This window comes from Streptomyces sp. XH2 (assembly GCF_049725035.1).
In the GTDB taxonomy this organism is placed as follows: domain Bacteria; phylum Actinomycetota; class Actinomycetes; order Streptomycetales; family Streptomycetaceae; genus Streptomyces; species Streptomyces roseoverticillatus.
This window is the reverse complement of the sequence record NZ_JBMMMZ010000014.1, coordinates 1-113,880: the sequence shown is the minus strand read 5'-3', so window position 1 is coordinate 113,880 and position 113,880 is coordinate 1. Positions and strand designations below refer to the sequence as shown.

At 72.6% G+C, this 113,880-nt stretch carries 97 protein-coding genes and 2 tRNA genes (1 of these 99 only partly in view); 51 read left to right on the top strand and 48 right to left on the bottom strand.

All coding sequences use genetic code 11. From position 1 onward, the window contains the following. A protein-coding gene (locus ACOTKD_RS27615) for a glycine betaine ABC transporter substrate-binding protein (protein WP_424891688.1) crosses the window boundary here: on the top strand, positions 1-503 show its 3' portion. It extends 481 nt beyond the left edge of the window; 503 of the gene's 984 nt are visible here — the last part of the coding sequence; the start codon falls outside the window, past its left edge; its stop codon occupies positions 501-503. A gap of 21 nt (positions 504-524) precedes the next feature. Here the strand turns inward: ACOTKD_RS27615 and ACOTKD_RS27610 are convergent, their stop codons facing one another. The 7 genes from ACOTKD_RS27610 to ACOTKD_RS27580 all read right to left on the bottom strand — a co-directional run bounded on the left by ACOTKD_RS27610 (position 525) and on the right by ACOTKD_RS27580 (position 8,823). After that, complete coding sequence (locus ACOTKD_RS27610; protein WP_424891687.1) at positions 525-1,367, bottom strand: hypothetical protein; 843 nt, start codon at positions 1,365-1,367, stop codon at positions 525-527. A 92-nt stretch (positions 1,368-1,459) separates the two neighbouring features. Further along, positions 1,460-2,101, bottom strand: coding sequence for an IclR family transcriptional regulator (locus ACOTKD_RS27605; protein WP_424891686.1), 642 nt, complete (start codon positions 2,099-2,101; stop codon positions 1,460-1,462). 303 nt (positions 2,102-2,404) lie between these two features. Then, entirely contained in the window at positions 2,405-4,195 is a 1,791-nt protein-coding gene (locus ACOTKD_RS27600) for a DEAD/DEAH box helicase (protein ID WP_359103899.1), read from the bottom strand. Between the two features lie 73 nt (positions 4,196-4,268). Further along, positions 4,269-5,738, bottom strand: coding sequence for an MFS transporter (locus tag ACOTKD_RS27595; protein WP_424891685.1), 1,470 nt, complete (start codon positions 5,736-5,738; stop codon positions 4,269-4,271). 399 nt (positions 5,739-6,137) lie between these two features. Then, positions 6,138-7,271, bottom strand: a complete 1,134-nt coding sequence (locus tag ACOTKD_RS27590; protein ID WP_424891684.1) for a YeiH family protein — start codon at positions 7,269-7,271, stop codon at positions 6,138-6,140. Next, the gene (locus tag ACOTKD_RS27585; protein ID WP_424891683.1) at positions 7,271-7,825 is read right to left on the bottom strand and encodes a cysteine dioxygenase; all 555 of its coding nucleotides are present in this window, start codon (positions 7,823-7,825) and stop codon (positions 7,271-7,273) included. Before ACOTKD_RS27585 ends, ACOTKD_RS27590 begins: the two co-directional genes overlap by 1 nt. A 92-nt stretch (positions 7,826-7,917) precedes the next feature. Beyond that, positions 7,918-8,823 carry a LysR family transcriptional regulator gene (locus tag ACOTKD_RS27580; protein ID WP_030369419.1) on the bottom strand — a complete coding sequence of 302 codons (906 nt, stop codon included), beginning with the start codon at positions 8,821-8,823 and terminating at the stop codon, positions 7,918-7,920. Between the two features lie 88 nt (positions 8,824-8,911). On the opposite strand from ACOTKD_RS27580, the gene ACOTKD_RS27575 reads away from it, so the two are divergent. From ACOTKD_RS27575 to ACOTKD_RS27550, 6 genes are all read left to right on the top strand, one after another. After that, complete coding sequence (locus tag ACOTKD_RS27575) at positions 8,912-9,793, top strand: alpha/beta fold hydrolase (RefSeq protein WP_424891682.1); 882 nt, start codon at positions 8,912-8,914, stop codon at positions 9,791-9,793. 100 nt (positions 9,794-9,893) lie between these two features. Then, positions 9,894-9,968, top strand: a tRNA-Cys gene (locus ACOTKD_RS27570). 82 nt (positions 9,969-10,050) lie between these two features. Beyond that, positions 10,051-10,815: a DUF4190 domain-containing protein gene (locus ACOTKD_RS27565; protein WP_424891681.1), complete on the top strand. Its 765-nt coding sequence runs from the start codon at positions 10,051-10,053 to the stop codon at positions 10,813-10,815. A 215-nt stretch (positions 10,816-11,030) separates the two neighbouring features. Then, positions 11,031-11,564, top strand: a complete 534-nt coding sequence (locus ACOTKD_RS27560) for a hypothetical protein (RefSeq protein ID WP_424891680.1) — start codon at positions 11,031-11,033, stop codon at positions 11,562-11,564. 38 nt (positions 11,565-11,602) lie between these two features. Next, positions 11,603-13,735, top strand: a complete 2,133-nt coding sequence (locus ACOTKD_RS27555; protein WP_424891679.1) for a hypothetical protein — start codon at positions 11,603-11,605, stop codon at positions 13,733-13,735. A gap of 62 nt (positions 13,736-13,797) precedes the next feature. Then, positions 13,798-14,898, top strand: a complete 1,101-nt coding sequence (locus ACOTKD_RS27550; protein WP_424891678.1) for a hypothetical protein — start codon at positions 13,798-13,800, stop codon at positions 14,896-14,898. A 12-nt stretch (positions 14,899-14,910) separates the two neighbouring features. Here the strand turns inward: ACOTKD_RS27550 and mycP are convergent, their stop codons facing one another. The 12 genes from mycP to ACOTKD_RS27490 form a co-directional block, all read right to left on the bottom strand. After that, the gene (mycP, locus tag ACOTKD_RS27545; protein WP_424891677.1) at positions 14,911-16,107 is read right to left on the bottom strand and encodes a type VII secretion-associated serine protease mycosin; all 1,197 of its coding nucleotides are present in this window, start codon (positions 16,105-16,107) and stop codon (positions 14,911-14,913) included. 11 nt (positions 16,108-16,118) lie between these two features. After that, the gene (locus ACOTKD_RS27540; RefSeq protein ID WP_424891676.1) at positions 16,119-17,714 is read right to left on the bottom strand and encodes a hypothetical protein; all 1,596 of its coding nucleotides are present in this window, start codon (positions 17,712-17,714) and stop codon (positions 16,119-16,121) included. A 24-nt stretch (positions 17,715-17,738) separates the two neighbouring features. Further along, positions 17,739-18,218: a hypothetical protein gene (locus ACOTKD_RS27535; RefSeq protein WP_424891675.1), complete on the bottom strand. Its 480-nt coding sequence runs from the start codon at positions 18,216-18,218 to the stop codon at positions 17,739-17,741. 125 nt (positions 18,219-18,343) lie between these two features. Beyond that, positions 18,344-20,683, bottom strand: coding sequence for a xanthine dehydrogenase family protein molybdopterin-binding subunit (locus tag ACOTKD_RS27530; protein WP_424891911.1), 2,340 nt, complete (start codon positions 20,681-20,683; stop codon positions 18,344-18,346). A 23-nt stretch (positions 20,684-20,706) separates the two neighbouring features. Continuing rightward, positions 20,707-22,455, bottom strand: a complete 1,749-nt coding sequence (locus ACOTKD_RS27525) for a 2Fe-2S iron-sulfur cluster-binding protein (protein WP_424891674.1) — start codon at positions 22,453-22,455, stop codon at positions 20,707-20,709. Between the two features lie 425 nt (positions 22,456-22,880). Continuing rightward, positions 22,881-23,777: an FAD binding domain-containing protein gene (locus ACOTKD_RS27520; RefSeq protein WP_424891673.1), complete on the bottom strand. Its 897-nt coding sequence runs from the start codon at positions 23,775-23,777 to the stop codon at positions 22,881-22,883. A gap of 298 nt (positions 23,778-24,075) precedes the next feature. Then, complete coding sequence (locus ACOTKD_RS27515) at positions 24,076-25,725, bottom strand: beta-N-acetylhexosaminidase (RefSeq protein ID WP_424891672.1); 1,650 nt, start codon at positions 25,723-25,725, stop codon at positions 24,076-24,078. A gap of 3 nt (positions 25,726-25,728) precedes the next feature. Beyond that, positions 25,729-26,610 (bottom strand): carbohydrate ABC transporter permease, encoded by an 882-nt coding sequence (locus ACOTKD_RS27510; protein ID WP_424891671.1) that lies wholly within the window; start codon positions 26,608-26,610, stop codon positions 25,729-25,731. Positions 26,611-26,653: 43 nt separating this feature from the next. Continuing rightward, a complete protein-coding gene (locus ACOTKD_RS27505) occupies positions 26,654-27,574 on the bottom strand; it encodes a carbohydrate ABC transporter permease (RefSeq protein ID WP_424891910.1) in 921 nt (306 codons plus the stop codon). Beyond that, positions 27,571-28,881 carry an extracellular solute-binding protein gene (locus ACOTKD_RS27500; RefSeq protein WP_424891670.1) on the bottom strand — a complete coding sequence of 437 codons (1,311 nt, stop codon included), beginning with the start codon at positions 28,879-28,881 and terminating at the stop codon, positions 27,571-27,573. The genes ACOTKD_RS27505 and ACOTKD_RS27500 overlap by 4 nt, the downstream gene beginning before the upstream one ends. A gap of 244 nt (positions 28,882-29,125) precedes the next feature. Beyond that, positions 29,126-29,419 carry a DUF3039 domain-containing protein gene (locus ACOTKD_RS27495; RefSeq protein ID WP_078660579.1) on the bottom strand — a complete coding sequence of 98 codons (294 nt, stop codon included), beginning with the start codon at positions 29,417-29,419 and terminating at the stop codon, positions 29,126-29,128. Positions 29,420-29,566: 147 nt separating this feature from the next. Next, a complete protein-coding gene (locus ACOTKD_RS27490; protein ID WP_424891669.1) occupies positions 29,567-30,163 on the bottom strand; it encodes a YqgE/AlgH family protein in 597 nt (198 codons plus the stop codon). A 228-nt stretch (positions 30,164-30,391) separates the two neighbouring features. Between ACOTKD_RS27490 and murA the strand changes: the two genes are divergently transcribed. After that, positions 30,392-31,732, top strand: coding sequence for a UDP-N-acetylglucosamine 1-carboxyvinyltransferase (murA, locus tag ACOTKD_RS27485; RefSeq protein WP_424891668.1), 1,341 nt, complete (start codon positions 30,392-30,394; stop codon positions 31,730-31,732). Positions 31,733-31,923: 191 nt separating this feature from the next. On the opposite strand, the gene ACOTKD_RS27480 is transcribed toward murA, so the two are convergent. The 4 genes from ACOTKD_RS27480 to ACOTKD_RS27465 all read right to left on the bottom strand — a co-directional run bounded on the left by ACOTKD_RS27480 (position 31,924) and on the right by ACOTKD_RS27465 (position 36,473). Beyond that, entirely contained in the window at positions 31,924-32,205 is a 282-nt protein-coding gene (locus ACOTKD_RS27480; protein ID WP_004951951.1) for an HU family DNA-binding protein, read from the bottom strand. Positions 32,206-32,478: 273 nt separating this feature from the next. Then, on the bottom strand, positions 32,479-33,912 hold the full coding sequence (locus ACOTKD_RS27475) for an NAD-dependent malic enzyme (protein ID WP_424891667.1): 1,434 nt from the start codon (positions 33,910-33,912) through the stop codon (positions 32,479-32,481). 57 nt (positions 33,913-33,969) lie between these two features. After that, the gene (gene aspA / locus ACOTKD_RS27470; RefSeq protein ID WP_424891666.1) at positions 33,970-35,418 is read right to left on the bottom strand and encodes an aspartate ammonia-lyase; all 1,449 of its coding nucleotides are present in this window, start codon (positions 35,416-35,418) and stop codon (positions 33,970-33,972) included. Between the two features lie 59 nt (positions 35,419-35,477). After that, positions 35,478-36,473, bottom strand: a complete 996-nt coding sequence (locus ACOTKD_RS27465; RefSeq protein WP_424891665.1) for an asparaginase — start codon at positions 36,471-36,473, stop codon at positions 35,478-35,480. Between the two features lie 140 nt (positions 36,474-36,613). Between ACOTKD_RS27465 and ACOTKD_RS27460 the strand changes: the two genes are divergently transcribed. Next, a complete protein-coding gene (locus ACOTKD_RS27460) occupies positions 36,614-37,069 on the top strand; it encodes an Lrp/AsnC family transcriptional regulator (protein WP_359106993.1) in 456 nt (151 codons plus the stop codon). 39 nt (positions 37,070-37,108) lie between these two features. On the opposite strand, the gene ACOTKD_RS27455 is transcribed toward ACOTKD_RS27460, so the two are convergent. Continuing rightward, a complete protein-coding gene (locus ACOTKD_RS27455; RefSeq protein ID WP_424891664.1) occupies positions 37,109-38,107 on the bottom strand; it encodes a hypothetical protein in 999 nt (332 codons plus the stop codon). 173 nt (positions 38,108-38,280) lie between these two features. On the opposite strand from ACOTKD_RS27455, the gene ACOTKD_RS27450 reads away from it, so the two are divergent. Together ACOTKD_RS27450 and ACOTKD_RS27445 are read left to right on the top strand one after the other, a co-directional pair. Beyond that, a complete protein-coding gene (locus ACOTKD_RS27450) occupies positions 38,281-38,790 on the top strand; it encodes a TOBE domain-containing protein (RefSeq protein WP_424891909.1) in 510 nt (169 codons plus the stop codon). A 78-nt stretch (positions 38,791-38,868) separates the two neighbouring features. Continuing rightward, entirely contained in the window at positions 38,869-40,326 is a 1,458-nt protein-coding gene (locus ACOTKD_RS27445; protein ID WP_424891663.1) for a flotillin family protein, read from the top strand. Positions 40,327-40,365: 39 nt separating this feature from the next. Here ACOTKD_RS27445 and ACOTKD_RS27440 read toward each other — a convergent pair whose 3' ends face one another. Genes ACOTKD_RS27440 through ACOTKD_RS27430 form a run of 3 tightly spaced genes read right to left on the bottom strand, consistent with a single transcriptional unit; the run spans position 40,366 to position 43,975 of the window. Then, positions 40,366-41,433, bottom strand: a complete 1,068-nt coding sequence (locus ACOTKD_RS27440; RefSeq protein WP_424891662.1) for a PucR family transcriptional regulator — start codon at positions 41,431-41,433, stop codon at positions 40,366-40,368. Positions 41,434-41,488: 55 nt separating this feature from the next. Continuing rightward, positions 41,489-43,333, bottom strand: coding sequence for an SMI1/KNR4 family protein (locus ACOTKD_RS27435; RefSeq protein ID WP_424891661.1), 1,845 nt, complete (start codon positions 43,331-43,333; stop codon positions 41,489-41,491). A 45-nt stretch (positions 43,334-43,378) separates the two neighbouring features. Continuing rightward, a complete protein-coding gene (locus ACOTKD_RS27430) occupies positions 43,379-43,975 on the bottom strand; it encodes an HD domain-containing protein (protein ID WP_424891660.1) in 597 nt (198 codons plus the stop codon). Between the two features lie 178 nt (positions 43,976-44,153). Here ACOTKD_RS27430 and dacB point away from each other — a divergent pair, with 178 nt between their 5' ends. Beyond that, positions 44,154-45,737, top strand: coding sequence for a D-alanyl-D-alanine carboxypeptidase/D-alanyl-D-alanine endopeptidase (gene dacB / locus ACOTKD_RS27425; protein ID WP_424891659.1), 1,584 nt, complete (start codon positions 44,154-44,156; stop codon positions 45,735-45,737). Between the two features lie 23 nt (positions 45,738-45,760). On the opposite strand, the gene ACOTKD_RS27420 is transcribed toward dacB, so the two are convergent. After that, a complete protein-coding gene (locus ACOTKD_RS27420) occupies positions 45,761-45,901 on the bottom strand; it encodes an SDR family oxidoreductase (RefSeq protein WP_424891658.1) in 141 nt (46 codons plus the stop codon). 140 nt (positions 45,902-46,041) lie between these two features. Between ACOTKD_RS27420 and ACOTKD_RS27415 the strand changes: the two genes are divergently transcribed. The 4 genes from ACOTKD_RS27415 (at position 46,042) to ACOTKD_RS27400 (ending at position 49,964) form a co-directional block, all read left to right on the top strand. Then, on the top strand, positions 46,042-46,905 hold the full coding sequence (locus ACOTKD_RS27415; protein ID WP_424891657.1) for a helix-turn-helix transcriptional regulator: 864 nt from the start codon (positions 46,042-46,044) through the stop codon (positions 46,903-46,905). An 86-nt stretch (positions 46,906-46,991) separates the two neighbouring features. Further along, positions 46,992-47,750: an SDR family NAD(P)-dependent oxidoreductase gene (locus ACOTKD_RS27410; RefSeq protein ID WP_424891656.1), complete on the top strand. Its 759-nt coding sequence runs from the start codon at positions 46,992-46,994 to the stop codon at positions 47,748-47,750. Next, positions 47,747-49,351, top strand: a complete 1,605-nt coding sequence (locus ACOTKD_RS27405) for an MFS transporter (protein WP_424891655.1) — start codon at positions 47,747-47,749, stop codon at positions 49,349-49,351. The genes ACOTKD_RS27410 and ACOTKD_RS27405 overlap by 4 nt, the downstream gene beginning before the upstream one ends. A gap of 127 nt (positions 49,352-49,478) precedes the next feature. Continuing rightward, a complete protein-coding gene (locus tag ACOTKD_RS27400) occupies positions 49,479-49,964 on the top strand; it encodes a hypothetical protein (RefSeq protein WP_424891654.1) in 486 nt (161 codons plus the stop codon). A gap of 71 nt (positions 49,965-50,035) precedes the next feature. On the opposite strand, the gene ACOTKD_RS27395 is transcribed toward ACOTKD_RS27400, so the two are convergent. Next, positions 50,036-50,653: a maleylpyruvate isomerase family mycothiol-dependent enzyme gene (locus tag ACOTKD_RS27395; protein WP_424891653.1), complete on the bottom strand. Its 618-nt coding sequence runs from the start codon at positions 50,651-50,653 to the stop codon at positions 50,036-50,038. Positions 50,654-50,724: 71 nt separating this feature from the next. Here ACOTKD_RS27395 and ACOTKD_RS27390 point away from each other — a divergent pair, with 71 nt between their 5' ends. Further along, entirely contained in the window at positions 50,725-51,651 is a 927-nt protein-coding gene (locus tag ACOTKD_RS27390; protein WP_424891652.1) for a LysR family transcriptional regulator, read from the top strand. Positions 51,652-51,748: 97 nt separating this feature from the next. Here the strand turns inward: ACOTKD_RS27390 and ACOTKD_RS27385 are convergent, their stop codons facing one another. Continuing rightward, positions 51,749-53,098 (bottom strand): erythromycin esterase family protein, encoded by a 1,350-nt coding sequence (locus ACOTKD_RS27385; protein ID WP_424891651.1) that lies wholly within the window; start codon positions 53,096-53,098, stop codon positions 51,749-51,751. A 169-nt stretch (positions 53,099-53,267) separates the two neighbouring features. On the opposite strand from ACOTKD_RS27385, the gene ACOTKD_RS27380 reads away from it, so the two are divergent. Further along, a complete protein-coding gene (locus tag ACOTKD_RS27380; protein ID WP_424891650.1) occupies positions 53,268-53,894 on the top strand; it encodes a TIGR00645 family protein in 627 nt (208 codons plus the stop codon). A gap of 84 nt (positions 53,895-53,978) precedes the next feature. Further along, the gene (locus ACOTKD_RS27375; protein WP_424891649.1) at positions 53,979-55,559 is read left to right on the top strand and encodes an alpha/beta hydrolase; all 1,581 of its coding nucleotides are present in this window, start codon (positions 53,979-53,981) and stop codon (positions 55,557-55,559) included. 201 nt (positions 55,560-55,760) lie between these two features. Here the strand turns inward: ACOTKD_RS27375 and ACOTKD_RS27370 are convergent, their stop codons facing one another. Continuing rightward, the gene (locus ACOTKD_RS27370; RefSeq protein WP_424891648.1) at positions 55,761-57,437 is read right to left on the bottom strand and encodes a CHAT domain-containing protein; all 1,677 of its coding nucleotides are present in this window, start codon (positions 57,435-57,437) and stop codon (positions 55,761-55,763) included. A 597-nt stretch (positions 57,438-58,034) separates the two neighbouring features. Between ACOTKD_RS27370 and ACOTKD_RS27365 the strand changes: the two genes are divergently transcribed. Continuing rightward, on the top strand, positions 58,035-58,418 hold the full coding sequence (locus ACOTKD_RS27365) for a hypothetical protein (protein ID WP_424891647.1): 384 nt from the start codon (positions 58,035-58,037) through the stop codon (positions 58,416-58,418). A 103-nt stretch (positions 58,419-58,521) separates the two neighbouring features. After that, complete coding sequence (locus tag ACOTKD_RS27360) at positions 58,522-59,337, top strand: hypothetical protein (protein ID WP_424891646.1); 816 nt, start codon at positions 58,522-58,524, stop codon at positions 59,335-59,337. Between the two features lie 21 nt (positions 59,338-59,358). On the opposite strand, the gene ACOTKD_RS27355 is transcribed toward ACOTKD_RS27360, so the two are convergent. Next, entirely contained in the window at positions 59,359-60,027 is a 669-nt protein-coding gene (locus tag ACOTKD_RS27355; RefSeq protein WP_424891645.1) for a LysE family translocator, read from the bottom strand. Between the two features lie 82 nt (positions 60,028-60,109). Between ACOTKD_RS27355 and ACOTKD_RS27350 the strand changes: the two genes are divergently transcribed. Together ACOTKD_RS27350 and ACOTKD_RS27345 are read left to right on the top strand one after the other, a co-directional pair. Further along, on the top strand, positions 60,110-60,823 hold the full coding sequence (locus tag ACOTKD_RS27350) for an MOSC domain-containing protein (protein ID WP_424891644.1): 714 nt from the start codon (positions 60,110-60,112) through the stop codon (positions 60,821-60,823). 506 nt (positions 60,824-61,329) lie between these two features. Beyond that, complete coding sequence (locus tag ACOTKD_RS27345) at positions 61,330-62,913, top strand: TROVE domain-containing protein (RefSeq protein WP_424891643.1); 1,584 nt, start codon at positions 61,330-61,332, stop codon at positions 62,911-62,913. 73 nt (positions 62,914-62,986) lie between these two features. On the opposite strand, the gene ACOTKD_RS27340 is transcribed toward ACOTKD_RS27345, so the two are convergent. Then, a complete protein-coding gene (locus ACOTKD_RS27340; protein ID WP_424891642.1) occupies positions 62,987-63,529 on the bottom strand; it encodes an RICIN domain-containing protein in 543 nt (180 codons plus the stop codon). A gap of 349 nt (positions 63,530-63,878) precedes the next feature. On the opposite strand from ACOTKD_RS27340, the gene ACOTKD_RS27335 reads away from it, so the two are divergent. After that, positions 63,879-65,072 carry a saccharopine dehydrogenase family protein gene (locus ACOTKD_RS27335; RefSeq protein WP_424891641.1) on the top strand — a complete coding sequence of 398 codons (1,194 nt, stop codon included), beginning with the start codon at positions 63,879-63,881 and terminating at the stop codon, positions 65,070-65,072. A gap of 173 nt (positions 65,073-65,245) precedes the next feature. Here ACOTKD_RS27335 and ACOTKD_RS27330 read toward each other — a convergent pair whose 3' ends face one another. Next, positions 65,246-66,157: an alpha/beta fold hydrolase gene (locus ACOTKD_RS27330; RefSeq protein ID WP_424891640.1), complete on the bottom strand. Its 912-nt coding sequence runs from the start codon at positions 66,155-66,157 to the stop codon at positions 65,246-65,248. A 150-nt stretch (positions 66,158-66,307) separates the two neighbouring features. Here ACOTKD_RS27330 and ACOTKD_RS27325 point away from each other — a divergent pair, with 150 nt between their 5' ends. Beyond that, positions 66,308-68,311 carry a glycosyltransferase family 2 protein gene (locus ACOTKD_RS27325; RefSeq protein WP_424891639.1) on the top strand — a complete coding sequence of 668 codons (2,004 nt, stop codon included), beginning with the start codon at positions 66,308-66,310 and terminating at the stop codon, positions 68,309-68,311. Between the two features lie 34 nt (positions 68,312-68,345). Beyond that, positions 68,346-69,041 (top strand): hypothetical protein, encoded by a 696-nt coding sequence (locus tag ACOTKD_RS27320; RefSeq protein ID WP_424891638.1) that lies wholly within the window; start codon positions 68,346-68,348, stop codon positions 69,039-69,041. Here ACOTKD_RS27320 and ACOTKD_RS27315 read toward each other — a convergent pair. Beyond that, positions 69,038-70,258 (bottom strand): beta-ketoacyl-[acyl-carrier-protein] synthase family protein, encoded by a 1,221-nt coding sequence (locus ACOTKD_RS27315; RefSeq protein WP_424891637.1) that lies wholly within the window; start codon positions 70,256-70,258, stop codon positions 69,038-69,040. The genes ACOTKD_RS27320 and ACOTKD_RS27315 overlap by 4 nt on opposite strands. Positions 70,259-70,435: 177 nt before the next feature. On the opposite strand from ACOTKD_RS27315, the gene ACOTKD_RS27310 reads away from it, so the two are divergent. Both ACOTKD_RS27310 and ACOTKD_RS27305 read left to right on the top strand, forming a co-directional pair. Then, positions 70,436-70,870: a hypothetical protein gene (locus ACOTKD_RS27310; RefSeq protein ID WP_424891636.1), complete on the top strand. Its 435-nt coding sequence runs from the start codon at positions 70,436-70,438 to the stop codon at positions 70,868-70,870. A 181-nt stretch (positions 70,871-71,051) separates the two neighbouring features. Further along, on the top strand, positions 71,052-72,185 hold the full coding sequence (locus tag ACOTKD_RS27305; RefSeq protein ID WP_424891635.1) for a permease: 1,134 nt from the start codon (positions 71,052-71,054) through the stop codon (positions 72,183-72,185). A 30-nt stretch (positions 72,186-72,215) separates the two neighbouring features. On the opposite strand, the gene ACOTKD_RS27300 is transcribed toward ACOTKD_RS27305, so the two are convergent. Next, entirely contained in the window at positions 72,216-72,920 is a 705-nt protein-coding gene (locus tag ACOTKD_RS27300) for a lipoprotein (RefSeq protein ID WP_424891634.1), read from the bottom strand. Positions 72,921-73,074: 154 nt separating this feature from the next. On the opposite strand from ACOTKD_RS27300, the gene ACOTKD_RS27295 reads away from it, so the two are divergent. After that, positions 73,075-73,413 (top strand): hypothetical protein, encoded by a 339-nt coding sequence (locus ACOTKD_RS27295; protein ID WP_424891633.1) that lies wholly within the window; start codon positions 73,075-73,077, stop codon positions 73,411-73,413. A 76-nt stretch (positions 73,414-73,489) separates the two neighbouring features. On the opposite strand, the gene ACOTKD_RS27290 is transcribed toward ACOTKD_RS27295, so the two are convergent. After that, a complete protein-coding gene (locus ACOTKD_RS27290) occupies positions 73,490-74,398 on the bottom strand; it encodes a LysR family transcriptional regulator (protein WP_424891632.1) in 909 nt (302 codons plus the stop codon). A gap of 129 nt (positions 74,399-74,527) precedes the next feature. On the opposite strand from ACOTKD_RS27290, the gene ACOTKD_RS27285 reads away from it, so the two are divergent. Continuing rightward, positions 74,528-75,799 carry an MFS transporter gene (locus tag ACOTKD_RS27285; protein ID WP_424891631.1) on the top strand — a complete coding sequence of 424 codons (1,272 nt, stop codon included), beginning with the start codon at positions 74,528-74,530 and terminating at the stop codon, positions 75,797-75,799. Positions 75,800-75,833: 34 nt separating this feature from the next. Continuing rightward, entirely contained in the window at positions 75,834-76,403 is a 570-nt protein-coding gene (locus ACOTKD_RS27280; protein ID WP_424891630.1) for a hypothetical protein, read from the top strand. 249 nt (positions 76,404-76,652) lie between these two features. Here the strand turns inward: ACOTKD_RS27280 and ACOTKD_RS27275 are convergent, their stop codons facing one another. Beyond that, positions 76,653-77,774: a PP2C family protein-serine/threonine phosphatase gene (locus ACOTKD_RS27275; RefSeq protein WP_424891629.1), complete on the bottom strand. Its 1,122-nt coding sequence runs from the start codon at positions 77,772-77,774 to the stop codon at positions 76,653-76,655. 231 nt (positions 77,775-78,005) lie between these two features. Here ACOTKD_RS27275 and ACOTKD_RS27270 point away from each other — a divergent pair. Together ACOTKD_RS27270 and ACOTKD_RS27265 are read left to right on the top strand one after the other, a co-directional pair. Further along, positions 78,006-78,078 (top strand) — tRNA-Ala (locus ACOTKD_RS27270). 374 nt (positions 78,079-78,452) lie between these two features. Next, positions 78,453-79,556: a calcium:proton antiporter gene (locus ACOTKD_RS27265; protein ID WP_424891628.1), complete on the top strand. Its 1,104-nt coding sequence runs from the start codon at positions 78,453-78,455 to the stop codon at positions 79,554-79,556. Positions 79,557-79,586: 30 nt separating this feature from the next. On the opposite strand, the gene ACOTKD_RS27260 is transcribed toward ACOTKD_RS27265, so the two are convergent. Next, positions 79,587-80,483, bottom strand: coding sequence for a terpene synthase family protein (locus tag ACOTKD_RS27260; protein ID WP_424891627.1), 897 nt, complete (start codon positions 80,481-80,483; stop codon positions 79,587-79,589). Positions 80,484-80,611: 128 nt separating this feature from the next. Further along, complete coding sequence (locus tag ACOTKD_RS27255) at positions 80,612-81,574, bottom strand: Rieske 2Fe-2S domain-containing protein (protein WP_424891908.1); 963 nt, start codon at positions 81,572-81,574, stop codon at positions 80,612-80,614. Positions 81,575-82,147: 573 nt separating this feature from the next. On the opposite strand from ACOTKD_RS27255, the gene ACOTKD_RS27250 reads away from it, so the two are divergent. Next, positions 82,148-83,344 (top strand): hypothetical protein, encoded by a 1,197-nt coding sequence (locus ACOTKD_RS27250; RefSeq protein ID WP_424891626.1) that lies wholly within the window; start codon positions 82,148-82,150, stop codon positions 83,342-83,344. On the opposite strand, the gene ACOTKD_RS27245 is transcribed toward ACOTKD_RS27250, so the two are convergent. Both ACOTKD_RS27245 and ACOTKD_RS27240 read right to left on the bottom strand, forming a co-directional pair. Continuing rightward, positions 83,229-84,008 carry an IclR family transcriptional regulator gene (locus ACOTKD_RS27245; protein ID WP_424891625.1) on the bottom strand — a complete coding sequence of 260 codons (780 nt, stop codon included), beginning with the start codon at positions 84,006-84,008 and terminating at the stop codon, positions 83,229-83,231. The two genes, ACOTKD_RS27250 and ACOTKD_RS27245, sit on opposite strands and share 116 nt — an antisense overlap. 121 nt (positions 84,009-84,129) lie before the next feature. Beyond that, positions 84,130-85,470, bottom strand: coding sequence for a cytochrome P450 (locus ACOTKD_RS27240; protein WP_424891624.1), 1,341 nt, complete (start codon positions 85,468-85,470; stop codon positions 84,130-84,132). A 297-nt stretch (positions 85,471-85,767) separates the two neighbouring features. On the opposite strand from ACOTKD_RS27240, the gene ACOTKD_RS27235 reads away from it, so the two are divergent. The 14 genes from ACOTKD_RS27235 (at position 85,768) to ACOTKD_RS27170 (ending at position 105,559) form a co-directional block, all read left to right on the top strand. Continuing rightward, a complete protein-coding gene (locus ACOTKD_RS27235) occupies positions 85,768-86,841 on the top strand; it encodes a chitinase (RefSeq protein WP_424891623.1) in 1,074 nt (357 codons plus the stop codon). Between the two features lie 106 nt (positions 86,842-86,947). Further along, on the top strand, positions 86,948-87,193 hold the full coding sequence (locus ACOTKD_RS27230; RefSeq protein WP_424891622.1) for a hypothetical protein: 246 nt from the start codon (positions 86,948-86,950) through the stop codon (positions 87,191-87,193). Positions 87,194-87,332: 139 nt separating this feature from the next. Further along, complete coding sequence (locus tag ACOTKD_RS27225; protein WP_424891621.1) at positions 87,333-90,323, top strand: AfsR/SARP family transcriptional regulator; 2,991 nt, start codon at positions 87,333-87,335, stop codon at positions 90,321-90,323. 424 nt (positions 90,324-90,747) lie between these two features. Beyond that, complete coding sequence (locus ACOTKD_RS27220; RefSeq protein WP_424891620.1) at positions 90,748-91,734, top strand: L-tyrosine/L-tryptophan isonitrile synthase family protein; 987 nt, start codon at positions 90,748-90,750, stop codon at positions 91,732-91,734. Between the two features lie 45 nt (positions 91,735-91,779). Then, complete coding sequence (locus ACOTKD_RS27215; protein ID WP_424891619.1) at positions 91,780-92,661, top strand: TauD/TfdA dioxygenase family protein; 882 nt, start codon at positions 91,780-91,782, stop codon at positions 92,659-92,661. A gap of 11 nt (positions 92,662-92,672) precedes the next feature. Beyond that, a complete protein-coding gene (locus ACOTKD_RS27210) occupies positions 92,673-94,229 on the top strand; it encodes a 4-hydroxyphenylacetate 3-hydroxylase family protein (RefSeq protein WP_424891618.1) in 1,557 nt (518 codons plus the stop codon). A gap of 1 nt (position 94,230) precedes the next feature. Beyond that, positions 94,231-96,099 (top strand): asparagine synthase (glutamine-hydrolyzing), encoded by a 1,869-nt coding sequence (gene asnB, locus ACOTKD_RS27205; RefSeq protein WP_424891617.1) that lies wholly within the window; start codon positions 94,231-94,233, stop codon positions 96,097-96,099. Next, complete coding sequence (locus tag ACOTKD_RS27200; RefSeq protein ID WP_424891616.1) at positions 96,099-97,073, top strand: quinone oxidoreductase family protein; 975 nt, start codon at positions 96,099-96,101, stop codon at positions 97,071-97,073. Before asnB ends, ACOTKD_RS27200 begins: the two co-directional genes overlap by 1 nt. A 12-nt stretch (positions 97,074-97,085) precedes the next feature. After that, entirely contained in the window at positions 97,086-97,976 is an 891-nt protein-coding gene (locus tag ACOTKD_RS27195) for a catechol 1,2-dioxygenase (protein WP_424891615.1), read from the top strand. Next, the gene (locus ACOTKD_RS27190; RefSeq protein ID WP_424891614.1) at positions 97,973-98,518 is read left to right on the top strand and encodes a flavin reductase family protein; all 546 of its coding nucleotides are present in this window, start codon (positions 97,973-97,975) and stop codon (positions 98,516-98,518) included. Before ACOTKD_RS27195 ends, ACOTKD_RS27190 begins: the two co-directional genes overlap by 4 nt. Before the next feature lie 50 nt (positions 98,519-98,568). After that, a complete protein-coding gene (locus ACOTKD_RS27185; protein WP_424891613.1) occupies positions 98,569-99,039 on the top strand; it encodes a hypothetical protein in 471 nt (156 codons plus the stop codon). Positions 99,040-99,196: 157 nt separating this feature from the next. Further along, positions 99,197-101,227: a M6 family metalloprotease domain-containing protein gene (locus tag ACOTKD_RS27180; protein ID WP_424891612.1), complete on the top strand. Its 2,031-nt coding sequence runs from the start codon at positions 99,197-99,199 to the stop codon at positions 101,225-101,227. 44 nt (positions 101,228-101,271) lie between these two features. After that, positions 101,272-104,559: a DEAD/DEAH box helicase gene (locus ACOTKD_RS27175; protein ID WP_424891611.1), complete on the top strand. Its 3,288-nt coding sequence runs from the start codon at positions 101,272-101,274 to the stop codon at positions 104,557-104,559. A gap of 133 nt (positions 104,560-104,692) precedes the next feature. After that, the gene (locus tag ACOTKD_RS27170) at positions 104,693-105,559 is read left to right on the top strand and encodes a universal stress protein (RefSeq protein WP_424891610.1); all 867 of its coding nucleotides are present in this window, start codon (positions 104,693-104,695) and stop codon (positions 105,557-105,559) included. A 50-nt stretch (positions 105,560-105,609) separates the two neighbouring features. Here ACOTKD_RS27170 and bla read toward each other — a convergent pair whose 3' ends face one another. After that, positions 105,610-106,530, bottom strand: coding sequence for a class A beta-lactamase (bla, locus tag ACOTKD_RS27165; protein WP_424891609.1), 921 nt, complete (start codon positions 106,528-106,530; stop codon positions 105,610-105,612). Between the two features lie 131 nt (positions 106,531-106,661). On the opposite strand from bla, the gene ACOTKD_RS27160 reads away from it, so the two are divergent. Further along, positions 106,662-107,174: a DUF3515 family protein gene (locus tag ACOTKD_RS27160; protein ID WP_424891608.1), complete on the top strand. Its 513-nt coding sequence runs from the start codon at positions 106,662-106,664 to the stop codon at positions 107,172-107,174. Here ACOTKD_RS27160 and ACOTKD_RS27155 read toward each other — a convergent pair. The 5 genes from ACOTKD_RS27155 to ACOTKD_RS27135 all read right to left on the bottom strand — a co-directional run bounded on the left by ACOTKD_RS27155 (position 107,143) and on the right by ACOTKD_RS27135 (position 111,014). Beyond that, complete coding sequence (locus ACOTKD_RS27155; protein WP_424891607.1) at positions 107,143-107,652, bottom strand: S26 family signal peptidase; 510 nt, start codon at positions 107,650-107,652, stop codon at positions 107,143-107,145. The two genes, ACOTKD_RS27160 and ACOTKD_RS27155, sit on opposite strands and share 32 nt — an antisense overlap. Then, complete coding sequence (locus ACOTKD_RS27150) at positions 107,649-109,523, bottom strand: ABC transporter ATP-binding protein (RefSeq protein ID WP_424891606.1); 1,875 nt, start codon at positions 109,521-109,523, stop codon at positions 107,649-107,651. The genes ACOTKD_RS27155 and ACOTKD_RS27150 overlap by 4 nt, the downstream gene beginning before the upstream one ends. Next, entirely contained in the window at positions 109,520-110,074 is a 555-nt protein-coding gene (locus ACOTKD_RS27145) for a TlpA family protein disulfide reductase (RefSeq protein WP_424891605.1), read from the bottom strand. Before ACOTKD_RS27145 ends, ACOTKD_RS27150 begins: the two co-directional genes overlap by 4 nt. Before the next feature lie 58 nt (positions 110,075-110,132). Further along, the gene (locus ACOTKD_RS27140) at positions 110,133-110,684 is read right to left on the bottom strand and encodes a MauE/DoxX family redox-associated membrane protein (protein ID WP_424891604.1); all 552 of its coding nucleotides are present in this window, start codon (positions 110,682-110,684) and stop codon (positions 110,133-110,135) included. Positions 110,685-110,816: 132 nt separating this feature from the next. Then, on the bottom strand, positions 110,817-111,014 hold the full coding sequence (locus tag ACOTKD_RS27135) for a hypothetical protein (RefSeq protein WP_030369120.1): 198 nt from the start codon (positions 111,012-111,014) through the stop codon (positions 110,817-110,819). A 786-nt stretch (positions 111,015-111,800) separates the two neighbouring features. Between ACOTKD_RS27135 and ACOTKD_RS27130 the strand changes: the two genes are divergently transcribed. Both ACOTKD_RS27130 and argC read left to right on the top strand, forming a co-directional pair. Continuing rightward, entirely contained in the window at positions 111,801-112,619 is an 819-nt protein-coding gene (locus ACOTKD_RS27130) for a hypothetical protein (RefSeq protein WP_424891603.1), read from the top strand. A gap of 266 nt (positions 112,620-112,885) precedes the next feature. Beyond that, a partial coding sequence (gene argC / locus ACOTKD_RS27125) for an N-acetyl-gamma-glutamyl-phosphate reductase (protein ID WP_424891602.1) occupies positions 112,886-113,880 on the top strand: 995 nt, incomplete at its 3' end.

The following is a 113,880-nucleotide window of genomic DNA, read 5'->3' as shown; positions in this document are numbered from 1 at the left end:
CCGGCGCCCGCGCGTACGGCACCCGCACGCTCTCGGAGGTGGCCGCCCTGTCGAGGCGCGCGCCGGGCGCCGCGACGCTGTGCGTGGAGACCGAGTTCGCGGCGCGCGACGACGGGCTGCAGGGCATGGCGAAGGCGTACGGCATGAACGTGCCCGCCTCCCGCGTCCAGAAGATGGACGGCGGCATCATCTACACCCAGGTCTCCGGCGGGCGCTCCTGCACCTTCGGCGAGGTGTTCACCACCGACGGCCGCATCGCGGCCATGCACCTCGTCGTCATGCGCGACGACAGGCGCTTCTTCCCCAACTACAACGCCGCGCCGGAGGTCAACAGCGCCACCCTGCGCAGGTATCCGGCGATCAAGGACGTCCTGGACCCCATCACGGCACGGCTCGACAACGACGTGGCGCGGGAGCTCAACGCCGAGGTGGACGTGGCGGGGAAGGACCCGCGGGAGGTCGCGGAGGAGTGGCTGGTGAGGGAGGGGTTCATCACCCGCTGAGCGCTCCGCCGGGCTGGGAGGTCAGCAGGTGGGGACGTTGTTCTCGTCGCCCGACGCGAGGGCCCGCAGCGACTTGACCGCGTCCTGCAGCTTCTCCACCGGGACCAGCCGCAGCCCCTTGGGCAGGTTGGCCTTCGCCGCCGAGCACTCGGCCTTCGGGACGAGGAAGACCGTCGCGCCGTCGCGCCGGGCCGCCTGCGTCTTCAGCGGGACGCCGCCGACCTCGCCGACGGTCCCGTCGGGGTCGATGGTGCCCGTGCCGGAGATGGTGCGCCCGCCCGTGAGCTCGCCGCCGCGGCCGTCGCCGTCGACCTTGTCGATGATGCCGAGGGTGAAGAGCAGCCCGGCGCTCGGGCCGCCCACGTCGCCGAGGCTGAGGCCGACCTTCAGCTCGCCGGGCGAGCGGTGCAGGTAGCGGCGGGCGGCGTCGGTGGCCGCGTCCTGCGACTTCTTCATCTCTTCCTGGTTGTGCGCGTCGACCTCCTCGTCGGAGTCACCGACGGGGTAGACGGCGTCGTGCGGCATCACGGCCCGGTCCGTACGGGACCAGCCGCTGATCACGTCGCCCAGGTCCACGTCGACGCGCGGGCCCGTCACCACGATCGTGGTCATGCGCAGCTGACCGGTGGTCTTCCGCGCGGTGGCGCCCTCGATCTCGATCACCTGCTTGCCCTCGTGGGAGCCGAGCACGTCCACCGTCGAGCCGGGCTGCGCCACCGAGAACGGCAGCGGCACGAAGGGCACGGAGGCGAGCAGGGCGACGACGGGCACGGCACAGACGGCGAGGGTCCGGGCGCGGCGGGACCGGGCGGGCCGCCCGGCCGGAGCGGGCGCGGCCGGAGCAGGCGTGGTCGGAGCGGGCATGCAGCGAATCTAGTTCACCGGCGTCCCTTCCGTGACATGCGCCCTCGCCGGGCGAGGCGCGGCGAGGGCGTACGGCGTGCGGGACGCCGGGGTCACCTCAGGGCGTCGGCGACCTCCTTGGCCGCCTCCATCACGCGCGGGCCCACGCGGTCGGGGATCGTGTCCGTGAGCATCACCACGCCCACGCTGCCCTCGATCCCCAGGACGCCGAGCAGCGGCGCCGCCGCGCCGCTCGCGCCGGCCTCCAGTTCGCCGTGGGTGAGGGCGTAGCGGGGGCTGTCGGTCTCCCCGCGGCGGGGGGCGATTTGGGCGCGGCCGGCCGCGCCCCGGTCCAGGGGATGGCGGAAGCCCGCGCGGTAGGCCACGTGGTAGTCCGTCCACGTCGGCTCGACGACGGCCACCGCGAGCGCCTCGGTGCCGTCGACGAGCGTGAGGTGGGCGGTGGCCCCGATGTCCTCGGCCAGGGAGCGCAGGGCGGGCAGGGCCGCCTCGCGCACCAGCGGGTGCACCTGGCGGCCGAGCCGCAGCACTCCGAGGCCCACCCGGGCCCGGCCGCCGATGTCCCGGCGGACCAGTGCGTGCTGCTCCAGCGTGGCGAGCAGGCGGTAGACGACCGTCCGGTTGACCCCGAGCCGGGTGGACAGCTCGGTGACGGTCAGGCCGTGGTCGGTGTCGGCGAGCAGTTTGAGGACGCGCAGTCCCCGGTCGAGCGTCTGCGAGGTCTCCGCTGTCACGACGCCCCTCCTCCGATGTATGGCGGCTCTCGGGGTGGGGTGCGCCGCCGGTCCGCAGCCGGCAGCGCGCGAGGAGAGGCCGCCGGCGGCTTGTCGCTTCTTGCAGCTCTTCTGTACCGGCTGCGCTCCGCGGCGGCGCTGCCACGGGGCGTGTGCGTGACCGGCACCGTAGCGCCGCCGGTCCGCTCAGCGGAAGAGTCTGCCCGCGATCCGGTCAGGCCAGGGCCGAATTACGGATATCGGGGCCGACGTCCCATCATGCGGACGCCGGCCCCGATGGGTCCGGGAGGCGGGGCGCGTGCCCTACTTCATGCGCGTCGCCCACTCGCGCACCTTCTTGATGCGCTCGTTCAACTGGCCCGCCGTGGCCTCCGCGCTCGGCGGGCCGCCGCAGACGCGGCGGAGTTCGGTGTGGATGACGCCGTGGGGCTTGCCGCTCTGGTGGACGTAGGCGCCGACGAGCGTGTTGAGCTGCTTGCGCAGCTCCAGGAGCTCCTTGTGGGTGACCACCGGGCGCCGCTCGGCGGGCAGTTCGAGGAGGTCCGCCTCCTCGTCCGGCCGCTTGCGGCTGTGCGCGATCTGGCGTGCCTGCCGCTTCTGCAGCAGCAGCTGCACCTGCTCGGGCTCCAGCAGGCCGGGGATGCCGAGGTAGTCCTGCTCCTCCTCGCTGCCCGCGTGCGCCTGCATGCCGAACTCGGCGTTGTTGTAGAGCACCCGGTCGAAGACCGCGTCCGACTCCAGGGCCTCGAAGGAGAGTTGGTCGTCGGTGCCGGTGTCCTCGTCCTGCTGGCGCTCCGCCTCGGCGAGGAGCTTGTCCTCCTCCGCGTACGGGTCCTCCTCGCCGTCGCCCTTCTTCGGCTTGTCGAGGACGTGGTCGCGCTCGACCTCCATCTCGTTGGCGAAGGTCAGCAGGTCGGGGACGGTGGGCAGGAAGACGGACGCCGTCTCGCCGCGGCGCCGGGAGCGCACGAAGCGGCCGACGGCCTGGGCGAAGAACAGCGGCGTGGAGATCGTCGTCGCGTAGACGCCGACCGCGAGCCGGGGCACGTCGACGCCCTCGGACACCATGCGGACCGCGACCATCCAGCGGTCGGTGCCGTGCGAGAAGTCGTCGATGCGCTGGGAGGCGCCGCTGTCGTCGGACAGCACGAGCGTGGCGCCCTCGCCGGTGATCTCGCGGATCAGCTTGGCGTAGGCGCGGGCGGACTCCTGGTCGGAGGCGATCACGAGGGCGCCCGCGTCCGGGATGGACTTGCGCACCTCGGTCAGCCGGCGGTCGGCGGCGCGCAGCACGTTCGGCATCCACTCGCCGCGCGGGTCGAGCGCGGTGCGCCAGGCCTGGGAGACGGCGTCCTTGGTCATGGGCTCGCCGAGGCGGGCCGCGATCTCGTCGCCCGCCTTGGTGCGCCAGCGCATGTTGCCGCTGTAGGAGAGGAAGATGACCGGGCGGACGACGCCGTCGCCGAGGGCGTTGCCGTATCCGTACGTGTAGTCGGCGGAGGAGCGGCGGATGCCGTCGTTGCCCTCCTCGTACGTCACGAACGGGATCGGGTTGGTGTCCGAGCGGAAGGGCGTACCGGTCAGGGCGAGCCGGCGGGTGGCGGGCTCGAAGGCCTCCAGGCACGCCTCGCCCCAGGACTTGGAGTCGCCGGCGTGGTGGATCTCGTCGAGGATGACGAGGGTCTTGCGCTGCTCGCAGCGGTTGCGGTGCAGCATCGGGCGCACGCCCACGCCGGCGTAGGTCACGGCGACGCCGTGGTACTCGCGGCCGAGGGGGCCGGCGCTGTACTCCGGGTCGAGCTTGATGCCTATCCGGGCCGCCGCTTCCGCCCACTGCTTCTTCAGGTGCTCGGTCGGGGCGACGACGGTCACCTGCTGGACGACGTGGTGGTGCAGCAGCCAGGAGGCCAGGGTGAGGGCGAAGGTCGTCTTGCCGGCGCCGGGGGTGGCGACGGCGAGGAAGTCGCGCGGCTGCTCCTGGACGTACTTCTCCATGGCGCCCTGCTGCCAGGCGCGGAGCTTGTTCGCGGTACCCCAGGGGGCCCGGCCGGGGAAAGCAGGGGAGAGATGGTGGTTCGTTGTGGTGGTAGTCACGGTCTCCGTCGGCTGGTTCGGCGGCGGTGGGCAACCGCGTCAGCCTACCGGGGCCGCGGTTCACGCTCCGGGGTTACGCCCCGGGGTCACCCGAGGGTGGGACCGAGGTCACACCACCGCCGGCGGCCTCCCGCGGCGCGAGCCGGCCGGCCACGTACGCGCCCACCAGCGCGAACGCCGCCGCGGCCGCGAAGACCGCCGCGAAGGCGTGCGGCGGGGCCGCGGAACCGGCCGTGGCCCCGCTCACCGAGCCCCCGCCGAACGAGACGAAGAGCACTCCGGCCAGCCCGACCAGGAGGATGCTGCCGAGCGCGTCCGACGTCTGCAGGGAGGCTGCGTTCGTGCCCTCCTCGCCCGGCCGGGACAGCTTCAGCAGGAGCACCGCGCCGCTGGAGATCGTCAGGCCCATGCCGTAGCCGCCGAACACCCAGGACGCCCCGGCCAGCCACACCGGCACGCCGTGCACCAGCACCGTCGCCATCAGCACGACGGCGAGCGCCACCAGCCCCATGCCCAGGCCCATCAGCCGCTCGCGGTACGGCTCGGCCCGGCGGCGGCTCTGGGTGTACGAACCGAGCGCCCAGCTCAGCCCGCCGCCGGTGAGGGAGAAGCCCGCGAGCGTCGCGGACAGGCCGCGCTCCGTGACCAGCATCAGCGGGATGAAGCTCTCCGCGGCCACGAAGGAGCCCTGCGCGATGCCGCGCAGCAGCACCACCGACGGCAGCCCGCGGCGGGCGCGGAACGTGCCGGACGGCAGCAGGCGCCGTATGCAGGGCACCAGCAGGGCGAGCCCGGCGGCGGCCGGCAGCAGGGCCCACGGCGTGAGGTCCTGCCCCGCGTACTGCAGCAGCCCGGCACCCGCCGCGACGGCCAGCGCCAGCAGGATGCGGCGCCGGTCCGGCGCCCCGGCCGGCGTGCCCGGCGGCAGGGCGCGCAGGGCCGGGAGCATCACCGCGAGCGGCAGCAGGACCAGCACCGGGATGGCCAGGAACACCCAGCGCCAGCCGAGCTGCTCGGTGACCGCGCCCGCCACCAGCGGGCCGACGATCACCGGCACCACCCAGGCCGCCGAGAACGAGGCCATGACCGAGGCGCGCAGCCGCTCCGGATACGCCCGGCCGACCACCACGTACAGCGCGACGATCACCAGCCCGCCGCCGAGGCCCTGCACCCCGCGCCCCGCGACGAACATCCACATGCGCTGCGCCGAGCCCGCGATCACCAGGCCGGTGCCGAAGGCGGCGATGCCGGTGAAGAGGGGGAGGAGCGGGCCCGAGCGGTCGCACCACTCCCCCGACAGCGTCATCGCGAAGAGGCTCGCGGTGAAGAAGGCCGAGAAGGCGAAGGCGTAGAGGCCGATGCCGTCGAGGGCGCGGGCGGCGACGGGCATCGCGGTGTTGACCGCGCTCGCCTCGAAGGCGATGAGGGAGACGACCGAGATGATGCCCAGGGTGAGCGCCCGGTGACGGCGCCCGAGTATGCCGTCGGCCGGGTCGTCGTGCGGGGCGGCGGCCTGTGGGGCCACGGATTCGGCTGCGGTCATACTGCCTGAGCGTACGGAGGGGATCCGCTTCCGGCACCTGGCGCGGGAACCGGAATCGCTAGGCCTTGCGCCCTACGACCTGTGCCTGGACGACTGGACCGAGACCTTCGCCGGACCCGGCGCGCCGGGACGCCGGGACGCCGGCTGGACCGGCTGGACCGGCTGCACCGCGTCCCGGCACCGCAGCCGGGGATCTCCCGCCCTCCTCGCCAAGGACGGCGGGAGATCCCAGGGCGCACGACGGGCCCGGGGAGCGTTGCCGCCCCTCGTAGGGCCGGCCCTGTGACGCCTGCGCGGCCGGGTCCCGGGTGGGGCCTCGGGTAGGACCTGGCGTGGGGGCTCGGGTGGGGCCTCAGCTTGGACCTCAGGTGGGCCTCAGCCTGGGCCTCAGCTTGGGCCTCAGGTGGTCAGCAGCACGCCCCCGTACGACGCCCCCGCGATCACCACCCACGAGCACAGGCCGAGCGCGGCGACCCGCCCGCCGGTGCGGACCAGCGACGGCAGGTGGACGGCGCTGCCGAGCCCGAAGAGGGCGGCGGCGAGGAGGAGCTCCTGGACGTGCGCGGCGAGGTCCAGCCCTGCGGCCGGGACCCAGCCGGTGGTGCGCACGGCGACCATGGCGAGGAAGCCGAGCACGAAGAGGGGGACGAGCGGGGGCCGCTTCCCGGCCGCCTTCGCGGACGCGTTCGCGGTCGGGGTGACGGACGCGTCCGTGGTCGGGGTGACGGACGCGTCCGTGGTCCGCTCCGCAGTGGCCTCCGCGGACGCCTGCCGCCGCTTGCGCACCGACACGGCCACCGCCGCGACGAGCGGCGCGAGCAGTGCCACGCGCATCAGCTTGACGAGGACGGCGTCGGTGAGCGCCACCGGCCCGGCCGTCTGTGCCGTGGCCACGACCTGGCCGACGTCGTGGACGCCGGCACCGACCCAGCGGCCGAACTGCGCGTCGTCCAGCCCGAGCGGGTGGTGCAGGAGCGGCAGGACGGCGATGGCGAGGGTGCCGCAGAGGGTCACCAGGGCGACGGAGGTCGCCACGTCCTCCTCGTCGCTGCCGGAGACCTCGCTGACCGCGCCGATCGCCGAGGCGCCGCAGATCGAGTAGCCGGTGGCGATGAGGAGGGGCTGGTCGCCGCGGAGGCCGAGCCGGCGCCCGAGCCAGAGCGTGCCGGCGAAGGTGGCCGCCACGACGGCGACCACCATGGCGACGGTGGCCCAGCCGAGGCCGAGGACGTCGTCGAGGCTGAGCTTGAGCCCGAGCAGGACGACACCGATCCGCATCAGCCGCTTGCCGGCCAGGGTGAGGCCGGGCCGGGCGCCGCCGCGCACCCGGCCCCGTACGCCGGGGGCGTGGGCCGCGGCGATGCCGAGGACGACGGCGGCGGTGAGCATGGGGACGGCGGGGACGAGCAGGTGCACGGCCCAGGCGGCGGCCACGCCGGCGGCGGCGGTGGCGAGGCCGGGGAGCGGCCCGGGGGCGGGCCGCGGCGGTGTGCTCGTGCGGACGCGGTCGGTACGGGGGGTGAGGAGTGCCATCAGATTTCGTCGGCCGGGAGGTCGTAGACGCGCCGGACGCTGGAGCCCAGGCGGGAGATGTCGGCGCCGTAGATGTGGAGGGAGATCGCCTTGGCCGTACAGGCGTTGCGGACGCGGTGGATGTCGCCGGGCGGGGCGAAGCCGCACACGTCGCCCTGGTGGTTGACGACGTCCTCGGTGGCGACGAGGCGAGCGGTGGTGCCGTCGGGCACGAGGCGGTAGCGGCGCTCGCTCTCGGTGCCCTCGTGGACGCCGGTGACGCACCAGGAGACGTGGTCGTGGATGGCGGTCCGCTGGCCGGGCAGCCACACGAGGGCGACGACGGAGAAGCTGCCGTCGTGCTCGGCGTGCAGGATGTGCTGCCGGTAGTGGTCGGGGTCGCCCTCCTGCTGTTCGGCGGTGAGCAGGTCGCCGGCGCCGAGGTGGGCGGCGAGCCGCTCGCCGACGAGGTAGGCCGTCGTGTCGGGCGGCAGGCCACGGCCTACGGCTTCCCGGACGTCGTCGACGAGTTGGGCGAGGCGCGCGGTCGTCGGGGCTGCGGTGGGAGTGGTCATGAGTGCAGGGTCGAGGCGGGCGGTCCGGCGGGTCCAACGACAGTCTGTTGACGGGAACCCAACGCGCGCTTATGGGTCGGCGCCCGTGTCCGTCAGCAGCCGACGCGCCGGGCGGCGACCGCTTTGAGCTCGTCCAGGACGAGTGCGGTCGCCGGGATCCGCAGATGGTCGCGCAGCACGTACGCCGAGACCTGGCGGCGCGAGGCCGGGTCGAGGGCGCGTCCGGTGATCCGGTCGTGGCGCATGAAGGACAGCACGAGGCCGGGCATCATCGCGATGCCGAGCCCCTCGGCGACCAGGGACTGGACGACGAGGTTGTCGTCGGTGGTGAAGGCTATGTCGGGCGCGAAGCCGACCTCGGCGCACTCGTGGAGGAAGTTGGTGCGGCAGCGCAGGCAGCCGGCGATCCAGCGCTCCCCGGCCAGGTCGGCGAGCTTGACGGCGCGGCGGCGGGCGAGGGGGTGCCCTATGGGCATCAGGACGGTGAGCTGGTCCTCCATAAGCGGTATCTCCACCAGCTCCTCGGGGACCTGTTCGTGCAGGCCGGGATAGGTGAAGGCGAGGGTGATGTCGCACTCGCCGCGCACGAGGCGGCGGATCGAGTCGGGCGGCTCGCCCTCCAGGAGCTCGACGCGGATGCCCGGGTGGTCGGCGGCGAGCCGGGCGAGCGCCTCGGGTATCAGCGTGGCGCTGGCGCTGGGGAAGGCGCAGACCCTGACGCGTCCGGCGCGCAGGCGCGTCAGCGAACTCATCTGCTGCTGGGCGGCGGTGAGGCTGTCGAGGATGGTCTCCGCGTGCCGGGCGAGCGCCTCGCCGGCCTCGGTGAGCCGCATGCGGCGGCCGACGCGGGTGAACAGCGGGGTGCCGACGGAGCGCTCCAGCGCCTTCATCTGCTGGGTGATCGCGGGCTGCGTGTAGCCGAGCACGCGGGCGGCCGCGGAGTACGAACCGGCCGTGACCACCGCGTGGAACGTCTTGATGTGCCGCGAGTCGAACACGCGGGAATCATAAGCGGAATTTGGGATAGCGGGGAGAGAGGTGAGAGGTAGCTTCTGGATTACCGGACAGAACAGATAGGGAGGACATATGCCGCATTACGCAACGTACGACGGAGTGGAACTGAGCTACCGAGTGCTGGAGGGGCCGGGGAACGCAGGCCCTCCACTGGTGTGCCTGGCGGGCGGCCCGGGGCGGGACGCCGCGTACCTGGGCACTCTGGGGGGCCTGGACGCCCACCGCACCCTGATCATCCCGGACAGCCGCGGCACGGGGGACTCCCCGCCCTCCCCCGAGCCGTGGGGGTACGCGTTCCCGGCCCTCGCCGAGGACCTGGAGTCCCTCCGCGAGCACCTGGGCCTGGAGACCTTCGCCCTGCTCGCCCACGACGCGGCCTGCGCGACGGCCCAGGCGTACGCGGCGCAGCACGGCCACCGCCTCACCCGGCTGGTGCTGGTCACCCCGGGCTCGCGGCTCCAGGGCGAACTGCCCGACGACGCCGAGGAGATCTTCGAGTCCCGCGCCACGGAGGACTGGTGGACGGACGCGTACGTGGCCGTCCACACCCTCCCCACGACCGCCGACATGGCCGAGGTCCGCAGCCTCCTGCTGCGCGCCGCCCCCATGGGCTACGGCCGCTGGGAAGCCCCCCAGCGCGCCCACGCCGCCACCGAACCCGACCAGCTCGGCCCCGTCCCCCGCGCCGGCTTCTGGCAGGGCGTCGACGACCCGGCCCGCCACGCCCTCCTCGACCGCCTCCCCGAGGTCGGCTGCCCGGTCCTGGTCATCACGGGCGACCGGGACGCACTGGCGGGCATGCGCGCCGGGGAGTTGGTGGCGGCGTCCTTCCGTACGGCGGCGGTCCGCACGCTGCACGGCGTGGGGCACTACCCGTGGGTGGACGAGCCGGACCTGTTCCGGCCGGTGGTGGAGGAATTCCTGGAGAGGGGTTACGACCCGGAGGCCGTGTGAACGCGCGATGGCAGTCGCGTTGCGGCGGGGGCGGGACCGTTGATCGAGGCAGGACAGGCCTCGTACGGTGAATCCACGAACAAAGCACGAAGCACGACTTGGCCGTGTGCCCGAGTGGTTGAGGGACTCGCCTGCAAAGCGAGTTACGCCGGTTCGATTCCGGTCACGGCCTCCAGGATTTCTGAGTAGGACTACTCAGGCCGGATTGAGTGAGCACGCGCTCCCGGGGAAAGCACGCCCCGAGGTGTGATGACGTCATGAAGACGAAGCCGCTGCCGGACCTCCCCGAGCTCCCCGACCTCACGCCGAAGCGGCCCAATGGCACCGGCAGGACGGCACTGGCGCTGGCCGTGACGGCGGTGCTGACCGCCGGCAGCGTCTGGGGCATTCCGCTGGCCATTCTGATCGGCCTGGCCGCGACGGTCTGCGGCACGATCGGCTGGAGGAGGGTGAAGCAGGACAAGGCGGATGAACGCGCCCCGGCGCTCATCGGTATCTCCCTGGGCGCCACGGTCACGGCTGTCTGCCTGGGCGTGACGATCTGGTTCATCAACGGCCTGTCCCACCTCGACGAAAGTCCCGAGGACCTGGTCTCCAGGGGCGGCGCGTACGAGACACCTCTGCACCCCGGCGGAACGGCGCGCTACCGGGACGGCGTACGGGTAACGGTGAGCAAGGCCCGCCGCGTCCCGAACCTCCCCGGGGACGTCGCCCTCGCGAAGGGCGAGGTGACCTACGAATTCTCGGTGACGTACGTCAACGACCAGGGAAGGTCCGTCGACTTGGCGTGGAACGGAATCAGGAGCGAACAGAAACTCATGCCGGGCAGCCTCACCCCCACCGGCCCCATGAGCCCGAAGTGGGACCGCGACCACCCCTGGTTCCCGAAGGAACTCGCCCCCCACGAAAAGGTCACGGTGAAACTGCACACCAACGCCCCACCGGACGCCACCACCCTGGACTTCACCTGCGCCCCGACGGACTACCGCCCCGAGGCCCACTGGCTACTGCCGCTCCGCTGACCTCACAGCGCGCCCAGCAGTCCTCAGCTTGGGGCGGACCTGGCGCGGAGTGTTGAGGCTGTGACTGAGATGAGCCCGGCCTGCGGCAGATCCGGCTACGACGAGATCCGTAAGGGGATGCATCCGGCGCGTCACCCTTGCTAGTTTCGAACAACTGATTGCCCTGGTGCGGCTGATGCAACAGGGCTCGGACCGACGAGACTTCCGAGGGAACCGTGGAGTTCGAAGACGAGTGGGGCAAACTGCGGGCCGAGTCGACGGCGCGGCTGGGAGGCTCAGGCCAGGCCGGCTCCCACGGAGCCGATGAGTCGCACACGCGGCTCAACGGCACGTCACCGGGCGCTTCCGGCGGAGCAGGTGACAATCAGGGGCTCGCCTCCTCCGCCGCCAAGAAGAAGGCGGCCGTCGGAGCTCTTGAGCAACACATCCAGCCCGACCTCGGCGCGGCCGGCAGGCTCATGGACACGGCCATGGAAGCCGCGGGCAAGGGATTCAAGGACTGGGCCACCGGTGCGGGCATCAACGAGGCGCTGAAGGGCTGGCGCGCCTCCGTGAAGGAGCTGCAGAACCGCCTCTCCGCCGAGAAATCCGCACTGAGCGGCACCAATGTGCTGCTCCGAGGGGCCGACAAGGGCCTGGGCGGCGAATTCGACCGCCGCTTCCCTGCCCCCGCCAGGCCTCCGTTCCTGCCCGGCCCCGTCCCGGCAAACGGTAGACCGCCGTTCCTCTCCGGTCTGGCGGACTACTGAAAGGGCACTTCCGGAACATGCTCACGTACCACCAGGTCATGACCACCGACCTCGCCTTGCTGACGACGGCGGCCGAGGAGTGGGACAAGGCAGCGAAGGACTTCGAGAAAGTACAGAAGGCCTACGACGGCCAGGTGCGGAACGTCGCTGTTGACGGCTCGTGGACCGGCGTTGCCCGCACATTCGCCGAGATGGCCAACAAGCAGACATATGAGCAGTTCAGCGCAGCTGCCAAGGAAGCTCGTGCGCTCGCCTCCCTCCTACGGGATGCTCACGCCCAGTTCACGGATCTGCGCGGCAAGCTCAAAGCACAGGTCGCAAAGGCCGAAGAAGCCGGCATGAAGGTGTCCGACGACGGCACCGCCCGCTTCGACTTCGAGAAGGCGGACAAGGCCCTCGCGAACGCAGCGCGCCACGACCCCGACCTCCACACCACGGAGAGCAACTGGTCCAAGTCCATCGGCGATCTCGTCCAAGCCTTTGACGATGCCGACCAGGGAGTCAAACTGGCCCTGACGGCCGCCGCCCAGGACTCCGACCCTCTCGACGGGTTCGACCACGGCTTCAACGCCAAGGCCGAGGGCGACATCGAAAAGGTCGAGGGCCGCCGCCAGGCGGAACTGGCTCGTCTCTCGCACTGGGACGACAAGCAGCTCGCCGAGATGCAGCGCCTGCAACGCGACAACAAGAACAGCGCTGAGTTCAGCCAGACCTTCCTCGCCGAGCTCGGCGCGGACAAGACCATCGACTATGCCAACAGGCTGCGCGGACTGACCAGCGGGGACAAAAAGCAGGAATACGAGCAGTTGCAGAACAGCCTCGCGACGAACATCGCCAGCGCGACGCGCGACGCAAATTCGCCCTTCTATGAGAAGTGGCGCGAGGATCTGCGCAAGGCCGGTACGAAGAACTACGGCAGCAAGACGGACCCGTACTACGGCTACCAGTCCTTCGTCAGCCTCATGGAACACCACGACCGGTACGGCAAACAGTTCCTCCACGACCTCGGCAACGACATCATCGACACGGAGAAGAAGGACAAGGACATCTGGACGCAGTGGCGCAGGCATCCCGGCATAGCGAGCGACCCTCTCGATCACCTGCTGGGAATCATGGGCAAGGACCCCGCCACCGCGACCTCATTCCTCGACCCCGGTACGGATGGCAAGAACGACCACCTGAAATACCTGCTCAAGGACCGCGACTGGCCGAAGATCGCACTGAATGGCCCGGGAGCACTGCTCTCCCAGGACGATCCGGCGGCCCGCATCGGGCTCGGGGCCGCCCTTGAGGCTGCGGCGACAGGTGAAGTGCCCGGCGCCAAGCACGCACTGGGCGGGCACACCGAGGCCGAGGCACGCGTCATGCACGACACCCTCCGTACCCTCAACGAGGGTGGCAAGGGCGACAAGCTCCCCGCGACTCTGCGTGCCCCGCTCGGGAACATGCTCACGGACTACACGACCGACACCCACGAGATCCTTTCCCGCACCAACGAGGACTACAAGAAGCTGGGCGAGGAGGGCGGCGTATGGAAGGACGGCAATACCGTCCGTATGGCCGTCCACAAGGACGACCTCGTCAAGATCATGCGTGGGGTCGCTGACGACCCCACGGCCTATGCGTCGATGTACAACGCCGAACGGCAGTACGCCGCGGACACGCTGGTCCGCGTACCCTTCAACGGCAACCCCGACGACCGTGCGGCCGTCATCGAAGCCGCCTCGTCGGTCTACGGCTTCTATGACGGAGTGAGCTCCGACGTCGTGTTCGACAAACGCGACAAAGCCATCCAGTGGGCCCGCGACGTCAGCCATGCCGTGACCGGCACTTCCGGGGCAGCCCTCAACTTCGTACCGGCAAAGATCGGAGGCGAGGACACCCCGAAGGGCGTCAAGATCGGCGCGGACGTCCTCAACCGCATTACCGATTTCGCCATGTACGAGTGGACGAAAGAGCAGATCAGCGAAGCATCCCAGGCGGCTGGGGAACAAAACCGGGCGGAGTTCAACCACGGCCAGCGGCAGGTGGACAGTCTCATCGTGGAATGGGGCGCGAAGAACGACCACAAAGCCACTGACGGGCTCGTGCGCCACCTGGTGGGATCGGGGCAGGAGCGCCACGACAGCGCCCGAAATGAAGCATTCATCGCCCTGGACCGCGAGAAGTAGCGCGCGCTCGCGATGGCGCCTCGGCGGCCCGTATCGTCTGAACCCGTACAAGGACTGTGACCGTGACCCGTACGCGCCCCCGTCGGCTGATCACCATATCCGCTGCTCTCGTCGGCCTACTGCTCGTCGCCGGAGGAGCGTTCTACTTTTCAGGCAGTTACGAGAACTGGCGCGATGAGCGGTCCTTGAGCGCCGCCTGCAAAGGCCTGCTGTCCAAGGAGGACACCCGCTCCGTGTTGGGCGGAAGGCAGGCCTACGCGCAGCAGGACCATCAATTTGACTACCTCTTCTCCAAGGACGGCAATAACGGTCGCATCGCCGACTGCGTTCTGAAGGGCCGGAAGGCCCACAGCGTTGTCGCGGTGGACGTCCGCTGGTCCTCGAAGACGCGTGCCCCGCTGAAGACACTGGCGTCTGAACTGCAACAGAACCCTCGCACCGGCACTGTCCCGATGGGGTCCGGATGGCCCGGGTCGATAGCGAGTGACGATGACCAGCTCTTCGGGATCGTCGAGCTCACCTGCCGCAATAAGCCGGACGAGAGTTTGCTGGTCTCTTCGCGCGTTCTCTACCTGGACGCCGATGACGAAAGCAGAGCGGGCCTCGCCCGCTTCACCACCGTCGCTGCGAAGAACGCGGCGGAAAGGGTCGGCTGCGACGCCGCCGTGGGCAAGGACATCGGCAACGTCGCCCCCGCGCCGGACCGGAACCCTGTCCAGATCGGCAAGGCGACCGGGACATGCGCCCCGGTGATCGCACTCGGCGCAGGAGCCGAGCAAGCCGGAGCCGTCTCCGCGGCCGACGCCCCTTCCGATCCACACGCGCCGGCAGAGGACTGTTCTCTGACCGACGCCCACGGCAACCAGCTCTACCAGCTGACAGCTTCCTACGGGAGCCTCGCCGAGAACATGCGCCGCGGGTCCAGGGAATTCGAGGCGACCGACGAGTCCGGGTTCAACGAGGAAGGCCACCGCGGCTATGGCAGCGCCCAGTGCGCCACGAGTGGCAAGCGCTCCTTCTACACGCTGAAGGCCGTCTCGCGCGGCGCCGGAAAGGGCCTCACCGTCAAGGCCCCTGACCCGCATTTCGAGCGCGCAGCACTCAAGGCATTCGCCGAGCAGTCAGCGAAGACACACGGCTGCCGTGATGTGAAACTCCCATGACCTAGGGATACTTCAGAGAACAGCGCCATCTCGGCCGACGTTGCGACGTCGGCTGAGGACGATGGGGGTGGCAATGGCCGCTCCCAGCACGACGGCTGCGCCGACGCCGAGAACGATCCACTTGGTGGGGGTGCCGCTGCTATTGCTCTCCGAGGCTTCGGTGCCGGTGTGCTTCGAGGCGCTGTCGGAAGTGCCCTGCCCGTCACCACTCTTCGGACTCTGCGAAGGCGCCGGCCCGGGGAGGGGATTCACGTCGGCCGGGCCCGGGTCGCCCGGGTCCTTGAGGGCAATACGGGGGCGGACGGCGCCGTAGCCTACGTAGTCGTTGCGCTTTTCAGCCGTTCCGGTGCCGCCGGCGGTGTTAATGAGGACGCGGGTTACCTGGTTGGCAGTCCAGGTGGGGTGGATGGACCAGATTAGAGCGGCGGAGGCGGAGGCGAGGGCGGTGGCATCGCTGGTGCCATTGCCTCGGCAGAGTTCAGTACCGCCCGCGCAGGCCGCGTACATATCTGTGCCTGGCGCAGTCAAATCCACCTGGGGGCCGTGCTGCGACCAACTTGCTGCGGCACCTTCCTGATCAACGCCAGCTACGCCGATGACGCCCGGGTAAGCGGCCGGGTACTCCACCGCGTTGCCCTTGTCACCCGAGTTACCAGCCGCGGCGAAGATCATCTTCCCCTTACTCAAGGCATAGGAGATGGCCTTCTCCTCTTCCTCATCTCCTGGGCCACCCAGCGAAATATTGATGATCTTTGCATCAGACTCCGCTGCGTAGTGGAGTGCGTCGACCATGGACTTCGTGCCGTCCAAGGCGGTCCCTTTCTGCCTCACGCGGACAGGAAGGATCTTCGCCCCAGGAGCCAGGCCGTAGGACCCTGTAACACGTCCTCTCTTTCCCGTTCCGGCAATGAGGGCCGCCATCTTGCTGCCGTGGCCTTCGGTATCCGTGCGTGCGTCGTCCGGCTGCCCTGAGAAGTTCTTCCCTTCGAGTACCTGGCCTTGAAGGTCGGGCAGGCTCGCATCGACTCCAGTGTCGATCACAGCCACTGTGACGCCGACGCCGGTACTCGTCTCCCACATCTCCTCTGCGTGCATCACATCCAGATGCCACTGGCGAGAGCGGACGGTGTCGGCGCGAGCTGGCGAGGCCGCCGCCCCCGTCACGATTAGCGTGACGAGCAAAGAAGCAACGGCACGAGTACTGCGCATGTGGATGTCCTCTACTCAATCACCGGCGGCACAACACGCTTGTCGTCCTGGTTCCAGGTCTCCTCATCTTCGACCAGGTAGTCGGGGCGTCGACCGCCGGACCGCCTCTCCGGAGAGGCGCCAGCCACGCCTGCCGCAGGCATGAAGCCGCCCATCATCCCCGGCCGCCCAGAGGCATTGTTGCGGTTCTCCCCCGTGCCCGCGCCACGGACCAGACCAGTGCCGCCCGGAGTGAAGGCTCCGCTGCCACCAGGGCGGCCTCCGACGATTCCACCCGGCTCCGTTGCTCTGGCTCTGCCTGCTCCGGCTCCTGGGCTACTGGTTGCAGGCCCGGGCATCCCGCCGAAACCCGTACCGGGGACCATGGGCGGTCGGGTCTGCCCCTGCCGCGGAGAAGGCTCCGTACCGAATACCGGAACCCGTCCCGGGTTCTGTGTCGGCACGGAGGGTCCACGCGGCGTGAGGCGACCACCAACGATGCCATCGCGCGGCACGTTCGGCAGCCGAATGTCCGGACGGCGGCTGGTGCCAGGCTCGGTCTCTGGAATCGGAATGCTGGGGGTCGGCCGCCCGACCCGATCAGGGATTGGCCTTCCCGGGCGGCGGTCCGCATCGGGACGCCCTTGAGGTCCAGGCCAGTTGGGTACAGGGATATGCGGCACAGGAATCTGCGTCTTCCCGGCATCCGGCGGAGTGACCGGATGCCGTTCCGGCTGCGGAACTGTCACGCGCGGGGGTGTGTCAACGCCGCCGGAGAGATCGAGTTCTGGCCGCCGAACTAGCCGTTCCGCAGGTCCGGACGGCGTCGAGACGCCGCCAGGACCGCTACCAGCCGAGGCAGCGCCCGCGTAGCCCGCTGGCGAGATCCTAGCCGCTGAACCCGTCGACGGCGCTCCGGCACCGTCGACAGGGAAGTCGACATACTCACTCGGGTCGCTTGGCGACTTCTTGGCCGGCATCACCTTTTCCGGCATAGGCCGAAAATTAGGCCTGGGCGCCCGCAAGATCTGCGTCGCCGACTGGTCGTACGACTCCGACAGCGCCTTCATCAGCCCAGCTGCTGCCTTGTGGTTGTCATCAAGCCGCTTCTGGGCGTCGTACGCCTCTTTCTGCGTAGGGCCGCCGCTCACCAGGTTGTTGCCGCCGAGAGGCTCCAGGCCGGGCATGGGGACCTTGCCCAGTGCCAGCGGGTGGTTCTTCAGCCAGGCGTCGACCGTGGCCTTGTCCTGCGGCGAGTACTTCGGCATACGTCGCGCGCTGCCCAGGTCCGTGGACGCGAAGTTCATCCACTTGTCGACCTCCTTGGCGTAATCGCTGAGCCGGAGCGTCTCATTGGCCAGGGAGTTGCCCCACTTACGAAAGGCTTCGCCAGCCGGCCCCGACCAGACGACGCCCTCCATGTGCTTCTTGAGGTCATCGCCGAGCTTCTTGACGGCCTGGGCCGCGCCGTTGAGGGTGAGGGCGACCGCGAAGACGCGGTGCTGGTCCGCGTTCTCGACCATGGCTTGGAGCTTCTCGTGCGGGATGGCGTAGAAGTTCTGGACAGGCGTGCACATCGGCAACTGCCGTGGGTCCTTGTCACTTCTGGGCAAGGCTTGGTCGGTCATGGGTGCTGTGCTTCCTTCCCTCGTCTAGAAGTGGGTGGGCCTGCCTGATCCCTTGTTGCCGCCATCGGCGGGCAGTTCCGTACGGGGTCCCGTCCTCGACGTGTGCGGCTGTGCCGGTTCAGCATCCCGGTCGAGCTTCGGGTCGTACTGGCGCTGCATCCGCTCATGGATCGCCCAGAGCTTCTCGCGCTCCTCCGCATCTGCGTTGGCGTAGCCTCCGTGGGCTTCCAGCATGGCGTCGCCGAGTGCCCCGATCTGGTCGTTCAACAGCTGGGACAGCGTCACCAAGTCAGCGTGGACGGAGTGGTAGACCCCGTAGAGCGCCGCTGCGGCGTTGAAATCCTGGCCCAAGTGGGCTTGCGTCAATGCCGTGTCGGCGACCTTGCTCGGTGCCCCATCGGACTCGTCGAGCGTCCTCAGCAGCTCGTCCACCCGGCCCTTGAACTTCTTCAGCGAGGCCAGTTCTGCTGCGAAGCCCCCCTTGGGCGATGCCTGCTCAGTCACGTGCGCCTCTTCACTGCCTTCCCCACCCCTTGGCCGCCCGCCAACCCTCGGCCATCACATGTAACTTCACGCTACACACTACTGCCGTGCAGTGACACTCACATGAGTACGGGTACTCAAGCCCCTCAGGAGTTGACGGACACCGCCACCGCCGCCTGCGGCCGGATCGGCAGGCGGTTGACCGGGCGGCCCGTTGCCGCCCGTACCGCCGCTGCCACCGCCGCCGGGGACGTCACGACCGGCACCGCGCTGATCGCCTTGGCGCCGAACGGGGCGACGACGTCCCGTTCCTCGACCAGCTTCACGATGTGGACGTCGGGGGTGTCCAGGGACGTGGGCAGGGGGTAGCCCGTGAAGTCCGGGCGGCGGAGCAGGCCGCCTGCCGTGCGGAGGTTTTCCGTCAGCGCCGCGCCCACGCCCTGGGTGATGCCCGCTTCGATGCGGGCCCTCGCCTGCGCGGGGTTCAGGACCCGGCCCACGTCCTGGGCCACGGCCATTTCGACCACCCGCACCGAGCCCAGCTCGACGTCCACGTCCACGACCGCACGCACCGCGCAGAAGGCGATGCCCACGAACGCGTCGCCCTGGCCCGACTCGTCCAGCGGCTCCGTCGGGTGGGGGCGGCACTGGGCCGTGGCCCAGAGTTCCTTGCCGTCCAGGGCCTCGGCGACCGTCGTGCTCAGGACGCCGTCGTACGAGGTGATCTTGCCGTCGGTGATCGTCAGGAGCTCCGCCGACATGCCGAACTGCGCGGCCAGCGGCTGCAGCAGTTGCGTCCGCACCATCCGCGCCGCCCGCTCGACCGCGCCGCCCGAGACCCACGTGTGGCGGCTGTGCGCGCCAGGGCCGGAGGGGGGCTGGTCGGTGTCGACGGGGGCGATGTAGACCTCTTCGATGCCCAGGACTTCCTGGACGATCTGGCGGGCCAGCGTCGAGAAGCCCTGGCCCGTCTCCACCGCCGCGCAGATGACCGTGGCCACCGATCCCGTGACCTTGACCGTCGCCGTCGAGACCTCGTCCGCGCCCTCCGCGCCGAGCATGTGCACCATGCCCAGGCCGTAGCCGACGCCGCGCCGCACCGCGCCGGGCTCGCCCGCGCCGTCGGGGCCGCCGGGCAGCACCCACTCCTCCTCGGGGTCGTCGGAGGGGAGGGCGGGCAGCGGGTAGTCGCGGACGGCGCGCAGGAGTTCGGCGACGGGCGCGGGGCAAGTGACGGTCTGGCCGGTGGGCAGCAGGTCGCCCGTGGCCATCACGTTGCGCAGGCGCAGCTCCGCCGGGTCGAGGCCCAGGCGCGCCGCGAGCTTGTCCATCTGGCCCTCGTACGCGGCGCACACCTGCATGGCGCCCTCGCCGCGCACGTGGCCGGACGGCGGGTTGTTCGTACGGACCGCCCAGCCCTCGACGAAGGCGTGCGGGACCACGTACGGGCCGCAGGCGAAGGCCACGGCGGCGGCCAGGGCGTCGGACGACGTGTCGGCGTAGGCGCCCGCGTCCAGCAGGATCTGCGCCTCCACCTTCACCAGCTTGCCGTCGGCGTCCGCGTGGTGGCGGTAGCGCAGCAGGGTGGGGTGGCGGTGCGGGTGGCCGAGGAAGGACTCCTCGCGGGTGGCGACGAGCTTGACGGGGTGGCCGGTGCGCAGCGCGAGCAGGCCGAGCGGCAGCTGCATGCCGGGGTCCTCGCGGTCGCCCGTCGCCCCGGGCACGCCGGTGACGACGATCTTCACGCGCTCCGGTGCCAGGCCGAAGCAGGCCGCGGCGAGGTCGCGGTCGGCGTGCGGGTCCGTCGAGGCGGTGTAGATCTCGACGCCGCCGTCGGGGCGGGGCACGGCCAGGCCGGCCTCGGCGCCGATGGGCGCGGGGTCCTGGCGGCCGATCCGGTACAGGCCCTCGACGATCACCTCGCCGACGGCCTCCGGGTCGCCGAAGCGCAGCGGGATGTGGCGGATCAGATTGCCGTCGGGGTGCAGCGGCTCGGCGGAGAACGCCTGCTCGGGGTCGGTGACCGGCTCCAGCACCTCGTACTCGACGGCGATGGCCGCCGCGGCCAGCCGCGCCGTGTCGGGGTGGTCGGCCGCGACGGCGGCGATCGGCTCGCCGTGGTGGCGCACGATGCCGGACGCGAAGACCGGCCGGTCGGCGACCTTGCGGCCGTGGGCGGCGTCGCCCGGCACGTCCGCGTGCGTGATGACGGCGCGGACGCCCGGCATCCGGGCGGCCTCGGACGTGTCGATCGACAGGATGCGGGCATGCGGGTGCGGGGAGCGCAGGAGCGCGGCCCACAGCAGGCCTTCCGCCCACAGGTCGGCCGCGTACGGGTAGATGCCCTGGGTCTTGGCCTCCGCGTCGGCCGGGCGGAGGGAGGCGCCGATGCCGAGCGTCGGTTCGGCGGGGCCGCCGGGCGCGGCGAGCGTGGGGACGGTGATGGCCGTGGCACCGCCATCGGTCAGGCCGGCCGTTCCCGTCATGCCGCCCATTCCGCCGCTGCCCGTCATGCCGTCGCCCTTCCGCTACCCCCGCCGTGCGGGCCCGCCTGGTGCGGGATGCGGGCCTGGTCCGCATCCGGCTGCACGGCCTCGTACTGCTGCTGCTCGTACTGCTGCTGTGCGTCCTGAAGCCCCTGTGGGATCCCCTGCTGGATCCCCTGCTGGATCCCCTGCTCAAGTCCCTGTTCGAGACCCTGCTGGAGCTCCTGCTCGTGCGCCGCGGCCGCCTCGCGCTCGCCGACGACCTGGCGGACCGCGTCCAGCACGCCCCGGTATCCGGAGCAGCGGCAGAGGTTGCCGCAGATGGCCTGGCGGGTCTCCAGCTCGGTCGGGGCGTGGTTGCCCTCCAGCAGGTCGTGCATGGTCATCGCCATGCCCGGCACGCAGAAGCCGCACTGCACGGCGCCGCACTCGGCGAGCGCCCGCTGCACGTCGGACGGCCGGCCGTCGACGGCCAGGCCCTCGACCGTACGGACCTCCGCGCCGGCGGTCGTGGCCGCCGGGACGAGGCAGGACGCGACGAGCCGCCCGTCGACCTGCACGGAGCAGGCCCCGCACTCGCCCTGCGAGCAGCCGTCCTTGGCCCCGGCCAGGCCGAGGCGCTCGCGCAGCACGTACAGCAGCGACTCGCCGATCCAGGCGTCGGTCACGGGCCGGTCGGTGCCGTTGACGCGCAGGACGTACGAGGCGCAGGGGTGCTCGGTGTGGGGAGCGAGGGGATGGGCCCCGAGGGGGTCCTGGCCGAGCGGGTCGTGCCCGAGGGGGGCGTACGCGGGCGGCGCGGGGTCCTCGTGGGCAGGTCCGCCGGCTGCCGGCGCGGTGGCGGAATCCGCCGCGACACCTGCGCCTGCACCTGCGCCTGCACCTGCATCGCCACCGGCACCGGCACCTGCAGCAGCTGCGGCACCGGCCGTCTCCGGCCCGCTCTGCTGCGGTACGAACGGCTCCGGCTGCATGTCCGGCTCGGCGGGCTGCTCCGCCTCTGCGGACTGTCCCGGCTCCTGGGACAGCGTCGGCAGACCGGGCTGCTCGGGCGGCCCGGCTTGCCCGGTCCGCTCGGCCTGCCCGAGCCCCTCGGCCATCCCGGCATGCCCGGTATGCCCGGCCTGCTCCTCGTGACCGAACGACTCCGCGTGCATCGGCTGATGCTGTGGCGCGGACTGAGCGACGGGCTGCTGATGCTCCGGCTCGCCCGCCGGGCCCTCAGCCTGCTCCGGCTGCGCCGACCGCTCCGGCTCCTCCACCGCCGCGGCCGTCTCCGCCCCGCCCGGAACATCGCCCGTACCGGTGACATCCGTGACGTACTGCGGCACGGTGAACGCGCCCGTCACGTCCACGGCCGGCGACTCGCCGGAAGCGGAATTCTCGGCGGCCGGGTTCGTAAACCCGTCCAGCGCGTACTCACCGGACGCGTCGGCCGCGTCGGCAGCGTCCTCGGGCACAACCGGAACCGACCACTGGCCGGTGTCACCCGCAATGGGCGTACCGGCGGCAGGCGTGGCCGCGGCCAGCGACTGGCGCCAGGAGTCGTCCACGGGCTGCGCGGACCAAGGAGCCGGGGCCTGGGCCGGAACCGGAGCCGCGCCCGCGGGCTCCTGCACCGAGCCGCCCCGGACCAGGTACTCGCCGGACTCGTCGACGGGGTCGTCGCCCGCGGCCGGAACGGACCACTGGCCGGTCGAACCCGTCGAGCCGTCCCCCGGCATCGGCCACTCCGCGGTGGCCTGCGGATCGGCGCCGTGCGCCTCGTGCACATCGTGAGCACCATGCGCATCGTGAGCACCGTGTACGTCATGAGCGCCGTGTACGTCATGAGCACCGTGCACGTCATGACCGCCATGCACATCGTGAGCACCGTGCGCACCGCCGTCATGACCGCCATGACCGCTATGACCACCATGAACCTCAGGCTGAGGCACCTGAGGCACCTGAGGCCACCCACCGTGCGCCCCCGCCGCCGGAGCTTGCTGCCACGAGTCCGCGGACGGCGGTACGTATCCGCCCGAACCGGCCGCGGCCAGCGGGTCCCAGGCGCCCGTGCCGGACATGGCCGCGCCCGGGTGGGCGAGGAGCTCCGGGGGCAGCTGCAGGAACGTGGTGCCCTCGTCGTACTCCCCGCCGCGCGGGATCGGCTCCCAGCCGGCGGGGCCGGCGGTGTGGGCCTGTCGCTGTTCGTCACTCACGCGAGTGCCCTCCCCAGTGCTCGGCGGGCCAGAGTCGCCACCGTACGACGCAGGTGCAGCGCGGCGGGCGGCAGGGTGCCCGGCTCCCCGCCGTCGGGAGCGGGCGCGGGGTCCGGGATGCACGCCGCGGCGACGTACTCGCCGAAGGCGGCGCACGCCTCGGGGGCGAGCGTGCGCTCGCCGTCCCAGTCGATGAGCGAGGCGACCCAGCGCTCGGCGTCGAGGGGGCGCAGCGGCATGGGCGCGACGGCGCCCACCGCGCAGCGCACGCCCCGCCGGGCGGGGTCGAGGACGACGGCCACGGACGCGGTGGCGCGGCCGGGGCCGGTGCGTCCGGTGGCCTTGAGGAAGGTCTGCGGGGCGTGCAGCAGGGGCACGCGGACGTAGCCGATGAGCTCGCCGGGGCCGAGCATCTCGTAGCCGGCGAGGAGGTGGCCGACGGGGATCTCGCGGCGGCTGCCGCCGGGCCCGGCGATGACGAGGGAGGCTTCGAGGGCGGCGAGGACGGGCAGGGCGTCGCCGGTCGGGGCGGCGGAGGCGATGTTGCCCCCGAGCGTGCCGGCGTTGCGGATCTGGGGCGGGCCGGCGGCGCGCGCGGCGGCCGCGAGCGCCGGGATGAGGGCCGCGAAGTCGGGGCGGCCCATCCGGGCGTGGGTGAGGCCGGCGCCGAGCAGGGCGTGGCCGTCCTGGTACTGCCAGCCGCGGATCTCGCTGATGCGGCCGAGGCCGACGAGCCCGGCGGGCCGCAGCAGCCCGGAGTTGACGGCGGCCATCAGATCGGTGCCACCCGCGACGGGCACGGCCGCGGGCATGGCGGCCAGCGCCGCCACGGCCTCGTCGAGCGAGCCCGGCAGCGTCACCGTGTGCGCTGCCTGCGGTGCGTGCGTGGTCAACCCAGCTGCCCCTTCCCCGGTGGTCCCGGCTGTCCGGCCTGATCCCGCCGTACGATCCCGCCGTACGGTACGTCCTCACGGCCCGGACGTGGCAACTCTGGCACATCTTCGGACTCCGCCGTCGCGAGGGTCCACGAACCGCCGATCCGTCCCCGGCAATGCGAATGGTCCGATTTTCGGGAGTGTCCCCGTTGTGTACGGATTGCCATTGTCAGGGGGCCTTTTTGCGACTTACGGCAGTGTGTGAAGGACCACCGTGCCAGCCGTCCGCCGCCGGGACGCGCAGCTTGGCCGTGGCTCACACGATCGGGGGCGCGCCCTCGATCGGGCGTCCGAGCACACCGGGGCGGCGCTGCCAGGGCCTGGGGCCGCCCGGGGGCCGGTAGTCCACGCCGAGGGCGTCGAGCCGGGCGTAATGCGCGGTCATCCGGCGTTCGAACGCCGGGTAGTCCCGCTCGGCGGGGGCGGGCAGGTGCGACCAGACGGTCTCGGCGAAGGCGGCGAGGCGCGGGAAGGCCTGGTAGTCGAGGCGCTGCTGGTTCTCCGTCACCTCGCTCCACAGGTTGGCCTGGGCGCCCAGGACGCGGGCGGCGCCGGCCTCGCCGAGCCCCGGCGGCACGGGCTCGAAGCGGTAGACGTCCTCCAGGGTGCGGACGTAGCCGATGGGTACGGGCTCGTCCGTACCGGCCGCCTGCCGGTGGTCGAGGTACACCTGCTGTTCGGGGCACATGACGACGTCGTGCCCGGCGCGCGCGGCGGCGATGCCGCCCGCGTACCCCCGCCAGGAGGAGACGGTGGCGCCCTCCGCCAGGCCCCCTTCGAGGATCTCGTCCCAGCCGACGAGGCGTCGGCCGCGCCCGGCCAGCCAGCGGTCGAAGTGCCGGATGAACCAGCTCTGCAGCTCGTCCTCACCGGCCAGGCCCAGCTCCCGGATCCGGGCCCGCGCGGCCGGCGACGCCTTCCACTGGTCCTTGGGGCACTCGTCGCCGCCGATGTGCACGAAGGGGGACGGGAAGAGCTCCAGGACCTCGGTGAGCACGTCCTCGTAGAAGGCGAGGGTCCGGTCGGACGGGGCGAGGACGTTCGGGCTGACGCCCCACGTGTCCCACACCGTCAGGGCGGCGGTGTCGACGACGTCCGAGTTGCCGAGCTCCGGATACGCGGCGACGGCGGCCTGCGAGTGGCCCGGGATGTCGATTTCCGGGACGACGGTGATGTGCCGCTCGGCGGCGTACGCGACGATCTCGCGGATGTCGTCCTGCGTGTAGTAGCCGCCGTGCGGCCGCTCGTCCCACAGCGGCGAGGCCCGGTGCCCGAGCTTGGTGCGGGAGCGCCAGGCGCCCACCTCCGTGAGCCGGGGGTGGCGCCGGATCTCGATCCGCCAGCCCTGGTCGTCCGTCAGGTGCAGGTGCAGGACGTTGAGCTTGTGCGCGGCGAGCAGGTCCAGGTACCGCAGCACGCCGTCCTTGGGCAGGAAGTGGCGGGCGACGTCGAGGAGGACGCCGCGCCACCGGAACCGCGGCGCGTCCTCGACGGCGACCGCGGGGAGCTCCCACTCCCTCTTCTGCGTGACCGGCGCCCGCCGGAAGGCCTCCGGCCCGAGCAGCTGACGGAGGGTCTGCGCGCCCCAGAAGGCCCCGGCCGCGCTGCCGCCGCCGATCCTCAGGACACGGCCGTCCACGGCGATGCGGTAGCCCTCGGGGCCGAGCTCCCGCCCGGCAGCCGGGTCGACGCTCAGCACGATGCGGCTGTCACCGTCCTCGCCCGGTGCGAGCGGCCCGCCCGGCGCGAGCGGCAGCCCCGTCGCGGCGCCGACGGTGGCGCGCAGCCAGCGGGCGACGCCCTCGGTGCCGGGCCGCGCCTCGAGCAGGGTCTCCTCGCCGAGGACGTACGGCCCGGCGGCCGGCACCTCACGGACCGATGCCGGCCCGGGGATCAGACGGGTCATGTGTCAGCCCTTCACCGCTCCGCCGAGGCCCGACACGAGCCTCCGCTGGACGAGTACGAAGAAGACGAGCACCGGCACGGTCATGACGGTGGACGCCGCCATGATGCCGCCCCAGTCGTTGCCCTCGTCCTTGAAGAAGACGAGGAGCGCCATCGGGAGGGTGGAGTTCTCGGTGGCGCTGACGATGAAGGACTTCGCGAAGAGGAAGTCGTTCCACGTCGAGATGAACGAGAAGACGCTCGTCGCGACGAGCCCGGGGAAGACCAGCGGGAAGAGGATCCGCCACAGGAAGCGGGCGCGGGTCGCGCCGTCGAGGTACGCGGCCTCCTCCAGCGTCTCCGGCACCGCCCGGACGAACCCGCGCAGCATCCAGACCGCGAAGGGCAGCGAGAAGGCGAGGTGCGGCAGGATCAGCGAGCCGAGCGTGTTGAGTCCGATGCCGGGCACGTACGCGCCCGCGTCGCGCAGGAGGAAGAACAGCGGGATGGTGAGCGCCTCGACCGGCACCATCTGGGCGACGAGGAACATCACGAGCAGGGTCGTCCGGAACCGGAAGCGGAACCGGGTGACGGCGGTCGCGGCGAGGAAGGCGACGACCGCGGAGACGACGACCACGGTGCCCGCGACGAGCAGGCTGTTGAGGAAGTAGCGCGCGAAGTCCTGCTGCCCGAAGACGCGGCGGAAGGCGTCCAGGGAGGGCGTCTGCGTCCAGGGGCGGGGCCGGTCGCTCAGCACCTCCCCCTCCGGCTTGAGGGCCGAGAGCACCATCCAGTACAGGGGGAAGGCGACCACGGCCGCCGTCAGCAGCGCCGCCGCCTCCGCCGCGAGCCGGCCGTACCGCCCGCCCCGCCCGTGCCACCTGCCCGGTCCGGGCCGCCGTCTCATGTCCCCTCCCCCAGTCGTCTCGTATCTCCTCTCGTATCCCCTCTCATATCTCCTCCCCCTGTCTCCGCAGCAGCCGCAGGTACGCGAGCGTGACGGCCAGCAGGATCAGCAGCATCACCACGCCGATCGCCGAGCCCAGGCTGTACTGCGAGGAGGCGAACGCCTTCTGGTAGGCGTAGACGTTCAGGGTCAGGTTCTGCCCGGCGATCCCGCCGCCGTTGGTCATGACGTAGATCTGCGTGAACACCTTGAAGTCCCAGATGACCGACTGGATGGTGACGACGACCAGGATCGGCCGCAGCATGGGCGCCGTGACCGCGCGCCAGGTGCGCCACTGCGAGGCGCCGTCCAGGGCGGCGGCCTCCAGGACCTCGGCGGGGACGGCCCGGATGCCCGCGTAGACGGTCACCATGACGAAGGGGAACGAGCACCAGACGACTTCGAGGAGGACGAGCGCGAAGGCGCTGTAGCGGTCGTACGTCCACGAGTAGCCGTCGAAGCCGCTCATACCGAGCCGGGTGAGGACCTTGTCCACAGGCCCGAAGTCGGGGTCGAAGAGGAAGAGCCAGACCGTCGAGCCGGTGACGGCCGGCGTGGCCCAGGCGCCGAGCGCCGCGGTCATCAGGGCGAGGCGGGGCAGGGCGCGGACGCGGGTGAGGAGCACGGCGAGCGCGCAGCCGGTGGCGAGGGTGGCGAGCACGCAGGCCGCCGCGAAGACGACGGTGGTGGCGAGCACCTCCCGGAACTGACCGTCGCGGAAGAGCGCGGCGTAGTTGCCGAAGCCCTGGAAGGAGGTCGGGCGGCCGCCGCTGACCTGGGCCTGGGTGTACTCCAGGAAGGAGATGAGCCCGAGCTGGTAGACGGGGTAGAGCAGCAGGCCCCCGAGGAGGACGAGGGCGGGGGCGAGGTAGAGCCAGGGCGTCCAGCGGCCGTGGGTGCGCATCGTGCCGGCCCCCGCCCTCAGCCCGCGGCCCGGAAGGCGCTGTTCATCTTCTTCGCCGCGGCCGAGGCCGCCGCGTCCACGCTCCTGCGGCCGCTCACGATCTCCTGGAACATGACCGGCAGCACCTGTCCCGCGTCGATGGCGCCCCACGCGGGGGTCACGGGCACGAAGGCCGCGCCCGCGGCGAGCGTCCTCACGAAGGGTTCGACGTAGGGCTGTCTGCGGGCCGCCTCGCGGCGCACGTCCGTGTACGTGGGCAGGAAGCCCATGGCGTCGAAGAGCTCGGACTGGGTGCGCTTGCCGGTGAGGGTCCGCATCAGCTCGACGGCGAGCGTGCGGTGGGAACTGCTCTTGAGGACCCCGATGTTGTTCCCGCCCGCGAACGCGGGGGCGATGCTGCCCTCCTGGGCGCCGGGCAGCGGGACGACCGCGTACCGGCCCCCGGCCTTGCCGTTCTCGACGGCCCGGTGGCTGAAGTCCCCGCCGATGGCCATGGCCGCCCTGCCGGAGGCGAACGCCTCGACGGTGGCGTTGCCGCCCAGCTGCGCGCACTTGGCGGGCGGGCAGTTGTGCTCGCCGAAGAGGGCGGTGTAGGCGGCGATGCCCCGCTTCGCCGCCTCGCTGTCGACGGCCGCGGTGTACTTCCTGCCCTTCTTCTCCGCTATCGCACCGCCGTTGGCCCACAGGAAGGGCAGGGCGCCGTACGTGTACGAGCCGCCGACCACGAGCCCGTAGAGCTCCGGCCGCTCCCGGTGGATGCGGCGGGCGGTCTCCGCGAGCTCGGCCTGGGTGCGCGGCGGGCGCAGGCCGAGCTCGCGGAAGACGTCCGTGCGGTAGTAGAGGGCGCGGACACCGACGAACAGCGGGGCGCCGTAGACCTTCCCGTCCACGGTGACGGAGCGGCGGGCGGCGGGATCGGTGTCCTGCGCCTCGGGCCAGGCGGCGAAGTCGGCGGTGACGTCGGCCAGTCCGCCGTCCCGGACGTAGCCGGCGGTGTCGGTGTTGCCGTACTCGATGACGTCGGGGGCGCTGCGGGGGTCGTTGAAGGCGGCTTTGATCCGCTGGGCGCGCGTCTCGACGGGGATGTAGGTGACGTCGACGCGGGCGCCGCGGTGCTCCCGGGCGAAGGCGGCGACGGCCTTGCCGACCACGGCCGCCTTGGGCCCGTTGTCGACCTCCCGGAAGAGCCAGACCCGCAGGCGACCCGTCCGCTCGTCACCCCCGGCTCCGCCCGCGGAGGTGGAGGGGGCGCAGGCGGTCAGGGCGGCGGCCACCAGGCCCGCCGCCACCAGAGCCACCACACCGGACGAGCGGCCGGACGGCGTCATGGGGATCCCTCCCGCGTGGCGTTGCAACATACGCAATGGGCGTTTCGCTCAGCACAACTGGCAGGAGACTAGGGGCGTGCCATGGCCCCGACAAGAGGTCTCCACCACTCTGTGATCGGCGAAAGCGCTCCGTGCAACGGCTTCGCGCAACGACCCGTGCGACGCAGACGGCCCCCGGGACGCGCCGGAGCGCGTCCCGGGGGCCGGGAAGGATGTGTGGCCTGCAGCGAGGAGGCCCCGGGGGCTACTTCTTGTCGCCGCCCTTGCCGCCCTTGTCCTTGTCCCCGCCGGCGCCCATGCCGTCGAAGATCTCCTTGCACATCGGACAGACCGGGTACTTCTTCGGGTCGCGCCCCGGGACCCAGACCTTGCCGCACAGGGCGACGACCGGGGAACCGGAGAGCGCGCTCTCCATGATCTTGTCCTTCTGGACGTAGTGGGCGTAGCGCTCGTGGTCGCCGTCGCCGTGCGACACCTGCGGCGTCGGCTCTACGAGGGTGCCGGTCCCTGCCCCGCGCTCGGGCTCAAGAGTGCTCATGGTCTCCAAGGGTACTGGGGTGCACCGCCGAGTTCCGATCCCCGGTCCGGTCGTTTCGCGCGCGGGCCGCACCCCTCCGCGGGGCGGATCCCCCGGACGGCGGCCCGGGAGGCTCCCGGGGGCCTCCGGGGCGGTTCAGCCTCCGGGTCAGTTCAGGCTGGGGTCGTCCGGATACGTGGCCACCATCGCCAGCTCGTTGCGCTGGCGGCGCAGCACCGCGCGCCACAGCTGCGACGGGTCGGGCGAGGAGACGTCGCCCGGCTCGGACTCCACCACGTACCACGCGCCCTCGACCAGCTCGTCCTCCAGCTGGCCCGGGCCCCAGCCGGCATAGCCGGCGAAGATCCGCAGCGAGCCGAGGGCGGCCGCGAGCAGCTCCGGCGGGGCCTCCAGGTCGACGAGGCCGATCGCGCCGTGGACGCGGCGCCAGCCGAGCGGGCCGTCGCCGACGACCGCCGAGGCGCCCGTCTTGTCGTGCCCCTCCCCCGGCACCACGGCCACGCCCAGCGCCGAGTCCAGCGAGACGGGGCCGCCCTGGAAGACCACGCCCGGCTCCCCGGCCAGCGCGGCCCAGGACTCCAGGATGTCGGCCACCCCGACGGGGGTCGGGCGGTTCAGGATCACTCCGAGGGAACCCTCCTCGTCGTGATCGAGCAGCAGCACCACCGCGCGGTCGAAATTCGGGTCAGCGAGCGCCGGTGTCGCGACAAGCAGCCGTCCTGTGAGCGAGGACACCTCGGACATGGGCACATGATCCCGCATTTCGGGCCCGTGCGGGGGGTGGACGCCCACTCCGGCAAGAAAGGGGCGCCCCGTGGCGCGCCGCCGATAACCGGTAGCGACCATTCCATTAACGGAGCGTGTTGTTGCAAAGCCATGACGGCCCGGAGCCCCCTCAGGCATGCAGGAGGGCCCCTGCGTCGCATTACCCTTTCTTCTTGCCCCCTGCCCAACTCCAGGAACGCGAGATCCATGACCGGCCCTGACGATGTCCTGCTTGTCCACGGCGGTACCCCGCTCGAGGGCGAGATCCGTGTCCGCGGCGCGAAGAACCTCGTGCCCAAGGCCATGGTCGCCGCCCTGCTCGGGCACGGCCCCAGCCGGCTGCGCAACGTCCCCGACATCCGCGACGTGCGCGTCGTGCGCGGACTGCTGCAGCTGCACGGCGTGACCGTCCGCCCCGGCGACGAGCCCGGCGAGCTGGTCCTCGACCCCACCTACGTGGAGAGCGCCAACGTCGCGGACATCGACGCGCACGCCGGCTCCTCGCGCATCCCGATCCTGCTGTGCGGCCCGCTGCTGCACCGGCTGGGCCACGCCTTCATCCCGGGCCTGGGCGGCTGCGACATCGGCGGCCGGCCGATCGACTTCCACTTCGAGGTGCTGCGCCAGTTCGGCGCGACCATCGAGAAGCGCGAGGGCGGCCAGTACCTGGAGGCCCCGCAGCGGCTGCGCGGCTGCAAGATCCGCCTGCCCTACCCGTCGGTCGGCGCGACCGAGCAGGTCCTGCTGACCGCCGTGCTGGCGGAGGGCGTCACGGAGCTGTCCAACGCCGCCGTGGAGCCGGAGATCGAGGACCTCATCTGCGTGCTGCAGAAGATGGGCGCGATCATCGCCATGGACACCGACCGGACCATCCGGATCACCGGTGTCGACAAGCTCGGCGGCTACAACCACCGCGCGCTCTCCGACCGCCTGGAGGCGGCCTCCTGGGCGTCCGCGGCGCTGGCCACCAAGGGCAACATCTACGTGCGCGGCGCGCAGCAGCGCTCGATGATGACCTTCCTCAACACCTACCGCAAGGTCGGCGGCGCCTTCGAGATCGACGACGAGGGCATCCGCTTCTGGCACCCGGGCGGCTCGCTCAACGCCATCGCGCTGGAGACGGACGTGCACCCCGGCTTCCAGACCGACTGGCAGCAGCCGCTGGTCGTGGCGCTGACGCAGGCGGCCGGTCTGTCCATCGTCCACGAGACGGTGTACGAGTCGCGCCTCGGCTTCACCTCCGCGCTGAACCAGATGGGTGCTCACATCCAGCTGTACCGCGAGTGCCTGGGCGGTTCCGCCTGCCGCTTCGGCCAGCGCAACTTCCTGCACTCGGCGGTCGTCTCCGGCCCGACGAAGCTGCAGGGCTCCGACATGGTCGTCCCGGACCTCCGCGGCGGCTTCTCGTACCTGATCGCGGCCCTGGCGGCCGAGGGCACCTCGCGGGTCCACGGCATCGACCTGATCAACCGCGGCTACGAGAACTTCATGCAGAAGCTGAAGGACCTCGGGGCGAACGTGGAAATGCCCGGCGGTACCACGGCCTGAGCGCCGCCCTTCTGACGGGGCGTAAGCGCCTGTACGAGCCATCCAAGGCCCGTACAGGCGCTTTCGTGCATCCGGGTGGCTCCAGGGCCCGTACGGGCCTCCGAGGGGCCGTACGGGCCCTGGAAAGCCCAAAGGGCGGGCACCCCGGCCGGGGTGCCCGCCCTCTCAGCGCTGAGCGCAGCGCTAAAGGCTTACTTGCCCTTGGCGGCTTCCTTGAGCTTGGAGCCCGCGGAGACCTTCACGCTGTAACCGGCAGCGATCTGGATCGGCTCACCCGTCTGCGGGTTGCGAGCGGTCCGAGCGGCACGGTGGGTGCGCTCGAAGGTCAGGAAGCCGGGGATGGTGACCTTCTCGTCGCCCTTGGCGACGACCTCGCCGACGGTCTCGGCGAGCGCGGCCAGAACGGCGTCGGCGTCCTTGCGGGTCACCTCGGCGCGGTCGGCCAGCGCGGCCACCAGCTCACTGCGGTTCATGTTGTACTCCCGTGTTCTTCTTGCCAATGAGGCGTGAGATCGAAGCCGATGCTGCCAGGGCCCTCGGACAGTCCCCGGACCCGGGTCCGTTGCCAGACCCTCGCGCCCGGTTACGCATCCTGCCCCCACCAGTGGCGGGAAAGCCAATCCGGCACCCTGGAGAGTCACACGGAAAGCGGCACAGCCTCGGATACAGCCGCATTTCTGCGGCCTGATTTCTGCCCGACACCTTAGGGGCAGGTCGCGGGCCCGAAGGCCCGCGACGCGCCGTCATCAGACGGTCGTGGTGCCCGTCACAGCCGCACCGGCGGCCTTCGCGGCCTCGCGGACCGCGCCCGCGACCGTCCCCGCGACCTTCTCGTTGAAGACGCTGGGGATGATGTAGTTCGCGTTGAGCTCGTCCTCGGTGACGACGTCGGCGAGGGCGCCGGCGGCCGCGAGCATCATGCCGGTGTCGACCGTGCGGGACTGCGCGTCGAGCAGGCCGCGGAAGACACCCGGGAAGACCAGCACGTTGTTGATCTGATTCGGGAAGTCCGAACGGCCCGTGGCCACCACCGCGGCCGTCCGCCGGGCCACGGCCGGGTCGACCTCGGGATCCGGGTTGGCCAGCGCGAACACGATCGCACCCTCCGCCATCGCCGCCACGTCATCGCCGCTGAGGACGTTGGGAGCCGAGACACCGATGAAGACGTCCGCGCCCCGCACGGCCTCCTTCAGCGTCCCCGTGATGCCCTCGGGGTTGGTGTTGTCCGCGATCCACCGCAACGCCGTCTCCGGGCCCGCATCCACCAGATCCGCACGACCGGCGTGGACCACGCCGTGGATGTCGGCGACGACGGCATGCTTGACACCGGCCGCCAGCAGCAGCTTCAGGATCGCCGTACCGGCCGCACCCGCACCCGACATGACGACCCGTACGTCACCGATCGCCTTACCCACCACCCGCAGCGCATTCGTCAGCGCCGCCAGCACCACGATCGCCGTACCGTGCTGATCGTCGTGGAAGACCGGGATGTCCAGGGCCTCGCGCAGCCGCGCCTCGATCTCGAAGCAGCGGGGGGCGGAGATGTCCTCCAGGTTGATGCCCGCGAACCCCGGCGCGATGGCCTTGACGATCTCCACGATCGCATCCGAGTCCTGCGTGTCCAGGCAGATCGGCCACGCGTCGATCCCCGCGAACCGCTTGAAGAGGGCCGCCTTGCCCTCCATCACCGGCAGCGCGGCCTTCGGCCCGATGTTGCCCAGACCCAGCACCGCGGAGCCGTCCGTGACCACCGCAACGCTGTTGCGCTTGATGGTCAGACGCCGCGCGTCCTCCGGGTTCTCCGCAATCGCCATGCAGACGCGGGCGACGCCGGGGGTGTAGATCATGGAGAGGTCGTCGCGGTTGCGGATGGGGTGCTTGGCCGCCATCTCGATCTTGCCGCCGAGGTGCATCAGGAACGTACGGTCCGAGACCTTGCCCAGCACCACACCCTCGATGCCGCGGAGCTTCTCCACGATCTCGTCGGCGTGCTCGGTGGACGTCGTCGCCATGGTGACGTCGATCCGGAGCTTCTCGTGGCCGGACGCGGTGACGTCCAGACCCGTCACGGAACCACCCGAGCTCTCCACTGCCGTGGTCAGCTCACTGACCGAGGTCCCGCTCGCGGGGACCTCCAGCCGGACCGTCATCGAGTACGAGACGCTGGGCGCCGTTGCCATGGGGTTACTTCTTCTTTCTCGGGTTGTGCGGGGTGTGGGCGGGTCGTGCGGGCTGTCTCAGGCGCTGACGGCCGTGGCGGTGGCCGTGGCCGTGCGCGTGTGGGGGCGGGCGAGGCTGTCCGGGTGGAGGATCTCCTGGAGCTGCTCCTGGGTGAGCAGGCCCTTGGCCAGGACCAGCTCGTGCACCGCGGCGCCCGTGGTGAGCGCTTCCTGCGCGACGGCGGTGGCCTGCTCGTAGCCGATGTACGGGTTGAGCGCGGTGGCCAGGCCGATGGACTGGCCGACGAGGCGGGCCAGGTGCTCGCGGTTGGCGGTGATGCCGGTGACGCACCGCTCGGCCAGGGTCAGGCAGCCGGCCCGGAGGTGGGTGAGGCTCTTGAGGAGGCTGTGGGCGATGACCGGCTCGAAGGCGTTGAGCTGGAGCTGGCCGCCCTCGGCGGCGAACGTGACCGTCACGTCGTTGCCGATGACCTCGAAGGCGATCTGGTTGACGACCTCGGGGATCACCGGGTTCACCTTGCCGGGCATGATGCTCGAACCCGCCTGGACGGGCGGCAGGTTGATCTCGGCGAGGCCGGCGCGCGGGCCGCAGGAGAGCAGGCGCAGGTCGTTGCAGGTCTTGGAGAGCTTGACCGCGATCCGCTTGAGTACGCCGGAGAGCTGGACGAACGCGCCCATGTCCTGTGTGGCTTCGACCAGGTCGCCGGCGACGGTGACCGGGACGCCGGTGATCTCGCCGAGGTGGCGGCAGGCGAGCTGCGGGTACTCGGGGTGGGCGTTGAGGCCGGTGCCGATGGCGGTGCCGCCGAGGTTGATCTCGCGCAGCAGGGCGCAGGCCTCGGCCAGGCGGGCCCGGTCCTCCTCCAGCATGACGGCGTAGGCGGCGAACTCCTGGCCCAGCGTCATCGGGACGGCGTCCTGCAGCTGGGTGCGGCCCATCTTCAGGACGTCCGCGAACTCCTCCGCCTTGGCGGCGAAGGCCTCGCGCAGCACGTCCATGGCCTCCAGCAGGCGGGCGGCGGCGAGCTGCAGCGAGAGGCGGACCGCGGTCGGGTAGACGTCGTTGGTGCTCTGCCCGGCGTTGACGTCCTCCAGCGGGTGCAGGTGCTTGTACTCGCCCTTGGCGTGGCCGAGGAGCTCCAGCGCCCGGTTGGCGATGACCTCGTTGGCGTTCATGTTGCTGGAGGTGCCGGCGCCGCCCTGGATGACGTCGACGACGAAGTGGTCGTGCCACTGCCCGGCCCGGACCTCCTCGCAGGCCCGCACGATCGCGTCCACCTTGCGGCCGTCGAGCAGGCCCAGGTCGCGGTTGGCGAGGGCGGCGGCCTGCTTGACGGAGGCGAGGGCGGTGACGAGGTCGGGGTAGGCGGAGATGGGCGTCCCGGTGATGGGGAAGTTCTCCACGGCGCGCAGGGTGTGGACGCCGTAGTACGCGGCGGCGGGGACGTCGCGGTCGCCGAGGAGGTCGTGCTCGGTGCGGGAGGGGCCGGTGACGGAGGCCGACATGGGGGGATCCGATCGGGTGCGGTGCGAGGGAGGAGTGGGGGATTTTCAGGCGGGGATGCTCAGGCGGCGGCCGGGGTGCCGACGAGGCCGCGCAGCGCGTGCGTCCGCGCGGCCGTGTCCGCGGCGGTGAGCGCGGCGCTGAGGACGGCGATGCGGGCCTGCCCGGCGCGGAGCGTGCCGGTCAGGACGGCGCCGGCGGCGGCGAGGTCCACGGCGCCGCCCTGGGTGTAGATCTCGGCGACGGGGCCGGCCGGGACGCGGGTGGTGAGGGCGACGAGCACGCCGCGGGCGACGGCCGCCTCGACGGCGGCGACGACCTCGGGGGTCGCGTTGCCCGCGCCGGTCGCGACGAGGACGATGCCCTGCGCGCCCGCCGCGACGGCGGCGTTGAACAGCAGCGGGTCCGCGTCGCAGTGGTGCATGACCATGTCGACGCGGGGGAGGTCCTCGCCGGTGGCCGGCAGGGGGAGCGGCGCCGGGCGCTCGGGCCGCCCGTGGACGAGGACGCGGCCGTCCTTGATGTCCGCGACGGGGCTGCCGGAGGGGTCGGCGAACGCGTCGGCGGCCAGGGTCTGCACCTTGATCGTGCCGCGGGCGGCGTGTATCCGGCCGTCGAAGGCGACCAGGACGCCGTGGTCGCGCAGCGCGGCCGAGCTCGCCGCCAGCAGGGCGTCGTGGAGGTTGCGCGGGCCGTCGCCGTCGGCGGCTTCCAGCGGGAGCTGGGCGCCGGTGAAGACGACCGGGCGGGGGTCGTCGTGGTGGAGGTCGAGCAGGAAGGCCGACTCCTCCAGGGTGTCCGTGCCGTGCGTGACCACGATGCCGTCGACGGCGGGGTCGGCCAGCACCTCGTGCACGGTCCGCAGCAGGGCGAGCTGGTCGCGGCTGGTCAGGCGGGCGCTGTTCACGCTCATCAGGTCGACGACCCGCACGGAGACGCCCTCGGGCACGGCGGCCGTGGCCAGGACGTCCCCGCCCCGCGCGTCGGCGGCGAAGCCGGAACCCTGCCAGCGGCTGGCGATCGTTCCGCCGGTGCTGATGACGACGACCTGTCCCACGTGTGCCCGCCCTTCTCAAGATCAGTACGGCCGTCCACGGGGGCGTGTCGACCGGGCAGGGGAACAATAGGACGAATCGCGCGCAATTGGATCGCTGAAATGAGCCGGACCGGCCGAGAAGTGTGGTGGATAATTGCGTGATGGACCGCATCGACAGAAATATCTTGCGCGAGCTCCAGGCGGACGGCCGCCTGACCATCCAGGAGCTCGCCCATCGCGTCGGTCTGACGCCGTCCCCGTGCATGCGCCGCGTCCGGCAGCTGGAGCAGGACGGAGTGATCCAGGGCTACCGGGCGGTCATCGACCCCGAGGCCGTCGGCCGGAGCTTCGAGGTGCTCGTCTCCATCGAGGTCAAGCGCGACCGCGAGGCGGTGGAGGCGTTCGAGGCGGCCCTCCAGGACATTCCCGACGTCATCGAGGCCTACCGCCTCTTCGGCAGCCCCGGCTGCCTGCTCCGCATCGCGGTCGCGGACCTCGCCGCGTACGAGCGGCTGTGGATCGAACGCCTCACCACGCTGTCGGGCATCACCGAGGTGAACTCGCAGATCATCATGAAGCGTGTGAAGGAGCCGAAGGGGCTCCCGGTCGGGCCGTGAGCCGGGCACGGGGAGTGCCTGCCGGCCCCTCCCCGGCTTTCAGCCGACCGTCACACGCACGATCCGGCCCGACGCCTCGACGACGAACAGCGCGTGCCCGGTGTCGTGGGCGCCGAAGCCGCGCGGAATCCGGACGCTGGTGGGCATGCGGAGGCCGGTCACCAGGGTGCAGGAGCGGCCGGTGGCGGGGTCGATCCGGATGAGTTCACCGTCGCGGAAGGACGCGACGACCAGGCTGCCGTTGAACTCGGTGAGGTCGTCGAGGAACTTGCTGTCGAGCAGGTTCGAGCTGAGGCGGGTGACCGTGGCGTGGTGCGCCGGGTCGTTCAGGGGGACGCGGATGACCGGGGACGAGGTGTTCGTGAGGACGCTCACGTACAGCTGGTCGCCGACGATCTCCAGGCCGTTGGTGCCGAAGATGTCCGCGCCGCGCGTCCACTCCTCGTCCTTCGTCCCGTCGGGACGGATCTTCAGGATGCCCGTGGCCAGCTCGCGGCTGACGTAGAGGTTGCCTTCCGTGTCGACGGCCAGGCCGTTGATCCCGGACAGGCCGTCCACGACCTTCTCCGGCTTCGGTACGGCGGCGGCGGGGTCGAAGCGCACGATGCCGCCGTGCGGCGTCAGCGGGTTGACGCCGTAGTTGACGTACATCATCCCGTCCGGGCCGCGCCGGATGCCGCCGGGCCCGCTCAGCGGGAAGCTCGCCCGGAGCGTGCCGTCGGGGGCGTACCCCTCGACCCGGTGCTGGGTGACGTGCGAGACCCAGAGGGTGCCCCGGCCGTCGAACTCCAGGTTCTCCCGCCAGTCGAGCAGCGGTATGCCGCCCTTGTGGAAGACCGACACGCTCGTCCGCTCCCCGCACGCCTCAAGGCGCTCGGGGGCCTGCGCGCCGGCCGCCGCCGCGGGTGACGCGGTGCCGCCGACCGCCAGCGCGGCCGTCACCCCTGCCGCGCAGAGCGTCCTGCGGATGCGCCTCATCACCGTCACCATCGCCATCACCGTCGTCTCCCTGGCCAACTCGCGGCACTCGTACGCCATTTGACCGGAAGTCTAGAGAGTCCGATCAGTGACTTTCCCTAGTGATCGGGGCTGCAAGGAGAGGGCGTTAAAAAGTCGTAAAGATTGCCGGAACCAGGCAATGTGTGCTGCCCCGGTGTGCTGACACGATGCCGTCGTCCAGCGAGGTTGTCGGTCAGGCGTGCGAGGTGCTCATGGGCTTGTTTCTCGGTCTCGGCATCGGGGGGATCGCCCTCCTGATCCTCTCGCTGGTGTTCGACGGGGTACTGGAGAGCGCGCTCGACGGTGCCCTCGGCGGACTGTTCGACGGGTGGCTGTCGCTCCCGGTGATCGCGGGCTTCGTCTCGATGCTCGGCTTCACGGGGGCGATCGTGCTCGGGTCCACCGGGCTCGGCGCGGGAGCGGCGGCCGCCGCGGGGGCCGCCGCGGGCGCGGGCGCCGGCTGGCTGACGTACCGGTTCAGCCGGGCCCTCGTCCGCGGCGGCAGCCCCGCCGCCCCCACGAAGGACGACCTCGTCGGGGTCGCCGGCACCGTGGTGACCGCCGTTCCGGCCGGCGGCTACGGCGAGGTCCTGCTCCGCCTGGCCGGCCAGCCGGTGAAGTACGCCGCCAGGGCGGACGGGCCGCTGGCCCGGGGCGCCGAGGTGTGGGTGACCGCCGCCCCGTCGTCCACCTCGGTGACCGTGCGCGCGGTCGAACGCTGAGCGCGCCACCGGGCGCCGTTCTTTTCGTCATGCCAGTACGACCTGCCGTCCCCCGGGCGGCAGGAGAGGAGATTCTCCATGAGCCCAGTCGTCACCGCGGTCGTAGGAGTGGTGGTGCTCCTCGTCCTCCTCGCACTGGTCGTCGTCACCCGCTACAAGGTCGCCGGCCCCAGCGAGGCGTTCATCATCACCGGCCGGCGCGGCAAGAAGTCCACGGACCCGCAGACCGGGCAGGTGTTCACCGACAACAGCGGCCAGAAGGTCGTGGTCGGCGGCGGCGTGTTCGTCGTCCCGTTCGTCCAGCAGCGGTACGTGCTCGACCTCTCCAGCCGGCACATCCCCGTCGCCGTCCGCGGCGCGGTGACCCTGCGCGGCATCAAGGCCCACCTGGAGGGCGTCGCGATCGTCAAGGTCGGCGGCACCGAGGACGCCATCCGCGCCGCGGCACAGCGCTTCCTCCAGCAGCAGGGCGGCATCGTCGGCTTCACCCAGGAAGTGCTCTCCGGCGCCCTGCGGTCCATCGTCGGCCGCATGTCCGTCGAGGACATCATCCGCGACCGCGCCGCGTTCGCCGGGCAGGTCGCCGAGGAGGCCGAGGCCAGCCTGTCCGGGCAGGGCCTCGTCCTCGACGCCTTCCAGATCCAGGACATCACCACCGAGGGCAGCTACCTGGAGGACCTCGGCCGGCCCGAGGCCGCCCGCGCCATGCAGGAGGCCGACATCGCCGAGGCCAACGCCCGCCAGGCGGCCGAACAGGCCCGGCTGAAGGCCGAGGAGGAGATCGCGGTCGCGCAGCGGACCCTGTACCTGCGGCAGGCGGAGATCAAGGCCGAGACCGACGCGGCCGCGGCCCAGGCCAACGCCGCCGGCCCGCTGGCCGAGGCCGACCGCCAGCAGCAGATCCTCGTCGAGCAGGAGAAGGTCGCCGAGCGCCAGGCCGCCCTGACCGACCGCCAGCTCGACACGCAGGTCCGCAAGCCCGCCGACGCCAAGCGGTACGAGGCGGAGCAGGAGGCGGAGGCCAAGCGCGTCGCCCGGGTCAAGCAGGCGGAGGCCGAGCGGCTGGCGGCGATCGCCGCGGCCGAAGCCGTCGCCGTCGAGGGCGCCAAGCAGGGCGAGGCCGAGCGCGCCCGGCGCGTGGCCATCGCGGACGCCGTCCGCCAGGAGGGCGAGGCGGAGGCCGCGGCCATCGCCGCCAAGGGCGCCGCCGAGGCCGAGGCCATGAACAAGAAGGCCGACGCCTTCGAGCGCTACGGCGACGCCGCCGTCCTGCAGATGCTCGTCGAGGTGCTGCCCCAGGTCGTCGGCAAGGCGGCCGAACCGCTCGGCGCCATCGACAAGCTCACCGTCATCTCCACCGACGGCGCCGGCAAACTGCCCCGCACCGTGGCCGACAACGTCGCCCAGGGCATGGAGCTCATCGGCTCCACCACGGGCGTCGACCTCACCCGCCTCCTGAAGGGCCTGACCGCGGACCAGCCCGAACGCAACGCAGCGGCGGCCCCGTCGAACGGCAGGATCCCGGTCACCGACTAGCCGGGACCGCTGGTCGGGACCACTGGTCGGGACCGCTGGTCAGGATTGCGCCGGCCAGTCCAGGAGCCGGGCCCCGATCACGGCGGTCTGCAGCGTGTAGCGCTGCGCGGGGTCGGCCGGGTCGCAGCCGGTCAGCACCTGGATCCGCCGGAGCCGGTAGGTCAGGGCCCGCACGCTCAGCGACAGCGTGCGGGCCGCCTCCGCGGACACGCACCCCGCGTCGAAGTAGGCGGTCAGCGTCTCCAGCAGCGGCACGGCCCCGCCGCGCGCCTGCCGCAACGGCTCCAGCGTCGTGTGCACCAGATCCGCCAGCGCCTGCCGGTCCCGGGCCAGCACCGGGAAGACCAGCAGGTCGGAAGCCTTCAGCACGGGCTCGTCGAAGCCCATCCGCGCCGCGAGCTCCAGGGTCGAGAGGGCCTCCTCGTAGGAGTGCGCGACGCCCCCGCCGCCGCCCTTGGCCCTGCCGACGGCTATTCGCCCGCCTGCGCTGATCGCCGCGTACGCCTGCTTGGCGAAGTACGTCAGCACATCGGTCTGGTCGCCGGGCGCGATGCAGATGATCCGGCCGTCCTTGGTGGTGATGAGGATGTTCCGGCTGCCGAACCGGCCGACGAGGGACGCGCCGACCCGCCGGGTCACGGGGTGGAAGTCGTCGTACGGCTCGGCCCCCTCGGCCACGGCCACCGCGTACGCGTGGGAGAGCAGCAGCCCGAACCGCTCGGCCCGCTCCGCCAGCCGCCCGAGGTGGCTGCGGCCGTGCAGCAGGTCGTCGACGAACTCCCGCCGGTCCGCCTCCTCCTGGCGCGCGGCCAGCCGCTGAGCCCGCTCGTACCCCTCCGCGAACGCGTCGATCGCCAGCTCCGCCGCACCGAGCACACGGTCGACGTCGGCGGGGGAAGTGCGCCCCGCGGGCCAGTGCCGCCGCGTGGCCGCGAGGTGGGCCGCCACACAGGAACGCAGCGACAGCCCGGCCTCCGCCGCCTGCTCACCACTCGCGCGCCGGGCCCCGACCCGCGCCCGGTCCGGCCGCCGGCCCGTACCGGCCGCATCGGTCAGGATCTCCTCGTACCCGTCCAGGTACGCCTCCGGCCCCGTCCTCGCTTCCACGCGTGATCTCCCCTTAGACGCTCTTTGCCCCCTATTTACGCATAGGGGCCGGCGGTCACCCCCAGCGCACGACCACGTACGTCTCGCCGGGCCCCGGCGGCCGTGTCCACGACCGGGTCGTGAACCGGTGCAGACGGCAGTCCTGCGAGGTCAGCGCGTAGCGCGGCAGCGAGACACCGAACTCGGCGGCGATCGCCTCCAGCACCCGGCGCTCGCCCGCCCGTCCTGCGAGAGCGGGATCCGGGTCCAGCGCCGGCGGTACGGCCCCGCTGCGCACGACCTCCCCACCGTCGACCGTGAACGCGTACGACTCCTCCCCGTTCTCCGCCACGGACAGATGGAAGGCCGGAGAGGCGCGGTGCGGACCGGCGGGAACGCTCCACACCACCACGGCCCGGGTGCCACGGGACGCGGCCGCGGCCGGGGAGACGAAGCGCTCCGCGTCGAAGCCCCGGGTGGTGCCGTCGAAGGCGAAGCTCCACCCCTGCGCGGCGCGGCCGACGGAGACCAGGGGTTTGTCGTCGTACGTCGAGCTCTGTCCGCGGCCGTGGACCAGCTGGTCGGCATCCCAGTCCGTCATCGGCTCGTGCAGGACCGTGTCCGCGTCCGCCCCGAGACGCGCGGGCAGCCCGGCCGGATCCGGGTCCTCCACCAGCACGAAGCGGTACCCCTCGCTCATGCGCAGGCCCCTGGGTTCCCAGTCGGCCAGCCAGGCCAGCCCGCCGGGGTCCAGCCCCTTCGCCACGGGGCCGGGGCCCGCTGCGGCCCGGGGCCCTCGCGGCACGGCCAGCAACTCCCGCCCGCGCTCCGCCGTCACCAGCGGACCGAGCAAGGAGTCCCGGAGCAGGCCGAAGGGGGCGAGATGCGTGGGGTCCAGCGGCTGCCACGAGGGCAGGGCGACGAGCAGTGTGCTCCACGCCGCGTCCGTATCGCCCCAGCGCGCCAGTTCCCGGGCCTCCTCGACGGCCGCGCCGAAGGCTCCGGGCGTGGTGTAACGGAAGGGCGCCTCCCTGGTCCGGAGCGGCCCCACGTACAGCGGGTGCACTCTGGTGTGACGGCCGCTTGCGCCGCCGTCCGCCGGTGCGGGCGGTATTTCCAGGGCCTGTACTTCTGCCGACAGGCCGTATGCCATTCCGGGCGACTGGCCTTCCTTCAGCAGGAGCCGGATCTGCCCCAGCAGCGCCCCGGCCCGGGGCCTGCCGAACGCCTCCGGTTCCGCAAGGGCCGCCTCGGCCCGCTCGTACTCCCCGCCCAGCGCCGCCTGCCAGGCTTCCTCGACCACCGCGTCCAGCGCCCGGGTCGTGGCGTTGACGAACCCGTTCTCTGCGGGGGAATGAGCCCGGAGACAGTGGAACTGGCGGTACATGGCCTCCATGAATGCACGGAACGACGCGTACCGTTCAGGCGGGCCGGCCGCCCAGACCTTGTAGCAGTAGACGGCCCATTCACCGTCGCCGGACACGGCCTGCGGGTCCATCAGGACGTACGTGGAGTCGGACTCCACGTCCAGTTGCAGCGAGCGGCTCCACATGCCGACCTCTGCGAGCTCCTCGGGTGAGGGGTCCTCCCTCAGGTAGCTCCGGAACTCCGCCCCGAAGCCGGTCTCGTCCTCGTACCACTGCGCGTTCCCGGTGCCGGCGAGGAGCCCGACGAAGCCTCCGGCGTTCCGCCAGCCGTCGCTGACCTCCAGGAACGCCCGGTACGACGGCGGGAGCCGGCGACCGAGGCGCTCCTCAAGGGCCTCGATCCGCGCGCCGGAAGCAGGGGCGAAGCCCAGCCACCGGGCCCGCTGCGCCGCCTCGTCCTCATCCGTCGGAGCGTCGTCGGGGTCGCACGCGTCCGCCCACTCCTCGCTCCACCGCACGAGAAAGGACCGCCAGTCGAAGGTCGTGTCAGCCATGACCGCGATGGTCGCACCCACCACTGACAACGCCCCGTGGCGCCGCTAGGTCAGGGCGTGACCGTAGGCGGCCGCCAAGCCGGTCAGGTCCGGATCGCCGAAGGCCTTGCGCAGACCGGTGAACGTCTCGGCCTTGTCGTGGCCGAAGCGCCGGACCCGGGCGGCGTACGTGTCGGCGGCGACGAAGCGCGGGGGCGAGCTCTTGCTGTGGAACTTGTCCGCGTACATCACGAGCTTCTCCTCCCGCGTGACCGCCAGGTAGTCCGCGGCGGGCAGGGGGAGCCGGCGGCACAGCACGTCGTGCCGGGTCAGGCCCATGCCCACGTGGCAGGAGCAGAACCGGCAGATCTCCTCGGGCAGCCCCTCGGCCCTCAGGAGTTCGTGCCCCAGCACTCCGTGCCGGACGTAGCCGGTGAGGTCGGCCCTCCCCGTGTCGTCGTAGAGGCGGTAGACGCCGATGTCGTGCAGGAGACAGCCGGCGCGCACCAGATCGCGGTCGGTGCCGTCGGGGGACGCGTCCAGGACTTGTTCGGCGATCCTCCAGACGATCTCGCAGTGGGTGCGGACCAGTTCCAGCGCCTCGGGTGACGGTGCGTGCCGCTCGTGCAGGGCGCGGATGTCTTCCGTGGACGGAATCCTCATTCCGTCAGGGTAGCCACGCCGGGAGCCGGATCGGCGGTCCCGGATCGGCCGGAAGGCCCCTTCCGGGGGCTCGTGGAGGTGAAGGGCGCTGACGGGACGTTCCGTGGGGAGCCGCGCGCGGTACGGGTGGCGCTGCCGGTGCTGCGCCGGTTGCCGACGGACGTGGAGCGGGTGCGCGATGAGGGGCTTCGGGTGGCGGGCACGGGTCGGCGTCGCCGTCGCGGCCGTCACGGTGGTGGCGTCCGCCGTCCCCGCGGCGGCCGGCAAGGGCGACGGGCCGGGCGCGGACATCGTGGCGATCACGAAGAAGCACCGGTACGCGCACGCCCGGTGGGGCCTGCTGGAGGTCGACGAGAAGGGCCGTACGCTGCGGTCGGGGAACGCGGGCGAGTTCTTCATCCCCGGTTCCGCGGCCAAGCTGTTCAGCGTCTCCGGCACGTGGCGGACCCTCGGCGGCGGCCACCGCTTCACCACGCCGGTGCTCGCGGTCGGCCGCCGGCACGGCGGCGAGCTGGACGGCCGGCTGGAGCTCGTCGCGCAGGGGGACCTCAGCCTCGGCGGCCGGACGGGGCCGCACGGGACGCTGGAGTACACCGACATCGACCACATCTACGCCAACGACATTCCCGGCGCGACCCTGACCCCGCAGAACCCGCTGGCGGGAATCGACGAGCTGGCCCGCCAGGTGCGGCGGTCCGGCATCACCGACGTCCGCGGGGACGTCGTCGTCGACTCCCGGCTCTTCACCTCGTCCCCCGGCCTGGACCCGGCGCCCACCCCGCTGATCGTCAACGACAACCTCGTCGACCTGCTCACCACCCCGACGTCGGCCGGGCGCCCCGCGCGGCTCACCTGGCGCCCGCACGTCGCCCCGTACCGCGTCGAGTCGCACGTACGGACCGTCCGGCGGGGCGGCACCACGGACATCGACGTCGCCGCCTCGCCCGACGGCACCCGCATCACCCTCACCGGGACGATCGCCGCCGGCGCGAAGCCCGTGCTGCGCGTGTCCCAGGTGCGCGACCCCGACGCCTTCGGGCGGACGGCCCTCGTCGAGGCGCTCGGCCGCGCGGGCGTGACCGTCCACGCGCCCGTGACCGGGCCCAATCCGTCCGGTCTGCTGCGGGGGCCGGCCGGACGGGGGCAGCGGGTCGCGGCGTACGTGTCCCCGCCGTACGCCGAGTACGCCGAGGTCATCCTCAAGGTCAGCCACAACCTCGGGGCCAACCTGGGCATCTGCCTGATGGCCGTGCACACCGGCAGCCACCGCTGCGAGGCCGGGTTCGGGCCGCTCACCGCCTTCGTCCGCAAGGCCGGGGTGGACCCGCGGCAGGTGCAGCTCCTGGACGGCCGCGGCGGCAACCCGGTGGACCGCATCACCTCGGCGGCGTTCTCCCGGCTGCTGAGGTTCTGGGAGCACACCCCCGAGGCGGCCCGCTTCCGCCGGGCCCTGCCGATCCTGGGCGTGGACGGCTCACTCGCCGGCTCCTGCACCAGGCCGGCGTCCTGCCCGGCCCACGGCAAGGTCTTCGCCAAGCCCGGCACGGTCGCGGGCTTCGACGCCGTCAACAACCGCCTGGCCGTGGGCGGTCAGACCCTGGCCGGCTACCTGGACGCCGGCCACGGTCGCCGCCACACCTTCTTCATCGGCGTCAACGGGGCGTCCGCACCCGACATCGAGGGCGTTCTCGCCATCGGGGAAGACCTCAACCGGATCGCCGCCCTGCTGCAGGAGCGGGCTGCCGGACGCAGCCGGATGTGACCGGTGCCGGACCGGCTGTGCCGTCACAAAGCGGCTGTCATCCCGCCGTCGCAGCGGAAAGCGGAACCGGTGAGATAGGACGCCCGGTCCGAACACAGGAAGGCCGCCAACTCCCCTATCTCCTCCGGTGCGCCGTACCTTACGCGGTTTGCGATCCAAGGCAATGCCGGCCGTTAGCCCTCGATGTGCTGTGTGTCCGCCGCCGTCTGATTTGTCAAGAGCATCCCGGCGGCGGAGGTTTCGGGCCGGGCGTGCCGAGGCCGGCGAACGCATCGCTTCTCAAGCCATTGCCTAGCATGACCCGATGGACATCTCCCGCCTTTCCGCAGACGCCCGGCAGCGACGCAGCGCGGAGATCCGCGCGTTCCTGCGCTCACGGCGGGCCCGGCTGTCGCCGGCGGACGTGGGCATGGCCGCGGGCGGCGGCGGGCGGCGTACGCCGGGGCTGCGCCGCGAGGAGGTGGCGGTGCTCGCCGGGGTCGGCGTCTCCTGGTACACGTGGCTCGAACAGGGCCGTGAAATCAACGTGTCGGGGGACGTCCTGGACGCCGTCGCGCGGGTGCTGCGGCTCGACGCCGCCGAGCGCGAGCACCTGTACCTGCTGGCCGGGCTCAACCCGCCGCAGGCGCCTCCGGCAGAGCGGGAGGTCCCGCCCGGGCTCCGGCGCGTGATCGACGGCTGGCTGCCGCGCCCCGCCTACGTCATCGACCGGCACTGGAGGTTCGCCGCCGTCAACCGGGCCGCCCGGCTGGTGTTCGGCTACGGCGAGACGGACCACAGCTGCCTGGTGAGCTTCTTCACCAACGCCCGCCACCGCGCGTCGCTGTGCCACTGGGAGGACGCGGCACGCGAGATCGCCGGCCGGTTCCGCGCCGACGCGGCCCGCTACCCGGACGACCCGGAGTTCAGCCGGATCGCCTCCGACCTGTGCGCGGCGAGCCCCGCCTTCGCCGGGATCTGGGCCGAACACCCCGTCGGCGGCAGCACGTCCCACGGCCTCAAGGCCCTCGACCACCCGGAGGCGGGCGAGCTGCTCTTCGAGTACACGACGCTGCCGCTCGCCGACCTGCCCGGTCACCGGCTGCTGCTGCACACCCCGGCACCGGGCACCGCCACCGAGGAGCGGCTGGCCGCGCTGCTCGGCGTACCGGAGCCGGTCGCCGGCTGAGGGCCGCACCGGCCGAGGGTGGTGGTGACAGACCCAGGTTCGACCGGCACTGCCGGGCCCGGACGCCGGCGCCGAGGATCATCGGCATGAAGCGATTCACGAACAAGACGGTCCTGATCACCGGCGGTACCAGCGGCATGGGGTTCGCCACCGCGCGCAGGCTCCTCGACGAGGGCGCCTACGTCGTCATCACCGGGCGCGACCGGGCGCGCCTGGACGCCGCCGTGGCCCGGCTCGGCGCCGCCCCCGGGCGGGTCCTCGCGGTGCGGGCGGACGTGGCCTCGCGGGCCGACCTGCAGCATCTGATGCGGGAGACCGAGACCTGGCGCGGCGGGCTCGACGTGGTCTTCGCCAACGCGGGCACCGGGATCTTCAAGCCGAGCGCCGAACTGACCGAGGAGGACGTCGACCGCACGATCGACGTCAACTTCAAGGGCGTCTTCCACACGATCCACATGGCGCTACCGCTGCTGCGGGACGGCGGCGCGGTCGTCATCAACGCGTCCTGGACCCTGCACCGGGGGCTGGCCGTCGCCTCCGTCTACTCCGCCACCAAGGCCGCCGCGCACAACCTCGCCCGCACCCTGGGCGCGGGCCTCGCCCCGCGCGGGATCAGGGTCAACTCCGTGAGCCCCGGCTACATCGACACGGAGATGTACCGGGACGCCAACCCCGATCCGGACGCCGAGGCCCGCAACGCCGCCGAGGTGCCCCTCGGCAGCATCGGCCATCCCGACGACGTCGCGGCGGCCGTGGCCTTCCTGGCCTCCGAGGACGCCTCGTACATCACCGGCCAGGACCTCGTCGTCGACGGCGGCCTCGTCGGCTGCGTGCCCGCGGCATGACGGGGCGTACGACGGAGTGTCCTCCGGAGGCGCGCTCCCGCGAGAGCGGGCGCGGACCCGTACGGCAATCCCGGCCCGCCGTCGCCCTGTTCGCCGTCCTGACCGCGCTGCTGGTCCTCCCGACCTCGGTGACCGGGTCGGGCGTGGTGCTCCCGCACATCGGACGGGACACGGGCGCGCCGCCGGACGCGCTGCAGTGGGTGATGCACGGCTACAACCTGGCCTTCGCGAGCCTCCTCCTGGCCTGCGGCTCGCTGGCCGACCGCTTCGGCCGGCGCCGTGTGTTCGCCGCGGGCGGGGTGCTGTTCGCGGCGGCGTCGCTGGCGAGCGCCCTGGGGGACGGCATCGTGCTGCTGGACGTGGCGCGCGGCGCGGCCGGAGCCGGGGCGGCCGCCCTGCTGACCGGCGGCAGTTCCCTGCTGGCCGCGGCCTTCGACGGCGCCGCGCGTACGCGGGTGTTCGCCGCCGTGGGCATCGTGACGGGCGGCGGGCTCGCCCTGGGCGCCATGGCGGCGGGGGCGCTGGCGGACGCCCTGGGGTGGCGGTCGTTCTTCGGGCTGCACGCGGCGCTGATGCTGCTGGTCCTGTGCGCCGTGCCGTTCCTGCCCGAGTCGCGCGGCGCGTCGGCGGCACGGGTGGACCGGGCGGGGACCGTGCTGTTCGTCGCCGCCCTCTTCCTGCTCATGCTCGGCACGGTCGAGGGGCCGCGGTGGGGCTGGGCCAGTGCCGGGGTGCTGGGGCTGCTCGCCGGATCGGCACTGCTGACGGGGCTGTTCGTCCTGGTGGAACGGCGCGTCCGGCACCCGATGCTGGACCTGGGACTGCTGCGCAACAAGGGGTTCATGGCGCTGTGCCTGATACCCGTGGTGGTCTCCTTCTCGTTCGTGGTCCTGCTGCCGCTGCTGCCGGAGTACCTCGTGGTCGCACACCGCTCGTCCAGCCGGGAGGCGGGCGCCACGATGCTGCTGATGACGCTGCCGATCCTGGTCACCCCGCTGCTGGCCGGCCGGCTGATCCGGTGGGGGATCCCCCTGCGGACCGTGCTCGGACTCAGCCTGGTGTGCCTGACCGCGGGCGTCGCGTGGCTCGCCGCCGTCCTTGGGCCGGACGCGGGCCCGGTGGAGCTCGCAGGCCCGCTGCTCGTGCTCGGCGCCGGGCTCGGGCTCAACTTCGGTCTGGTGGACGGGGCGGTCCTGACCGTCGTCGCGCCCGAGGCCACCGGAACGGCGGCGGGCTTCCTCAACACGCTGCGGCTGGGCAGCGAGGCCGTCGTCATCGCCGCGGCCGGCGCGGCACTGGCCGGCATGACGCGCGACCGGCTGAGCGGCGTCCCGGAGCGGTTCCCCGGCTACGGCGGGACGGCCGGGGACCTGGCCGGCAGCGTGACCGCGGGAGACCTCGCCGGCCCGCTCTCCGCACTGCCGGCCGGGGCCCGGGAGGAGTTCGCAGGCCTCGTCGCCCACGGCCTCACCGGCGCCTGGCAGGCGGTCCTGTGGGCGAGTGCGGCGGTCTGCGCGGCCCTGTCCGTGGCGATCGCCGCCATGCTCCCGCGCCGGCGGGGCGGTTCGGGAGCCGTCGATTCGGACGTACGTACGTCGTGATGGTCTGATACGTCTACGCGAGTACAGCATGTACAGCACGTACAGCACGTACAGGCAGGTACAGCGCGTAGAGCGCGTACAGCACGTCAGCCGTCACGAGACGGTGCGACAAAGGGGGGATCCGGCCGTGAACAACGCCAGCAACGCCAGCATCGTCGTCGGGATCGTGATCGTCGCTCTGGTCGTACGCAGACAACTGCGCACCCGGCCCGTGCACGGCAAGGGCGGTGTGGCGCTGCTCGGATTCCTCGGTGTGATGGGGGTGCTCGCGTTCGCCTTCGGGGTGGCCTCCGTGGTCAAGGAGCACGCGCTGGGCGCCGCCACCATCGCCCTCCTGGCCGTGTGCTTCCTCGTCGCGGCCGGGTTCGGCGTGGTGCGGGCCCGCACGGTCACGGTGTGGCGGGCGCCCGAGGGCCACATGCTCCGCAAGGGCGCGCCGGCCACCACGGCCCTGTGGCTCGTCTCCATCGCGGTGCACATCGGCCTCGACAAGTGGATAGACCACACCACGCGGACCGGCCTGCTCGGAGCCTCGACGGTCTACCTGTACCTGGCGGTGACCCTCGCCGTGCAGGACTTCCTGGTACGGCGCCGGGCCGCGTCGGTGGCCTGAGGGCGCGGCGCCGCTCCGGGGGACGGCGCCGCCCACCCGCCCGGGCCGACGCCGCCACGCGGGCGGCGGGCTCAGCCCGCGGCAGCGGCCCGCGGCACCGCGCCCTTGAGCCGGCCTTCCGGCAGTCTGCGGCCGAACGCGAACAGGAGCAGGTCCTGTGCGGGGCCGGTCAGGGGCGCGCCGGTGCCGAAGGACCAGTCGAGGTCCTCGGCCCGCAGCTGAAGACCGGTCAGGTCGGCGCCGAAGAACCGCGCGCCCTTGTACGTCACGCTGTCCAGGAGCACCCGCAGGCGGTCCTCGGGCACCTGCCGGTCCAGGCCGAGCGCGACGGTGATGTCCAGGCCGTGCACCACATCGTGGCCCAGGGCCGAGACGAGGCCGCCGACCGGCGGTGTCCAGGGGTGACGGGCGTTGTCCCGCAGCCAGTCGGCGAGTTGTTCCGGTGTCGCCGCGGCCGCGTCGCGGCGGGCCAGGCGGTCGGTCATCCGGTGCAGGCTGCCGCGCGCCCTGACGAGCTGCGCCAGCACCTGGGGGAGCGAGTGGCGGAAGCCCATCGACATGTGGGCGGCGACGTCCCGCACCCGCCAGCCCGCACACAGACTCGGGGCCTCCCACTGCTCCGCCGTCAGCCCGTCCAGCAGGTCGGCGAACTCCCGCCGTTCGGCGGCGATCATGCTCGTGAGGTCCATGCCTCCACGATCGCCCCCCGGACCGTCATAAGTCCAAGAGCTGGTGGTTCTCGCTCTTAGAATCAACGGTTATGGAGCTGAGGCAGCTGCGGTACTTCGTCACCGTCGTGGAGGAGGCGAGCTTCACCCGCGCCGCCGCCCGGCTGCACCTGGCGCAGCCCGGCGTCAGCGCGCAGATACGGCAGCTGGAGCGGGAACTGGGACAGCCGCTGCTCGACCGCTCCGGCAAGGCCGTGACGCCGACGGAGGCCGGCGAGGCCGTACTGCCGTACGCGCGCGCCGCACTCGCCGCCGCGGAGGGCGTGCGGCACACGGTGGAGGAGTTCACCGGACTGCTGCGCGGCCACGCCACGATCGGCCTCGTCTCCGGGGCGGCCGCCCAGGAGCTCGACGTCGCCGCCGTGCTCGCCGCCTTCCACGCCGACCACCCCGGCGTCGGCATCACCCTCACCGAGGACACCGCCGAGCGGATGCCGGCCGCACTGGTCCGCGGCGAGCTGGACATCGCCGTGACCGGGCTCACCGGCGAGCCCCTGGACCCGGCCCTCGCCCACGAGGTGCTGATCGACGTGCCGCTGGTCGCCGCCGTCGCCCCCGGCGACGCGCTCCTGGATTCCGCAGGCCCGGACGGTGTGTCCCTGACCGCGCTGCGCGACCGCGCGCTGATCAGCCTGCCGCGCGGCACGGGGGTGCGGGGCGTGCTGGACCGGGCCTGCGCGTCGGCGGGCTTCCGCCCCCGCATCGCCTTCGAGGCGGCGGCCCCGCCCCTGCTCGCCCAACTGGCCGCCCGGGGCCTGGGTGTGGCGGTGCTCCCCGAACTCCTCCCGCACACGGCCGCCGAACTCGGCCTGTGCACCGTGCCGTTCACCGGTCCGGAGCTGCGCGGCCGCATCGCGCTGGCCTGGCGCGCCGGCGGCCCGGCGAGCCCGGCGGCCCGCGCTCTCCTGGCCCGGCTGCGCCGGGCGCGCATCACGTATCCGCCCGCCGCGTCGCCTTGAGCCCTTCGGGCGTCCCGGTCGGGCGTCCCGTTCGGGCGGCCCGGTTGTTCCCGCCCCGGCGCGGGTGCAGGACCAACGGGGACGAGGGCGCCAGGGGCTACTCCGGCCGCGGCACCGGCACGGACGCCCGCACGTGGTGCAGGTGCACCACGACGTCGAACGCGCGGCCCAGCGCGAGCGGCGGCGCCGGATCGTTGGGGTAGCGGCCGGGGATGACGAACGTGGGGCGCGCCGTGGTCAGCCAGGCGCCCACGACCGGGTCGCGGCCGGCCGCCCGCAGGTCGACGTAGAAGTCGCGGTGGCGCACCCTGTCGAGGGTGTACTCGTTGCTGCCGGGCGCGGCCGGGCCGACGCTGTACGTCCCTTCCCCGCCCGTCGCCGTCCTGGCCCGGTAGTCGCCGCCGTAGAGGGAGGTGCCGACGGCGAGGTACTTGCGGCCGGCGAGCTCGCGCAGGTCCGCGCCCATCGTGACGGGGTAGGCCTCGGGCATCACGGTCTCGTAGGAGACGTGGCCGTCGTGGGCGGAGACGGCGATCCGCTCGCCGGTCCGCCGCTGCCACCACACGGCGGTCTCGGCCATGGTCCGGTCGCGCAGGCGGCTCGCGGCCTTCGCCTGTGCCGGGTCGCTCCAGTCGACGGTGTACTCGGCGGCCATGTGCGAGAGGACCAGGGCGTCCTGCAGCACCCAGGGATCCTGCTTCCCGGCCTTGGACAGCAGTTGGTGGGCGGCCTCCGCGTCCTTCGCCATCGTCTTCTTCTCGGCGAGCGGCAGGGCGTTGTACGCGGCCATGCGCGCGGCCACCCCGGTGGGCAGGGCGCGCAGCGCGGCGTAGCGGCGGCGGAGCTCGGGCAGGAGGGCGGGTTCGTTGTGCTCCGCCCAGGTGAGGATGCGGTCGTACTGCTCGGGGTCGGCGTCGGAGTAGTCCAGGCCCACGACCCGGAGCTGCCGGCCGCCGTTGCGGTTGTGCTCGCGCATCCAGCCGAACAGGTGGGCGAGCTCCTCGGTGTTCAGCAGGGAGTACCCGTCCTGGAACTCGTCACGCATGATCTGCCGGACGTCGCCCTTGCCGGTGCGCAGGTACGCGTTCAGACGGCCGGCCGCCGACCAGCTGATCTCCATGGCGTACGCGGAGAAGCCTTCGTGCTCGGCCAGCTGCCGGAACAGCCGCTCCTTCACGGCGAAGACGTCCTTCGAACCGTGCGAGGCCTCGCCGAGGCCGACGATGTCCGCGCCCCGGGTCAGCCGCCCGAACGCCCGCAGGTCGTCCGCCGGCCCGCCGGGCTCGGTGCCGCGCAGCGGGTGGGCGTACCGCTCCAGACCCGCCACCACGGCGCGGTCGTCGCCGGCGGAGGCCGGGGCGGTCCGGGTCCCGGCCGCCGGCGTGAGGGCCGCCGCGCCGGCGGCGGCCGGGCCCAGAAGGGCCGCCAGGGCGAGAGCCGTGGTCATGGCCGGTACCAGGGAACGCCGTCGTGATATGTGTGCCATGCACTTGTTATACAGGGGTTCCGTGACTCCCTCACCTACACGAGGGAACCGCCCCCCGGTCACCTGTAGACGGCACCCGTATGGGCAAGCCTGCTCCGGGTGCGCTGTGCACGCGACGAGGGGAGACACGGTGAAGGCTCACGGTGGGTACGCGGCGGAAGTCCACGGTCCGGACGGCGGGGTGGCGGCCCCCTCGCTGGGGTACGCCCTGTTCGCCACCCGGTGGCTGCAGGCGCCGCTGTACTTCGGGCTGGTGGCGGCGCAGGCGGTGTACGTCTACGAGTTCTTCGGCGAGTTGTGGAGCCTGGTCCACGGCGTGCTGAACGGCCGGTCCGACGAGAACACGGTGATGCTGGCCGTCCTCAAGCTCGTCGACGTCGTGATGATCGCCAACCTCCTGATCATGGTGATCGTCGGGGGCTACGAGACGTTCGTCTCGCGCATCGGCCTGCAGGGTCACAAGGACCAGCCGGAATGGCTCTCGCACGTCAACTCCAACGTGCTCAAGGTCAAGCTCGCCATGGCCATCGTCGGCATCTCCTCGATCCACCTCCTGCAGATGTTCGTCAACATCCACCACACGTCCCGGCAGGAGCTCGTCTGGGGCACCACGATCCACATGGCCTTCATCGTCTCCGCCTGCATCCTCGCCTTCATGGCGGGCCCGATGGAGGCCCGGGCCGCCTCCCTCCACCAGGAACCGCACGCCGTGCCGCCGCAGCAACTCGCCCAACCGGCGGAGCACGGGGCGCCGTAAACACACCGGCAGGCCGCCGCGCACGGAGGACACCGTCGCGAATCCCGCTTGCCGCCGTGATCGCAACAGGGTTGGGATGGGCCCATGAAGAAGACCGAACGCCGGGGCATGCCGCGCCGCCCCGTACGCCACCGCGTGGCCCTGAGCGCCCTGGCCTTACTGGCGACCACCGCGGCCGTTCCCGCCGCCCACGCGGCCCCTGCCCCCGCCCCTGCTCCCACCCCCTCCGCCGCTTCCGCGCCGGCCGTCGCGTGGCAGCCGTGCGCCGAAGCGCCCGCCGGATACCCCGTCCAGTGCGGCACGATGCGGGTACCGCTCGACTGGAAGAAGCCGGCCGGAGAACAGACCGACGTCAAGGTCGCCCGCGTACCGGCCCGTGACCAGGAACACCGCATCGGCGCGCTGTTCTTCAACCCCGGCGGCCCCGGTGGGCAGGGAGCCACCATGCTCGCCTACGGGTACGCGGACATCCTGTTCAAGGGCTCTCTGCGGGATCGCTTCGACATCGTCAGCCTCGACCCGCGCGGAACCGGAGGCAGCCGGCCGCTCGACTGCGGGCCCGTGCTCGACCCCGGCCAGGTCGTCCTGCCCAAGGACGCCCGCGAGTACGAGGAGATGAAGCGGAGCAGCCGGGCCCGGGGCGAGCGGTGCCTCGCCCGCCACGGCGACCTCGTCCGTCACGTCGACACCGCCTCGGTCGCCCGCGACATGGACGCCTTCCGCGCCGCGCTCGGCGAGCAGCGCCTCACCTACCTCGGCGTGTCCTACGGCACCTACCTCGGCGCGACCTACGCCCAGCTGTTCCCGCAGCGGATCCGGGCCATGGTGCTGGACGGCCCCCTCGACCACGCCTCGGGCGCCACCCGCCTCACGCTGGAGGAAGCGGCCGCCATGGAGGGCGAGTTCGACCGCTTCTCCGCATGGTGCGCAGCGACCGCCTCGTGCGCCCTGCACGGCGAGGACGCCGGGAAGGTCTACGACCGGGTCGTGGCCCGGGCCGACCGCACCCCGATCCCCGCACCCGGCGCGAAGGGACAGCCCGCCGTCAACGGCGACTGGATCCGCATGGCCCTGCCCAACCAGCTCGTGCGCATCCGCCTGCTGGAGGAGGCCATGGGCTTCGACGCGTGGGCCAAGCTGGCCGAGCGGCTGGCCGCCGCGGACCGGCGCAACGACGCCACGGGCCTCGTCGAAGGCGGAAGCTACGTCGGCGACCAGGAGAGCGCCTACACCGCCGTCTCCTGCCTGGACTTCCCGCCGCAGTTCACCGGCTACGCCGACGCGGCGGCCCGCCTCGCACAGGCCCGCAAGGCCGCTCCGCGCACGGGCGCGGCCGTGGAGGGCTGGGTCATCTCCGCCAGTTGCGCGGACTGGCCCGTCAAGCCCACCAGCCCGTGGCAGCCGACGACGGTGCGCGGCGCGCCCCCCGTCCTGATCGCCGCCAACACCCACGACCCGTCCACGCCCCTGGCCGGCGGCCGCCGCCTCCAGCGGGAGATCGCCGGCAGCCGGCTGCTGGTCACCGACGTGAACGGCCACGTCTCCTACTTCAACTCCGCCTGCGCGCGGGAGCGCGAGACCGCGTACCTGATCAGCACACGGATCCCGGAACAGCTCACGTGCCCGGCCCCGGGGACCGCGGACGCGGCCGGCGGGAAGGAATGAACGGACGCCCGGCCACCGCTGTGAATGGACGCCCGGCCACTGCTGCGAACGGACGCCCAGCCACCGCTGTGAACGGATGTCCGGCCACCGCTGTGAGCAGATGACGCGCCGGGTGCACCGGCACTGCGGCACCCATGCCGACCCGTGCGCCTGCCTGAGTTGCTGCGGGAACAGGTGCGCGCGACGGGACCACGGATGCGCTCAGAGCCCCGCGTGCAGGAACGGCGCCCACACGCTCGGCCGGTAGGGACGCTCCGCACGGAGCGCCCGGACGGCGTGGTGGAGGGCACCGGCGGGAGCGATGCTCCCGCCGGTGATCAGCCGGTCGTAGACGGCGCGGGCCAGGCGGGCCGCGGGCGCGTCGTGGACATTCCAGAGGGCGGCGACGACGTGCCGGTACCCGGCCGGCTGGAGCGCCGAGGCGAGGTGGATCCCCTCGTCGGGCACCTGCGCCCCGCCCACGGCCGTCTGACACGCGGACAGGAAGGCCGGCTCGGCGCCCGGGCCCGCGCCGAGGCGCGCGAGATCGTGCACGGTCAGCAGGCCGTCGTGCAGGCGCAGCCCGCCCCGCGTCGGGTCGCCGAGGTCCTGCGTCCCGTGACCGGAGAAGTGGAACCAGCGGTGGGCGGGCAGCAGACCGCGCACCGCGTCGCGAGTCGCCCGCGGACCGTCGAGCCGCAGTGGGGGCGGGTCAAGCCGCGCGCCCAGCAGGGCGGCCTCCTCCCCGGGCCCCTCCAGAGGACGGGCGCCGGGGGTTTCGCCCATCGAGACCAGCAGCATGCCGCCCTGCCCGTGGCCCGCAGGAGGGGACGGCCGCCGGGCACGGCACAGCGCGGCCAGGGTCGGCGTGTACGAGGAGACGACCCGGTCCGGCACCGACCGGCCGGGGTGCTCGTACGGACCGAGGCCGGCCGTGTGCAGCGGCAGCAGACTCAGCGCACCCGTGGGCACCACCAGACCCGTGGCAAGGGCAGGCCGTCGCCCGGCGCGGACGAGTGCCCCAGGCGGAGCAGGACGGGCTCGGCGACGGTGCGCCAGAGCCGCCAGCACGGTGCCGATGGCCTCCTCCGCCGCGAGGGCCCGCACCCCGTGCGCCTTCTCCAGCTCTGACACCGCCGTCAGGTACGCGCTCGCCCGCTCCTCGGCCTCCTCCACGGTGGTGGCCAGTGGCAGCGGGTCGACCCGGCCGCCGTGGACGATCAGGGCGTCGCAGCGGAGCCGGCCGAGGTTGACGATCACGACCGGCCCGCCCTCGGCGGCGCGGCACCGCCGGGCGAACGGCGCGGGGCGGAAGAGGTCCGCGCAGCCCGGGAGCTCCCGGACCCGCTCGACCAGCACGTCGAACTCCCCGGCCAGCGCGGCCCGGTCCGCTGCGCTCGGCGGTGCGGGGTGGTCCAGCGCCCGGCGGAGCTGTTCCAGACGCTCGCTCAGCGCGGGGTCGGCCGCGCGCAGCGCCGTGAGGTCGCTGCGCCGCCGCATCACATGTCCCCACAGCACCGCCCGCCCCTGCTCCAGCAGTTCGACCGCGTCCTCGGGTCGCCGCCGCTCCAGCGCCCCGGCCCGGTCGGGCCGGGGGAGGCGCATCGCGAGGTCGGCCCAGTTCCGGGCCGAACGCAGCCGGACCGCGGTCTGCGCCGTGGTCAGCCGGGCGGCGCGGCGCAGGGCGGACAGGGCGCGCTCCGGATCGGGGGGATTGCTGCCCTCGTCGTCCTTCTCATCGGCACTTGCGAAATGGCGCGTCATCAGGGCGATTCCGAGGTTGTGCAGGAACATCGCGTGGTCGGGGTGGCCCTGCGGCGTGGACTCGGCCGCCCGGCCCACGGTGAGGACCGTCTCGTCGAGATCGGCGGGGTCGTGGCTGATCCGGATGCGCGCCACCAGGGCGCGCGTGAGCGCCGAAAAGGTATGTGGCGTGCCGGGGATGGCCCTCGGGCGTGGCCGTCACCACCTCCCGGCCGGCGGCCACGGCGGCGTCCAGGTCTTCCCGGTCGCCGGTCCGCGCGTGGCGGGAGGTCAGCACGAGACACACGAGACAGAGGTTCGACCGGTACATAGCGTAGAAGGGATGGTCCGCGGGCGCGGCGGCCACGGCCGCTCGCCCCACGGCCACCGCTTCGTCAAGGCACGCGGCTTCGCCCCTGCGCTCGAACTGCCGCAGCAGCGCCGTCACCAGGCTGTTCCGGCAGATGCTGCGGGCGGGATGCCCCTCGGGAACGGCCCGCTCGCCCTCCCGGAGCAGCCGCACGGCCGTAGCGCTGCACGCGCTCCATGACTTTGGCGACCAGCTCGTCGTACGTTTCCATGTCGTACGTTTCCATGTCGTACGTTTCCATTCCGCGTCCCCGTGTCCGTGCCCCCGTGCCGGAACGTCAGCCGGATCCGGGATCCGGGATCCCGGAGCGACATCCTCGCATGCACATGTCGTACGTCTATGCTGAACGCGTGGCGAAGTCCGGGTAGTTGGGGGTAACCGGGATGGATGAGCGCGGTGCGCTGGGCGAGTTGTGCAGCCTGTTGCCGGACTTGCGGGAGAGCTGGAGCGGGCCCCGGCTCGAACTCCTGGAAGAGGGCGTCGACGGGCTGCGCGCCGGGACCGTCTCCGCCCTCGACGTGTGCGCACGGGTCAGTATCCCGCTCCCGCCCATCACCCGCGGGACTTTGCCGGGTGCCCCGGCCCCCGACGTCTACAGCCCCCTGCCCGGCCTGGAGCCGCCCCGCATCCCTGCCGGCACGTACGCGTGTCCCCGGCGGCAGTGCGGCCGGCGCGAAAGGCGCGACGCGGACGGCAGGATCCCCGCTTGCGTGCTCTTCGAGGAACCCCTGCGACTGCGCCCCGGCACCACCGGCAACGGTGGCTGACGCGTGAGCCGAGAACAGCGCGAAGCCGACTGGTGGGACGGGTGACGATCCGGCCGGCGGGGCCGATGAGGTGCGGGTCGGCGGGTCGGGTGAAGGGCGGGCCGTGGGCGGCTTCCTGACCCACCTGGCCGAGAAGCTGGCGGAGAAATGGCTCAGCCTGCTGGTCCTGCCGGGGCTGCTCTTCCTCGCCGTGGCCTCCAGCGCTCATCTGCTGGACCAGGGCGCCCCGTTCGACCACCGGCCCTTGACCGCGGCCCTGCGGCACGCCGCGCCGCGACTGCACGACCCGGCGTTCGCCGTCCTCGCGTCGGCCGGCGTGCTGCTCGCCGCGGCCGCGGCGGGCCTCGCCGCGCGCTGCCTGGCCGTACTCGTCCTGCAGGTGTGGACCGGGCCCTGGCCGTCCTGGGCCCGGTCGCTGGACCGGGCGATCACCCGCAACCGGCGTGGTCGCGCCGAACGTTCGCCCGCGCCCCCGGCCGTCACCCGCTACCTGCCCGCCCGTCCCACCAGGATCGCCGACCGCCTGCGGCTCGCCGACGACCGGGTGTACGCCGAGTACGGGCTGCGCATCGTCCTGGTGTGGCCACGCCTGTGGCTGGTCCTGCCGTCCGAGCAGCGCGCTCCCCTCGATGCGGCGCGCGGGGCGTTCACGGACGCTGCCGGCCTCACCGCTTGGGGCCTGCTCTACCTGCCCCTCGGGCTCGCCTGGTGGCCGGCGGGCCTGGCCGGTCTGGCGGTCGTGGCGGCCGGGGTCCGGCAGGGACGGGCCGGCGCCGCGGCCTTCGCCGACCTGGCCGAGGCGGCCGTGGACGTCAACCAGCAGCTGATCGCCGGCCTGTTCGGCCTGGCACTGCGCGACGGACGGATCACTCCGGACGACGGCGCCCGCGTCAACGACCGCCTCAACAAAGGCGCGTGACCGACAGGGCGGGCGTGAGCTTCAGTCGCCGAGGGCGAGCCGCACCCCGAAGGCGGCGATGACGGTGCCCGTGATCCGGTCCAGGACCCGGCGCGCCGAGGGCTTCCGGAGGGTGGTGCGGAGCGCCCGCGCGAAGGCGATCAGGACGGCGGACCAGAGCGAGGCGAGCACGATGTGCACGCCGGCCAGCAGAGTGCCGGTCGCCACGTGCGGGGCGCCGGCCGGGATGAACTGCGGCAGGACGGCTACGTAGAAGGCGCCCATCTTGGGGTTGAGCAGGTTGGTCACGAGGCCCCGCCGCCAGCCGGCGCGGAAGCCGCCGGCATCCGCCGCGTCGGCGTCATCGGAGGGCTCGGCGGCGCCGGAATCCGCGCCGGAGTCCGCACCGGCGATCCGCCGGCGCAGGGCCGGTATGAGCATCCGGCCTCCCATCCACACCAGGTAGGCGGCTCCCACCCAGCGGAGGATCGTGTAGGCGAGGTGGGAGGCGGTCAGCAGGGCGGTGACGCCCAGCGAGCTGAGCACGCCCCATACGAGGGTGCCGGTCTGGATCCCGAGCACCACGCCCCAGGCGCGGCTGCGATGGCCGAGGGCGGCGGTGCGCAGGATGAGGGCGGTGTCGAGGCCGGGCGTGAGGGTGAGGAGCCCCACGATGAGGGCGAAGGACCCCAGGGCGGAGAGTGTGATCATGGACGGCCACTGTACCGCCGGAACCGCGAACTCCCTATTTTCTGCCCGAAATCGGGCAGGAATCCAAGATATCGTCGATCGAATGACAGAACCGATAGGAATGATCGAGGCCATCTGGCGCTATCCGATCAAATCGACGGGCGGTGAGCGGCTGCAGCACGCGCACGCCGGTACGCGAGGCCTCGCGGGCGACCGCCTGTTCGCGGTGCGGGACGCCGAAGGCAGGCTCGGCTCGGGGAAGAACACCCGCCGCTTCCGCCGCATGCCCGGCCTGCTGCACCTGCGCTCCCGCTACCCGGACGGCCCCGCGGGCCGGCCCGAACTCCTGGACCCGCACGGCACGGCCGTACCCGACCCGGACGCCTACCTCCGCCACTACCTCGGCCGGGACGACGTCGGACTGGCCCGCGAGGAGACCGTCTCCCACTTCGACCAGCTCCCCCTCAGCGTCCTCACCACCGCCACCCTCGACTGGGTGCGCGCAGCCGTTCCCGGCGTCCCGGTCGACGAACGGCGCTTCCGCCCGAATCTCGTGGTCCGGACCCCGCCGGGCACCCGACCCTTCACCGAGGACGACTGGCTCGGGCACACGGCCCGGATCGGGAACACCCTGCGCGTGCAGTTCGTACGCTCCAGCGAACGCTGCGCGATGACCAACGAGGCCCAACAGGACCTCCCGCGCTCACCGCTGATCCTGCGGGCCATAGCTCAGTTCCACGGCACCCGCCTGGACGCCCTGGCCACGGTGGTGACGCCGGGCCCGGTGCACACCGGCGACGCCATCCGCCCGGCGTGACCCCCACTCGGTGTGGCCTCACTCGGTATGACCTCACCGCGCGGCGGGAAAAACCCTTGGCGGCCCGGACCCTTCTGCTCCTAGAGTGATCGATGTCCAGGTGCGAAGACGGGACCTACTTCGACTCTTCATCGGGAGGCCGCGGGTTCGAATCCCGCCGCCGGCACAACGCGCCGGCGTAGCTCAGTGGCAGAGCACCTTGTCGGTTCCGCCGCCTCGATCTCTGGACGCACGTCTTCACGCACCTCCCGGTGCGCGGGCCACGGCTCCTTCGTTGTATGCGAATCCATGCCGTGGCCCTAGGGAACTCGGGAGGCGCGGCACCGGGGCGTCCGGTGCGCAGGCGACGGTTACTTCTTGGGACAGCCGGTCGCGGGTTCGAATCCCGCCTCAGCCACGGGCTGGTGTAGCTCAGTTCGGCAGAGCAGCTGTATGTGCACCGTCGCCGACTCCTGACCTCGGACGCCCCCCGCCGTGCTTCCCCGGATGAATTCGGGGGAATTCACATGGCACGCTTCAACACCCGTACGCCCAAGGCGGCCCGCCCCGCCTCGCCCGTGACCACGACCGGGCGGCCCACCCGTACCCACCTCGGTGGCAAGGGGCACCTGCGGGACGACCGCTCCGAGCTGTTCCTGCTCGCGGTCGCCAACTTCGTCTCCCAGCAGGCCTTTCACGAGAGCGGCGCCGGCCGGGACGACCGCTTCGCCGCGCTCGTGCGCAAGCTCGCCGTCGAGGACCCGGCCTGGACCGCCGGCCTCCTGCGCTGGCTGCGCGGCGACGGCCGGATGCGCACCGCCTCCCTCGTCGGCGCCGCCGAGTACGTCAAGGCCCGCCTCGACGCCGGCGCCACGGACGGTCCCACGAACCGCCAGGTCGTCGACTCCGTGCTGCGCCGCGCCGACGAGCCCGGCGAACTGCTGGCGTACTGGACCGCCACGTACGGCCGGAACGTGCCCAAGCCGGTCAAGCGGGGCATCGGCGACGCCGTGCGACGCCTCTACACCGGCCGCAACCTCCTCAAGTACGACACCGCCTCCAAGGGCTACCGCTTCGGTGACGTCCTCAACCTCGTCCACCCCACGCCCGACCCGTCCAAGTCCTGGCAGGGCGCCCTCTTCCAGTACGCCCTGGACCGCCGGCACCACCCGGACGACGCCTGCCCGCCCGCCACGGACCGGATGCTCAGCGCCCACCACGCGCTGATGGCCCTGCCCGTCGCCGAGCGGCGCGCCCTGGTCACCGCTCCCGGCGGCTCCGAGCGGCTCGCCGAGGCGGGCATGACGTGGGAGGCGCTGGCGGGCTGGCTGCAGGGCCCGATGGACGCGGCGGCGTGGGAGGCCGTCATCCCGTCCATGGGGACCATGGCCCTGGTGCGCAACCTGCGCAACTTCGACCAGGCCGGCGTCAGCGACGAGGTCGCCGGGCAGGCGGCCGCGCGGATCGCCGACCCCGAAGAGGTCGCCCGTTCCGGGCAGTTCCCCTTCCGCTACCTCGCCGCGTACCAGCACGCCCCCTCGCTGCGCTGGGCCTACCCTCTTGAGCAGGCCCTCGGCCACTCCCTGGCGAACGTTCCCGCACTGCCGGGCCGGACCCTGATCCTGGTCGATCGCTCCGGTTCGATGTGGTCTCCGCTGTCCGACCGGTCCCGGCTCAACCGCGCGGACGCGGCCGCGATCTTCGGCACGGCCGTGGCGATGCGCGCGGCCGGCGCCGACCTGGTCGAGTTCGGCACCACCAGCGCGCCCGTGGCGTTCCGCCGCGGCGAGTCGGTCCTCAAGGTGCTGGAGCGCTTCGGGAGCCTCGGCGGCACCGACACCACCGAGGCCGTGCGCCGGCACTACCGCGGCCACGACCGGGTCCTGATCGTCACCGACGAGCAGGCCTCGTACCACCGCGCGGGCGGCCCGACCGAGCAGGTGCCGGACCGGATTCCGGTCTACACCTGGAACCTCGCCGGCTACCGGCCCGGCCACGGCCCCTCGGGATCCGGCAACCGCCACACCTTCGGCGGGCTCACCGACGGGGCGTTCCGCATGGTGCCGCTCCTGGAACGAGGCCGCGACGCTCGCTGGCCCTGGGAGGAGTGAACCGTTTCGCGGGGTGCGACGCCGTAGCGGACGGCCATCCGGGTCCCCCGTTCACCCGGGGGACCCGGGGCGCCTAGGACGATATCGACCACTTCAGCGGTGCCGGTGCCGACGCCGGGCTTTCGGTGTACTTCGTCGTGTACGCGGGTGCCTTGCCGTAGTCGTCGCCGCTGCTGCCCAGGTACCAGCCGTTCCCCTCGTTCTTGATGAGCTTCGTGGAGGCGTCGTAGGACCACTTGAGCTGTGGGGGAGCGGAGGCCGGGTCGCCCGTGTACTTCGTCGTGTACGCGGGGGCCTTGGCGGACGAGGAGTCGCCGCCGCTGCCGAGGTACCAGCCGTTCGCCTCGTTCTTGATGAGCTTGGTGGAGGCGTCGTAGGACCACTTGAGGTTGCCGGGCGCCGAAGCCGGTTCGCCCGTGTACTTGGAGGTGTACGCGGGCGCCTTCGCGGAGGAGGTGTCACTGCCGCTGTCGAGGTACCACCCGGCGCCCTCGTTCTTGATCGGTGCCGGTGACGGGGAGTCGGCCCGGCCCGTGCCGGGGGCCAGGGCCACCAGTGTGGCGGCGGCGACGAGGATCGCGGACCGCCGCGCGAGCGGGAGCGGGTGCACTGGCATGGTCGTCCTGCCGTTTCTGCGCGTGGTGCCGGGGAGGCGAACGGTTCGCCCCTGAGAAGCGCGCTGTCCGCACATGAGCATGGGGCCGGCGGCCGGTCCGTACCGACCGGAACCGGCCCCCACCACCGGTTCGTGCATGGGCATACGGCTCTGCCGCGTGCGCGGTTGCGGCGCCGCGCGTCCGGGGGCGCCGGGCGTGCGTCCGGTGCCGGGGCGGGCCGGAAGCGGGGCGTCGGCGTTTCCTGAGCACGTGTCAGCCGGATGTGGACAATGGGTTCGATGCTGTTCGGACGCGAGAAGGGACGTATGCCCGGTGACTTCGATCGCAGCGGACTCGGCCGGAGGCTCCATGAACCGGCGGAACGGCTCTGAACGGCCGTACGACCTTGTGCTCTTCGGTGCCACGGGGTTCGTCGGGCAGCTGACCGCCGAATACCTGCTGGCGCACGCCCCCGAGGGGTTCCGGTGGGCGCTCGCCGGGCGCAGCCGCGTGAGGCTGGAGCGGCTCCGTGAGCGACTGGCCGCGCTCGACCCCGTACGGGCAGCCGAGCCGGCTCTGGTCACGGCGGATGCGGCCGACCCCGCGGCCATGCGTGAGCTGGCCGAGTCCGCGCACGTGGTCGCCTCGACCGTCGGCCCGTACATCCGCTACGGCCGGGAGCTGGTGGCGGCCTGCGCGGAGGCCGGTACTGACTACACGGACCTCACCGGTGAGCCGGAGTTCGTGGACCTGACGTACGTGCGCCACGATGCGCAGGCCCGCAGGACGGGCGCCCGGATCGTGCACGCCTGCGGCTTCGACTCGGCTCCGCACGACCTCCTCGCGTACTTCACCGTCCAGCAGTTGCCGGAAGGGGTGCCGCTGACGGTCGACGGATTCGTGCGGGCGTCGGGGCTCATCTCCGGCGGGACGCTGGCCACGTCGATGCTGATCGCCGCGCGGCAGCGGCAGGCGAAGGCAGCGGCGGAGGAGCGGAGCCGGTACGAGCCGCGGCCGGCCGGGCGGCGGGTCAGGGCTCCGCTGGGCGCGCCGCGGTTCAGCAGGGAGACGGGCACGTGGGCGTTGCCGCTGCCCACGCTCGACCCTCAGGTCGTGCGCCGTTCGGCCGCGGCGCTGGAGCGGTACGGCCCCGACTTCCGCTACCGGCACTACGCGTCGGTGAAGACGCTGCCCATGGCTCTGGCCGGGCCGGTGGGGCTGGGTGCGCTGGCGGTCGCCGCGCAGGTCGCTCCCGTCCGCTCCTGGATCTCCCGCCGCTGGGAGCCGGGCCGGGGGCCGAGCGCGGAGCAGCGGGCCCGCGCCTGGTTCCAGGTGCGGGCCGTGGGGGAAGGCGGCGGGCGGCGCGTGTTCACCGAGGTCGCGGGCGGCGACCCGGGCTACGGCGAGACGGCGAAGATCCTTGCGGAGGCGTCGCTGTGTCTCGCCCTGGACGACCTGCCGAAGACCTCGGGGCAGGTCACGACGGCCACGGCGATGGGGGATGCGCTGATCGGGCGGCTGGAGGCGGCCGGCATCCGGTTCCGGGTCCGGCACAGCCGCTGACGCGTCGCCGTAGCTTCAGAGGTGCGGGCTCAGCAGCTTCAGGGGTGTGGGCTCAGCACTGTGGGCGCCTGCCGTGGTTCGCGGCCTTGCGGCGGGCGCGGGCCTTCTTCTTACGGCGTCGCTTGGAGGACATGCGGGGTCTCCTCTCATGGACCTCCGCCCAATCTATCCCGCTATGACCTGATCTGCCTGTTCTGCTCCGCTTCCTCCGGAGTCAGCAGGCGTTCGACCTCGGCTACGACGATGCCGGGTTCCGCCGTCGGCACCATGTGGTCCGCGTGCCGTGCGAGGACGTGCCGCCCGCGGGGCGACTGCCCGGCCCGGTGGGCGTGCGCCGCGTTGATGGACGCGCGTGCGCTTGCGCTCATGCCCGGGGTGGGCAAGGTCGCGGAGATGACCGTGACCGGGATGTCGCCGAGGACCGGCGGGCCGTCGCGCAGGGCGCGCAGGTCAGCCGCGATGTCGGCCTGCTCGGCACCCATCGTGCGCATCGTCGCGACGGTGAAGGCCTCCGCCCGCATGTCGGCGGCGGCGTCGGGCGGCAGGGCGGCGGTCACCTTCCGGAAGAGGAAGCCGAGCAGCCCCAGGCGCGCCAGCAGCAGGGCAGCCCCGTACCGGACCTTCTCCAGGCGGCGGATGGAGTCGTCGAAGAGCAGGTCGCAGGCCTCGTCCGTGGGGTCGACCAGCACCAGGCCGGCGATCCGCCCGGGCCGGGCCGCCGCGGCGAGCCGTACGACCGGGCCGCCCCAGCTGTGCCCGACCAGCACGTACGGGCCCGGGCCGAGGTGGTCGAGCAAGTCACCCAAGTCGTCGGCGAGCCGGGTGAGTCGGCGCTGTCCCGAGGGGTCGGGTGCGCTGCGGCCGAGGCCGCTGCGGTCGTAGACCACCGCCCGCGCCGATCCCGCCACGGCCTGCTGGACGAGCGCCCAGTACGAGCGGACCGACGCCAGACCGCCTTCGAACACCACGGTCGCGGGGGCGCCGTCGCCGGCCGGGCCGGCGAGCTCCATGAAGAACAACTCCCGGCCGTCACGGGTCTGTGCGGTACCGGGCGTGCCCTGGCTGTGCTGCTGCAGCGGCTGCATCGTGACCATCCTCGACGAAGGGGAAGCTTAGGTTAACCTAAGTTGCGGATGGGGCGGCCGTGATGGCGGCTTTTGCCTAAAAAGCCATTCCAGAACGCGGAATCTGCGGAACTGTGGAGTCCGAGGGGCCCGTGGGCGGAGCCTGGTGCTGTGCCTGGGCCCGAAGTCACGGTCATCATCGCCGCGTACAACGCCATGCCGTACGTGACCCGCAGTGTCGACTCCGTCCTCCGCCAGTCCCTGGGGGCGGACCGGATCGAGCTCATAGCCGTCGACGACGGTTCCACGGACGGCACGGCGGCCGAGCTGGACCGCCTGGCGGAGCGGGCGCCGCTGATGCACGTGATCCGCCAGCCCAACTCCGGCGGCCCGGCGGGACCGCGCAACCTCGGGCTGGATCGTGCGACCGGGCGCTACGTCTTCTTCCTCGACGCGGACGACCACCTCGGCCCCGAGGCACTGGAGCGCATGGTCGCGGCGGCGGACGAGAACGGCTCCGACGTCGCCCTCGGACGGATCGTGGGGGAGGGCGGCCGCCGCGCCCCCGGTTCGATGTTCCGGCGGAACCAGCCCCGGACCGACGTCTTCGCCTCCCGGGTCTACTGGACGCTCAACCCCATGAAGCTGTTCCGCCGCGAGCTGATCGACCGGCTCGGGCTCCGCTTCGACACCGGCCTGTCCATCGGCGAGGACCAGCCGTTCGTCGCCACCGCGTACCTGGAGGCCGCCGCGATATCCGTCGTCGCCGACTACGACTGCCTGTACTGGGTCGCGCGCGAGGACGGCAACAACATCACCGCGCAGGAACACGGCGCGCGGATGCGCGTCGACCTCTTCCGGAAGATGACCGAGCTCGTCGCCGGGCACGTCCCGGCCGGCCCCGGCCGCGACACGCTCATGCACCGGCACTACGCCGTCGAACTGCGTGACGCCGTCCTTCAGCTGAGCCGCGAACCGCAGCGCGAGACCCAGGACAAGCTGCTCTACGAGCTGGCCGAGCTGGTCGCGCAGTACTGGAGCGAGGGCCTGGCCGCCCGGCTGCCCGCCGTGGTCCGCCTGCGCTGCCACCTCGTCCGCCACCGGCTCCTCGACGAACTCCTCACCCTCGTCCACTGGGAGCTCGACCGGGGCGCCGCCAGCTACGGCATCACCACCCTCGCTGCCACCGCCGCCGCGGGCCCGGAAATCCAGGTCGAGGACGGCCGGGCCTACGCCCTCTACCCGTACTTCCGCGACTCCACGCTCAGCATCCCGGACGACTGCTACAACATCACCGCCGAACTGCCCGTCCGCCACCGTGTCGACTCCGCCGACATCAACGCCACCGGCCTGCGTCTCGCCGGCCACGCCCGCATTCACCGCATCTCCACGCAGGACGTCACCACCGAACTCGTCCTCCGCAAGCGCGGGACGGACACGGAGCGCCGTATCCCCGTCCATCACACCCCGACCCCGGGCCTGGGCGCCGACGAGGACGGCGGCCGCTACGACTACGGCACGGCGGGGTACGACGTGACGGTCGGCCTCGCGTCCCTGACGACCGGCCTGTGGGACCTCTCGCTCGCCGTCGGTGCCCAGGGCATCGTGAAGGAAGTCCGCCTCGGCAGCAGCCGCGCGGAGTCCGTGACCACGGCGACGACCACGCTCGTCACCGATGCGGGAACCGCCGTCGCCCTCTTCACCACCAAGCCCTACGGCAACCTCAGCCTGGACGTGGGCGAGACCCGCCACCGCGTACGGCCGCACCTGCGTGTCACCGGCGCGGAGTGGTCAGCCGACGCCCCGGCCGTCCTCGTCGTGAAGGGCCACTGCGGCCTGGTGAGCCGGCCTCAGGGCGCCCTGACCGTACGAGCCGCGGGGCCGGACGGCGCGGAAGAGCACATCCCGGTCGAACCTTCGCCCTCCGACGGGACTTTCACCGTACGGGTTCCCTGCACGGCCCCCGGAGAACGGGAACTGACGCTCCGCCTCGCCGTGGCGGACAAGGAATGGTCCGTCCCCGTACCGCCCCAGCCGTCCCTGAAGCCCGCCCGCTGGCGGCGGCTCGGCCTCCCCTGGTACGCGAAGCCCCTGCCTGGACGTGACGCGCTGACCCTGCGCGTCGGCCGCGTGGAACTGCTGAAGGCGGTGCGCGGGAGGCTGGCGAAGCACTGACTCCCTTCGTATGCCGTTACTGTGACGGTGACGCGTGAAACGCGTGAACGGCAAGGGCAAGGGCAGGGGCAGGGACATGAGCGGGCACGAGGCGGCGACCGTGGCACCCGGCGGAACGGTCAAGAGCCCGGCGCACCGCCCGCCGGCGCCCGTATCGGGAGCGCGGAAGGCCTTCGGGTCCCTGATATGGGCCCTCGGGCTCACCGCCCTGCTCATATTCGGCTCCGGGCTCGCCCAGTGGGTGGTGTGGATCGGTGTCATCGTCATGATGGCGGGCATCGCGGTCACCGCCTGCCTGGTCGGGGGCGTCTGGCACCGCGCCGGGGCCGCCACGCTCGCCTCGGTCGGCGGCTTCGCGCTGATGCTCTTCGCGGGGCCCGCGATGTACGAGGTCTACATGAAGACCGTGGGCGAGCCGGTCCCGGCCGTGGTGACCGAGGTGACCGACCGGCACGCCCGGAAGGGCGCGAGCATGTTCTGCACCGTCGAGGAGACCGGCGGCGGCCACCAGCAGCACTCGGTCTCCGAGCAGCAGAACTGCTTCGGGCAGGCCGAGGAGGGCGACCGCGTCGAGATCCGCAAGGACCCGCTCGGCCTGCTCGAACCCCGGCTCCCCGACGGCCCCGACCAGCAGGACAGCACCCGCATCGCGGTCTACGCCACCGCGGGCCTCGCCCTGCTGACCGCCGCCACCGTCTTCTACGGAGGGCAGCGCCGCCGGGCCGGCTAGCCCTCGCGGGTCACCACGAGGCTGACGTTGTGCCCGCCGAAGCCGAAGGAGTTCACCAGGCCTGCCGACCAGTCGCCGGCGCGGCTCTCGCCGTGGACGACGTCCAGGTCGATTCCCGGGCCGGGCCGCTCGAAGTTGCGGGTCGCGGGCAGCACGCCGTCCCGGAGCGTGAGCAGGGCGGCGATCGCGGCCACCGCGCCGGACGCGCCCAGCATGTGCCCGGTCATCGACTTCGTGGCCGTGACCGCCACGTGCCCGCCGAGCGCGGTCGTGATCGCCTGCGCCTCGGCCAGGTCCCCGGACTCCGTGGACGTGGCGTGGGCGTGGACGTTGTCGATGTCCCGCGGTCCGAGGCCCGCGTCGCGCAGGGCCGTCCGGACGGCGTGCACCTGGCCCTCCGCGTCCGAAGCGGTGATGTGGTGCGCGCTGGAGGACACCGCGGCACCGGCCAGCTTCCCGTACGCACGGGCCGAGCGGGCCTGCGCGAACCCGGCGCGCTCCAGGACCACCACGCCCGACCCCTCGGCCATGACGAAGCCGCTGCGGTCGGCGTCGAACGGCCGGGAGACCGCCGCCGGATCGCCGTCGTCCGTGGAGAGGGCCTTCATCTGTGCGAACGCGGCGATGCAGAACGGGTGCAGGGACGCCTCGACGCCTCCCGCGACCACCACGTCGGCGCGCCCGGCCCGGATCAGGTCGAGGCCCATGGCGATCGCCTCCGCCCCGGAAGCGCACGCGCTCACCGGCGTCCGCGCGCCGCCCCGCGCACCCAGTTCCATGCTGACCCAGGCGGCCGGGCCGTTCGGCATCAGCATGGGCACGGCGTACGGGGAGAGCCGGCGCGGCCCCGACCGCTCGTAGACGTCGTCCTGGCCGAGGGTGGTGAGGATGCCGCCGGTACCCGTGCCGATGACGACGGCGAGCCGCTCGGGCTCCACCTGCGGCTGCCCGGCGTCCCGCCAGGCCTCCCGCGCGCCGATCATCGCGAGCTGCTCGCACCGGTCCCACTTGCGGGCCTCCACGCGCTCCAGCAGCGACAGCGGGTCCACGGCGGCCGCACCGGCCACCCGTACCGGCAGGTCCGCCGCCCCCTCCTCGCCGAGCCGCGTCACGCCGGACTCGCCGGCGACCATCCCCTTCCACGACTGCGCCATGCCGGCGCCCAGCGGGGTGATCCCGCCGACGCCCGTCACGAGCACCTCGGTGTTGCTGCTCATCCTCGCCCTTCCATGCACAAGTAGGAAATCAACAAGTCGCTGCGGTGGTCCGCGCAGCTGATCCGTACGGCACAAAGACGACAGTGCCAGCATGTTGCCGGTAGTTCTGTTCGACCAGCCCACCGAATCGGAGGTGGGAATCTGTAAGATCATGACAATGACGTGAGAGGGGGGCGCATGGCCGTATGGGGACTCATCGTCGAAGTGACCGTGGGCGGCGGCGAACGCAAACATGTGGAGGCCTACGTGCTGGCGCATGTGGAGGGCGAGCGGGAAGAGGCTCTGGCGGAGCTCGAGAGGCGCGCCCGGGACTTCGTGCCCCAGCACCCGTGGAACGCGAAGCGCCGCAGGCTCTTCCGGCACGGCGACGGCTTCCTGCTGGTGCTCAACGGCTCCTGGCAGTCCTACAGCACCCGGTTCACGCTCGCGGAACTGCTGGAGGACAGTGCCGCTGTGCCTGCGCCCGCGGAACCGCCCGCGCCTGCGGAACCGCCCGCGCCTGCGGAACCGCCCGTGCCTGAGGACTCCGTGCCGCCGCCGCCCGACGTGGAACGGGACGCGGACGGCGTGCCGGTGAAGCCGGCGTGGCTGGGCCGCACGGATCTGCCCTAGCGGGGCGGCTTGGAGCAGGGCTGCCGGAGTTACGCAGAGGGCTGATCCGGGCGTTCCTCATCCCGGGCGAGGGGCGCGGGAGGTAGAGGTATACGGGGGCGCGCGGAGGTGACGTGTCCGGCATGCCGTAACGCGCCGCGTCCGGTGTGCCGAGTGCCGTGCCGGAAGAAGGGTCGGGCAGATGCAGGCGATGGTGCACGCGTTGTCGATCGCCGGGTCCATGACCTGGGAGATCACCTGGGCCCTGATCCTGGGATTCGCGCTGTCCGCCGTGGTCCAGGCGGTGGTGCGCAAGACGACCGTCGTCGCCCTGCTCGGCGACGCCCGGCCCCGTACGCTGGCGCGCGCCGCGGGGCTGGGCGCGGCCTCCTCGTCCTGTTCCTACGCGGCCGTGGCGCTGGCCCGGGCCCTGTTCCGCAGGGGAGCGGACTTCACCGCGGCGATGGCCTTCGAGATCGCCTCCACCAACCTGGTGGTCGAGCTCGGGGTGATCCTGGCACTCCTCATGGGATGGCAGTTCACGCTCGCGGAGTTCACGGGCGGCCCCCTCATGATCATCGCCTTGGCGGTGCTCTTCCGGCTGTTCCTCCGGCCCCGGCTCCTGGACGAGGCCCGTGCGCAGGCCGCGCGCGGGGTCGCCGGCTCCATGGAGGGACACGCGGCCATGGACATGTCCGTCCAGCGCGAGGGGACGTTCGCGCGGCGCCTGCTCTCCGGCGAGGGCTTCACGGCCACGGCGCACGTCTTCGTCATGGAGTGGGCGGCGATCCTGCGCGACCTCGTGGCCGGACTGCTGATCGCCGGCGCCATCGCCGCCTGGGTCCCGGAGTCGTTCTGGCAGACGTTCTTCCTCACCGACGACCCCGGGCTCGCGAAGTGGTGGGGCCCGCTCGTCGGACCGCTGGTGGCGATCGCCTCGTTCGTGTGCTCCATCGGGAACGTGCCGCTCGCCGCCGTCCTGTGGAAGGGAGGCATCAGCTTCGGCGGCGTGGTCGCCTTCATCTTCGCCGATCTGCTGATCCTGCCGATCCTGAACATCTACCGGAAGTACTACGGCGCGAGGACGGCGCTCTTCCTGCTGGTCACCTTCTACGTGGCCATGGTCGCCGCCGGGTACGCCGTCGAATTCGCCTTCGGCGCCCTGGGTCTCGTACCCGGCCGCGAGCACGCCACGATTCCCGAGGAGGGGGTGAGCTGGAACTACACGACCTGGCTCAACCTCGCCTTCCTCGTCCTGGCCGCCGCGCTGCTCGTGCGCTTCCTCCGCACGGGAGGGAAGGCCATGCTGGGGGCGATGGGCGGTGGCCCGCACTGAGGACCGGCCGGTCAGGAGGGCACGGCACGGTCAGGGGAGCTTCGTGGTCTTCTTGGCGAGTTCGTAGGCCGGGAGCATCTCCTTGTGCTCGCCGGCGTCGAACCCGCCGAGGTGGACGACGGTCACGCCTTTCGGCGTCGTCACGGCGAAGGCCTGTTGTGGCTGCGGCTCGTCGAAAAGAGGGCTCTTCTGCTCGTAGACGACTTCCGCGGCGGGAACGTCACCGGCCTGCGTGTCGCTGAACTCCTTGCCGGTGACGTGCTTCTCCTCGCCCACGAACGTCTCCAGCGCCTGACGCGGCGACATGTCCGTCCGCTCCGACGTCCACACACGGATGTAGCCGATCATGCCGGCCGGCTTCGCGTCGATTTCGCAGGCGCCCTTGAACAACGGGTGGCCCAGCCACTTGCTGAGGAACGCCGCGCCCTCGGCGTCGAGCCCCTTGGGCTGCCACGCCTTCGCCACCTCGAACGACACCGGGAACTCACAGACCGCTCCGGCGCCCCCGACCCGGCCGCCGTCCTTCCACTCGGCCTTCTTCCCCGACGCGCCGGCCGCGCCGCCCGTACCGGCCTTGTCCTTCGACTTCTCGCTCTCGTTCGCCGCCTTGGCCGACGCGGCGGGGGCCGGGCTCCCCTCGGCGGCGCCGCTGCCCTTCTCGGCAGCGGACGAGCAGCCGGTGAGCATGCCGATCGAAACGACGGCGGCCACCGCGCCCGACGTGAGCTTGTGCATGAAGTCTTTCCTCGCTAATCGAACTAACGAGGCAAAACCTAGCTCCGGGGGCGTGTCTTGCTCAAACCGTTTCCGTCCGGCGTCGCCGTCTGCTGACGGGCGTGGCGGGATCTCCACTGTCCGGACCCGGGGCGGAACCGGGAGGCCGGCGCGCATGCGCATTCCGAGACGTGCCGCTGCTGCCGCTACCGCCGTTGCCGTCCTGGCGGTTCCGCTGACCTCCTGCGCCGGGTCCGGCGGCCCTGCGGGGCCCGAATCACCGGAGACGCCCTTCCAGCAAGGCCGGAGGTTCGGCCTCGCGTACAGCGACAAGCTCAGCGGTGACGAGAGCGATGCGCAAGTGCGTGCTGCCGCCCGCACCATGTGCAAGGAAAGTGTCCTCCTCCAGGCCGCAGCCGGCGGGGAGGACGACTGGTTCAGGGCCTGCCTGTACGCGGCGACGGCGAGGAACGGCGGCGTGCCGTCGGTGGGGTCGGTCCACGAGACTCCGTGAGACGGCCCGCTGCTTCCGCGGGTGCCTCGCCGCTACCGGGACCCACTGGCACCGGTACCTCCTCGGCACGCGTCACTCACTCACTGATCCTCGGGCCCAGTTCCTTGGCCAGGGCGAGGGTCAGGGCGCGGAAGATCTGGACCTCGGGGTTGCGGTCGCCGGTGCGGACCGCGAGGTAGCTGCTGTCGCGGGGCGCGTCCAGGACCGGGACGAAGACCGCGCCGGGCCAGGCGTAGTAGCGGGCGAAGGACTTCAGGCCCGATCCGGCCGCACGGCCGGTGACCACCCCGGTGAGCACCTCCTGCGGCGTGAGGGCGAAGTCCGTGCTGCGGCGCCGGTCCGTGCAGCCGAAGTACAAGTACTCGGTGAAGGGGCGCGGCGTGTGGCCCGGTAGGCGGAAGAAGGGCAGGTCGGTGACGTCGGCGAGCAGGGCGCCGGTGTCGCGGGCGGCCGCGAGGGCGGACGACTCGGGGACCACCACGATGCGCTGCTCGGTGGTGAGGACGTCGGCGATGACGCGGTCGTCCACCGGGTCGGGGCGGACGAACGCCACGTCGACGCGGTCCTCGACGAGCGCCGAGACGTGTTCCGTGAAGTCGAGCTGCAGCAGTTCGACGGCGATGTGCGGGCGGGCCCTGCGGTAGGCGTTGACCGAGGCCGGGGTCAGCTCCGCCGAGCCGTGGCCCATGATGCCGACGCGCAGCGGCCGGTCGGCGGCGAACGGCGCCCGGTCCGCCGCCTCGGCCACGTCGTCCAGCGCGGCGTTGGCGGCGGCCAGGAGGGTGCGGGCGTGGCGGGCCAGGCGTTCGCCGGCGGGGGTGGGCGACACCGGGTTGCGGTGCAGCAGGCGGGTGCCGAGGTCGGCCTCCAGCCGCCGGACGTGCTGGGTGACGGCGGGCGGGGAGAGGAAGAGCCGTGCGGCGGCCCGTCCGAAGTGCCCTTCCTCGACCACCGCCAGGAAGGACGACAGCAGGCGGAGATCCATGACGGCCACGATAGACACGACCACCGGCCGTCTCGTACGTGTGTTCACGAATTGTGAATGCGGGCGGCGGCGCCCGGGCCGGGGCCCGTAGGACTGGGTGGCGTGAGTACCTCTGTGACAAACGCTTCTGTGGCGAAGAAGCGGCGAACGTCCGCTTCCCGCCCGCCCGGCCCCGACGCGCGCCCGGCGGGCGGGAACCGCCCGTGGCTGCGCACCGGCTGGATGATGACCGCCTCCGGCTGGAGCGCGAACCAGTTCTCCGCGCTGCTCGGCGCCTACCGCTCCGAACTCGGCCTGTCCGAGTCCACGGTCACCGGTCTGTTCGCGGTGTACGTCGTGGGCCTGGTCCCGGGCCTGCTGCTGGGCGGGCCGCTGGCCGACCGGCGCGGGCGCCGCCCGGTGGCGCTGACCGCCCTGGCCGTCAACCTGCTCTCGTCCTGCCTGCTGATGGCGGGCTCGGCCGCCACGGGCCTGCTCCTGCCCGGCCGGTTCCTGACCGGCATCAGCGCGGGCGCCCTCCTGGCGGCCGGCAGCGCCTGGGTCAAAGAGCTGTCCTGCCCGCCGTACGCACCGGACGCGGCGGCGGGGACGGCCGCCCGGCGCGCCGGGTTGTTCGTATCGGCGGGCTTCGCCTCGGGCGGGCTGGTGGCCGCGCTGATCGCCCAGTGGCTGCCGTACCCGATGGCGACCGCCTACCTTCCGCACGTGGTCCTGGCCGCGGTCGCCTGGGCGGTCGCCCACGGCGCGCCCGAGACGGGCCGCCGCACGGACCGGACGCACTCCGGGGCCGCCGCCGGCGCACCCCACCGCGCCGCCGCACCCGACTGGCGCCGCTTCCGGCGTGCCGTCCTGCCGCTGGCGCCGTGGGTCTTCGCCGCCCCGGCCGTCGGCTTCGCGACCCTGCCCGGCCTCGTGGACGGCGGTCTGGCCGGGTGGCGCACCGTCTACGCGGGCATCGCGACCGCCGTCGTCCCCGGCAGCGGTCTGCTCGTACAGCCGCTGGCCCGGCGACTGGCCGCCCGGCACCGCACGGCCACCGGGGCGGCCGGCCTCGGCGTGATCACGGCCGGGCTGGGGCTCGCCGTGCCCGCCGCCGCGGGGGCCCGGCCGGGACTCGCACTCGTGGCGGCGGCCCTCCTGGGCGCCGGCTACGGTCTCGCCCTGTCCTTCGGCCTGACCGAGGCCGCCGCGGCCGCGCCGCCGGAGCGGCTGGCCATGGTGACCTCGCTGTTCTGGACGGCGGCCTACCTCGGCATGCTCACGCCGTACGCCCTCGCCCTGCTGTCGCGGTGGTGGAGCATGCCCGTACTGCTCGCCGCGGCAGCGGCACTGGCGGCGCTGACCTGCGGCGCGCTCGCCGCGCTCCACCGCACGGCGGAGACGGACCGTACTCCCGCATGATCCTTTTGCGGCGCGCGGCCGGGACAGTCGTCGCATGGCGACCAGCACGAGGACCAGCACGACGACGTCATTGACCTCAGCGACGGTGAAGACGGTGAACACGGGCACCGAACGGCCCGTGCCGCTCTGGGCGGAGCGGACCGCGTGCCTCCTTCCCCTGCTCGGCCTCCCCGTGTGCCTGTGGCGGCTGCCCATCGGGTTCGGCTTCATGATGGGCATGGACATGGAGCCCGAGACGTGGCCCCGGTGGGCCGGGGTGGCCTACGTCGGCGCGCTCAGCCTGCTGTCGGAGGCGGCCGCGCTGCTCTGCCGCGGCCTGGTGCGCCCGTGGGGCGAGGTCGTGCCCCGCTGGATCCCGCTGCTCGGCGGTAGGCGCGTCCCGCCGTTCGCGGCGATCGTGCCCGTGGCGCTCGGCGGCCTGTTCCTCACGGGTCTGCCGGCCGACTGGGTGCTCTGCGTCTTCGGCATCGCGGGGTTCTCCGACGTCGCGTACACCAGCGTGTGGTGGCGGGTGCCGGCCGCCACGGTCAGCGGCCTGTTCGTCCTGTGGGGCCCGCTGGTGCCGGCCCTGACGTACGCCTACTACAGGCGCCGGTGCCGTTAGGGCCGGCCCGGCGGTTCACGGCGGAGGCCGATCGCTGTGGCCGCATCTGCCGCCGGGGCCTCGCCGTGGTGGTTTGCCGCGGTTGCGGCGGACGGTCTCCTTCCGCCGCAACGGCGAGAAGCCGACGACGCGGCTGACCGACGACGCGGCTGACCGACGGTGCCGGACCGGCCGCGGGCTCAGCGGAGATCGGTCGGACCGGCCTTGGTCCGGTGGCAGCCCTACGACCATCCCGCCATCCCGCGCACCTCACGCGGACTCCTGCGGCAGCCGCTCGATCGCCATGACCGCGACGTCGTCGTCCAGCGACCCGCCCGCATGCGCGAGCAGGTCGCGGTGGAGGTGCTGGACCAGCCCGTCCGGGTCGGTCTCCCGCCAGCCGGCGACCCGGTCGGCCAGGGGGTAGAAGCGCCCGTCGGCGTCCCGGGTCTCGATGACGCCGTCCGTGTAGAGGAGGAGGACGTCGCCCGGGCGGTAGGGGAAGGACTCCGACGCGTAGTCCTCCTCGGTCAGGCCGCCGGTGAGGCCGAGCGGCAGGGCGGGGTCGGCGACCGTCAGGGTGGTCACCTCGCCGCGGCTGAGGACGAGCGGGGGCGGGTGTCCGCAGTTGATCAGCCGGAGCACCGGCTGGTGGTCGGGGATGTCCAGGATCGCGGCGGTGATGAAGCCCTCTCCTGTCGCCGGCCCCTCCTGCGGTTCGGCCATGTCCCAGTACGTGGCGTTCTGCAGGTGCGCCACCAGCCGGGGCAAGGGGGGATTGCGGTGGGCCGCCGCGCGGAAGGCGCCGAGGAGGGAGGCGGCGTCCCCGATCGTCGGGAGGCCCTTGCCGCGCACGTCGCCGATCATGACCCGGGTGCCGTGCTCGGTCCGCGCGGCGGCGTACAGGTCGCCGCCCATCCGGGCCTCGGCCTCGGCGGCGACGTAGAGCGAGGCGATCCGCAGCGGGCCCAGCCGAGGCGGGACCGGCCGCAGCAGCACCCGCTGGGCCACCTCGGCCACCCAGCGCGCCTGGCTCAGCTGCTGCTCGTGCTGGGCCCGGGAGTGGCGGAAGATCACGAGGAAGACCGAGATGAGGAGCAGCGCGGCGATCTGGGCCTGGTGGTTCGGCGTCTCCAGGCCCCCGTGGAAGATGCCGATCACGACCTGGGCGGTCACCGCGAGGGCTCCGATGACGCCGGTGAGCATGGGCCCGCCGATGGCCGCGGTGATGGCCGGGGCGGCGACCAGGAGCGGGCCCAGGTGGATGTTGGGGGGCGTCAGGAGGTCGACCACCACGACCAGGGCGATGAGCCCCAGGGGCACGGCGACGAGCGGGCGGCCGGCGCGCGGCCGGTGTCGTCCGTGGCCGGACCGCCTGCGCAGAAGGGGCATGTGTCCTGCTTACCTTCTCGGTGACCTCCCTGCACACCTGCCACATCGGTCACCCGGGCTCCGGTGCCGGGTGCTGTCACGCTTACGGAGCAGCCGTCAGGTCGCGTGCCCTCGGGGCGGTGCGCAGCGTCCGGCACGGTGCGAAAAACGGCGTCAATGGCGCTGCTGCCGTCGTGTAATATTGTCTGCGTCGCCAGGGAAACCGGGCGGCAAAGCGAAACATCTGAACAAGGGGCTATAGCTCAGTTGGTAGAGCGCCTGCATGGCATGCAGGAGGTCAGGAGTTCAATTCTCCTTAGCCCCACACGTGAGACGGCGGGGTCGACCGCGCGGACGACCCCTCCTTCGTCGTATCCCGCCTTCTTCGCCGGACCTCGTGCGGTTCTTCGTGGGGCTCCGTGCGGTTCTCCGTCGGGCCCCGCCCGGTTCTCCGTGAGGCTCCGTCCGGTTCTTCGTCATGCCTCGTCCGGGTGACGGGTGTTTCTCCGATCATCCGACGGTGCAGATCTTCGGGTGAGGCCGCACGCCGCTCCCGTCCAGCCCTACCAGCCGCGGTCTGGGCGGGGGCGAGGACAGCCGCGCCCCGCTGGGAGAGGACAGCCGTGCCCGGCTGGGCGGGGAATCCGGAAGCACCCCGGTGAGCGGGCATCTGACGGGCGATCTGCGAAGCTTGTCCCCATGAGCCATCGGTTCCGCTTGCTTGCCGCGCGCTGGCCCGTCCTGGTGCCGGTGCTCGCCGCCGTGGTGCTGGCCCTCACCTGGGGGCGGTCGCTGTCCCCGGCGGCGGTGACCCTGGTGAGCTGCTGCCTGGCCGGTGCGGTGCTCTCCGCCGTGCACCACGCGGAGGTGATCGCCCACCGGGTCGGCGAACCGTTCGGCTCGCTCGTCCTCGCCGTCGCGGTGACGATCATCGAGGTGGCCCTCATCGTGACACTCATGGCCGACGGCGGTGACAAGAGCAGCTCCCTGGCGCGCGACACGGTCTTCGCCGCCGTGATGATCACCTGTAACGGGATCGTCGGCCTGTCCCTCCTGGTGGGTGCGCTCAGACGCCGGGTCGCCGTCTTCAACGCGGAGGGCACCGGTGCCGCCTTCGGGACGGTGGCGACCCTGGCCGGGCTGAGCCTGGCCCTGCCGACCTTCACCACCAGCACGCCCGGCCCGAGGTTCTCCACGGCCCAGCTCGTCTTCGCCGCGGCCGCCTCGCTCATCCTCTACGGCCTCTTCGTCGCGACGCAGACCGTGCGGCACCGCGACTACTTCCTGCCGGTGACCGCCGAGGGCGAGGTCATCGACACCGACGACCACCACGCCGCACCGCCCTCGGCCCGGGCCGCCCTGACCAGCCTCGGCCTGCTCGGGGTCGCCCTGGTCTCGGTGGTCGGCCTCGCCAAGGGGGTGTCGCCGACCATCGAGTCCGCGGTGGCCGCCGCCGGCCTGCCGGCCTCGGTCGTCGGCGTCGTCATCGCCCTGCTGGTCCTCCTGCCCGAGACCATCGCCGCCTTGCGCGCCGCCCGCCGCGACCGCGTCCAGACCAGCCTCAACCTCGGCCTCGGCTCGGCCATGGCCAGCATCGGCCTGACCATTCCCGCGGTCGCGGTCGCCTCCGTCTGGCTGGAGGGCCCGCTCGTCCTCGGCCTCGGCGCCACGCACATGGTGCTCCTCGCCCTGACGGTCGCCGTCGGCACCCTGACGGTGATCCCCGGGCGCGCCACCCCGCTGCAGGGCGGGCTCCACCTCTCGCTCCTGGCGGCGTACGTGGTGCTGGCGGTCAGCCCCTGAACCGCCGCCGCGCGGACCGCGAGGCGGCCGTCACGCGGCGATCCAGGCGGCGGTGTGCCGCCCCGCGGGGCGGGGCCGTTCCTCGTAGCGCGGCGAGATGAGGTGGTACTCGACGTTGCCGCTCAGCCAGGAGCGCAGGCCCCGGGTCAGATGGCCGATGCACTCGCGTTCCCGGGGGGTGACGTCCAGGTCGGCACAGAGCTCGGGCAGCGCGCGCTCCAGGGCCATGAAGGAGTGCATGCGCTGATCGGCCATCGCGACGGCATGCCGGATGGCCTCGTCCTGGGAGCACTGGTACTGGCGTTGGATGAGCGGCACGACGTTGATGTGGTCGTTCCAGGAGGCCTCGCGGTGGACGCCGGTGACGTCGTTGACGATGGCGATGTGGTCACCCGTGGCACGTTGCATCGCGTGGAGGACCGGGTGCATGACGATGGCGTCGCTGAGTTCGCAGCGGTGCTCCAGGTCGTTGAAGCACATGTTGGCCAGGGAGGCCGTCGACCACATGCGGTTGTCGAGGTAGTGCTCGACCGTGGGCCAGTATCCGTCCCGGCGGTAGACGGCGTCGCGGACGTAGGAGTCCAGGAACCGGCTGAACCTGTTCGCCGCGCGACGCTGCCACCGCAGCGACATGCCGTACTCCTGGGTGCGCCGCCACAGATCCGCGAGGGCCACGGCGAAGGGGCCGGCGTCGTCGCCGATCGCGTCGGGGTCGTTGCGGTCCAGGACGAGGTTCATCTCGGCGATGGGCTCGTGGATGAGACCCGGGTCGTTGACTTCGAGGATGTCGTCGAGCATGACGCCCCAGGTGCCCCAGTCGGTGACCAGGTCCAGCAGGTCGCCTGTGCAGTACCACCACACGCACGAGCTCCAGAGATCGACCCGGTAGGCGTCCCAGAGGCCTGCCGCTTCCTCGGTCGGCGCCATTCCCATCTCCTGGCACCACGCCCTGGTATGGACGCGTGCCCGTTCGGCATCGGGGCTCATCCGCAGGGGGAGAGGGCAAAAGAACCGGTTCAGCCGCCGCATCTGCGTACCTCCGTCTCACCGATCGGTCAGGAGCCCGCCTCGCTGTAGAACTGACCGGCCCAGCGGCGGTACTCCATGATGGGACCGTCTCCCTTGGTCAATTTGGGATGCTCGACATAGGTCTTGTGCCGCCAGATCGGGAAGTCCTTGGACCCGTCGCGGTTGATCAGTGGGGCAAACGCCTTGCTGAGCAGCTTGGTCGCCCAATGCGGCAGGGTGATTCCGGCCGCCTCCTCCACGTTCACGGCGATCCGCAGTTCGATATGGCGCGGGTCTATGGGGGTCGGCATGGTCCAGAAGCGGATGAAGGAGCGAAGCTTCGGAACACTCGCCCTGGCGGACAGCCATCCCAGGCCGTGAATCCGGAGGTCGTAGTGGACCTGGTTGGCCACCAGATAGCCGTTGCGGCGGATTCCGGCGGGACTCGTCGAGAGACCGACCTCCATCGTGGTGCCCGTGCACCGGATGCGCCGGACTTCCGTGTCCATGCGGTGCACGGGCCGGCCGTGCCCGGTGTCGACGGCGTTCTCCATGACGTCCTGGGGGTGGGCGACCACCGTGTGCACGACGTGCCCGGCCGGGCTGAATGCCGCCGGCGTCGAAGAGGGTATCTCCCAGGTCGGCCGCAGCCCCCGGGAGTGGTGCCAGAGTGCCAGGGTGCCGTCAACCTCGCGCACCTCCCGCAGTGTGAGCCGGGCGCGGGGCGGTGGTGTGCCGTACTCCGTGCGTACGCACGTCCCATCGGGAGAATAGGCGAAACGGTGGAACGGGCAGACGATGTCCTCCCCGTCCACGGTGCCGCCGTGCCCGAGATGCGCCCCCAGGTGCGGGCAGAACGGGCGCACTGCCCGCGCCAGGCCGGAACGGGTCCGGTACAGCACGACGTCCTCGCCCATAAACCGTCGCGTCAATATCCGGCCTGCCGGGAGCTCATCGCGGAATGCCACGACGAACCAGCCATCGGGATAAGGGAGCTGAGACGTAGTCATCGTGAGCGGCCGTTTCTCCGGACAGGAAGCAACTGCGGTCGATCGATGTCCTTGTGACGCAGGGATCTGCAGAATGCCGTTGCAGCATCGGCCCGGCAACCCTTCGGTTCGCCCAGTGAACCGCCTCCTTGGGCAGAAGGCGGTGCGGGACATAGAAGATGAACCATGACGACCTTCTCGGACCGGCCGCCCGCTCGCTGTGTCCAGGATGCGGTGAACCGGCTTATGCCGAACCTAGGTGACACGGGCACTTGCCCGGACAGTTACAACACGGCGTTCGTATCCCGTGTCCGTTCCCCGGGGGGATCCCCGCGTTATCCTCGTGCGCTTCAGTGGCTGCGAACCCGTCAGTGCCCGGACGGTTCCTGGGGAGGGCGGATCGGCCTGCCCGTCGACCGCCTCACATCCACGCTGGCGGCCGTGCGGGCGCTCGTCGACTACGCGGACAGCCCATCGCCCGGCCCGTCCGGCTGGGTGGCCGACGCGCTGAAGCGGGGAGTCGGGTATCTGCGGTCGTCAGCGTCCGACGGCTGTCCGAGCGGGCCACATGAACCGATCGGGCTCGAATTCGTCGTGCCGGAACTGACCCGCCAGCTGCGCGCCCACGGCGTGCAACTCCCCTCGCACGCGTGGCCGGACATCCACGCCCTGCGTCAGGACAAACTTGCCGGAATGGCCGCCTTCGCGACGGGTCCGGCTTCCCCGTCGTTGCGGTACTGCATGGAGGTCGCTCCGGATGCGGTGCTTGCGGGTGCCGAGACGACGATGCAGTCGCCCGGGGGCTCGGTGGGATGCTCCCCAGCGGCCACTGCGGCCCTGTGGCAGAAGACGGGCTCCCCTGGAGCGCTTGCCTACCTCGACGCACTCTCCTGCCGCTCGGCCGACGGCGGGGCGCCCGAGGTGCACCCGATGGAGGCCTTCGAGATCAGCTGGTCCCTCTACCATCTCGGCCGGGCCGGTCTGCTCCCCTCCTGCACGGTGATCCACCTCCGCGCGCTGGCCGGCGAGCTCGACCGCCGGGGGTGGGTCGGATTCAGCAGGGAATTCCCCGTCCCCGAGGCCGATACCACCGCCATGACCATCAACCTGCTGCCTCACCTCGGAAGGGACGTCGTGCCCGCGCTCGGCCTCCTCCTGCGCTATGAAGCGGACGACCACTTCTTCCACTACCCGGGGGAGCGCGGTGCGTCGGTCAGCGTGAACGCCCGCCTTCTGGAGGCGTTCAATCACTCACCAGGCGGGTATGCGGCGCAGCGCCGTAAGCTCATCGGGTTCCTCCGCGACACCCGTACGGCAGACGGCTACTGGCTGGACAAGTGGCATGTATCGCCCTATTACGCCACTGCCCACGTCAGCTTCGCCCTCAGCGGGTCCGTATCCGGGGGCCCCGGCCTGGACGCGACCCGTCGCTGGCTGATCGAGACCCAGCACGCCGACGGCTCCTGGGGAATCGACGGCGGACAACCGGAGGAGACCGCCTACGCGATTCTGGCCCTGGACGCCCTCGCCGGCCCCCGGTCACCTATTCCGTCCCGCACGGCGGCCGCCGCCCATAGGTACCTCGTGCCCTTCCTGGACGCGGCGCCTCACGACTTCGCCGAACTGTGGCTCGGCAAGTCCCTTTTCACCCCGACGGCGGTCGTACAGTCGGCCGTTATCGCCGCCACCCATCTTTCCCGGCCCTGCCGCACCCCTGCTTCAGGTGGTCAGGGGTCGGGCCGGGAGAGCGGGGGAGCGGGGCGGTACGGAACCGGCGCAGGGCGACAGTGAGGGCGAACGCCGTGCGCCGCAGTTCGTCGGCAGCACGGTTCAGCGCCGTCCGGCCCGTGCTGTCGCCGATGGTCACGCCGGCGAGGACGCGGTGGTCCGGGCCGAGAACGGGCGCGGTCACCGTCAGCATTCCGGATGCGTGCTCCGGGCGGTCGACAGCTATTCCGGTACGACGGATCACCGCGAGTTCGGCTTCCAGCTCCTCGTGAGGGGGCCGGGCCGGCGGCGCATCACGGTCGAAGGCGAGCAGCAGTTTGCCGATGGAGGTGGAGTGCACCGGCACCCTCTCGCCGGCCTCCGACACCAGGGACTGCAGCCGGCGGCCATGGATGCGTTCCACGTACCGCACCTGCCTGCCTTCGGGCACGCCCAGGCCCACAAAGCCGCCCAGGGACGTGTACAGATCGAGGAGGAAGGGCATGGCAGTGGCCCGCAGCGTGCTCAGTTGGTCCCGCTGCGCGGCGCGCGCCGAAGCGAGCACGGCCAAGCGCTCACCCGGCACGTACTTGTCGTCCCAGCGCGAGACCATGCCGTGTGCGCACAGTTCCGTCAGCATGCGGTATGTCGTCGCCTTCGGCACGCCCGTCTCGCGGGCGATCTCGCTGAGCCCGCGCGGCCGGGCGTCCCGGCACACCGACTCCAGGACCCGCAGGGCACGGCCCATCGCGCTCCTTTCCGGGGTCCCTTCCGCGGGGGTCTCTCCTACCAGGACCCCTTCCGCGGCCGGCCCGATGCTGGTGGTACGTGGTTCCCCTCCCTGTGTCATGCCTGGTCATCCCTACTGGTCAAGCTTGGCGGGCGGTGACGCGCATCCGTAGCCCCCGGGGACTCAGCGTCGACTTCGCGAGGGGCCGGACGGGCCGGTCGGTGAGGCGGACCAGACGCCAGCGGGTGGTGAGGGTGACCAGGGCCAGGACGGCCTCGGCCATGGCGAAGCGGGCGCCTATGCATTTGCGGGCACCGGAACCGAAGGGAAGGTAGGCGGCGCGGTCGGGCGAGGTCCGGCGCCACCGGTCGGGGTCGAAGTGGTCCGGGGTCTCGTACAGGCCGGGCCGGCGGTGGATGAGATAGGGGCTGAAGGCGATCGCGGCGCCCGCGGGGAGACGGATCCCGCCGAGCTCGGTGTCCTCGGCCACGGTCCGGGTGACCAGCCAGGCCGGTGGGTACAGTCGCAAGGTCTCCATGATCACGTGGCGGGCCACCTCGAGGGCGGGCAGATCCGCGAACGTGGCCGTCGCGCCCCTCAGTACGCGGTCGGTCTCCGAGCCGAGCCGGATCTCGATGTCCGGGTGCTCGGCGAGGAGGTACAGCGCCCAGGCGAGCGTGTTGGAGGTGGTCTCCGTTCCGGCGAAGAAGAACGTGAGGATCTGATCGGTCAGTTCCTGGCCGGCGAATCCTTCCCGGCCGGCGGGATCCCCGGGGTCCTCGGTGCCCTGCAGAGATGACAGCAGGTCTCCGTGGTCGGCCGGGGCGCTGCGCCGGTCGGCCGTGACGCTGTCGATCGTGCGCCGGAGACGGGACCGGGCCCGGTCGTACCGCTGGTTCGCCATGCCCGGCAGCCGTTCGAGCACCGAGGGCCTGATCGCCCGCCAGAGAAGGGTGTCCATCAGTGCGTTGATGTCGGCGATGATCGTCTGTGCGGCTTCCGGAGAGAGCGCGGTGGTGAACATGGTCTCCACCGCGATCTGCGCCGTCAGCGCCATCATCTCGGTGGTGACGTCGATGACCTGGCCGTCGTGCCAGGACCGGGAGGCGGCCTCAGCCGAGGAGGTGAAGGCCGATGCGTAGTGGGGCAGCCGGCCGGGGTGGAAGGCCGGCTGGCAGAGGCGGCGCTGCCGCCGGTGCCGGCTGTGCGGGCAGGAGACCAGACCGTCACCCACCAACTCGCGTATGCGCTCGTACAGCGGCCCGCCCTTGTCGAATACGTCGTCCTCCAAGAGGGTCTGGCGGGTCAGCTCGGCATCGCACACCATGACGACCGAACGCGTGCCCAGGCGTAGCCGCACCAGTTCGCCGTGGGCGGGCAGCGACGACACGAATGCCAGGGGGTCACGGACGAGGGGAAGCGCATGGCCCAGGAACGGCAGCGATCCCGGCGCCAGCGGAATCGACGCAACCGTCTTCATGCCTACCCCTTCCGGGACGAGTTGCCGGGACGTAGGAGCCATCACCATGTTGTCCACCCCGCCCGGTCCGCCAATCCATGGTTGTGCGGTGCACGGAAGCACGTCCGGCGGACGGGGCGAGAGGAGGTGCGCCGCGCGGCTCCCGTGCGCGGCGGCGCAGCGAAGTGGAAGGGAACCCGGGGCAGCGGTGGCAACCGGCGGTTGCTGAGCACCGACTTGGTCCAGACCTATTGACGGCCGGGTGGGGCGGTTCTAGCGTTCGACTCCTTTCGAGGGTCCTCGCCGAGGGGGTCGGGCATGACCGGTCGGATGGCGCGTCTGCTGGGAGCCGGCCTGCTCGCGGCCGCCGCCCTCCTCGTACAGGCGCCGCAGGGCGTACTCGCGCAAGGGCGGGTGGAGGGCGCGCCCGCCGCCGACACCTGTCCCGTCAAGCCGCGGCCCGCGGGCATGGTGCTCCAGGGCTACTGGGAGAACTGGGACGGCGCGGCGAACGGCGTGCACCCGCCCTTCGGCTGGGTGCCGGTCACCGACTCCCGCATCCGCGACCACGGCTACAACGTGATCAACGCGGCGTTCCCCGTCATCCACCCGGACGGCACGGTCCTGTGGGAGGACGGCATGGACGCGACGGTGAAGGTCGCGACGCCGGCCGAGATGTGCCGGGCCAAGGCCGAAGGGGCCACGATCCTGATGTCGATCGGCGGAGCGGCGGCCGGCATCGACCTCGGATCCAGCACGGTCGCCGACCGGTTCGTGGAAACCGTCGTGCCGATCCTGAAGGCGTACAACTTCGACGGCATCGACATCGACATCGAGACCGGCCTCACCGGCAGCGGCAGCATCACCACGCTCTCGGCCTCGCAGGCCAACCTCATCCGCATCATCGACGGCGTGCTCGCCCGGATGCCCGCGGGCTTCGGCCTGACGATGGCGCCGGAGACGGCGTACGTCACCGGCGGCAGCGTGACGTACGGCTCGATCTGGGGCGCGTACCTGCCGATCGTGAAGAAGTACGCCGACAACGGCCGGCTCTGGTGGCTGAACATGCAGTACTACAACGGCAGTATGTACGGCTGCTCCGGCGACTCGTACTCCGCCGGCACGGTCAAGGGGTTCACTGCGCAGACCGACTGCCTCGACAAGGGGCTCGTCGTCCAGGGCACCACCATCCGCGTCCCCTACGACAAGCAGGTCCCGGGTCTGCCGGCGCAGCCCGGGGCCGGGGGCGGTTACATGTCCCCGGGCCTGGTGGCGCAGGCCTGGAACACCTACCGTGGCGCGCTGAAGGGGCTCATGACCTGGTCGGTCAACTGGGACGGCTCCAAGGGGTGGAGCTTCGGTGACAATGCGAAGGCCCTGCAAGGGCGATGAAGGGCGCGGGTGAGGTTGCGTCGTCCGGGGGCCGGCGGACAATGAAGGTGTCCGAGCCCTTCACGGGAAGCCGGCCGTGCGGTCGGCCCGGAGCGGGTGATGCGTGATGCCGTGCACCGACATACTGCGTGATCTTGTCAAGAAGCAGAACGCCGCGGCCCACCTCCTCGCGGAGGGCAAAGCGGTTGACGAGCGCATCGCGCAGCTGCAGGCCGCGAGTCAGGTCAACCAGGCTCAGATCGACGAGCTGAAGGCACGGCGCGCGGAGATCAGGCAGCGCCTCGAAGCGCTGCGCGAGGAAATAGCCGGGATTCACCAGGACTTCCAGGACTGCATAGCCGGGAACATGTGAGCCCTCGTCACGGCTGAAGCACGGCTCAAGCACGCGCAACCGGGGCCCGACGTAAGCGGAAGATCAAGCCCTGCACTACGCCTATGGTTGTCGGATTCGCCGATGTTCGAATCTTGCACAGCTGAAGGGCGGTCATGCGGTGGTGCAGACGCGTGTCGAGTTCAAGGTGCTGGGGCCCCTCGCGGCCGTCGCGGACGGCCGGGTCCTCCCGCTTGGGGGACCCAAGCAGCGGACCCTGCTCGCCATGCTGCTCGTCCACGCCAACACCGCCGTCTCCGGCGAGCGGCTGTGCGACGCCGTGTGGGGAGAGGCCCCGCCCGCTTCCGCACAGGCCAACATCCGCAGCTACGCCGCCGCCCTGCGCAAGATCCTCAGCCCGGCCGCCGGGCCGGGAGCCGGCCAGAGCCCCGGCGAGGAGCGGCTGAGCCAGGGCAACGGCGGCTACCGCCTGCGGGTGTTCCCCGGCGAGGCCGACCTGCACCGGTTCGAGGTCCTCGCCGCACGCGGCCGCACCGCCCTGGCCGCCGGTGAGCACCGTGCCGCGGCCGACGCCCTGGAGGAGGCGCTGGCGCTGTGGCGCGGCAGCCCGTTCGAAGGGGTGGCGCACCACGACGCCCTGCTCGGCGAGGTCGCCCGCCTGGAGGAGGCGCGGCTGACGGCCTTCGAGGACCACGCCGAGGCCCGCCTCGCCCTCGGCGAGCCCCGCGAACTGGTCGGCCCGCTGCGGGCGGAGACGGCCCGCTACCCGCTGCGCGAATCGCTGTGGGCCAAGCTGATGACCGCGCAGTACCGCAGCGACCAGCCGGGCGACGCCCTGCAGTCCTACGCCCTCGCCCGCACCGCCCTCCGCGACGAACTCGGCATCGACCCCGGCGACGCGTTGCGCAGACTCCACCAGGCGATCCTCACCAGGGACCCGGAGCTGGGCGCGCCGGCCGCCGCGGCGCCGCCCGCACGGCCGGCCGACGCCTGGCAGCCCACCGTCCAAGTGCCCTCCGACGACGCCGACTTCGTCGGCCGGAGCCGCCTGCTGGAGCGCGTCGCCGCCCTGATCGGGCCCTCCGCGAGACGGCCCGGCAGCACCACGCCCTGCGCCGTGCCCGTCGTGATCCTCACCGGGCTCCCCGGCGTCGGCAAGACCGCCCTGGCCACCCGGCTCGCCCACCACCTCCGGGCCGACTTCCCCGACGGCCGGCTCTTCCTGCACCTCGACGGCACCCGCGGCCCCCAGCGCACGCCCGGCGCGATCCTCGCCAACCTGCTGCTCAGCCTCGGCGTCCCCGGTTCCTCCATCCCCGAGGCGACCGAGGACCGGGCCGCGCTCTACCGCTCGCTGCTCGCCGACCGCAAGGTGCTCGTCCTCCTCGACGACGCCCGCGACGAGGCCCAGATCCGGATGCTGCTCCCCGGCACCCCGGGCAGCGCCGCCCTCGTCACCAGCAGGGCACGGCTCGCCGGCCTCACGGACGCGCACCTCATCGACGTCGACCCCTTCGACGACGAGGAGTCGCAGGACCTGCTGCGGCGCATCGTCGGCCCGCAGCGGCTCGCGGCGGAGCCCGAGGCGACCGGGCGGATCCTGGCCGCCTGCGCCGGCCTGCCCCTGGCGCTGCGCGTGGCCGCGGCGCGGCTCGCCGGCCGCCCCGACTGGCAGGTCCGCCGCCTGGCCGACCGGCTGGCCGACGAGCGCGGGGTGCTCGCCGAGCTCACCGTCGGCGACCTCGCCGTCCGCACGTGCGTCGCCGCCAGCTACCACGGCCTGGCCCCCGACGCCGCCCGCGCCTTCCGGGCCATCGGACTGCTCCCCGCACCGGAGTTCCCCGGCTGGGCCCTCGCCGCCGCCCTCGCCGACCCCACCGCCCCCGGCACCGGCCACGAACTCGCCGCCGACCGCGCCAGCGACGCGCTCATCGACGCCAACCTCGTACAGATCGAGTCCCTGACCGGAGCGCGGCAGCCCCGTTACCGCATGCACGACCTGCTGCACGCCTACGCCGCCGAGCGCGCCCTCGCCGACGAGCCGGAGTCGTGGCGGCGGGCCGCGGTCGCCCGGGTCCTGGACGGCTGGCTCGCCCGCGTCCGCGCCGCGGGCGACCAGCTCATCCGAAGAGGCACCGGCGGGCACGCCCCCGGCGCGGCGGGCGACCTCGTCGGCTGGCTGGAGAGCGAGCGCACGAGCCTGGTCACCGCGGTCGGCTTCGCCGCGGGCGCCGGCTACGGCCCGCAGACGGCCGGGCTCGCCGCCGCCCTGGAGGACGTCTGCCACCTGCGCAACTGGTGGGACGAGTGGGAGCACGTCGCCCGCGCCGCGCTCGACCGTGCCGCGGCCGACGGCGACCCCGTCGCCGTCGCGGTCGCCCAGGGCTCCCTGGCCCGGGCCAGCGCCGTCCGCGGGCGCGTGGACGACGCCCTGACCCGCTACGCAGGCGCCATCGCACAACTGGACGCGCTCGGCGAGCAGCACCACGCCGCCCGCCTGCGCATCCACCGCGGCTTCGCGATCGCCGACCGGGGCATGGCGGAGCTCGCCCACGACGACGCCTCCTCCGCGGCCGCCGTCATGAACCGGCTGGGCGACAAGCACGGCCACGTCATGGCCCTGCGCAGCCTGGGCTTCGCGCTCTCCTGCCAGGGGCGCGAGGCCGAGGCCGTCGCCGCGCTCGAACCGGCCGTGGCGACGGCCGAGCGCCTCGGCCACCCGCTCGCCCTCGCCGACGTCCTGCAACTCCTGGCCTGGGCCGAGATCGGCCACGGCCGCGCCGAACGGGCCGCCCGCCACCTGCACCGGGCCCTGGCCGAGTACCGGTCCCTGCGGCACCGGCCCGGCGAGGCGTACGCCCTGCTGGCCCTCGGCCGCATGCACGCCGAGCCCGGCAGCCCCGGCCAGGCCATGTGGGCCCTGGCCCCGCTCGGCCAGGCCGCGGCGATCTTCACCGAGCTCGGCGAACGGCGGGGCGAAGCGCTCACCGCCCTCTGGCTGGGCAGTGCCCACGCCGTGCTCGGCGACGCCGACCGCGCCGCGAGCCACCTCACGACCGCGCTGCACGGCTTCCGCAGCCTGCGCATGCCGTCCTGGGCCGAACGCGCCCGGCAGGAACTCGACCGCCTCCGGCGGAACGCCGGACGGTGACCCGCACCGCCCTCTGAGCGGGGGGGCGCGCCGGGCCGCGCAGGCAGGACGAGCCCGACCCCACCGGCCGGCAGCACCGTACGAGGGTGCTGGCCGCAACCCTCAGCTCCGGCCTGCCCGAAAGCCGGCAGCCGGGAAGCCGCTCCGGTCTGAGAGCCGCCCCGGCCCGAAAGCCGGGCCGCTGGGAAGTTGTCCCGGCCGGGAAGCCGCCCCGGCCTGAAAGTCGCCCCCGGCCCGAAAGCCAGCCCGCCGGGAAGTCGGCCCGCCTGAAAGCCGCCCCGGCCGGGAAGCCGGCCCAGCCCGAAGCCTGCCCGCCGCCCCGCGCAAGCCCCGTAGCCGCAGCCCGGAGGGCCTTGTGCGCTTCTCATGCGCCTTTCATGCGCCCGCCGAGCACGGTGGGACGCAGTCCACGAAGGGAGGCGCGGTGTCCGAACTGGCCGCACCCGATATCGACCTGGCCGCCGTAGAGGTCGTCCGAGAGGTCCTGTCCCACCAGCGCAGAATGCACGAGGGCGGATGCGCCGGACGGGTCTGCTTGCGCTGCGTACGGCACCACCTCGACGCGGTGCACGGCGCCATGCGGGACGGCCGGCGGATCGAATTCGTCCTGCCGGCCTTCCCGACGAAGTCCCCCAACCCGGCCAAGGTCCTCGGCCCCCTGCCCGACCTGGCCGAGGAGCTCGCGCTGCGGTTCCTCAACGAGCTGTGCGAGCGCATCAGCGAGGTGTACGCACCCGGAGCGGCCATCCTGATCTGCTCCGACGGAAGGGTCTTCAACGACCTGCTGGGCGTGCCCGACGAGGACGTCACCGCCTACGCACAGGCCCTCGACGCCATGATCACCAGGATCGGCGCCGACCGGCTCGAACAGTTCAGCCTGGACGACGTCTACAGCGGCGCCGGCCACGAGGACATGCGCACCATGCTCTCCGCCGGCTACGCCCCCGCGCTGGAAGAGCTGCGCGAGGAGGTGCGCGGCGGAGGCGCCCCGCTCGCCATGTACCGCGGCATCACCCGCTTCATGCTGGAGGACCTGTCCGGCCCCGCCTGGACCGGCACCCGCTCCGCCCTGCAGCGCAAGTGCCGCGACCTCGCCTACCGCGTCATCCAGCGCAGCCGGGCCTGGGGAAACCTCCTCGACCAGCTCTTCCCCACGGCCGTCCGCCTGTCGATCCACCCGCAGCCCTGCAGCACGGACAAGATCGGCATCCTGCTCGCCGACACCCCGGACACCTGGCTGACGCCCTGGCACAGCGTCGCGGTCGAGACCGGAGGCCGCTTCACGCTCATGAAGCGCGCGGAAGCCGAGGCGGCGGGCGCCCGGCTCGTCCACGCCCACGGGCGCCCCAGCCACTACGTCCTGGAGCAGGCGGGCACGACCCGCGGCCCGTGGAACCGGGCCTGTGCCTGAACACCGGGCGAACCGCCCGTCCCCCCCACACGAAAGAGGCACCCCATGACCGCTGACCACACGGAGACGGACCCGGCCGTCGGCATCCTCACCGACCTCCGCTACGACGTCGCCCCGATCACCCCCTTCGGGCTGGCGATACGGGCCGTCGAGCCCGGCCTGCGCGTCGAGGACATCCCCGTCGCACCGCTGCGCTCCCTCGTCCGCGAGCACCACGTCGTGCTGCTCCGCGGCTTCGGCGCCTTCGCCGGCCCGGACGAGCTCTCCGCCTACTGCGAGCGCTGGGGGCGGCCGAGCGTCTGGCCCTTCGGGACCGTGCTCGAACTCGTCGAGAAGGAACAGCCCGAGGACCACATCTTCGACTCCAGCTACATGCCCATGCACTGGGACGGCATGTACCGCGAGCAGATCCCCGAGTTCCAGGTGTTCCAGTGCGTGCACGCCCCCGGAGAGGGCAACGGCGGCGAGACCACGTTCTCCCACACGACCGCCGTTCTGGAGCGCACCGACCCGGAGACCGTCGCCCGCTGGTCGCAGGTCACCGGCACCTACCAGCGCACGATGGAGTTCTACGACAGCGTCACCGTCTCGCCGGTCGTGACCGCCCACCCCGTCCACGGCGCGCCCGTCATCCGCTACAACGAACCCACCGCCGCCGACGACGACGGCTTCGTCAACCACCCCGACCTGCGCTTCACCGGCCTGCCCGACGACGAGATCGCCGAGGTCCACCGCAGCCTGCGCGCTGCGCTGTACGACCCCGCGCACCTGTACGCCCACGTCTGGGAGACGGGCGACCTGGTCGTCACCGACAACTACACGCTGCTGCACGGCCGCAACGCCTTCACCAGCGGCGCCCCGCGCCACCTGCGCCGCGTCCAGGTGCTCGGCACGCCGCCGCTCGACAACCCGGGGCTGGTCCGATGACCCACGAACCGATGGCACACGATCCGGTGACTCCCGATCCGGTGACCCACGATCCGATGGCCCACGACAACCGCCTCATGACGGGCGACGACTACCTGGAGAGCCTGCGCGACGGCCGGCAGGTCTACGTCGGCGGCGAGCGCGTCAAGGACGTCACCCGCCACCCCGCCTTCCGCAACTCCGCACTGTCGGTGGCCCGCCTCTACGACGCCCTGCACGACCCGGCGACCGCCGGTGTCCTGACCGGTACCGACGAGCCGACGGGCATCCGCACGCACAAGTTCTTCAAGCCCAGCCGGTCGGCCGCCGAGCTCGTCGAGGCCCGCGAGGCCATCGCCACGTGGGCGCGGATGAGCTACGGATTCCTCGGCCGCACCCCCGAGTACAAGGCGTCCTTCATGGCGGGCCTCGGCGTCAACGCGGACTACTACGGCCCGTACGCCGCCAACGCCGCCGCCTGGTACCGCGAGTTCGCGAGCAAGGCCCTGTACCTCAACCACGTCATCATCAACCCGCCCGTGGACCGCAAGCGCGCGATCCACGACATGGAGGACGTGTTCGTGCACGCCGTGCGCGAGACCGACGCCGGGGTCGTGGTCAGCGGCGCGAAGATGCTGGCGACGGGCTCGGCGATCACCAACGCGGGCTTCGTCGCCCCGGTCGGCTCGGCGGCCCTCGCCCCCGGCAAGGCCGAGGCCTTCGCCCTCGTCTTCTTCGTCCGCATGGACAACCCGGGCGTCAAGCTCGTCTGCCGCACGCCCTACGCGGGGGCCGCCGGCAGCCCCTTCGACGCCCCGCTCAGCAGCCGCTTCGACGAGAACGACAGCGTGCTCCTGCTCGACGAGGCACTGATCCCCTGGGAGGACGTCCTCGTCTACCGCGACATCGAGCGCGCCACCGGCTTCTACGCCACGTCCGGCTTCCCCAACCTCTACAACTTCCAGTCCGGCATCCGCCTGAGCGTCAAGCTGGAACTCATGGCCGGGCTCCTCTCCCGGGGCACCAAGGCCAACGGAACCGACGCCTTCCGCGGCGTCCAGGCCGCCGTCGGCGAGGTCGTCACCATGCGCGACATGGTGTGGGCGCTTACCTCGGCCATGGCGTACGACCCGGAGCCGGGCAGCGGCGGGACGGTCGTACCGCGCCTGGAGCACGCCTCCGCCATGCGCATGTACAACGCCCAGGTGTGGGACCGCGTCCACGAGCTGTTCGAGACCACCCTCGGCGGCGCGCCCCTCGCCGTGCCCTCCAGCGCCCGCGACCTCGCCAACCCCGAACTGCGGCCGCTCATCGACCGCTTCTACCGCGGCGCCGACGGCTCCGCCCACGACCGGATCAAACTGCTGAAGCTGGTCTGGGACGCGATCGGCACCGAGTTCGGCGGCCGGCACGAGCTCTACGAGCGCAACTACTCCGGCAACGGCGAACAGGTCCGCCTCGACGCGCTGCGCTGGGCCACGGGGCGCGGCAGCCTCGCCCGCTACGAAGCGCTCGTGCAGCAGTGCCTCGACGACTACGACCTCGACGGCTGGCGCCGGGGACCCTGGACCGGAAGCGAGGACGCCTGACATGTGCGGCATCACCGGATGGGTCGACTTCACCCGCGACCTGACCACCGAGCACCCGGCCGTCCGGGCCATGACCGACACGCTCGCCGCCCGCGGGCCCGACGCCGGCGGCGTATGGCTGGACACCCACGCCGCCCTGGGGCACCGGCGGCTGGCCGTCATCGACCTGGAGCACGGCGCGCAGCCGATGCGCACCCCGGAAACGGGCCGCGGAGACCGGCCGCGCGCCGTCATCTCGTACGGCGGCGAGATCTACAACTTCCGCGAGCTGCGCGAGGAACTCGTCTTGCTCGGGCACCGGTTCGCGACCCGCAGCGACACCGAGGTGGCGCTCCGCGCCTACCTGCAGTGGGGCACGGACTTCGTCCACCGCCTCAACGGCATGTACTCCATCGCCATCTGGGACACCGTCCGCGAAGAGCTGCTGCTCGTCCGCGACCGGCTGGGCGTCAAGCCGCTCTACTACCACCCGGTGCCCGGCGGCCTGCTCTTCGGCTCCGAGCCCAAGGCGATCCTCGCCAACCCCCTGGCGCGCGCCGAAGCCGGGGCGGAGGAGCTCTGCGACGCCCTGCTCTTCCTGCGCACCCCCGGACGCGTGCCCTTCCGCGGCATGCGCGAGGTCAGGCCCGGCCACCTCGTGCGGGCCGGCCGCGACGGCATCAAGGAGGAGCGCTACTGGGCGCTGGAGGCCCGCCCGCACACCGACGACCTGCCCACCACCGTGACCCGCGTCCGCGAGCTGCTCGACGACATCGTCCCCCGGCAGATGACCGCGGACGTCCCCCTCGTCTCGCTGCTGTCCGGCGGCCTCGACTCCAGCACGGTGACCGCGCTGGCGGCACGGTCCCGCGCCGCCGGCGGCGAGCGCCTCACCACCTTCTCCGTCGACTTCACCGGCCACACGGAGAACTTCCGCGCCGATGCCATCCGGCCCACGCCCGACGGCCCGTACGCCCTCGAAGTCGCCCGGCACGCCGGCACCGAGCACCACGCGATCGTCCTCGACCGCGCCCGGCTCCTCGACCCGGCCGTGCGCCGCACCGTCCTCGGCGCCTGGGACCTGCCGTTCAACTTCGCCGACCTCGACGTCTCGCTGTACCTGCTCTTCGCCGCCGTCCGGCAGCACGCCACGGTCGCGCTGTCCGGCGAGGGCGCCGACGAGGTCTTCGGCGGCTACCTGTGGTTCTCCGACCCGGAGGCGCGCCGCGCCGAGACCTTCCCCTGGCTCAAACTGGGCGCCCACCGGGGCCTCGACCCGCGGTCGCTGTTCCACCCGTGGTTCGTGGACGGCATCGACCTCGCGGAGTACGAGGCCGACCTCTACCGGACCGCCGTGGCCGAAGTGCCGCGCCTGGAGGGCGAGAGCGCCGGGGACCGGCGGACCCGCGAGCTCGGCCACCTCACCCTCACCCGCTGGCTGCCCATCCTCCTCGACAAGAAGGACCGCATGGGCATGGCGAGCGGCCTGGAGGGCCGGGTGCCGTTCTGCGACCACCGCCTCGTCGAATACGTCTTCAACATCCCCTGGGAGATGAAGACCTTCAGCGGCCGGGAGAAGGCGCTGCTGCGCGCGGCCGCCTCCGACCTGCTGCCGGAGTCGGTGCTGCGCCGCAAGAAGGCCGCCTACCCGTCCATCCAGGACCCCGCCTACGACCGGTCCCTCATCACCGGCCTGGCCGCCGCGGCGGGCGACGGGGACGCACCGCTCCACCCGTTCCTCGACGGCGGCGCGGTGCGGCGGATGACGACCAGGACGGCGACCGGCAGCCTGTCCGAGTTCGAGCGGATCCTCGTGGAGTCCACGGTCCGGCTGGACGACTGGCTGCGCACGTACGGCGTCGAGCTGACCGATGTGAAGGGAGCGCACTGATGCACGCGATCGAGATCCGGGAGACCGGCGGGCCCGAGGTCCAGCTCTACGTCGAGAAGCCCGGCCCCGGGCAGCCCGGCGAGGGACGGATCCTCGTCGAACTCGCCGCGGCCGGAGTCAACTTCATCGACCTGTACCGGCGCGAGGGACGCTATCCGCTGCCCGTGCCCTGCGTGCCCGGCGAGGAGGGCTCCGGCGTCGTCCTCGCCACCGGCCCCGGCGTCACCCGCTTCAAGACCGGTGACCGGGTCGCCTGGACGACCGTGCTCGGCAGCTACGCCGAGCGGGTCCTCGTGCCCGAGGACAAGGCCATCGCCGTGCCCGACGGCATCGACCTGCGGACGGCCGGCGGGGTGCTCGTCCATGGGATGACCGCCCACTTCCTCGCCCACGACTCCTACCCGGCCCGCGCGGGCGAGACCGTGCTCGTGCACGCCGCCGCCGGCGGTGTGGGCCTCCTGCTCACCCAGATGCTGGCGCGGCGCGGCGTCCGCGTCATCGGCACGGTCTCCACCGAGGAGAAGGAACGCACCGCCCGCGCCAACGGCTGCGACGAGGTCATCCGCTACACGGAGACGGACGACCTGGCCGCCGAGGTCCGCGCGCTCACCGGCGGGGAAGGCGTCCACGCGGTCTACGACGGCGTGGGCGCGGCCACCTTCGACGCGAGCCTGGCCTCGCTGCGCACGCGCGGCACGCTGGTCCTCTTCGGCGGCGCGAGCGGCGCGGTGCCGCCCGTCGACGTGATGCGGCTGCTGTGGGGCGGCTCGCTCACCCTGACCCGGCCCTATCTGGAGCACTTCCGGGCCACCGTCGAGGAGTTCGAGACGCGGGCGGGCGAGGTGTTCGGGGGCCTGCTCGACGGGACGCTCACGTTCACCGTCGCCGGGACGTACCCCCTCGCCGAGGCGCACCGCGCGCACACCGACCTGGCCTCCCGCGCCACGTCCGGAAAGCTCCTCCTCGTCCCGTAAAGGAGACCCGCCATGGGCGACATCGTCGGTGCGGGCCTGCTCTCGCACGCGCCCGTCATCATGTTCCCCGAGCCCGCCCGCATCGAGGCGAACGGAGGCAGCGACTTCACGCTGGCGACCGGCCTGGAGCGGCTCCGGCGCGAGGTCGTCGACCCGGCCGCGTACGACACCGTCGTGGTGTTCGACTCCCACTGGGCCACCACGACCGAAGCGGTGATCACGGCCCATCCGCGCCGCCGGGGCCTGTTCACCTCCGACGAGATGCCGTCGGCGATCAGCAGGCTCCCGTACGACCTGCCCGGCGACCCCGCGCTGGCGCACGCGGTCGCCGGCCTGGCGGCGGAGCGGAAGGTGTGGATCGAGGCCAACGACGACCCGCACCTGCCGATCCACTACGCGACGCTGAACCTCTGGACGTACCTCGGGCGGACCGGCACGCCCTGGGTGTCCGTCTCCGTCTGCCAGACGGCGACCACCGAGGACTTCCTCAGGATCGGCGAGGTCGTGGGGGAGGCGATCGCCGGGCTCGCCGGCCGCCGCGTGCTGCTGCTCGCCTCGGGCGGCCTGTCCCACCGCTTCTGGCCGCTGGGAGAGTTGCGCAACCGCATGGCCGGCGACCCGGCCAACATTGTCACCCCCGAGGCCCGGGCCGCGGACGAGCGGCGGATCGCCTGGCTGGAGGCGGGCCGGCACGACGAGGTGATCCGATCCATGCCCGGCTACCGGCGCTTCGCGCCCGAGGCCCGCTTCGGGCACTACCTGATGCTGGCGGGCGCGCTGGGCGGCAAGGCGTGCGGGGCGCGGGGCCGGCGGTTCGGCGCGTACGAGAACGGCATCGGGACCGGGCAGGTGCACCTCTGGTTCGACCTGTCGGCCGGTGAGGGGAGGTGTGACGGGCGTTGATCACCGATGAACGGCTGCTGCGGGCCTGCCTGGGGCACTTCGCCACCGGCGTCACCGTCGTGACGTGCGAGATCGACGGCGTCCCGCACGGCGCGACCGTCAACGCCTTCACGGCGGTCTCGCTGGACCCGGCGCTGGTCCTGGTCTCGCTGCACCGCCGGAGCAGGGCCGGACGGCACCTCGCCGGCAGGCCGTTCACGGTGAACGTGCTCGGCGAGGATCAGCGGGACCTCGCCGAGCGCTTCGCCGGCCGGCGCGCGGAGGCACCGCCCCGCTGGGCGGCCCGGCCGTCCCCCGGCCTCGCCCCCCGCCTCGCGGGCTCCCTCGCGACGCTCTCCTGCACGCCCTGGGCCGCGTACGACGGGGGAGACCACGTGCTCTTCGTGGGGCGCGTCGAGGAGGCCGAGTACCGCGAGGGCGGCCGGCCGCTGGTCTTCTACGAGGGGGAGTTCCGGGGGCTGCGGGCCTCGCACAGAATCGGAACCACATCCTCCGGTCCGGTGCGGCGCCCCTGCGCCGTCGAACCGTCAGACCGCCGCTAGAATGCGGCGTTTGTTCGATTCGATGGCGCGATGACCCGTGGGGGGACCACATGAGGGCGAGACTGAGAGAGACCGCGGAAGAGCTGGCCGGGCTGCTGTGGCGCGAATACATCGTCTACCGGGACCGGTCCGGGGAGGTGGTCATCCGGGGCGAGCACGTGCAGCGCTGGATCAGCCTCGCTCCCGCGGGCGGCAGCGACGAGGTCCTCGTCCGCGCCGGGCGCATCCTGGACGGCGGGACCACCGCCCCGGCGCGCTCCGAGACCGTCGTGCCGCTGTCGGCGGGCATGGGCGACCTCGCCGCGGCCTGCCGCCGCCTCCTCGCCGAGGCCGCCGCCGCTCCCGCGCCCCGCGACCCGGGCGCGGCGAGGGGCGGTCGCGCCGAGAAGGCCGCGAAGTCCGCGAAGGCGCGGCACGGGCGCAAGGGCCGTCACACGGGTCTCGGCTCCTGGGTGGTGATCGCCTCCGTCCTGGGCGTGGTCGGGCTCTGCGCCTACCGGATCGTGGTGCACGGCGGCTGAACGCGGGCGGCCGGGTCCGGCGCGCGTCACCGGGGTCACGTACGCGCTCTGGCGTCGCACCCGGCCCCGGCCCTACCGTGGCCCCGGTAGGCACACCCGTACACATGGCTTGTCATGGACCTGACGTCCACTGTCACTCACTCCTGAGAGGTGAGCCGTGTTCCTGCGCCGCAGACGCGTCCGCCGGCTGCGCCGGCTCGGCGTCGTCGCCCTGCTCCTCGGCGTCGTGGCCGCCGTCGCCGCCGGACCCGCCCGGGCGACGCCCGACGCCGCTTCCCGGGGCCCGCTGCCCCTCGTCCAGCCGATCGACCCGCAGCACTGGCGCAACCCCGACGACATGACCTGGGCCGAGTACCGCTCCGTGCCCGGAACGGACTGGGCGAACCCCGGCCGCAAGCCCACGCAGCGCAAGTTCAAGGGCGCGCTCGTGCTCCTGGACTACGCCGACGAGGAGTTCTCGGTCACCAAGCCCGCCGGAGCCGCCGGGTTCGGCAACCCCCTGCCCAGCGCCTCCGGCATCCCGCGCGCGCAGGTGCTCAAGTTCTACGAGGACTTCCTCAACAAGCCCGGCGCGCTCAACCACGGGCACACCATCAACGAGTACTGGATGGAGGACTCCGGCGGCCGCTTCGGCGTCGGCCTGACCGCCTTCGGCGTCTACCGCATGCCGGGGAAGTCCCACCAGTACGGCATCGAGCCCGGCATGAACCCCGGCGCCTGCCCCGTGGGCGACACCTGCGGCAAGGACATCCGCGCCGACGGCAAACGGGCCTGGACCGCCGACGTGGGCGCCGACAAGACACGCGAGTTCGACTTCGTCTTCTACCTGACCGCCGGCGTCGACGAGTCCTCCGCCTGGCAGGAGTTCGGGCAGATGAAGTTCCGCTCCGCGCAGGACGTGCCGGCCGCCTGGGGACCGCCCTCGCCCATCGCCTCCGGCCTCAACGCCGCGCAGACCCGCTACGTGCCGTGGACGTCCTGGCAGGCCGCCGCCCGCATCTGGCCCAACGCCGCGAACGGCTCCTCCACCCAGGCCGAGAGCTCCGGCATGGCCACCTTCGCCCACGAACTCAGCCACATCCTGGGCATCGGCGACAACTACAACAACCCCTACGGGACACCGCTCAGCCGCGCCTACACCGGCATCTGGGGCATGCTCTCGCGCGGCTCCTTCAACGGCCCCGGCGGCCCGCACACCCGCTGGCAGATACCCGCCACCGCCGGTGGCTCCATGGGCGCCCAGCACGTCCTGCGGGACAAGCTCAAACTCGGCATCGTCGACGAGAAGAACGTCCTGCGCCTCGACCGCGACGCCCTCAAGGACTCCGGCCTCGTCGTCGCCCGCGTCACCGCCCGCTCCGCCCCGCCCGGCGAGAAGGGGCTGACCGGCGTCAACATCACCATGGGCCGCGACCTGTCCCCGGCGTGCGACCGCGCCACCGACCCGCTCTGCGACGGCGGCGGCTACGACAACTACACCGTCGAGGTCGTCGACCGCATGGGCGCCGACTCGTTCACCCCGGACAACGGCGTCCTCCTCAGCAAGACCAAGAACGCCGACCGGGCCCCCTTCGCGTGGGTGATCGACGCCCACCCCGAGGACATCGGCCTGACCGACTTCACCCGCCCCGACGGCACCCCGCAGAAGATCACCATCGGGGACTACCGGCAGCTCAGCGACGCCCTCTTCCACGCGGGCGCCGACTCCGGCAGCTCCTACGAGTACGTCGACGAGGCCAACCGGCTGCACTTCTACGTCCTGAACGTGCAGCGCGACGCCGGCGGCGTCCTCTCCTACGACATCGGCGTCAAGTCCCTCGACGGGGCGGGGCCGCAGGCCCGCGGACTCGCCCTCGGCAAGGGCACGGTGAAGAGCGGGCCCGCCCGGGGCCGGGCCGTGTGCACCTTCGGCCTCGCCAACACCGGGAAGGCCGCGCCGCAGGGCGACCCCCGCCTCTCCTCCGACGTCTACCGCCTGTCCGCCACCGCCTCGGGACGCGGCTGGTCCGCCTGGCTCCCCAACCGCCTCACCACCGCCGCCTCCGGCACCTCGGTCCCCGTCGACGTCGCCGTCACCGCCGGGCCGGGCGCCGACCGCAAGGGCACCGTCACCCTGACCGCGCGCTCGGAGAGCGACCCCGGCAGGACCGCCAAGGCCACGTGCTCGCTGCCGAAGACGGGGAGGTGATCATTCCGCCCCGGAGGTGCCCGCACCTCTGACAGAGTTGCGGAATGCACGGTGAAGTTGAGGACGCGCAGGCGGTGACGGAGGCGCCCGGCGGTGCGGAGACCGGGCCGACCGTCGTGGAACTGGTGCGGGAACGGTGGGGCACCCGCCTGACCGGGACGCTCATCCCCCGGTTCCTGGAACCGGGCTGGAGCTACCAGGAACAGGTGCCCCGCACGTGCCCCGTCTGCGAACGGGCCCTGCACTCGCTGCGCAGACCGTACGAGTCCCAGGGCCGCGTCTACCGCTACGTCGCCGTCGTCTGCCCCTCCTGCCCCGCCGCGTACACCCTGGCCGACCTCGGGGTGAAGACCTACGACAAGCTGTGCGCGCCGCGGCGGGCGGCGACGGCGGTGACGGCCCCGGCCGCGGAGCCGTCACCCGCGGCCGGGCCCGTCGCGCTCTCCGCCGTCCTGGAACGGATGGGCCTCGGGCCCTGTCCCGCCGGAGCCGGCGCCGGGGCGGGCTCCGGTGTCACGGCGGTCCGGGTGCCGCGCCCCGCCGCCCCGGCCGTCCCCGCGCTTCCCGCCGTCTCCGCACGGCAGCCGCGGCCCGCCTGGCCCGAGGACCTGCCGCTGCCCGCGGAGGACGAAAGGCGCCGCCTGCTGTGGTGCAAGGTCACCGACCCGGCCTGGCGGCCCGCCGCGGCGGCGGTGGCGGCGGCCGAGGACGTCCGGGTCATCGTCCCGGACACCCCCGCGTTCGACGCCCTGCGCGCGGAGCTCGCGGCGCAGGGCATACCCTGCCGCAGCGTCCGCCACTGGCAGGAGAGCGAACAGGTCGGCACCGTGGGCGACTTCGGGAGCCCCACCGACCTGGTCGCGCACCCGGCGCGGGACGCGGCCCCCGTGGCCGGCCCCGGCGCCCACGCCGCCCGTGACGCCTTCGCGGCCCAGTGGGACGCCCTGGAGGAGCTCCCGTCCGGCGACCCCGAGTACGTGCCGGTGACCGGCCTCGTGCCGGAGTCCTGGGCCGGGCTCCTGAGCCACCCGTCCTTCAACCCGGCCCAGGCCGCGGCCGTCCCGGCCGTGCTCGACGGGGACGAACACCTGGTCGTCGTCGCCCCCACCGGGGCCGGGAAGACGCCCGTCGGCATGGTCGCCGCCCTGCACGCCCACCACCGCGGCCGCAAGGCGGCCTGGCTCGTACCGCAGCGCTCCCTGACCGACGAGCTCGACCGCGAACTGGAGGCGTGGCGCCGCAACGGCCTCGAAGTGGTCCGGCTCACCGGCGAGTCCGCCGTCGACACCGAGCTCGTCCGCAAGGCGGACGTCTGGATCGCCACCACCGAGAAGTTCGAGGCGATCTGCCGCGCGGGCTCGCTGCGCGACGCCCTCGCCGAGGTCGGCTGCCTGGTCGTCGACGAGATCCACCTGCTCGGCGACCCCACGCGCGGGCCCGTCCTCGAAGCCCTCCTCGCCCGCGTGCGCGAGGACAGCGGGCAGGTGCGCATCGTCGGCCTCTCCGCCACGGTCGCCAACGCGGACGAGGTCGCCGCGTGGCTCGGCGCCCGCCTGATCCGCACCCCCTGGCGGCCCACGCGCCTGACCTGGCAGATCCCCGTCCTCCCCGCCGCGCCCGACGCCGACTGGTCCGCACGGGCGGCCTCGCGCACGGAGACCGCCGTACGCCTCGCCCGGACCGTCACCGGCGAGGGCGGCAGCGTGCTGGTCTTCTGCGGCAGCAAACGCGGCGTACGGGCGACCGCGCTCGCCCTCGCCGCGGACCGCGGCGTGCCCACCGCCGGAGCCGACGCGGACGACGCGGAACTCGTCGAGCGGCTCTGCTCCGGGGCCGGCGTGCGGCTGCACTACCGCGACTGGCCGTACAAGCGCGAGGCAGAACACGCCTTCCGCACCCGGCAGGCCGACGTCCTCGTGGCCACCTCCACCGTCGCCGCAGGAGTCAACCTCCCCGCCCGGGCCGTCGTCGTGCGCGACACGCAGATCGGGCTGGACCGCATCGAAGTGTCCATGGTCCAGCAGATGTTCGGGCGCGCCGGCCGCGTCGGCGCGGGGGAGCGCGAAGGCTGGGCCTTCCTGCTCGCCGACGGGGCGGAGCGCGCGGAGTGGCAGGCCCGGCTGGCCGCCGGCTACACCGTCCGCTCCCGCATCCGCGACCGCCTGCCCGACCACCTGCTCGCCGAGGCCGTCCAGGGCCGCCTGAGCACCCTGCCGCAGGCGGAGGCCTGGTGGACGCAGACCCTCGCCTTCCACCAGGGCCAGGAGAGCTTCGACTCCCTCCACGACGCCGTGGACTTCCTCGCGGAATCCCGCTTCCTGCGCCGCACCCCCGGACCCGGGGGCGACGACGCGCCCGCGCTCCTCGTCCCGACCGAACTCGGCAAGCTCACCAGCCGCTTCATGGTCGACTCCGACCTCGCGGACACCCTCACGAGCGCCCTGCACGGCCTCCCCGTCCCGCAGGATCCCGACACCGCCGAGGACATGCTGGCCACCCTGCTCAGCGCCGTCCTGCCCGTGCTGGAACAGGCCCCCTTCACCGAACGGGCCCGCGCCGCACTGCTGCGGGTCCTGCGCACCGGCGGCCGCACCGATCTGCCCGACGGGACGGGCCCGCGGGACGACGGCGCCAAGCCCGCGCCCGGCGACCTGTCCCGCGCCGTCCTGCTCCTGGTCGCCCACAGCCCGCACGCCTTCCGCACGCGCAGCGCCTACGTGCTCGGCATCCCCCTGGAGAGCATGACGAACATCCTGGACGAGGCCGAGCGCTACCTCGCCTGGCTGGGCGCCCAGGGCCCGCTCGGCAGCGTCCACCCGTGGGCGGCCGTCGCCGCCTCCGACCTCGCGGCCCGCATCCGCTGGCGGACGCTCGGTCCCCCGCGCGGCTCCGGACGGCTGCTGTGGATGTGCGAGCAGATGGCCACGCCGCCCCTGGCCCGCAGCCTCGTTCCGCAGATGTGGCGCGCCGCCCGGGAGCGGGGCGTCGACGCGCCCGACTGGCCGGGCACCACCCCGCCCGCCTCCTGCATGCTCCCCGCGGACCGCTACCGCGCCCTCCTCGCCGACCGGGCCACGGGCACGGTCTTCACCGAGGAGCCCGGCGGCGAGGCCGTGCACGTGCTCGCGCCGCCCGGCGCGGTTGTGCGCGCCTGGAACGGGAAGACGACCACGGAGCACTTCTCCGACGGCAGCCCGGCCGAGGTCGCGCGCCCGCAGGACCACTCCCCGGACGCCGCGGGCCTCGGAGCGGTCGCCTTCACGCGGGGCGACCGGCTGGCCCTGGGCTGGGCGGCGGCGTACAACGCGATCGGGACCCGTAGCGTCGTCTGACCCGGCCGGCGCCGTGAAGTCCAGGTGGAGTCACTCGTCCGTGTGGCCGGCCCCTGCGGCCCGCGCACCGGAGGCGGTCACGGCCGGACAGTGGCCACAAGGAGAAAACGTCCCCGTGCACCGTGGAGGCCCAGTGTCCGGCGTGATCACCGTTGGTGTGGACGGCAGCGAGCACGGCAGTGCCGCCGCGGACTGGGCGGCCGCCGAGGCCGTGCGCCGGGGTATGGAGCTGCGCCTCGTCCACGCCTGGGCCGAACAGCCCCTGGACCTCCCGGTCACCGTGGACACCGAGGCGCAGCAGCACTGGGCCGGGAAACTGCTGCGCGAGGCCCGGGCCCGGGTGACGGGGCGTCACCCGGACCTGCCGGTCACGGCCCGGCTGCTGCACGCCGACCCGGTGCCCGCGCTCGTGGCCGAGTCCGCCGAGGCGGACGTGCTCGTCCTGGGCTCGCGCGGCCACGGCGCGCTCGTCGGGTACCTGATCGGCTCCATCGCCCTGCACGTGCTGCGGCAGGCCAAGGGGCCGGTCGTCCTCGTCCGCAGCCCCGAGCAGGAGCAGGCGGAGGCGGAGGGAGCCGGCGAGGTGCTGGCCGGTGTGGGCGAAGAGCCGGAAGCCGTCCTGGGGTTCGCCTTCGGGGCCGCCGCCGCGCGCGGGGCCGGGCTGCGGACCGTACGCGCCTGGTCGCTGCCCCCGGTGGTCGACTGGGGACCCGGCTCCATGCGGCTGGCCGACGAGAGCGGCGGGCTCGCCGCGCTCGAACGGAAGCGGCTGGGCGACGCGCTGGAGCCGTGGCGCGCCCGCCATCCGCAAGTAGGGGTCGTCGAGCAGGTGGAGATGGGGAGCGCGGCGCAGGTGCTGCTGTCCTCCTGCGGCGGTGCGGCCCTCATGGTCGTCGGGCGCCACGCGTCCGGCCCGCACGGCCTGCCGCGCATCGGTCACGTGGCCCACGCGGTGCTGCACCACGCGCCGTGCCCCGTGGCGGTGGTGCCGCATCCCTGACGGGCCGGCGGAAGTGTCGGCCCGTCAGAGTCCGCTTGCGGAAGGGGAGATCAGCCGAGGACCGACGCCAGGATCTTCGCCGTCTCGGCGACGAGGGCGTCGTCACCCTTCGCCGTGGCCTCGTGCTGGGTCGTGAGGACGGACATGACGACCGGCGCCCCCTTCGGGGACCAGGTGACGGCCACGTCGTTGTTGGTGCCGTACGAGCCGGCGCCGGTCTTGTCCGCGACGGTCCAGCCCGCGGGGACGAGGTATTTGCGGAGCCTGTCCTTGCTGGTCGTGTTGGCGAGCAGCCAGCCGGTCAGCCGCTTGCGGTCCGCGGGCGCGAGGGCGTTGCCGAGGACGAGGCGCGCGTAGGTGCGGCCTATGGCCCGGGGGGTGGTGGTGTCGGTGATGCGGTCCGGCTCCGCGGAGTTCAGCGCGGGCTCCCACCGGTCGAGGCGGGTCTTGCCGTCCCCGGTCGAGCGGCAGAAGCGGGTGACGGCGTCGGGGCCGCCCAGTTCGCGCAGGAGGAGGTTGGCCGCGCCGTTGTCGCTGTAGGAGATGGCGGCGGCGCACAGCTCCTCGACGGTCATGCCGTTGGCGACGTGCTCGTCCGTGCCCGTGATCTTGTCGTAGCCCGAGTCCTCGACCTCCTTCTTGGTGTAGTGGATGCGCTTGGCGAGGAACTCGCCGTTGCGGTCGAGGTCCCGCAGGACGGCGGCGACGGCGACCGTCTTGAACGTCGAGCACATCGGGAAGAGGTCGTCGGCCCCGTGGAGCACCGTCCTGCCCGTGACGGTGTTGTGGGCGAACACCCCGAGCCGGGCGGAGTGCTCCTGCTCCAGCTCGCTCAGCCGGCGGGAGACCCGGTCCCCACCGGGCGTCGCCGCGTGGGCCGTCCCGCCGGTGGCCATGGCGGCGGCCAGGGCCGTGCCGGCGCCGAGGGCCAGGACCGTGCGGCGGGAGGGGCGTGCGCCTGTGCGTTCCAAGATCGTATTCTCCTTGGGTCTCGTTCTGCATGATCTTGACGCCATGTACTACGCCCCCAATGGGCCGACTGGTTCCACTTGAGTGGGATCCAGTCTCATTTGTGCCCGTCGTGCCCCCGTATGATCATCCGGTGAAGACCTGGCCCCGCCGGTTACGCGCCCTGCCCGTCGCCGCGGCCCTCCTCGCCGTCGCCGGCTCGGCCTCGACGACCGGCGCCGCGGCCCGCGCCGTGCCCCGGCCGCCGGCGCAGGAGGCCGCCCACTGCCGCGCCTTGCGCGCCGAACTGCCCGCGACCGTGGCGGGCCTGGAGCGGGGCACGCCCCGGCCCGTGTCGGAGTTCACCGCGCAGTGGGGCGCACCGGCGGTCGTCCTGCGCTGCGGCGTCCCCCGGCCCGAGGCGCTCACGCACGGCTCCAAGAGCTTCGACCGCTATGCGCCCGCGTGGGACATCGGCGGCATCGAGTGGTTCGCGGAGCCGCGGTCCGGCGGCAGCGTCCGCTTCCTCGCCACGCACCGCGCCGCGTGGGTCGAGGTGACCCTGCCGAAGGAGTACGCGGGCGGGGGCGGCGACACCGACGGCCCCGGCGTCCTCGCCGAACTCGCGGCCCGCATCAGGAAGACGATCCCCGAGGGCTACGTGTGACGACGGTGCCCAGGACGCGGTCCAGCGGGAAGTAGCCCACGTCCCGGGAGTCGAAGCTGACTTTCCCGTTGTCCCCGAGGAGGACCACCTTCCCCGGCGGCACGCACGGCTCCGGCGCCGCGGCCAGCGAGCGGACGGCCTCGCGGGGCACCGGGTCGCCGGGGAGGGCGGCCACGCGCTTGATGAGCCAGTCGCGGCCGCGGACGCCGGCCGTGCCGGCCCCGGGGCGCACCGGCGGGGCCGGCCAGGTCCCGCCGCCCGCAGGCCGCTCGGCCACCACCACCTGGCCGACGGCCGGGCGCGGGCCGCGCCGTACGAGCACGCGGTCGCCGTCGCGGAAGGCCGGCGCCATGCTCGTGCCGCGGACGGTGACCACGACCAGGCCGCGCGTCAGCGCCACGGCCGCGCCCAGCGCCAGGCCGGCCGCGACCGCCGCCGCGTGGCGCAGTCGCGGCCGGGGCGCGGGCCCGGGCGTCACCGGGGCTCTCCCGTGAACGCGGGCGCGTCCGCCGGCCCGGCGGCGGGGCCGGCCTCCTCGCCGGCCCGGTAGCCGGTGGCCTGGAGGGCGAACAGGCGGGCGTAGCGGCCGCCGGAGGCGATGAGCTCGGCATGCGGGCCCTGTTCGACGACGCGGCCGTCCTCCAGGACGGCGATGACGTCTGCGTCGCGCACCGCGCCGAGGCGGTGGGAGATGAGGAGGCTGGTCCGCTCCCCGCGGTGCCGCCGCAGCGCGGTGTGGATCTCGTGTTCCGCCTCGGCGTCGAGTCCGGCCGAGGGCTCGTCGAGGATCATCAGGTCGCGCCGGTCCCGGAGGAACGCGCGGGCGAGCGCGAGCCGCTGCCGCTGCCCGCCGGAGAGGACCACACCGGTCTCCGGGTTGTCCTTGTCGGACTCCATGAAGAACCTCCGCGACAGCAGCGTGTCGTACCCGTGGGGCAGGGCGGCGACCTTGGCGTGGATGCCGGCCCGCTCCGCCGCGGCCTCGATGCGCGGGCGGTCGCCGAGCGCGGCGAGGTCGCCGAGGGCGATGTTCTCCGCGGCCGTCATGTCGTAGTGCATGTAGTCCTGGAACACGGCGCCGACGCGCCGCCGCAGTGCGGCGACGTCGACGGTGCGGATGTCCACGCCGTCCCACAGGATCGCGCCCCGCTCGGGGTCGTAGAAGCGGCACAACAGCTTCACCAGGGTGGACTTGCCGGCGCCGTTCAGCCCGACCAGGGCGAGCGCCCGGCCGTGGGGCAGGCGCAGGCAGGCGCCGCGCAGCACCCACGGGTGCTCCGGGGAGTAGCGGAACCACACGTCGCGCAGTTCGATGTCGCGGGTCAGCGGCGGCAGCGCGGCGGGCGCGGCGGGCACGGGCAGGTCCGGGCCGGCGCCCGCGACCGCGAGGTAGTGCTCGAACATCAGCAGGGCCTGGTGCGAGCGGGCCACCTCGCTCGCCAGCGTGGCCAGCGCACCCTGGATGCCGGCGACCGCGGCCACGAACATGACGACGTCGCCGGCCGACAGGGTGCCCTCGTGCGCGGCGCCCACCGCCCACAGCAGACCCCCGCCCGAGACGAGCGCGGCCAGCAGCCCGAGCCCCGACTGGACGAGGGCCTCCCGCCGGTCGACCGCGCGCTTCGCCGCGTCGGCCGTGCGCCGGTCGGCCAGCATCCGCCCCCGCAGGAACGCACCGGTGCCGAACAGCCGTATCTCCTTGGCCGCTTCGACGCTCGACAGCAGTTCGCTGTAGAACATCTGCCGCCGCTCCACGGGCCCGACGTCCCAGAGCGTGCGCGCCTTGCGGCGCGCCATGGCGACCTCGGACACCAGGGTCGGCACGGCGGCGCCCAGCACCAGGGCGGTCATCCACGGGCTGAGCAGCGACAGGGAGCCGAGGAAGCCGCCGATGGTGAGGGCGCTGCGGGCGATGCCGACGGCGCCGTCGACGGCCTGGTTGGGCATGCCGCCGCCGGAGCTCTGCGCGAGGCGGAGCCGGTCCAGGAAACGCGGGTCCTCGAAGCGCCCCAGGCCGTTGAAGCCCTCCACGGCCGTGAACAGCCGGTCGTCGGCGAGGAGGCCGACCCTGCGGTCGAGTTCGCGCCGCAGGTACTGGCTGCTCCGGGGCGCCACGGCGATGACGACCCCGGCCGCGGCGAGCCCGGCGGCCAGGCCGGCGAGCGCTCCCGAGGAGGCGCCCGAGCCGAGCCCGTCGAGCAGCAGCTTGGTCAGCCAGGCGGTGACCACGGGCAGGGCGCCGGCCACCAGGGTCAGCGCCAGGTAGCACCCGAGCGCCGCGGGCGCCGCGCTCGTGACCAGCGCGGCGGCCGCGGCGACGCGCCGGGCCGTGGCCGGGAGCCCGCTCATGCCGCCACGACGGGCGCATCCAGGTTCACGCTGTTGCGCGCGATCACGGGCCTGCCCGCGCCGTCCGTCGTGACCTGCAGCAGCGTCGGGAAGCCGAAGACCTGGAAGGCGTCGGTCAATGCCAGGTCGGCGTCCTGCACCACGACGCGGGCGACCTCGCTCAGCCCGGCGACCTGCCCCTTGGCGCGGTCGGGCGTGCCGACCACCACGGCCAGCACCTGCTCGCGGCCGCCGGGCACCGTCCGCGCGTACTCCGCGAACTTCGGCAGCATCTCGTGGCACGGGCCGCAGCTGGGGGAGAAGAACGCCACCAGGGTGTCGCCGGACAGCGACTCGCGGGTCAGCACCTCGCCGTCGACGGAGACGGCGCTGAACTCGCCGACCTCCTCGCCCACCTTGATGACGGGCGGTCTGCCGGGAGGCGAGCCCTCGGCCGCCTTGGCCAGCAGCGCGGTGTGCTCCCGCAGCCGCTTGATCACCCCCAGGGTGAGGATCAGGTCCAGCGTGCAGAGCAGTCCCACCAGGACCACCGCCGCGATCAGGACGGGCATGGGAGTCGTCTCCTCCGGGTTCGCTCGGGTTTCGTGCCGGCTCGGGTCCCGTGCCGGCTCAGGTTCCGTACGGGTGCGTGCGCGCCTCGACGGGCCGGAACAGGTCGAGGATGTCGTCGAGCGCGGCGACCAGCCCGCCCAGGAGCAGGCCGGCGAGCACGGCGACGGCCACCCCGCCCGGGGTGGCCGTGCCGCCCGCGGTCACGGCCGCGGCGCCGGTGACCGCCGCGGCCGTGAGCGTGAGGTTGCGGGCGATGTGTCTCGGGCCGAGAGGGGCCTGCGAGGCGCCGAAACACCGGCACGGCGTCCGCACGCCGCGCCGCACGGAGAGCGCGATGCCGGCGGTGAAGACCGCCAGCAGGGCCGCCGCGATCGCCAGCCCCACGACCGTGGCGGCCGGCACGGGCACGGCGAGGCTCACGCACACCGCGCCTTCGGCCGCCACCACGGTCCGCGCCACCGACCGGGCCGAGCGGAAGGGCACGACCTGCATGCCCGCCACCGAGGACACGAACCGGTCGAAGGCTCTTCGCCCGGTCACCTTCCCGGCCGACGAGGCGAGGAACACCACGCCGATCAGGCACTGGATTCCGATGGCCAGACAGCCCATCCGGGTCTCCTCCTCCAGCGGTTGTGTGACGTTCGGTTGCGTGACGTCCGGCGGTTGCGTGACGTCCCCGGTCGGGGCGTTCTTACGGGGTCGCTAGCGGGTGCGCTCAGTTCTCGTGATCACTGATGGCCGCTAGCACTGACAAACGATCGTCGGGCAGCCGTTGGAGTTGCAGCAGGCCCAGCAGGGGGCGTTGTAGCCGCACTTCCCGCTGCACTGCCAGCAGGCGGGGTAGTTGCCACAGGACAGGAGCTCCGCGGCGGCCGCGTCGATCTCGGGCACGAACTTCCCGAGAAGGCGGCTGCCCAGCTCCGCGAACTTTGCGTACATCGGCACGCTCCTCACGTGGTCGGAACGGGTGGGTCGGGAGAACCGGGCCGGCATCCGGTGCTCACGCCGGTCGAGTCTCACGGCGCCGCAGCCGTCCGGATAGTGCACTTTCCGGTCGAGAGAGCGGACGGGCGGGGGCGCCGGGGCCGGTCCGCGGGTGGCGGGAAACAACCCTTGCGGGGTGCGGCGGGCGAGGGGCGCGGTAGTGCGGGCGTGGGGCGGGCGGCGGTACGGGCCCCCGCCCGGCCCTGCGCGGACCGGCGGATTCCTCTGCCGAAGGTGAATCCGTGCCTCCGTACGGCTGCGCGGTCCGCGGCACTGGCCGGGCCGGGGGCCTTCCTGCTTCTCGCCATCGGTGCAGAACGGGCGAAGGAGCGGGGCAGGTGCTTTCCGGCCGGTGGTTCCCCGATCGTGCGCAAGGGGCCGACGGCATGGTTCCGTTTCAGGGGCGGGACATGCTAGGGCCCGGCGCCCAGGGGCCGTTCAGGACTTCGTGGCCGCCCTCGCCCCGCGCGGGACGGCGGGCGGCGGGCGGCATGTCGACGTCCGGCAGCCGTTCCTCGTAGGCCGTGCGGGTTTGTTGCGGGCATGTGGACGCTGCGTTACGGACGCACGTGCCGTTGTCATGCCCCGGTGCGGCGGCTTCCGCCCCGGGAGCCGGATGGGTGTCGGCCGGTTCTGGCGGTCCCGCCGTAGTGGACGTTCACGCGCCGCGGTACTGCCGAGCCACATGAGCGAAACGCGAACCCGTGTATGAACTGGCCCGGCTGGGGTAGGTGTTGGCTCATGGGGAGAGCCTTCCGGAGAGTCACTCGTGCTGCTGCCGCACTCGCCCTCGCCTGCGCGGGAGCCTTCGCTGCCGCGCCGGCGGCGCCCGCCGCCCAGAGCGCGGTGACCACGGGTGCCTGCAGCATGGACACCGCCGCCCAGGGCATCGCCACCACCCCGTCGGAAAGCCCGGTCTCCGTGCCGCGCGCGGACGGCCGCGTCGATCAGTTCCAGGTGTTCTACGACTCCACCGCGACGCAAGGGCTGCCGTTCGTGTGGCACCGGGCCCAGGCGGCGCCCGGCGGCTCCTACGGCGCCTGGGAGCGCGTCAGCGCGGGCACGGTCGGCCCCAAGGCGAGTTTCGTGACCGCCGTGGAGAACGCCGCGGGCGGGCTGGAGGTCTTCTGGCTCGACCACGGCGGCTTCTGCCACTCCGTGCAGGGGCCGGCGGGCGGGCCGTGGTCCGCCCCGGAGGACTTCGGCCTCCGGCCGTCGCCGTACCACGGCTTCCTCGTCCTGTTCAAAAGGTCGAACGGCACCCTCATAGCCATGGCGTCGTCGGACAAGCCGGACCGCTCCATGGAGTCGCGGACCCGGCTGAGCTCCGACGGCGCTTGGCGCCCCGTGGCCGCCATGGGCAAGGTCACCGACGAGTACGCGGGTCTGAGCCAGCCGGACACCGTCACCGAACTGCCCGACCGGCGGCTCAAGGTGACGGCCCGTGAGTGGAACCGCGACCGCTACTGGCAGATCACCGAAGCCGCGCCGGACGACGGTCTGCCGAGCGGCTGGTGGCCGGCGCAGTGGCAGCTCTGCGCGACGTCCCGGTGCGTCTGACGGGCGACGTACGCCCCTGTCGCGCCCTTGTGCGATCTCGCCGAAGAGACGAGTCGATCTTCTTGCCCGATGCAGGTTAGGTTAGCCTAAGCTAAGTCCCGCCTCGGGTGTCGTGCCGCACTCCCCGTGACCGCCCTGCCCCCTGCAGGGCGGTGATGGTGCTGCGCGGAATCCGATGCCGGCCTCGGCCTTTCACCGGCGGCCGGATGCGCGCGCTCACGCGCCGATCCGGCCTGCCCCGGCACGGAACGACGCAAGGACGGAACATGGTGCGCACAGCAGTGGCAGGCGCGAGTGGATACGCGGGCGGTGAGTTGCTGAGGCTGCTGCTGGGGCATCCCGGCGTCGAGATCGGCGCGGTGACGGCCGCCTCCAACGCAGGCCGGCCCGTGACCGAACTCCAGCCCCACCTCGCCCCGCTGGCCGGACGGATCTTCGAGGAGACCACCCCGCAGGTGCTCGCCGGGCATGACGTGGTGTTCCTGGCGTTGCCGCACGGTCAGTCGGCGGCGGTGGCTGCTGGGCTGGGTGAGGGCGTGCTGGTGGTGGACTGCGGTGCGGATTTCCGGTTGAAGGACGCGGGGGAGTGGGAGCGGTTCTACGGGTCTGTGCATGCGGGGACGTGGCCGTACGGTCTGCCGGAGCTGCCGGGTGGGCGGGAGGCGCTGAAGGGTGCGCGGCGGATCGCGGTGCCCGGGTGCTACCCGACGGCGGTGTCGCTGGCGTTGGCTCCGGCGTATGCGGCGGGGCTGGCGGAGGCTGAGGCGGTGGTGGTGGCGGCGTCGGGGACGTCGGGTGCGGGCAAGGCGGTCAAGCCGCACCTGCTGGGCTCCGAGGTCATGGGCTCCGTCAGCGCCTACGGCGTGGGCGGCGGTCACCGCCACACGCCCGAGATCGCCCAGAACCTCTCGGCCGCCGCCGACCGCCCCGTCACGGTCTCGTTCACTCCCGTCCTCGTGCCGATGCCGCGCGGCATCCTCGCCACGTGCTCGGCCCCCGCCCTGCCCGGAGTGACCGCCGACGCGCTCCGCTCGGCCTACGAAAGGGCCTACGCGGACGAGCCCTTCGTCCGGCTCCTGCCCCCGGGGCAACAGCCCTCGACCGGTGCTGTGACGGGGTCGAACACCGTCCACGTGCAGGTGGTGCTGGACGAGGCGGCGGGGCGGATCGTCGTGGTGAGTGCGATCGACAACCTGGCCAAGGGCACGGCCGGTGGTGCGGTGCAGAGCATGAACATCGCGCTGGGTCTGCCCGAGGAGCT

What these genes read in the sequence shown, in the direction of transcription:
- ACOTKD_RS27565 (WP_424891681.1), top strand. Translation starts at nt 10,051, where the DNA reads ATGAAGACGAAGCCGCTGCCGGACCTCCCCGAGCTCCCCGACCTCACG.
- ACOTKD_RS27195 (WP_424891615.1), top strand. Translation starts at nt 97,086, where the DNA reads ATGGGCGACATCGTCGGTGCGGGCCTGCTCTCGCACGCGCCCGTCATC.
- ACOTKD_RS27515 (WP_424891672.1), bottom strand. Translation starts at nt 25,725, where the DNA reads ATGACCCGTCTGATCCCCGGGCCGGCATCGGTCCGTGAGGTGCCGGCC.
- ACOTKD_RS27490 (WP_424891669.1), bottom strand. Translation starts at nt 30,163, where the DNA reads ATGTCCGAGGTGTCCTCGCTCACAGGACGGCTGCTTGTCGCGACACCG.
- ACOTKD_RS27475 (WP_424891667.1), bottom strand. Translation starts at nt 33,912, where the DNA reads ATGGCAACGGCGCCCAGCGTCTCGTACTCGATGACGGTCCGGCTGGAG.
- ACOTKD_RS27240 (WP_424891624.1), bottom strand. Translation starts at nt 85,470, where the DNA reads ATGAAGACGGTTGCGTCGATTCCGCTGGCGCCGGGATCGCTGCCGTTC.
- ACOTKD_RS27365 (WP_424891647.1), top strand. Translation starts at nt 58,035, where the DNA reads ATGGATGAGCGCGGTGCGCTGGGCGAGTTGTGCAGCCTGTTGCCGGAC.
- ACOTKD_RS27510 (WP_424891671.1), bottom strand. Translation starts at nt 26,610, where the DNA reads ATGAGACGGCGGCCCGGACCGGGCAGGTGGCACGGGCGGGGCGGGCGG.
- ACOTKD_RS27130 (WP_424891603.1), top strand. Translation starts at nt 111,801, where the DNA reads ATGGGGAGAGCCTTCCGGAGAGTCACTCGTGCTGCTGCCGCACTCGCC.
- ACOTKD_RS27460 (WP_359106993.1), top strand. Translation starts at nt 36,614, where the DNA reads ATGGACCGCATCGACAGAAATATCTTGCGCGAGCTCCAGGCGGACGGC.
- ACOTKD_RS27595 (WP_424891685.1), bottom strand. Translation starts at nt 5,738, where the DNA reads ATGACCGCAGCCGAATCCGTGGCCCCACAGGCCGCCGCCCCGCACGAC.
- ACOTKD_RS27265 (WP_424891628.1), top strand. Translation starts at nt 78,453, where the DNA reads ATGAGCCATCGGTTCCGCTTGCTTGCCGCGCGCTGGCCCGTCCTGGTG.
- ACOTKD_RS27385 (WP_424891651.1), bottom strand. Translation starts at nt 53,098, where the DNA reads ATGACCACGGCTCTCGCCCTGGCGGCCCTTCTGGGCCCGGCCGCCGCC.
- ACOTKD_RS27345 (WP_424891643.1), top strand. Translation starts at nt 61,330, where the DNA reads ATGGCACGCTTCAACACCCGTACGCCCAAGGCGGCCCGCCCCGCCTCG.
- ACOTKD_RS27350 (WP_424891644.1), top strand. Translation starts at nt 60,110, where the DNA reads ATGACAGAACCGATAGGAATGATCGAGGCCATCTGGCGCTATCCGATC.
- ACOTKD_RS27245 (WP_424891625.1), bottom strand. Translation starts at nt 84,008, where the DNA reads ATGGGCCGTGCCCTGCGGGTCCTGGAGTCGGTGTGCCGGGACGCCCGG.
- ACOTKD_RS27455 (WP_424891664.1), bottom strand. Translation starts at nt 38,107, where the DNA reads ATGGCGTACGAGTGCCGCGAGTTGGCCAGGGAGACGACGGTGATGGCG.
- ACOTKD_RS27575 (WP_424891682.1), top strand. Translation starts at nt 8,912, where the DNA reads ATGCCGCATTACGCAACGTACGACGGAGTGGAACTGAGCTACCGAGTG.
- ACOTKD_RS27290 (WP_424891632.1), bottom strand. Translation starts at nt 74,398, where the DNA reads ATGGATCTCCGCCTGCTGTCGTCCTTCCTGGCGGTGGTCGAGGAAGGG.
- ACOTKD_RS27480 (WP_004951951.1), bottom strand. Translation starts at nt 32,205, where the DNA reads ATGAACCGCAGTGAGCTGGTGGCCGCGCTGGCCGACCGCGCCGAGGTG.
- ACOTKD_RS27445 (WP_424891663.1), top strand. Translation starts at nt 38,869, where the DNA reads ATGAGCCCAGTCGTCACCGCGGTCGTAGGAGTGGTGGTGCTCCTCGTC.
- ACOTKD_RS27215 (WP_424891619.1), top strand. Translation starts at nt 91,780, where the DNA reads ATGACCGCTGACCACACGGAGACGGACCCGGCCGTCGGCATCCTCACC.
- ACOTKD_RS27430 (WP_424891660.1), bottom strand. Translation starts at nt 43,975, where the DNA reads ATGAGGATTCCGTCCACGGAAGACATCCGCGCCCTGCACGAGCGGCAC.
- ACOTKD_RS27280 (WP_424891630.1), top strand. Translation starts at nt 75,834, where the DNA reads ATGGCGACCAGCACGAGGACCAGCACGACGACGTCATTGACCTCAGCG.
- ACOTKD_RS27235 (WP_424891623.1), top strand. Translation starts at nt 85,768, where the DNA reads ATGACCGGTCGGATGGCGCGTCTGCTGGGAGCCGGCCTGCTCGCGGCC.
- ACOTKD_RS27300 (WP_424891634.1), bottom strand. Translation starts at nt 72,920, where the DNA reads ATGCACAAGCTCACGTCGGGCGCGGTGGCCGCCGTCGTTTCGATCGGC.
- ACOTKD_RS27200 (WP_424891616.1), top strand. Translation starts at nt 96,099, where the DNA reads ATGCACGCGATCGAGATCCGGGAGACCGGCGGGCCCGAGGTCCAGCTC.
- ACOTKD_RS27395 (WP_424891653.1), bottom strand. Translation starts at nt 50,653, where the DNA reads ATGGACCTCACGAGCATGATCGCCGCCGAACGGCGGGAGTTCGCCGAC.
- asnB (WP_424891617.1), top strand. Translation starts at nt 94,231, where the DNA reads ATGTGCGGCATCACCGGATGGGTCGACTTCACCCGCGACCTGACCACC.
- ACOTKD_RS27410 (WP_424891656.1), top strand. Translation starts at nt 46,992, where the DNA reads ATGAAGCGATTCACGAACAAGACGGTCCTGATCACCGGCGGTACCAGC.
- ACOTKD_RS27450 (WP_424891909.1), top strand. Translation starts at nt 38,281, where the DNA reads ATGGGCTTGTTTCTCGGTCTCGGCATCGGGGGGATCGCCCTCCTGATC.
- dacB (WP_424891659.1), top strand. Translation starts at nt 44,154, where the DNA reads ATGAGGGGCTTCGGGTGGCGGGCACGGGTCGGCGTCGCCGTCGCGGCC.
- mycP (WP_424891677.1), bottom strand. Translation starts at nt 16,107, where the DNA reads ATGCGCAGTACTCGTGCCGTTGCTTCTTTGCTCGTCACGCTAATCGTG.
- ACOTKD_RS27335 (WP_424891641.1), top strand. Translation starts at nt 63,879, where the DNA reads ATGAACCGGCGGAACGGCTCTGAACGGCCGTACGACCTTGTGCTCTTC.
- ACOTKD_RS27315 (WP_424891637.1), bottom strand. Translation starts at nt 70,258, where the DNA reads ATGAGCAGCAACACCGAGGTGCTCGTGACGGGCGTCGGCGGGATCACC.
- ACOTKD_RS27135 (WP_030369120.1), bottom strand. Translation starts at nt 111,014, where the DNA reads ATGTACGCAAAGTTCGCGGAGCTGGGCAGCCGCCTTCTCGGGAAGTTC.
- ACOTKD_RS27305 (WP_424891635.1), top strand. Translation starts at nt 71,052, where the DNA reads ATGCAGGCGATGGTGCACGCGTTGTCGATCGCCGGGTCCATGACCTGG.
- ACOTKD_RS27355 (WP_424891645.1), bottom strand. Translation starts at nt 60,027, where the DNA reads ATGATCACACTCTCCGCCCTGGGGTCCTTCGCCCTCATCGTGGGGCTC.
- ACOTKD_RS27230 (WP_424891622.1), top strand. Translation starts at nt 86,948, where the DNA reads ATGCCGTGCACCGACATACTGCGTGATCTTGTCAAGAAGCAGAACGCC.
- ACOTKD_RS27210 (WP_424891618.1), top strand. Translation starts at nt 92,673, where the DNA reads ATGGCACACGATCCGGTGACTCCCGATCCGGTGACCCACGATCCGATG.
- ACOTKD_RS27415 (WP_424891657.1), top strand. Translation starts at nt 46,042, where the DNA reads ATGGACATCTCCCGCCTTTCCGCAGACGCCCGGCAGCGACGCAGCGCG.
- ACOTKD_RS27310 (WP_424891636.1), top strand. Translation starts at nt 70,436, where the DNA reads ATGGCCGTATGGGGACTCATCGTCGAAGTGACCGTGGGCGGCGGCGAA.
- ACOTKD_RS27260 (WP_424891627.1), bottom strand. Translation starts at nt 80,483, where the DNA reads ATGGCGCCGACCGAGGAAGCGGCAGGCCTCTGGGACGCCTACCGGGTC.
- ACOTKD_RS27530 (WP_424891911.1), bottom strand. Translation starts at nt 20,683, where the DNA reads ATGACGGGAACGGCCGGCCTGACCGATGGCGGTGCCACGGCCATCACC.
- ACOTKD_RS27540 (WP_424891676.1), bottom strand. Translation starts at nt 17,714, where the DNA reads ATGACCGACCAAGCCTTGCCCAGAAGTGACAAGGACCCACGGCAGTTG.
- ACOTKD_RS27340 (WP_424891642.1), bottom strand. Translation starts at nt 63,529, where the DNA reads ATGCCAGTGCACCCGCTCCCGCTCGCGCGGCGGTCCGCGATCCTCGTC.
- ACOTKD_RS27295 (WP_424891633.1), top strand. Translation starts at nt 73,075, where the DNA reads ATGCGCATTCCGAGACGTGCCGCTGCTGCCGCTACCGCCGTTGCCGTC.
- murA (WP_424891668.1), top strand. Translation starts at nt 30,392, where the DNA reads ATGACCGGCCCTGACGATGTCCTGCTTGTCCACGGCGGTACCCCGCTC.
- ACOTKD_RS27610 (WP_424891687.1), bottom strand. Translation starts at nt 1,367, where the DNA reads ATGCCCGCTCCGACCACGCCTGCTCCGGCCGCGCCCGCTCCGGCCGGG.
- ACOTKD_RS27185 (WP_424891613.1), top strand. Translation starts at nt 98,569, where the DNA reads ATGAGGGCGAGACTGAGAGAGACCGCGGAAGAGCTGGCCGGGCTGCTG.
- ACOTKD_RS27390 (WP_424891652.1), top strand. Translation starts at nt 50,725, where the DNA reads ATGGAGCTGAGGCAGCTGCGGTACTTCGTCACCGTCGTGGAGGAGGCG.
- ACOTKD_RS27150 (WP_424891606.1), bottom strand. Translation starts at nt 109,523, where the DNA reads ATGAGCGGGCTCCCGGCCACGGCCCGGCGCGTCGCCGCGGCCGCCGCG.
- ACOTKD_RS27435 (WP_424891661.1), bottom strand. Translation starts at nt 43,333, where the DNA reads ATGGCTGACACGACCTTCGACTGGCGGTCCTTTCTCGTGCGGTGGAGC.
- ACOTKD_RS27175 (WP_424891611.1), top strand. Translation starts at nt 101,272, where the DNA reads ATGCACGGTGAAGTTGAGGACGCGCAGGCGGTGACGGAGGCGCCCGGC.
- ACOTKD_RS27590 (WP_424891684.1), bottom strand. Translation starts at nt 7,271, where the DNA reads ATGGCACTCCTCACCCCCCGTACCGACCGCGTCCGCACGAGCACACCG.
- ACOTKD_RS27375 (WP_424891649.1), top strand. Translation starts at nt 53,979, where the DNA reads ATGAAGAAGACCGAACGCCGGGGCATGCCGCGCCGCCCCGTACGCCAC.
- ACOTKD_RS27405 (WP_424891655.1), top strand. Translation starts at nt 47,747, where the DNA reads ATGACGGGGCGTACGACGGAGTGTCCTCCGGAGGCGCGCTCCCGCGAG.
- ACOTKD_RS27255 (WP_424891908.1), bottom strand. Translation starts at nt 81,574, where the DNA reads ATGACTACGTCTCAGCTCCCTTATCCCGATGGCTGGTTCGTCGTGGCA.
- ACOTKD_RS27275 (WP_424891629.1), bottom strand. Translation starts at nt 77,774, where the DNA reads ATGCCCCTTCTGCGCAGGCGGTCCGGCCACGGACGACACCGGCCGCGC.
- aspA (WP_424891666.1), bottom strand. Translation starts at nt 35,418, where the DNA reads ATGTCGGCCTCCGTCACCGGCCCCTCCCGCACCGAGCACGACCTCCTC.
- ACOTKD_RS27140 (WP_424891604.1), bottom strand. Translation starts at nt 110,684, where the DNA reads ATGGGCTGTCTGGCCATCGGAATCCAGTGCCTGATCGGCGTGGTGTTC.
- ACOTKD_RS27145 (WP_424891605.1), bottom strand. Translation starts at nt 110,074, where the DNA reads ATGCCCGTCCTGATCGCGGCGGTGGTCCTGGTGGGACTGCTCTGCACG.
- ACOTKD_RS27555 (WP_424891679.1), top strand. Translation starts at nt 11,603, where the DNA reads ATGACCACCGACCTCGCCTTGCTGACGACGGCGGCCGAGGAGTGGGAC.
- ACOTKD_RS27500 (WP_424891670.1), bottom strand. Translation starts at nt 28,881, where the DNA reads ATGACGCCGTCCGGCCGCTCGTCCGGTGTGGTGGCTCTGGTGGCGGCG.
- ACOTKD_RS27495 (WP_078660579.1), bottom strand. Translation starts at nt 29,419, where the DNA reads ATGAGCACTCTTGAGCCCGAGCGCGGGGCAGGGACCGGCACCCTCGTA.
- ACOTKD_RS27585 (WP_424891683.1), bottom strand. Translation starts at nt 7,825, where the DNA reads ATGACCACTCCCACCGCAGCCCCGACGACCGCGCGCCTCGCCCAACTC.
- ACOTKD_RS27330 (WP_424891640.1), bottom strand. Translation starts at nt 66,157, where the DNA reads ATGCAGCCGCTGCAGCAGCACAGCCAGGGCACGCCCGGTACCGCACAG.